Raw genomic sequence first — 103,184 nt, forward strand, 5'->3', positions numbered from 1 at the left:
CGTTCATACTTTCCGAAAAGTCTAGGGACAATGGTGAGATGGTTTGGGGAAATAGTCGGTTATTTTGATGGCAGAACTACCAGTGGTACTGTAGAAGGAATTAATAATAAACTCAAGTTAATTAAAAGACTTGGGTATGGCTTTCGTAATTTTAGCAATTTTCGATTACGCAGTTTATTAAACTGGCACTTTTCTATTAATTCTCCATAAAAGTAACGGATGAACCAAAAAATCTATGTATGAATATCGCAAGCTCACAAAAGAACAAAAAGCTGAACTAGTTAAATATCGCTTAAGCCAGGGTTATCCACCCCACTCTCCACCACATCCTGTACAAGATAAGCAATTTTATTTATTAACGGTAGCTTGTTATGAGCATCAGTGTCATATACACACTGAATCGCGTCGTCAGCAATTGCTAGATATGATTTTTGATAGGTTTGGTGGCAGTGGAAATGAAGATAGGAGCGCTTCATCGCTCACTACGAACTTAACAATTGGTGCTTGGGTTGTTTTGCCTAATCACTATCATCTACTGGTTTATGTTGAAAATTTTGATGTATTAGGTGAATTATTTCGCAGAATACATGGTGCGCTTTCTCGACAGTGGAATATAGAGGAAAATTTTACTAAAAGAAAAATTTGGTATCGTTGGAGCGATCGCGCTATTCGCTCGGAAAGACATTATTATACAACTATTAACTATATTCATTACAACGCAGTTAAACATGGTTTAGTCAAATCTCCTTACGACTGGGTTGAAAGTAGTGTTCACTGGTATTTACAGGCTTGTGGACGGCAATGGCTGCGTGATTGTTGGACTCAATATCCAGTCCAAGATTATGGTAAAGATTGGGATAATTTTTAATGTTTGTAGTAAGGGCTAAATCCTTTATAGGACTTACGCAACTGGCATATTATTTTTAGTTTGTAGTGTTCGCGCAGCGTCTCGCAGAGAGGACTTTAGTCCTCAAAATCAGGGCTGAAGCCCTTACTACAAACTAAAAGTTTTAATTTGTTGTTACACTTGCATAAGTCCTACCTTATTACGAGCTTATTTTTTATCAATATACCTTTGCCACATCTGCTCGTAAGCTTTTTCCATGTCACGGGTAAACTGTTTGCCATTCCAAAGTGGTGCTGTTTGCCGGGATGCTTTGAGCTTCAAAGCAACTTGCTGACGTAAAGCCTCATCCTTCCCTAAGCGCACACCCCATTCTATATACTCTTCATCAGTCCAGGCAATACCTTCTGTAATACCCGCATTCACCATCATGGTGTAGCTATTACGTGCCGCAAACTGTTCACCGACTCGCGTCACCAAGGGAATACCCATCCACAATGTTTCTAAGGTTGTTGTCGCTCCGTTGTAGGGAAATGTATCTAATACAATATCAGCAATGCCTAAATTAGCACGATGAACTGACTCTGAATAGACTATTGGTAAAAACCTTAGCCGCGAACAATCTACGCCTTCTTCTTCGGCAATTTGGTAAAAGAAGCGTTTAATTGTTTCCTGCTCACCAAGTCCTTTAATCAAAAAGTAGCTGTTAGGTACTTGTTTGATAATTTGCATTTGCCACTTTGTCGTTTCTGGATGGCGTTTATATCCTCTTTGGGCGCTGAGATATACAACGGCATCCATAGGAATATCTAAGTCATCGCGGCGGAGAGTTGGGACACCAACTTCAAAACCATCTACTGCTATGTAAGTTTGAGGTAATCGCCAGATTTTCTCTGTATAGTAATTTTGTGCATCATTTGGTAAAACATAAGGATCTGCGATAAAGTAATCAATTGCAGGTATGCCTGATGCATCCCAGCCCAGCCAAGTAACTTGAATCGGGGCTGGCTTGAGTGCCATCACTTCACAAGTAATATCTAGAGTGACGCTATCAAGGTCAATTAAAATATCAATTTCATCTTGATATATCTGGTCAGCAATATCTAGACCATTCATACCTAATTGACGAGCTTTTCCTGCCTGACTTAGATACCATTCTTGGAGATAGTCGTTTACTAATTTGTAGTTAACGAAATAAGTATGTATATCAAATTTCTCTCGATCGTGATGTTGAAATAACCAGCGAGCTAGCCAACCAACAGAATGACTCCTTAAAGCGTAAGAGATATAACCAATTTTTAACTTTTTCGGATGGGGTGTTAAATATTGATTATTCGTAATTTGACGATCATAGTTTTTTCCTTCTGATTCAGCAAGATTTTTAATATAATTATTAAAAATCTCAGCTACCTGATTATGAATAGCTCGAAATTCAGTAGGAGCATCTTTAATGTGAGGTATCGCAAAAGATGGCGAAAGCAACCGTAATATTCTTCCTTCTTCTAAAGGACTTCGTTCAGCTTTAATAAACTGTTGAAATACAGTTTCTAACTCTTCAAAAGTTGTACATATCTCTTGCCAATATCCACCTGCTGACATTAGGCCCCTTAACAGCAAATGGAGTGCAAAAATTTTATCAGCCAAGCCTTCTGATAAGGAATAACACAATCTAGCTGTCTCTATGCCTTGAGAATAATTATGATCATCTTGATAAAAAGTTGCTAAGTGCCGCAAAATTTCTACATTATCTGGCTCTAATCGTAAATGCAATTCTAGTAGAGATGCTGCTAGTAAAGGTTGCCGGAAAGTATGGCCTATTTCCAGAGCAGCAGGAAGCAGTATAGAGAAGCATTGATGAGGATCAGAGAAATAAGGCAGACTAGCTTCTATTAAATTCAGATTAATTGGATGTAAGGGAATAGTATTTAAAACTTCTTTTAAAAATTGGATTAATAATTCGATATCGATTTCTATATTTTCTTTTGCTTTTAAGATTTCAATTAATCCCCACTCATTCAAATCGTCAATCTCTTCAAATTTTTGCAACTTGATACAAAGCATAAGAATTTGAAGCAAATTATTTATATAACTAGGATTAATTTCGCGCATGTGCTGGCGAATTAACCAAGCTAGAGAATATTCCGCCAGAGTTTCACGCCTTTCAGCTTCTATTTGCAAAACTTGAAATAGTTCATTTGTCCAAATTTGTAACTCTTCTTCGTCTGCATCGGTCATTGGCATCATCCAAGTCATTTGAGCTTCTGCTTCTTGCCCTTGCAATAGTAATGTTAATCCTAAATGCCAATAATATGAAATAGTATTTGGATCTATTTCTATTGCTTGCTCATATAATTTTGATGCTTGCAAATAGTTTTCTTTAAGGAAGTATTCTTCAGCCTGATTTTGCCAGTTATATGTATTAGTAATCATTAGGATTTTTGGGGAAAAGTGTAGGGGCAAGATATTGTGAATGACTCACATAATGGAAATAAAGTGGATAGAATAATCTACCCACTTTTAAAAATACCTAATTTAGTTCAATACAAACTACATGAAGAATTAATTTTCCTATACAGCGGCTTAGACAAACTATATTCTCATGTAGTAAGTCCCTTCTCTACTTATTTCAAAGCGGTGTAGTCGGCGGGACAAGAAGTTACGTCAGTGAAAGCATCAGTACCATCTGCACCAGTGTTCACTCTGGCTTTGTCAGCCTCACACAAAGTAGCTATGGTAGTAGCTTCACTGGTACCAGATTGAACTACCACACCCACACCACCGATATAAGTTTTGAGAGGTGCGCTAGCAACTACTGTTTGTGCTTGGTTAGTTGCTATGCTACTACCAGCACCACCACCATCAATTTTGTATATGTAATTTGTGGTTTGTGTTGCAACACCAAGACCTAAGTTACCAAAATCAGCTTGAGCCGCAAATGAGTTTTTTTCTAGGTAAAATGCTTGTTGGGCGCGGTTCATGGAACCTACGTAGGTTTTAGCTTCTGACTGCTTGGCTTTGTTAGCTTGGTTTAAGAAAGAAGGTAGTGCGATCGCAGACAAAATACCGATAATAATAATTACTACTAGTAATTCAATGAGTGTAAAACCTTCGTTTTCTTTCTTTTTGTCGAGGATGTGTTGGAGAAATTTTGCTTTTAGTTCGGTTTTCATAAGTGTTTTCCCGGGGGTAGGAAGTGCTTGTGTGTTCTAGATATAACTTACCCAACTGCGATCGCTTTCCTATCACCTTGGGTAAAAAAGTTTGGCGAGATGTAGTTCTACAATCCAGAATCCTTGCATTCAAAAGCCCCTGATGTAGATCAGGGGCTAGATTCTCAATTTCGTTTGTGAGAGTGCCTTATTCAAACTCAGGTAGCCACAGTTCTAATACCCCAACCTAGTAGCAAGTCTGGTAATGTCAGTGTGTGTCCATTTTGCAACACCACTGGAACTTCGTTTAATCGGTAAACCATTACTATTAATTTGATTACAACAGCCGAATCGCAATTTCCAACCCTTCACATACACCGCTAAGAAAATCTAAATCCAAAGTAGCGATCGCATCACTAGGTTTGTGATAATGTGGATTCCGCAAGAATGCCGTATCTGTCACCATCATTGCCGGATAACCCAAATCCCAAAAAGGTGCATGATCACTAAGTCTGGTTTGGGGAACTATTAAACCTCGATTCGGCACGGGTAGCCATTGACTAGATACGCCAGCTTTGCGAATGTTACGGCTCATACCAATTAAGTCAGGCAATGTCCGTAAATTGCCAATTAAAGCAATAAAATCACCTCTGTCTGGATAGAAGCGTTCCAGAGGAGGAGGATAATTTTGGGAACCAGGCGTAGAATCCTTATAGCCCAGCATTTCTAGGGAGATCATTAAGCGTAGTTGTTGCTTTTGTTGGTGCAACAGGGCTGCATAATCAGCACTACCCAGTAAGCCATATTCTTCCATATCGAAAGCAACCAGCCTTAAGGGATATCTCACAGGTTCAGCAGCAAACTTTCTGGCTAATTCCAGCAACACCGCCACACCTGTAGCATTATCATCAGCTCCTGGTGTTCCGGGAACGCCATCATAATGAGCACCAATTAAAATAGGTGGCAAATTCTTTTTTTGTCGTCTCGCTTGGGAAGGTAAATTTAATATCAAGTTCTTACAAGCTTTACCCCTGACTTCAAAGGTGTGGATTTCCACACTCCCCCATTGGGAAAATTGCTGGCGAATGTATTCTTGGACAAAAAAATGCCCAGCCGTTGCCATGTAAGGATCGCGTTCTCGCGCGATCGCACTCAGGGAAGTTTGTAATCGCTCTGTTAAATTCAAATGTTTAAAATACTAGTAATATTAAGGTTTTCAACGAAGGGGCAGGGGGAAATGACCCCTTCCTGCTGTCCTGGAATGAAGGGGGAACATGGGTCTGAATCCCCCACTTCTATTAAGTGGTTCTCGTTCAAGTAGGGTCTAACCCCAATTCTGTTCTATCCCCCCTGCTCCCTTCTCCCTGCCCCCTTGCCTCTTTTTCAGGCACTCAAAGAACCAGAACAAGTATTATTAAGGTGCATTTACCAATTTGCAGATACAGTGCATAGAAGTAGTTAGATAACAAGAATTGAGGCTGCTTGGACACACCAATCATCGTCAATGCTATCCTAGTCTTGCAACTATCTCCTCTAGCTGCACTTCTTAGCTTACTGCCTTAATGAAGACTATTATACCATTGAGGTGTTTTCATCCAATAGCACAAAGCTAGAGGTAGTTCCGCCCAATCATAATAAATATATAAGACACTTTAGGAGAAGAGTAACGCATGGGCAAGGTAGTCGGCATCGACTTGGGTACAACCAACTCAGTAGTCGCCGTTATGGAGGGTGGCAAGCCGGTGGTGATTGCCAATGCAGAAGGAATGCGAACAACCCCCTCCGTAGTTGGCTTCAGCAAAGATGGCGAAAGAGTGGTAGGGCAAATGGCACGGCGGCAAACCGTCCTCAATCCACAAAATACCTTTTTCGCAGTTAAACGCTTCATTGGGCGGAAATATGGCGAACTTAATCCCGATTCCAAGCGTGTACCCTACACCATCCGTAAGGATGAAGTAGGTAATATTAAAGTTGCCTGTCCCCGTCTCAATAAAGATTTCGCCCCAGAAGAAATTTCGGCAATGGTGCTGAAGAAATTGGCAGATGATGCTAGTCGCTATTTGGGTGAACCAGTGACAGGGGCAGTGATCACAGTACCCGCTTATTTTAACGATTCTCAACGGCAAGCAACCCGCGATGCTGGCAGAATTGCCGGTTTAGAAGTGTTGCGAATTCTCAATGAACCAACTGCTGCATCTTTGGCTTATGGATTAGATCGGGGTGACACTGAAACTATCTTAGTCTTTGACTTGGGTGGTGGCACCTTTGACGTGTCAATTTTAGAAGTAGGCGATGGGATATTTGAAGTCAAGGCTACCAGTGGAGATACGCAACTTGGTGGTAACGACTTTGACAAAATAATAGTAGATTGGTTAGCAGAGCAATTTTTGGAAACAGAAGAGGTAGACTTAAGACGCGATCGCCAAGCTTTACAACGTCTGATGGAAGCGGCGGAAAAAGCCAAAATTGAGCTTTCTGCTGTCAGCGTCACTGATATTAACTTACCCTTCATCACCGCCACGGAAGATGGCCCCAAGCATCTGGAAACTCGTCTAACTCGTTCCCAGTTTGAAGGTTTGTGTGGTGATTTGGTAGGGCGATTGCGGACACCAGTGAAACGCGCCCTCAAAGATGCCGGACTTTCACCTAGAGATATTGAAGAAGTGGTGTTAGTTGGCGGTTCTACACGGATGCCAATGGTGAAGCAGTTAGTGCGGGACTTGATTGGTACAGAACCTAACGAAAACGTCAACCCGGATGAAGTAGTGGGAGTGGGTGCAGCAATTCAAGCAGGCATTCTCGCAGGTGAACTCAAAGATGTGCTGCTTTTAGATGTCACACCCCTCTCTTTGGGATTGGAAACCATCGGCGGCGTGATGAAAAAACTCATTCCCCGCAATACCACTATCCCAGTCCGCCGTTCTGACATTTTTTCCACGTCTGAAAATAACCAAAATACTGTGGAAATCCACGTAGTTCAGGGCGAACGGGAAATGGCCGCAAACAACAAGTCTTTAGGACGGTTCAAGCTCTATGGCATTCCACCAGCACCACGAGGAATTCCCCAAGTTCAGGTGTCATTTGATATTGATGCTAACGGTATTTTACAGGTAACAGCCTTAGATAGAACCACTGGGCGAGAACAGAGTATCACTGTTCAAGGCGCTTCTACCTTGAACGAATCGGAAGTGAATCGGATGATTCAGGATGCACAAAAATACGCCGATGTCGATCGCGAACGTAAAGAAAGAGTAGAAAAGCGGACTCGTTCTGAGGCGTTGATTTTCCAAGCAGAACGACAACTTAGAGAAGTAGCACTCGAATTTGGTATGCAGTTTGCCCGCAGCCGCCGCCAAAGAATTGATAATATTTGCCGAGACCTAAAAGAGAGTCTCAAGGAAAATAGCGATCGCGGTATTGACCAAGCCTACGCCGATTTGCAAGATGCTCTCTATGAGCTAAATCGGGAAGTCCGCCAGACTTATGCTGAAGATGAAGATGACGACTTGTTTGGTACAATCCGTGACATCTTTACTGGTGATAAAGATAAAGAACGCGAATCCCCCAGAGATACATATCGGGAACGCGATTCCTATGGTAACGACTATGGCAGAGATTACGGTAAAGACTATGGCAGAGACTATAGCCGAGACAGTCGTTCTTCCTCCTATGACAGCCGTCCTCCACGCAAATCCCGTCCCAGCTACCAAGATAACTGGGATGATGAAGAAGACAATGATTGGTTGTAAGAAAAGTTAGAAGTTAGGAGTGAGGAGTTAAAAATTAAATCTTTCAACTCCTAACTCATAACTACTAACTCATAACTCCTAACTCATAATTAATCTAAAATCTAAAATTTAAATAACTGACTATGCAAAATTTGCCGAATTTCCGCGATTACTACGAGATTTTGGGAGTATCTAAAGATGCCTCTAGCGAGGAAATTAAAAAGGTTTATCGGCGGTTAGCGAGACAATATCACCCCGATCTTAATCCGGGTAATAAAGCATCTGAGGATAAATTTAAGGATATCGGCGAGGCTTATGAAGTCCTTTCAGACACAGCCAAGCGATCGCAGTACGACCAGTTTAGCCGCTACTGGAAGCAAAAAGGCTTTGCGGGCAACAAACAGACACCAAAAGCTAAAACTTGGCAAAGTGCTCCTAGCGATCGCAACGGCAATCAGGACGTAGATCCAAGCCAATTCTCTGACTTTGAAAGCTTTATTAATCAAGTTATCGGCGTCAAAAATAAGAGTGCAGCAAGTAACTCCAATAATGGCAATACTAGCGATCCGTTTCGTTCCCCCAGAACAAAAGTTGCCTACACCGTTAACACTCCACCTCGCACTACCCGTCGGGATATAGAAGCTAGATTAACGCTCCCATTAGAAAAAGCTTATCAAGGTGGTAATGAACGCATTCGTTTGGAAGATGGGCGATCGCTAGAAGTTAATATGCCACCAGGGATGGTAACAGGTCAAACCATCCGTTTGCGGAACCAAGGCGTTGGTGGTGGTGATTTATACTTAAAAATTACCGTTGAACCTCATCCATTATTCAAGCTAGAAGGTTTAAATATCGTCTGCCAAGTACCTGTTACTCCCACTGAGGCAGTTTTAGGAGGACAGGTAGAAGCACCAACTCTCGATGGCCCTGTAAAAATGACCATCCCTCAAGGAGTTAGGTCTGGTCAAAAATTCCGGCTAGGGAATAAAGGCTACCCTAGCGATGATGGCAAACGTGGCGATCAATTAGTGGAAATTCAAATAGTTACCCCGAAAAATATTAGTCAAGAAGAACAGGAACTGTACGAAAAATTACGGCAAATTGAAACCTTTAAACCCCGTGCTAACTTACTAGGTTAGATAAAAAAATAAATTTTTACCGTGAAAATACCCAAAAAATGAGCTAATTCCGGTGATGATTTGCTATTTTGGGAAAATTAGCTAGTTTCGGAAAACTTTTTCGCAGTGTCTCAAAAATGATTTGCTGTGACTTCTTCCGTCTTACCCAATTCATAAACGATTTAGAATATAAAAAATATCTTTGAGCAAGGTGACTCAAACAGCCGTGAATCACAACGGGGCAATGCCACAAAGCAGTAAACCAACTTATTACTCCCTGCTAGGACTGCATCCCTCGGCATCGGTAATCGACATTCGTCGTGCTTATCGGCAACTGAGCAAACGCTATCATCCTGATACTACAGACTTGCCTACTGCGATCGCCACTCTTAAATTTCAGCAAATCAACGAAGCCTACGCTACCCTAAGCCATCCAGAACGGCGGTTAAGCTATGATTCAAAAATTGGCTATTCTCGCTTTGCGGTGATTCAACCACCTCCAGACTTGAATCATCCCGTCTCGCGTTCTCATGACTGGTCAAAATCAGCTTACCTCGATGCGAGCGATCGCCCTCTCTCATCTGGCGAAATTTTTGCTTTATTTATGCTGGTGTTAACATTTGTAGGTTGTCTTCTACTAGCAATTACCATTGGCTTAACTCGTGGTGATGCTGCTTTCCAAACGCATTTGCTACAGCCAACTCCATCTGTACAACAGCAGATTACTCATGTATCGCAACTAATTACCCTTATGGTAATTAAAAATTAAAAGATTTCCTAATCCAAAATCGCAAATTTCTATGCCTCTTCTTCCCTCTGATACCCCGTTATATAATCATCCCCTGCCACAAATTGAACAGTGGCTAAAAGACCAAGGCTGTCAACAAGACGACACACAGAGACATTGCTGGCATGTGCAGCGGCCTAGTTGGAAAGCTGAACTATGGCTCGATGTTGAGCAAATCGTAGTGCGATATGTCCAATCTGGGGAAAATGGACAAGATATCCAACGTTCATTCAAGTATTCTCTTAGTCGGGATGATGTAGAACAAGCGGTGTTTTCTGGGCCATAAGGAAGAGTACAGTTCACCGTAATAAGTGCGTAGTTTACCGCCGTAGGCATCGCCAATTTTATAAAGTAGGTAAACCAAAAAGTTTTTCCCTCTCAAATTAACTTTATTTGCATCGATGCTATTTAGATCGCAGAGTGAGTGCACCCTGAAACCACTCAACAACGCCATCTGCCAAGACTCGCGCTAATTTTTTTTGTTCATCGGCGTTGGTTATCCATTCAAATTCTTCGGGGTTGGTCATAAAACCCAGTTCCATTACCACTGATGGTGCTGTAGAGGGACGAGTTAGCGCCAAGTTATTCCAAAATACCCCCATTGATGAACGTCCTAGCTGGTTAACTAGATAATTGTGGAGAAAAACGGCTAGGCTATGGGCTTGGGAATGATACCAAAAAGTTCTAATGCCCTTGGTATTCTCTGCATCTCCATCGTCAGGTACTGCTGTGTAATGTATAGTTAGAGCGATCGCTGGTTGTTGTTGATCAATCATGGCTTGGCGATCAGACAATGCTAGTTCTCTGTCAGCTTCTCGCGTCATCACTACTAACGCGCCTCTTAAGACCAGTTCATCACGCAGCAACTTAGATACTGTCAGGCTGACATCTTTAGCTAAATATCCTGTTGGCCCAGCTGCGCCAGTTTCTTGCCCTCCATGTCCTGGGTTAACTAAAATCTTGACACCAGATAATGGTTGTAATTGTACCTGTGCAAAAGCTGGTGAAGAAATGAATATGCAACTGATCGCTAAACCTAAAATTGGTTTCACTGATATAGACTCCTATATGAAATCAGCTTGCACTGCTATGTTTGACGCTAATTATAAAATTGCGTAACCATAAAATGAATAATCGCCCTTAGTAAAAACTTTTTGGTTTACTTAAAGTAGGTATAGCTCACAAAAACGCCCATCCAAAGCGATCGCTTACAATTAAAGTTACTCCTACTCCGATAAAAACCCATGCAAATCGTTCTGCCACCTGAAGTAGAAGCCCTAGTTCAACGCCAAATCACTAGCGGTAAGTATCAGAACGCGATCGCAGTTATTCTTGCAGGCGTAAAACTCCTGGAACAGCAAGAAGACATCTATCAAGGACGACTACAAGACTTGCAACAAGATGCGCGTATTGGGTGAGAAGCATCCGGGCGGGGCGAAGTTGTTGATGGTTCGGCTGCAATGGCTCAAATTCGCGCCAATATGCGTAGTTTACCGCCGCAGGCATCGCGCTACGGTGTTTCAGACGAAGCATGACCCCACAATACCGCCTTACCAAACCCGCAATTCAAGACATTGAGCAGATAGCGGATTACATTGCTAGACAATCTGGCTTGGCTCAGTCTGAGGATTTTTTAAGTAAGCTGGACGCGAAATTTGCCCAAATTGCTCAGTTCCCTCGTCTTGGACGACAGCGTGATGAAATTTTACCTGGTATCCGTAGCCTCGTAGCCTCTCAATAGACAATTACCTCATCCTCTACATGCCCATAGGGCAAGATGTGGAGATTGTTCGTGTTGTCAGTGGTTGTCGAGATAAGCTAATCGTCATTTAAATTGCACCATTTTCATGGTAATAAAAGCTGCAAACCCTCTCCCTTGCTCCCTGCGCCCCTGCGATCTCAATGTGCAAATTAAATGCTTAACAGCTTATCAAAGCCCTATTCAACGACTCTGAGTCTTGATTTACACTTTCCCAAACCGCCGCTCCCGTTGTTGGTAGGCACATAAGGCGCGGTGAAACTCAGCCCGGTCAAAATCGGGCCAGAGAGCATCGGTAATGTAAATTTCTCCATAAGCCATTTGCCAGAGAAGGAAATTTGAGAGGCGCATTTCTCCACTGGTGCGAATTAACAAATCTGGGTCAGTAATTCCTGCTGTGTACAAGTGGCTTTCAAACACCTGTTCATCAATTTCATTGGGTTGTAGCAGACCTTGCTGAACTTGTTTGGCGATCGCTTGACAAGCTTGTAAAATTTCCTGCCGTCCGCCATAATTAGTAGCTACTGAAAACCGGATACCCCGATTATCCTTAGTTTCTTCCATTGAACGGGATATTTCTTGTTGGAGCGATCGCGGCAAGTCCTGCAAATTTCCCACAAACTTAATTTGAACATTCTCTTCGACCATTTCCCGCAATTCTTGGCGCAAAACTCTTTGAAACAGAGTCATCAAAAAATCCACCTCTTCCTGTGGTCTTTTCCAGTTCTCTGTCGAGAAAGCATAAGCTGTAAGTGCCTGAATCCCCCAATCTTGACAACAGCGAAGTAAATCTTTGAGAGCATCTACCCCTCGCTTATGACCCATAATCCGAGGTAGACCCTGACGTTTAGCCCATCGACCATTGCCATCCATAATCACTGCAACGTGTTGGGGCAATAGTTCTCGTTTTAAGTCATTAGGTAAATCTTGCAGTTTAGTTTGTTGTGCTGTCATTTTTTATCTCGAGAAGCGGTCGATGGTAATCCGAGTAAACGTGAAACCAGTGCTAGTGTCTTCCCACCTATCTGACGAACAAAACTCAACAGACCAGGAGCAACAGCTTCCCTATCGACGGTTGGGGATAAAAGAGCCTCTAATGACTCTTTCAGTTTCCTAATCGTCAGCGGTCTATTTAGGGTTCCCCGTTCCGCTAAGGAAATGGAACCTGTTTCTTCAGATACGACGACACAAATGCAATTTTCGACCCGCTCAGTAATTCCCATTGCCGCCCGGTGGCGTGTTCCCAACTGGCGCGAGGCTGTGCGTCCCGAAAGTGGTAAAATTATACCCGATGAAACGATCCGTGAGCCACGAATTAATGTTGCTCCATCGTGTAACAAAGTTTTTGGCTGAAAAATTGTCTGGATTAGTTCTTTAGAAACTTCCGCATTTAGCTTTACTCCTGGCACAGAAAAATCTCGCTCATCAATTGGCCCTGTGGTTTCCACAATTAGTAAAGCTCCAATGCGGTTTTTTGACAATTCTTTAACAGCCTCAACAATTTCATCAATTACACTATCAGATTTGGGGATTGCCAGCCGATCGGGTTGAAACAACTGGCGGAATTCGCCACGCCCCAATTGCTCCAAAAATCGTCGAAACTCTGACTGTAGAGCAACTGCCATCGCCACAGCACAACCAATCACCAACTTTTCCAGTACAAAACTTAGCAGAGGTAGTCCTAATCTGCCACTTAGTGCTGAGGCTAGCATTAAGATAATGAATCCCCTCACCATCCATAGTGTTCGGCGCTCACTAATGATAACTAGTATCATGTAAGTCAGCGCCAGCACTAACACAATATCCAGAGTCCCAAGTAGCAAGGACTGTGACCATCCTAGGTTTATCAGCCATTGCTTCCACCAATCTCTCATGACATCTGGATTACACTTTTGCCTCTAATTACATTTAGTCATTAGTCATTAGTCATTAGTCATTAGTCATTGGTCATTAGTTCTTGGCTAATGACTAATGACCAAGGACTAATGACTACATTTTCAGTCTTTCTGGTAGGCGATCTTGTCGAATTAAATCTTGATAAGTTTCACGTTGCAAAATTAAATTTGCTTCGCCATTCGCCACAACAACTGCTGCCGGTCGGGGCAAGCGGTTATAGTTAGATGCCATACTGTAATTGTACGCACCAGTTCCCATAACTACGAGAATATCTCCTGGTTCAGTCTTTGGGAGTAGTGCATTTTTAATCAGAATATCTCCTGATTCACAATGTTTACCAGCAATTGTGACTGTTTGGGTTAAAGGAGAAGACATTTTATTGGCAACTACTGCCCGATAAACTGATTGGTAAGTAATCGGGCGGGGATTATCGGACATTCCCCCATCGATCGCTACGTAGGTACGAATTTCTGGGATAACTTTGGATGAACCAATAGTATAGGCAGTGACGCAAGCTGTGGCAATTAGCGATCGCCCCGGTTCACACAGTAATTTTGGCAAAGGTAAATTTTCGGCTACACAAGCTTCTTGAATTACCTCACAAATCGGTTTCACCCACTCTTCAATGCTGGGGGGATCGTCTGATTCTATATACTTAATACCTAAACCACCACCGACATTTAACTCTGAAAAATTTAAACCATACTTCGCCGCATCACTTAACCACTGTACCATCAGAGCCGCTAAATCTCGATGCGGTTGGCGCTCAAAAATTTGGGAACCGATATGAGCATGTAACCCTAAGCAGTTAAGGAAAGACTGTTTGCTGACAAAAGTAAATAATTCCTCTAACTCATTTGGATCAAAGCCAAATTTACTATCTAGTTGCCCCGTGCGGATATATTCATGTGTGTGACATTCAATACCCGGAGTCAAGCGCAACAAGAATCGAGGCTGTACGGAGGGGGAATTTGCTGTCTCAGCAATTTCTACCAAAGTGCGTAACTCGTGCCAGTTATCCACCACAATAGTGCAACCGACTTCTGTGGCAAAAATCAGTTCTTCACGAGATTTATTGTTGCTATGAAGATAGATTTTCTCAGGATTGACGCCTGCTTGCAGCGCAGTGTAGAGTTCACCGCCTGATGCGACATCAATTCCTAAACCTTCTGATGCCGCGATCGCACAAACTGCTAAACAATTCCAAGCTTTTGAGGCATACAATACTTGAGATTCGCCCTTGTAGTACTGCTTGAAAGCATCTCGGTATTGCTGACAAGCTGAACGCAGGGTTTCTTCATCTAAAATATATAAAGGTGAACCAAACTGCTCAACTAGGGTTGTGACATCACACCCACCAATTTCCAGGGAGTCATGATTATGAACTCTGGCAGTTAAGGGTAAAAGTTCTTGATTAGGCGATGGATTTGCCTTGGTGTCGTGCCTGTGAGGTAAATATTGACTTCCAGAATGTTGAACCCCAGTGGGGTGAGTCGATACCATAACTATAAAAATTGTCCTTGTTCAAATTAGGGGCTTTGAGTTAGTCTCCCGATTCCCAGTTTACAAAGGGTTTGTAATCTTATTCAATAAATGTGATCTCATTAGATTTAGAAATTAAATTACTGACACTAGAAAATCTCAGTGCTATTCTGGAACTCGATCAAGCCTGTTTTGGTGGACTTTGGACTCGGGACGGCTACAAACGAGAATTGGATAGTCCCAACAGCGATTTACTCGGTTTATTTTCCCCATCCTCCAGCACAAGTTTGCTAGGAATGGGTTGCTTTTGGTCAATTTTAGAGGAAGCCCACATTACAATTTTGGCGGTTCATCCCCAATATCACCGTCAAGGAATGGGTGCAGCTTTACTATATTCACTCATTAAGACAGCTTGCGATCGCAAAATGGAGCGAGCTACCCTCGAAGTCCGAGCCTCCAACTTGGCGGCAATATCTTTATATCAAAAATTTGGCTTCAAAACAGCAGGGCGGCGGCGGCGTTATTACCAAGATAACGATGAGGATGCGTTAATCCTTTGGATGTCAGACCTGCAACACCCCCATTTTCAAAAGACTTTGGATAATTGGCATACCCTAGTTAGCGATCGCTTGGGCAAATCCTCTTGGCACTTGCTTTTTAGGTAGTTGAGGATTATTAATTTTGAATTATCCGGGTTGATGATCAGCTTCAGCAAAAAAATGCAACTTTGCTGCGTTTTTTAAATTTAAATATTTTATAAAAACCCAGAAAAACATAACATAAACCTATGTAAATAGGTTTTGGTTGATATTTAAAAAAAAATATGTTATTAGTAGTTGTTTGGGATTGAGTGAATCAACTCTCAATGTAAGCAGTGAACTGTTTGTAATAAATCCCAAAAAGGCTGGTGAACTAAAGCTCCTCAGTACACTAGCCAGATAAAAGTAGTCAATAGTTAACAATTAGCCCATCACCCCAAGTCATAGCTTCAGGATGTCTATAATCTGTTATACAGGCATCCAAAAGCTTTGCCTGTGCTAAAATCAGCATACCGGCACGACCGCAGGTGATGGGAAAAATGCCATGTTTGAACGCTTCACAGAAAAAGCCATTAAGGTAATCATGCTGGCCCAAGAAGAGGCCCGCCGTTTAGGTCACAACTTTGTTGGAACCGAACAGATCCTCCTGGGTCTGATTGGCGAAGGCACTGGAGTGGCTGCCAAGGTGCTGAAATCAATGGGCGTCAATCTCAAAGATGCCCGAATTGAAGTTGAAAAAATTATAGGACGGGGATCAGGCTTTGTTGCCGTGGAAATTCCGTTTACGCCACGGGCAAAGCGAGTTTTAGAACTCTCCTTGGAAGAAGCACGCCAACTGGGGCATAACTACATTGGCACCGAGCATCTGCTGTTGGGCCTAATCCGCGAAGGGGAAGGTGTCGCAGCCAGGGTGCTAGAAAACCTCGGTGTGGATCTATCTAAGGTAAGAACCCAAGTCATCCGCATGTTGGGTGAAACTGCCGAAGTTTCACCAGGCGGTTCATCCGGGCGCACAAAAACCCCGACTCTGGATGAATTTGGCTCAAACCTAACCCAGATGGCGATAGACAATAAGCTCGATCCAGTGGTGGGACGCGCCAAGGAAATTGAGCGGGTAATCCAGATATTGGGTCGCCGAACTAAAAATAACCCAGTGCTGATTGGGGAACCAGGGGTTGGTAAAACTGCGATCGCTGAAGGTTTAGCTTCACGCATTGCCACTAAAGATGTCCCTGACATCCTGGAAGATAAACGCGTCGTCACGTTGGATATTGGTTTGCTCGTAGCAGGAACCAAGTACCGGGGTGAATTTGAAGAACGCTTGAAAAAAATCATGGATGAAATCCGCTCGGCGGGTAATGTCATTCTCGTGATTGATGAGGTACACACCTTAATTGGTGCAGGTGCGGCAGAAGGTGCTATTGACGCAGCGAATATCCTCAAGCCAGCTTTGGCCAGAGGTGAGTTGCAGTGCATCGGAGCTACAACCCTAGATGAATACCGGAAGCACATCGAGCGAGATGCAGCTCTAGAGCGGCGTTTCCAGCCAGTGATGGTTGGTGAACCTACAGTTGATGAAACAATTGAAATTTTATATGGTCTGCGCGAACGCTACGAGCAACACCATAAACTGAAAATCTCCGACGAAGCATTGGTAGCAGCGGCGAAGTTATCAGATCGTTACATTAGCGATCGCTTCCTCCCAGATAAAGCCATCGACTTAGTTGATGAAGCTGGTTCTAGGGTGCGCTTGATTAACTCCCAACTGCCACCCGCAGCCAAAGAGTTAGACAAAGAACTGCGTCAGATATTAAAAGAAAAAGATGACGCAGTGCGCTCCCAAGACTTTGACAAAGCAGGGGAATTGCGCGATCGCGAAATGGAAATCAAAGCCGAAATCCGAGCGATCGCTCAAAGCAAGACCAATGCAACTGGCACAGAAGGTGAAGAACCTGTAGTTACAGAAGAAGACATTGCTCACATTGTCGCTTCCTGGACTGGAGTACCGGTTAACAAACTCACCGAATCTGAATCTGAAAAGCTGCTGCACATGGAAGACACCTTGCATCAGCGTTTAATTGGTCAAGATGAAGCTGTGAAAGCAGTTTCACGAGCAATTCGCCGCGCTCGTGTCGGTTTGAAGAATCCCAACCGACCCATAGCTAGCTTTGTCTTCTCTGGGCCTACTGGTGTAGGTAAAACCGAGTTGGCGAAATCCTTAGCTGCTTACTTCTTCGGTTCCGAAGAAGCGATGATCCGCTTAGATATGTCCGAATACATGGAGCGTCACACCGTCAGCAAGCTGATTGGTTCCCCTCCAGGTTATGTTGGCTATAACGAAGGTGGTCAGCTGACCGAAGCCGTGCGGCGGCGTCCTTACACCGTGGTGTTGTTCGACGAAATCGAAAAAGCACACCCCGATGTATTCAACATGCTGCTGCAAATTTTGGAAGACGGTCGGTTAACTGATGCCAAAGGTCGCACGGTGGACTTCAAGAACACCTTGCTGATTTTAACTTCCAATATTGGTTCTAAGGTAATTGAAAAAGGCGGTAGCGGTATCGGCTTTGAATTCTCCGAAGATGCCAGCGAGTCAACTTACAACCGGATTCGCTCTTTGGTAAACGAAGAACTCAAGCAGTACTTCCGTCCAGAGTTCCTCAACCGACTTGATGAAATTATCGTCTTCCGTCAGTTGAACAAGCCGGAAGTGACCCAAATCGCCGAAATTATGCTCAAGGAAGTATTTGGTCGTCTGACCGAAAAAGGTATCACCTTAGAAGTCACAGACCGCTTCAAGGATCGTTTGATCCAAGAAGGTTACAGTCCCAGCTACGGCGCAAGGCCATTACGTCGGGCAATTATGCGCCTGTTAGAAGATAGCCTAGCAGAAGAAATTCTGTCTGGACGTATCAAGGATGGCGATACAGCCCTTGTTGATGTGGATGAAAATGGCGTTGTGCAAGTTAGTTCTCAACAGCGCCGGGAATTGTTACCCCAAGGTGTTGAGTAAGATTTAGGATTTGGGATTTAAGTCTCAAATAAAAAATTAGAAAACGGTAGAGTATTTACTGCTCTACCGTTTTTTATTCACTAAATATTTATTAAGTGCTTCAAATTTGGATCTAGTAGCATTTGGTCTGCGGTAGTATATCGTTCACTAAACCGCCTTGTATTATAGCTTGGTAGTAGAATTAGGATACAACATGAACAAAGGAGCAAGAACGTGCAAGCCATACTTTATCGTTACCATGTTAGATTAATCCGATAAGCACTAAAAGGTGTTCTAAGTTATGATCTTCAGTGATGTAGTTGAAGCAATTAAAAGTCTTTCCAGCGAAGAAAAGTTAGAAATTCAACTGTTATTACAGCAATATCTACGCGAAGAAAGGCGTGAAGAGATTTATCAAAATTTTCAGGCGGCGCAAGTAGAACAGCAAAATAGTGAACTAAAGTTTTCCTCGAATATGGATGAACTGAGACAACTGATAGAAGAGTGATGACAAAAGTAAGTTTCAGTTCTTCATTTCAACGTGCTTTTAAAAAGCGAATTCAAAGGAATGTAGATTTAGAAGCACGATTTTGGCAAAAGTTGGAGCATTGTATTGATAGTTAAGATGTTGCGAACGCCTTTCAAAGATGATTTCGAGTATAGTTCATCTACGCAAGTGTCACAAGCGCCTAGTAAGTCAGCAGCTACTCGTCAATTAGCCAGCCACGCTCTATTCCGTGTTCAATTCCGCCAGTCCAATCCATTTTCAGATGCTTCCGCACTTTATGCAATAGATGTTGAACTACAACTGGATTAATTGAATTTTTAACATATTTTTCTTCATATCTAAATTCTCGGTCAGTGTTTTTTTGCTGACGTAGTACGTAAATTTGGTCAACCTTGTACTTGCGAAGATTGACATCACTGGTCAGCTTAATCCACTCCATAAGTACAACATATAAACTATTTGGATTTCTTGCCTTTAAATCCTCTGCTGCTCGTGATGAACCTTCGAGCATAGTTTTATCGAGATATGTTTTACATTCAATTGCAACAACTGGAATATCGAAAATGTGCGTTTCGGTGTTTCCTGTAACTGTAACTTCAGAGTAGTTTTCCGGCTCCTCTTTAAGAAGTGGCAGTATTTCCCCAGGATTTTCATCTTTCTCCGGTGGGGTTGCTGCTTCAAATGATACTTGAATAGTGGCTCCAATTACAAAGTCATGATCTTTCTTTTCAATACGTGCATACGGTCGCTTAAGCATCTCAGAGTATTTTGGCGGTACAAAGAAAATATCTTTGAACGTATGTGATTTGCCGATGAGAGCATTTTCTCCAAAGTCTCTGACTAAATCTTTAAACAGATAATAGAGAAATTCCTCCAGCACGCTAGAGTGAAGGTTCGACCGAGAATCAAACTTTTCAGCATAGTGCTGCTGGTCTAAAAAATCCTTATATTTTGATAGAAGTTCTACTCTGGTAGCAATAATTGCGTCATCTTGATCAGTAGGTGTTGATGTCGGCCCAACTAATTCGAGATTAGCTGAACGCCACTTATCATACTCAGTTCTAATTTCAGTGAGATATTTTTTACTATCAACATCTCTGTATTTTGTGCGGTGATTCTCCTTTTGTTCAAGATTAGAGCCGTGAACTAAAGGGTTCCTATCGCTTTTGGGCATAGCTCTAATTTTTCTTGAAGATGAAGTGCGATCGCTTTAGCAAGAATAGGTGGTACAGCATTACCTACCTGATTGTACTGGCAAAGAAACTTCTCGTCGAATCTCTCTTCCCGATGTAATAACTTGTGAGATACAACAGTCTTCTTTCCTAGAAAACGATAAGAGTCAGGAAAAGATTGAAGACGTGCCCCTTCACGGGCTGTCAAATTGCGATGCTGGAAAGGATGAAGAAAATTGGCGTAAAACGAAGCTGCTATTGTATGTGATGGTTTATATGGATTTAAACGTCGGTTATTTTGGTCATAACTTATCTCAGATAACTCACCATTTCCACTACGCCGTCTAGCCCCATGTTCTTTTGGTGCATCTGAACTTGATTCACCCCATTTAATATGTTTGAAGCGTTCTACAAGCCTCTGGGAATGATCCATTGCAACATGATTGTAAAGTGTTTTACTGCCATTCCTGCTCCAGCTTTGATAGTTATTGAGAGGTTTTGAAATGTAAGGTTGTTCCTCTTCACCCTCACGTGCATTCAGTGGTGGTAAATCTGATATGGCATCCCACAAGCTAAGGGCAGGAAGTAAACCCATACAGGCAAATATTGATAATTGAGAGCTATTGATATGCAATAAATCTAAGGAGTGTGTTTTTGGAGGAATACCTAATTCCTTTCCTGTTTTATTTCCAACAATAAAAATACGCTCCCTAATTTGTGGGACACCATATTCAGCAGCATTTAATGACCATACTTCTACAAAATACCCTAAATTCTCAAAAGTTTCTTTAATGATATCTGTTACCTTTCTGCCTTCATTATTTTTGCGCGAAAATAAACCTTTAACATTCTCCATTACAAAAGCTTGAGGTTCGAGAAAACATATCCACTGAGCAAAGTTAATGAATAAACTATTTCTAGGATCTTTAGGATCTTTTTGTGCTGGCCCGGCAATACTAAAGCCTTGACACGGAGGCCCACCAATAACAATATCCGGCTTGAAATGACAGATATCCTTAATGCTACTTGCAGTGTTTAAATCACGAATATCCTGTTGAATAACTGTCATATTAGGGCGGTTATGGCGCAGTGTATCACAAGCCCAAGCATCAATCTCAACGGATAAAGGAACAGAGAAACCTGCCATCTCGAAACCTAGACCAAAGCCGCCAGCCCCAGCAAACAAATCAATAGTGATAGGTTGTGCTGTTAGCATAGACTCTTAATGTGGTTACTCATGTGATTTACATTCTAAACACTCTAGGATGATACCCTTGTAGCTCTTTGTCAACCTGCTACACAGTTATTCTGGTCAAGGTCTCTGGCTATAAGTAATTTTTAGTATTCTTAAGGACAAACTGTCTTTATCTTCAATCAATCGACTGATTCTGAATCAGACCTGAAGTGCCTTGAAAATGGAAGAATATAAAGAATCATTAGGAGGAATCAATCGTCATGACTGTGATAGTTGCTAAGTGGAGGATTGACGAATATCACCGCATGATTGACGCTGGCATTTTGAGCGATGGCGTAACCGCCCGCCGGAGGCGATCGCAAAGTGGAACTACTTTAGGGAGAAACCATATTAATTCCACTCATAGCCCAAATGCTGTTTCAAAAATACCAAGGTGCGATCGTTCACCAGTTCTGCGGCTTCCGATTTTCCATTTCTCTTCCCCATCAAGTTTTAACCCAGTTGAAGAGGCTGAACAGATTTTAGCAATGCCTCCCCCTCTCCTTGTTCTCTTCTGGTCAACATGAGCTAGCGTATCTCACAAGTTTCTCAAATTGTTCTCCTATCATCATAACTGTGAGACTCGCAACATCCTGAAGAGACGAGAGGCTCAAACGATGAATTCAGAATCTGCTGTTAAGAGGAACAACACGACAAAAACACCCTCCGTAACTCGTGGTGATAAGCGCTTTAAAATGCTGGAAGCAACTATAAAACGCTACCAGTATCAACAGGATGCACTCATTGAGATATTGCATAAAGCGCAGGAACTGTTTGGTTATTTAGAAAACGATGTATTAATTTACGTTGCTCATAATCTCAAACTGCCACCTAGTCGAGTTTATGGTGTTGCCACTTTCTACCATTTATTTTCACTTGCCCCTAGCGGCGTACATACCTGCGTGGTATGTACAGGTACAGCTTGTTACGTTAAAGGCGCTGAAGCTATCCTGGCAAATTTAGAAAAGTCTATTCACATCCACGCTGGTGAAACCTCAGCAGATAGACAAATTTCACTGCTAACAGCAAGGTGCCTGGGTGCTTGTGGAATTGCACCTGCTGTAGTATTTGATGGTACCGTTTTAGGCAATCAAACTGCTGAATCAGTCCTTGATCGCATCAAAGGATGGTTACAAGATGGATCTACCTGAGTTAATTGAAATTGCACAACAAGAAAGTGCTTCAGAGAAACCTGTGCAAATTCGTTGTTGTGTTGCGGCTGGTTGTCTGTCTGCCAATTCACAAGCCGTCAAACAGCGTTTGGAAGAAGCTGTCACAGCAGAAAATTTGGCGGAAAAAGTAGAAGTTCGTGGCGTTGGCTGTATGCGTTTGTGCTGTCAAGGGCCATTAGTACAGGTTGAGAGAAACACCAAACCAGAAAGTCTAGCTACGCTTTACGAGAAAGTCACACCTGATGATGCACCCTCAATTATTGCTGCTCTAAATGGGGGAGAGACAACAGTCCAACAAGGTGATTTAACTCATCCATTTTTTACATACCAGATGCCGATTGTTTTAGAAAACAGTGGCAAAATCGATCCAGAACGCATTCAATCTTATATTGCCGCCAAAGGTTATCAAGCCCTTTACCATGTCTTGCGAGAGATGAATCCTAGCGAAGTAGTAGATGCTATTACCCGCAGTGGTTTACGGGGACGTGGTGGTGCTGGTTATCCTACAGGTTTGAAATGGGCAACAGTTGCTAAAGCAAAAGGCGATGCCTACGGCGAGCGAAGCGATCGCAAATTTGTAATCTGCAATGCCGATGAAGGCGATCCGGGGGCGTTTATGGATCGCAGCGTCTTAGAAAGCGATCCCCATCGCGTTTTGGAAGGAATGGCGATCGCAGCCTATGCTGTAGGCGCAAACCAAGGCTACATCTACATCCGGGCAGAATATCCCATCGCCATCAATCGTTTGCAAACTGCAATTCGCCAAGCACAACGCCTTGGCATCTTAGGCAGTCAAATTTTCGATTCTAGCTTTGATTTCAAAATTGATATTCGTATCGGTGCTGGTGCTTATGTATGTGGTGAAGAAACCGCTTTAATGGCTTCTATTGAAGGTAAACGCGGTACTCCTCATCCCCGTCCGCCTTACCCTGCCGAGTCTGGTTTGTGGGGCTATCCTACCTTAATTAATAACGTTGAAACTTACGCCAATGTTGCACCTATTATCCGCAAAGGTGCTGACTGGTTCGCTAATATTGGCACTCAAAAGAGCAAAGGTACAAAGGTTTTTGCATTGGCAGGCAAAATCCGTAATACAGGTTTGATAGAAGTACCGATGGGAACTTCACTGCGGCAAATTGTGGAAGCAATGGGTGGCGGCGTACCAAATGGCGGTGTGGTAAAAGCAGTGCAAACTGGTGGCCCTTCTGGGGGATGTATTCCAGCATCAGCTTTTGATAGTCCGGTGGATTATGAATCACTCACTAAACTTGGTTCGATGATGGGTTCCGGCGGCATGATTGTCATGGATCAAACTACCAACATGGTGGATGTCGCCCGCTTCTTCATGGAATTTTGCATGGATGAATCTTGTGGTAAGTGCATTCCCTGTCGGGTGGGGACGGTGCAGTTATATAAATTGTTGACAAAAATTAGTGAAGGTAAGGCATCCTTTGCTGACTTGGAACTGCTGGAAGAACTATGCGACATGGTAAAACATACCAGCTTGTGCGGTCTTGGTCAGTCTGCACCTAATCCGGTATTTAGTACCTTGCGTTATTTCCGTGATGAATATTTGGCTTTGATTAAAGAAACCGCCATATCTAAATAGGTGGGTCAAATGTTTACCAAAATTTTCTTCGGCATTGGTGCATTCCTGGCGATCGCATTCATAGTTTTAGTCATCATTCAGATAAAGAACCAAAAAGAAGTGAGTAAGATTTAGCGATCGCTAGAATCGTCACCAACAAGCGATCATGTCACTGAACACAATTCAGAGTTCTTTCAAGCAAAGATTGAGCGGGCTGAGTTTTGTTGAGTATAGCAGGAGACAAGAGGTTAAACATTACTGTTCCTAACATTTACACTCTCAAAATGTCCTAATCTATATGCTCTTTAACGGAACTCAAAACAATCACTCTTGTGCTGATGAATGACTAAAAAAGCGAGGTAAAAATGGTAGTAAAAACTTTAACAATCAATGAGCAGTTAATTAGCGCCCGTGAGGAAGAAACCATTCTCCAAGCAGCGCAGGATGCAGGGATTCACATTCCGACTTTATGTCACCTAGAAGGAGTTGGAGATGTTGGGGCTTGTCGGCTTTGTTTAGTAGAAATTGCTGGCAGTAATAAACTTCAACCTGCTTGTGTGACGAAAGTTACTGAAGGTATGGAAGTTGAGACAAATAGCGATCGCCTGCAAAAATATCGTCGCACAATTATCGAAATGTTATTTGCTGAAGGTAATCACATTTGCTCGGTTTGCGTAGCTAATGGTAATTGCGAATTGCAAGACTTGGCGATTGAGATGGGTATGGATCATGTGCGTTTGGATTACCATTTCCCCGATCGCAAAGTCGATGTTTCTCACGATCGCTTTGGCGTTGACCACAACCGTTGTGTTCTTTGCACTCGTTGCATCCGTGTTTGTGACGAAATTGAAGGAGCGCACACTTGGGATATGGCGGGTAGAGGCACAAATTCCCATGTAATCACTGATTTAAATCAGCCTTGGGGAACCTCAGATACTTGTACTTCCTGCGGCAAATGCGTTAATGCTTGTCCGACAGGTGCACTTTTTAACAAAGGCTCAAGCGTCGGAGAAATAAAACGCGATCGCGCCAAGCTTGATTTCCTAGTTACAGCACGGGAAAAACAACAATGGCTTATTTAGTCACTAATCATGAATTAGCACAATGAGGTAAATCTAATGTTACGCCGCATCTTAAAAACTTTTTGGTGGCTCCTATTGCTGGGAATATTAACAATATATATATACCTGGGTTTAGCAACTTTCACATCTCAACAGGTGATTGCTGCTGTTATTCAATTAGAAGAAGCGCCAGGAGAAGTAGTATATCGCTCACAGCAAAAATTGAATGATGAATTAGGAAATTATTGGCAGGTTGTCTTGTTTAAGCGAGTTAATTCTAACGGCAATAAAATATCTTCAATAAATCTCCGATTAGTGGGATTTACCGGTTCTCAGGAACTGGGGCATCCCTTACCCCTGAAGATTACTACTGATACAGGTAAAGTATTGACTGCTCCTGATATTTTCCTCGATGAAGCACCAGCACCAACTATTGGTCAGTATGACTTCAAGGATGTTTTACCTCAATTGCCAACGGAAGATTTATTGATTGGTATACCTGTAGGTAAACAACACTTCATCAATTTATCAATACCTCAATACATCGTGCAGGAATGGCAAGAAGTTGCACTAAAGTCCTAAGTCCTAAGGTCAAAATTCATTTGCTCCTTAAAAAAAGAAAATGGCTCGTTTAAAATTAGCGACAGTTTGGCTAGGCGGCTGTTCTGGCTGTCATATGTCTTTTCTCGATTTGGATGAATGGCTGATTGATTTAGCACAACAAGTAGATTTAGTTTTTAGTCCCTTTGCTGATGCCAAAGAATATCCTCAAGGGGTGGATGTGGTTTTAGTTGAGGGTGCAGTAGCCAATGAAGATCATCTGCAAATGATTCAGATAGTAAGAGAGCGATCGCACATTCTTGTTTCCTTTGGCGATTGTGCTGTTACTGGTAATGTTACTGCTTTACGCAATCCTTTAGGTAGTGCTGAACCGGTTCTTCAACGTTGTTATATCGAAGCAGCAGATATTCACGGCACAATTCCCCATGAACCTGGTATTGTGCCAACCTTGCTAGATCGAGTGATACCAGTACATACAGTAGTACCAGTTGATATTTATTTGCCAGGATGTCCACCTTCAGCAACTCGGATTAGAGCAGTGTTAGAGCCACTGTTAAGGGGAGAAAAACCACAGCTAGAAGGACGTGAATTTATCAAGTTTGGTTAACTTCACAAGTTACTCAGATTATTTATCTAAGTTGGAGTGAGGCAATTACCAAAGGATCTTAGAAGCAATTTATACCCATATTGCATCAGCAATATTAGAAATTTGCTTGACCTGAAATAGTTATGAAAAAAGTAATCATTGACCCAGTTACCCGAATTGAAGGACACGCCAAAATCACTATTTATCTAGATGACACGGGACAAGTAAGCGATGCTCGTTTTCATGTCACAGAGTTTCGTGGTTTTGAAAAGTTTTGTGAGGGCCGTCCGCTTTGGGAAATGCCAGGAATTACAGCGCGAATTTGTGGGATTTGTCCGGTGAGTCATTTATTAGCATCAGCAAAGGCAGGCGATCGCATTCTTGCGGTTACAATTCCTAAAGCTGCTGAAAAACTGCGCCGTTTGATGAACTTGGGACAAATTATCCAATCCCACGCCTTGAGTTTCTTCCACCTCAGCGCCCCAGATTTATTATTAGGAATGGATAGCGACCCCGAAAAACGCAATGTATTTGGCTTAATTGCAGCAGAACCAGAACTGGCGCGTGGAGGAATCCGCTTGCGTCAATTTGGACAAGAGATTATTGAACAACTGGGAGGGCGCAAGATACATCCATCATGGGCGGTTCCTGGTGGTGTCCGCGAACCCTTATCCGAGGAAGGACGCACCCATATTCAGAACCGCATCCCGGAAGCACGCACCACAATATTAGATGCACTGGGTAGGTTTAAAAACTTACTCAATGATTATCAAAAAGAAGTGCAAACCTTTGGGAATTTTCCTAGCTTATTTATGGGTTTAGTCACTCCTGATGGTTTGTGGGAGAACTACGACGGACATATTCGTTTTGTAGATAGCGCTGGAAATATTATTGCTGATAAACTCGATGCAACTGATTATCAAGAATTTATTGGTGAAGCAGTTCAACCAGATTCTTATTTAAAGTCTCCTTACTATCGCCCTTTAGGTTATCCTGACCAGAGCGACCATTGTCGTTTAGATAGTGGTATTTATCGGGTAGGGCCGCTAGCACGTCTGAATATTTGCAGTCATATTGGTACACCTTTAGCTGATGCAGAATTGAGAGAATTTAGAGACAGAGGAAAAGGCACTGTCACCTCATCATTTTTCTATCACTATGCCCGGTTAATTGAAATTCTGGCTTGCATTGAACGCATAGAAATTATCATAGATGACCCAGATTTAATGTCTAAAAAATTGCGTGCTGATGCTGGCATTAATCAATTAGAAGGAGTGGGTGTAAGTGAAGCACCACGTGGGACATTATTTCACCATTATCAAGTTGATGAAAATGGCTTACTTCAGAAAGTAAATTTAGTAATTGCCACAGGTCAGAATAATTTAGCAATGAATCGCACAGTAGCGCAAATCGCGCGGCATTTTATTCACGGTTCAGAAATTGCTGAAGGGATGTTAAACCGTGTTGAAGCGGGAATCAGAGCTTTTGACCCTTGTTTGAGTTGTTCAACTCATGCGGCAGGACAAATGCTTTTGCATATTCAATTAATTGGCACAGATGGGAATATTGTAAATGAAGTTTGGCGAGATTAATCTATTCTGAATTCTTGCTTGAAAACAATACAGCCACAAAAGTTCTCTTATAACATTCAATATTTCTTCTTCTGTGATTTGCATTCCAAAACGCAAATCTACCGGGCGCGATAATGCCTAATGGTACGATAGCAGAAGCATGAAAGCGTGAATACAAAACTCCTCATTTCTCCTCAAGAACTCACGTCCCTGTTAGCAGAAAATTCATCACACGCTGTCATTATCGATACGCGAACTCCCGAAGATTATGCTATTTCTCATATTCCTCAATCCATAAATATTAGAGATTTTTTCACCTATCTTTTAGAGAATTCCTCTCCAGAAGGATTAAAGGTATTGCAAGAGTATTTTGCAGAAATTATGAGCAAGCTGGGAATATCGGGTGCAGAACGGATAATTGTGTATGAAGATGCTTTAAATAGAGGTTATGGTCAATCTTGTCGAGCAGCTTTTTTACTGAAGTATTTGGGTTGCACTCAGGTATCTATCTTACACGGAGGATATAAAGCATGGCTCAGAGAGGGATTACCTACTACCGATGAAGTACCATTACGTGAAAGCAGCATATTTAGATTGCATCCCAACGCTGATATGATGGTGACTACCGTCGAGATGTTGCAAGCAATTGACAATCCAGCAATTATTAAATTAGATGTACGCGATCGCAACGAATGGCTTGGGCTAAGTTCTTCTCCCTACAATCCTGATTTTTGCCCTCGCAAAGGTAGAATCCCTAACGCTGTATGGTTAGAATGGCATCATCTAATGAATTCTGAATCGGAAATCCCCACGTTCCGATCGCCAGATGAAATCCGAGAAATTTGTCAGTCAGTAGGTATTACTTCAGAGTCCATTGTGTATATTTACTGCTTTAAGGGTTCAAGGGCTGCTAATACATTAATAGCCCTTGAAGAAGCAGGAATTTCTGCTAGAAATTATTTTGGTTCTTGGAATGAATGGTCGCGCGACTTATCACTACCCATTGATAGTAGAATCATGTAAGCTTCAGATAGTTAGCGAATCAATTTTAGGTGCATTTTCCCTGTGCGTAGGCGTAGCCCAACCTAGGCATTGCGGACTCGGTTTCTTACTATTTCATACTTGACATAGACTTGTAGCATTTATCACTCTCAGGGAGCGCCCAAGCATGGTTACAGGTATTGTATCGCTCATCGTAAACGGTACCCGGCCCACATTCAAAGTCGAACTTTGTAAAGGATTTCCCGTCTTGGCTAAAATCTACGCAACGGAAGAATTTGGTACAGTCCTCTGGATTGACGAAAAATCCCTCAGATGTACATTCGCCAGCCATTGCAGTGCTGTTGCTATCCGTAGCAGGTGCAGGACTGTTGCTATCAGCAGCGAGTGCAGGGCTAATGGCGACCCACATTGCTAAAATCATTGCACAACAGCACAACAGTATTTTTTTCATGATTTATTTTTACTTGTAAATTACAAATTGGTGTATCAATTTGAATATATTCTCAGCATAAAAGTGAGAATGCAAGGACAGATAAGACAGTTAAAGAAAAAACCAGAACATTTGTCGATTGAGCAGTTCTTCACAAGTTCTTCAAGTTTTTTGCATAACTTGAAAGTAGTGTTAGACAGCCAAAAACTATGAATTGCAATGCGATGGGCTACGCGCCGCCGGAGGCGATCGCCATTGGTTACGGTAATGAATTGCGTAGCGATGATGGCATTGGGCAACGAGTAGCTAAGGCGTTGCATCTATCAAACGTGAAATCTCTTGCTGTCCACCAACTCACCCCTGAACTGGCTGAAGCTTTAGCAAATGCTGATTTGGCAGTCTTTATCGATGCTTGTTTCACCTCTGAAAGTTCTCAGGTACAAGTACAATCGCTTTTACCTGAATCTTTCAAGATTATTGCAGGGCATATAGGCGATCCGCGATCGCTCTTAGCTCTGACTCAAGCTGTATATGGTCGTTGTCCGCCAGCTTGGTGGATAAAAGTACCAGGAGTAAACTTTGAATTAGGTTGCTACTTATCACCATTTGCTGAAATTGGAGTAGCGATCGCCCTAAAAAAAATTACCCAAATTATAGACGAAAATTTCAGCTTACTTCTTTAAAATTTTCCTGAACGGTTACTTTCCACCACAGGTAACAGCGAATCATGCAAAAGCCTATCCAGTCATCCGTTGATCGCGCCTATGATATTTTGCGAACCGAGAAAGCTAATCCCCTTGATGCTATCTTTGCCGCAAAAAGTGTTGCTGTAATTGGTGCTAGCGAAAAAGCTGATAGTGTTGGACGCACCCTGCTATGGAATTTGATTAGCAATCCTTTTGGTGGAACTGTTTTCCCTGTCAATCCCAAGCGGCACAGCATATTGGGAATCAAAGCATACCCGACTATCTTTGATGTTCCAGAACTAGTGGATTTAGCAGTTATTGCCACCCCAGCACCAACAGTCCCAAGCATTATTAATGAGTGTGTGGATGCAGGTGTCAAAGGTGCAATTATTCTTAGTGCTGGTTTTAAAGAAGCTGGTGCAGAGGGTGTAGTTTTAGAACAGCAAATACTTGAGCAAGCACATCGTGGCAAAATGCGGATTATTGGCCCGAACTGCTTAGGTGTGATGAGTCCACGAACAGGTTTAAATGCAACTTTTGCCAGTACAATGGCACGTCCTGGAAATGTCGGCTTTATTAGTCAAAGTGGAGCGCTTTGCACTGCTATCCTTGATTGGAGTTTTCGGGAAAACGTCGGATTTAGTGCCTTTATTTCCCTTGGTTCAATGCTGGATGTGGGTTGGGGAGATTTGATTTACTACCTTGGTGATGACCCGCAGACCAAAAGTATTGTCATTTACATGGAATCAATTGGGAATGCGCGATCGTTTCTCTCAGCAGCGCGGGAAGTTGCTTTAACTAAACCGATTATTGTGATTAAAGCAGGCCGTACTGAAGCCGCAGCTAAAGCAGCAGCTTCTCATACTGGTGCACTAACAGGAAGTGATGAGGTTCTTCATGCAGCTTTCCGGCGTTGTGGAGTGTTGCGCGTCAACAGCATCTCTGACTTGTTCGATATGGCGGAGGTGCTGGCAAAACAACCCCGTCCCAAAGGGCCACACCTGACAATTTTAACTAACGCAGGTGGCCCTGGAGTACTTGCCACCGATGCTCTGATTGCTGCTGGTGGAGAAGTTGCACCAATTTCTCAAGAAACTAGCGCATCCCTTAACCAACTATTACCAGCACATTGGAGTCACGGCAACCCGATTGATATTCTGGGCGACGCTGACCCACAAAGATATACCAAAGCGTTAGAAATTGCTGCTCAAGATCCAAATAGTGACGGCTTATTGGTGATTCTCACTCCTCAAGCAATGACAGACCCTACCCAAACAGCCGAACAATTGAAACCCTACGCACATATGGCTGGTAAACCCATCCTTGCCAGTTGGATGGGGGGAGCAGATGTAGCAGCAGGCGAGATGATTCTCAATCGTAACCATATCCCTACATATCCTTATCCTGATACTGCTGCTCGGATATTTAGTTATATGTGGCAGTCTAGTTATAACCTGCGTGGTATCTACGAAACTCCTGTAATGCCTGCACTTGATTCCTCATTAGAGATACCAGACCGTAACTGTGTTGAAAAAATCATTCAAACAGCACGTCAAGCACAGCGAACTATTCTCACAGAGTTGGAATCAAAGCAGATTTTGGCAGCTTATGGTATTCAGGTGGTTGTAACTTGCGTTGCTAAGACCGAGGATGAGGCAGTTCAATGTGCTGAAACAATTGGCTATCCAGTTGTTTTAAAGCTCTTTTCCCAGACAATTACTCATAAAACCGATGTTGGCGGTGTGCAGTTAAATCTGAAAGATGCTGAAGCTGTACGACACGCTTACAAAGCTATTGCAGAATCAGTGAGTGAGAAAGTAGGTGTTGAGCATTTTTTAGGTGTAACCGTGCAGCCTATGGTAAAAATGGCCGGTTATGAACTAATTATCGGCAGTAGTCTTGATCCCCAGTTTGGCCCGGTATTGCTTTTTGGCACGGGGGGACAACTAGTCGAGATTTTTTGCGATCGCGCGATCGCACTTCCACCCCTGAATACAACTTTAGCGCGGCGCATGATGGAGCAAACACAGATTTACAAAGCGCTGAAAGGTGTTCGGGGACGCAAAAGTGTTGATATAGCCGCCCTTGAACAATTAATGGTGGTATTTAGTCAATTAGTTGTCGAACAGCGTTGGATTAAGGAAATCGATATTAACCCATTGCTGGCTTCATCTGAACAATTGATTGCTCTCGATGCGCGGATTATCCTTTATGAACCAAATGTTAAAGAAGAGCAACTACCAAAGTTAGCGATTCGACCCTATCCCACACAATATAGTGGCAAGTGGATGATGAGAGATGGCACTCCTGTTACCATCCGTCCTATCCGTCCAGAAGATGAGCCGTTGATGGTGCAATTTCACAAGACACTCTCAGAACAAAGCGTTTATTTTCGTTATTTCCACTTAATTAAACTCCAGTCGAGAGTAGCCCATGAACGATTAACACGCATCTGCTTTATTGATTACGATCGCGAAATAGCCCTAGTTGTGGAATATCAAAATCCCGAAACCCAGACACGGGAAATTTTGGCAGTCGGTCGGTTAAGTAAAATACATGGTACAAATGAAGCAGAATTTGCTATTGTGGTGTGCGATCGCTCTCAATGCCAGGGGATAGGAACTGAATTACTACAAAGATTACTGCAAGTTAGTCGAGATGAGCAACTGAAAAGAATCACTGCTGATATCTTGGTTGATAATTATGCTATGCAAAAAGTTTGTGAAAAACTTGGTTTTCGGATCGAGGAGACAGATGATCCAACTGTAGTCAAAGCCCAAATTGATATCAAAAAAGTTCATCCCGGAAAATAACGTGAGCTTCTAACGAACACCATTCTTTATGCCTTAAAAGAACCCCACAATGCTTGGACATGAGAAATAGAACTACGTCCGTGGGTAGAGAACTTCTAGCCTATGCATCAGGTACATGAACAAACTTTCGCTACTATTAATATTTACAGCGAAAGTAGGGTTGAAGCAGGATGTGTGGACAGCAGGCTCAAGCCTGCCGAGTCGTTTTTCCTTCCAGGGCTAAAAGCCACTGGGTTTGCAAACTCCCGTGAGGTTTTTGATGAAAATTGATTTTGGTGCAACTGCTACTGATTATGCAAAACACCGCGCTGGCTTTCCCAGTTCATTATTTAACAAACTGTCTGAATATGGTATAGGTTTACCAGGGCAGAATATTGTTGACCTCGGTACAGGAACAGGAACACTAGCGCGGGGCTTTGCTGATAGAGGTGCTTATGTGATTGGCATAGATCCATCAGTATCACTTTTAGAACAAGCGAGACTGTTAAGCGAATCTGTCCAACTCAAAGTAGATTATCGAGTCGCAACTGCCGAGAATACCGAGTTACCAGACGCAAGTGCAGATGTGATCACTGCTGGACAGTGTTGGCATTGGTTTGACCGTCCGCGGGTTGTCCAAGAAATTACTCGCATATTGAGAAGAAATGGCTCGCTGGCGATCGCTCATTTTGATTGGATACCCTTAAAAGGTAATGTAGTTGAAGCAACAGAACAACTGATCAAGGCTCATAATCCAGCGTGGAATCTAGGCGGCGGTAATGGATTGTATCCCCTGTGGTTACAAGACATTGGCGAAGGAGGATTCCGAGAAATCCGCACATTTTCTTATGATGTATTTGTGTCTTATACACACGAAGCTTGGCGGGGACGAATTCGTGCTAGTGCAGGTGTGGGAGCCAGCATGACACCAGAAAAGGTAGAAGTATTTGACCAGGAATTGGCGACATTACTCGAAGCCAAATATCCTACGCCAATTCTTCAGGTTCACCACAGAGTTTGGGCAGCGATCGCAAAATCACCACAGTCAGGAAATGAAAAAGTATAGTGGTCACTGCCATTTTGGACTACTAGGCAATAAAATTTCTCTATCCAGACAAGCTACAGGGGCATGATGAATTGAAGCTCTATGTTTCATCCAGAGAAAGCCATCACTAGCGGCACATAGCCAGTCGCTAGTGATGGCTGATAATACAAAGCTAGTCGTGCTTGATAGGTTTGATTCTAGCGATCGCTTGTAGTAACATTTTTGGCAGCCAAAAAAGATAACAATATAGTTGTTTTACCTGACTATAAAGCGAGAATAACTTTCCTTCACTCAATAAAGTATATGGTTGAACTGCTCTGAGAATTTCTGCAAATTTATCTTCCGCCGCAGTTTGAACTGAACCACTTACAGAATAACCTTGTAAATGTGGAGGTAGGGGCCAGTTAATTTTAGGATCTGGCTGATGTATTACAGGCTCAACATTTCCCCGCCATGCAACTCCCATAATTTGCATAGTTTGATAGACCATTGTGTTCCACCCTTTCTCTTTTAAGTAGTCCAAGCCTTGGCCTACGTCGGGAGAAGCCAAATCATGAAATAAAATTAAAGCATCTGCTTCTGCAAGTTGTTCGCAAATAATTGTATCATTCAGCGGAGCCGGTGCTTCGTGATTACCATCTATAAATATCAATGACCATTTACGTTGAAATTTATTTGCTATCTCTTCTACTTTTTGAGGGCTATATCCTGGTATTAGATTCACGGATTCTTTAACGCCTGCCGACTTTAACGAATCTGTGACGCTTTCATTAAATAATTGTTCGGATAGCATAGGATCGATGACATCTAGCTGCACTCCTCCTAGAGCTAAATGACAAGCTGACCAACCCATCCAGCAACCTATTTCTAAAGCTTTCTTACCCTGAAATTTTAAGGCTGTATTGTATATAATATGAGCTTCATCTCTGCTAACAAATCCTACATTTTGCCGTCGCTTATCAACGTACCAATTATGAGTAATATCCCTTCGCAAGTAAAGCCAAAAAGAATCATATTTATTTCCTAAAATTATATTGGGAAAATATAAATCTGGCTGGATAGTAGCAAATCCTGATGAAACATAATCTCCTTTTGGCAATAAGTTTCCTTCAATCAGTTTTACTGTTTTTTCAATCATAAGTTACTCTCTAAATTATTTGAAATTCTCGGTTTTTGGTTACAATTTAACTTCACCAAATTCTCTAAAAGCGCCATGTCTCTACAGATGAGCTTCGGACTACGCCTCCATCGATAACTAAAGCAAGCTAAGTTAAACCCAACATAAATAACCTCTTAGCACTCAAGTACAGCAAGCGGCCGATAAATGCTTAATCAGGGAAATCAAATAGATGTTAACCACATAGCCTGAAGTTATCGATCTGAGATTCATCTTCAAACCAGGATTCCCAGGCACAACCTGAAAATGTCATCCAGAAACTAAAAAGTTAATTTTTTTTAAGCATCTCGTCTTTTTTTGTAATGCAAAATAATCAGTAATAGTCCAGCAAAATATTCCAGTATGGGGCTTTAGCTCCATTCATGACAGCGATTTTCTATCTTACCTCTAGGACAAGACTTTTGGATGTAAAGTGCTAAACTGCTTACTGGGTATACATTTTCGCAGCTTTTCCCCCTTTTTTTCAGATTTTGTGAGAAATCCGAAAGAGCTGTCCGCATCATTCACTTAAAAAACAATCGCACAATTTTAGGAAAAATAACCATGATTGATCTTTATTATTGGACAACCCCAAACGGTCATAAAATTACGATTTTCTTGGAAGAAGTCGGCTTGCAATATACCATAATTCCTGTGAATATTGGGGCTGGGGATCAATTTAAACCGGAATTTTTAAAGATTTCTCCTAACAATCGCATCCCCGCGATTGTTGACCACGAACCAGCAGATGGAGGCGCGCCAATTTCGGTATTTGAGTCTGGTGCAATCTTGCTGTATTTAGCAGAAAAAACCGGGAAATTAATCCCCCAAGATTTACGTAATCGCACTCAAGTTTTAGAATGGTTGTTCTGGCAAATGGCAGGTTTGGGGCCAATGGCGGGACAAAATCATCACTTTAGCGCCTATGCTCCCGAAAAAATAGAGTATGCCATTAACCGCTATGTGAATGAGACGGGACGCTTATATGCAGTGCTGAATAAGCAACTAGCAGATAAAGAATTTGTGGCTGGCGATTATTCCATCGCCGATATTGCTGCTTATCCCTGGATTGTGGGCTATGAACGCCAAAGTCAGAATCTAGAGAATTTTCCTCATCTGAAGCGCTGGTTTGAGGCAATTAAGTCCCGTCCAGCAACAATTCGCGCTTACGAGAAAGCAGAAGCACTGAAAACTCAAGCGCTTGATCCAGATAAGTCACGAGATTTGTTATTTAACCAGTCGGCGAAGACTATTCAACCTTGAGCGTTTTGAATTGTTTTGTCACTGTGGCGATCGCTAAGTAAGCTCTAAAGGAGCAATTATGAGCAACGATTTCTCACTATCTTCCTTTCCTGAATTAGAAACAGAAAGGCTCCTTCTTCGTGAGACAACGTTGCAGGATGCTGAGGCTATCTTTGCTGTATTCTCCGATCCAGGCGTGACTCAGTTTCACGATCTTGATACTTTCACTTCTATTGAAGAAGCGCTTGCACTCATTGTCCGTAGAGCCAAGCGGTTTGAGCGAGGAGAAGGAATTCGCTGGGGAATTGCCCGTAAGCAAGACAACGTTTTGATTGGTTCTTGTGGGTTTACATGGAACCCACAAGAAAACTCTGCTGAGGTCGGTTATGAGCTTGCCAGTACTTTTTGGAGACAAGGCATAATGACTGAGGCAGTGCATACCATCTTGCAATTTGGCTTTAAGGAAATGGGTTTGCGTTTCATTATTGCCCAAGTCATGCTGGACAACATAGCTTCTAAAAAGTTGCTAGAAAAGTTAGGTTTTCAGAGTCAGGGTGTACTGAAACAGCATGGCTTCTTCAAAGGGCAGTATCACGATCTGGAGCAATTTGTGATTAACAAATAGGAGAAGTGAGTGGGCAGGTTAGCAACAGCATTTCTGCGCGATCGCTATAGTCTAAGTTATGTAGCGATCGGGTTTATGCTCAGTGGTTTTGGATTGGGTGGACTGATTTATAGTCGCTCAGTTAAATGGTTAGTCAGGCGACTGGGTGAAATTGGTTTGATGGGAGTGGGAGGAGGCTTGATGTGTATCAGCTTCTTAGCGATCGCATTGTTCCAGAACTGGATGCTATTTATCCCTTTGAGTATTTTAATGGGATTGGGCTTTTATATGATGCACAGCACCCTCCAGACCCAAGCCACTGAGCTTTCCCCGCAAGCACGAGGCACTGCTGTTTCGCTGTTCGCCTTCAGCTTGTTTGTCGGACAGGGAATCGGCGCAGCAGTATTTGGTAGGATTGTCGATAACTTCGGCTACATTTATTGCTTTATTCTAGTTGGTGTAGCGATCGCTCTGCTCTCTGTTTGGTTAGTCAAGCAGAAGCAAAACAGCGATGAAAGCTAAGGTATACACAGAGCCTCTAGAGGAGAGCAAGGGATTAGAATGCATCAATGTCAAAAAAGCAACATCTGTTAAATAAAAAACCCGGTTGGTCTTTGGATGAGCGAGATCCAAAATTCATAGAATCTCTGATGCCCCTGTTGGGCTTTTTCTATCACTACTATTTTCGAGTTCAAACTAGTGGTTGGGATAATATTCCACCCCAAGAAAAAGTCCTATTTGTCGGTTCACACAATGGGGGACTCGCAGCTCCCGATATGACAATGGTGATGTACGACTGGTTCCGACGATTTGGTGTTGAGCAACCCGTTTATGGTTTGATGCATCCCAAAGCTTGGCAGGTTAGCCCGCCAATAGCCCAACTGGCCGCCAAAGCTGGAGCAATCATGGCTCATCCAAAAATGGCTTACACTGCCTTGCGCTCTGGAGCTAGTGTGCTAGTTTATCCAGGTGGAGCCGAAGATGTCTTCCGACCGCATTATTTACGTAATAAAATCTACTTTGCAGGGCGGCAAGGATTTATCAAGTTAGCGTTACGGGAAAATGTGCCGATTGTGCCTGTGATTTCCTGGGGTGCTCACGATACGCTGATTGTACTGGCTGACTGCTACAAAGTTGTGCAGCAACTCCACGAATGGGGAATGCCTTGGCTTTTGGGGATTGATCCGGAAGTTTTTCCTATCTATCTCGGACTACCTTGGGGATTAGCAATTGGCCCGTTGCCCAACATTCCATTACCAGTGCCCATGTATACGCAGGTTTGTCCGCCAATTGTATTTGAACGCTACGGTCGAGAAGCAGCTAGCGATCGCCACTATGTCAATGAATGTTATGAATTAGTTGTTAGTCAGATGCAGCAAGAGTTAGATCAATTGGTGAAGCGAACTGCTAAAGCCAATTCTCTATGATGCATATAATTAGTCTGCGTACTGCAAAGCAGAAGCCCTTCAAGCAGCGTCCCTTCAGTTAAATAGACCATGCTAGTAGGGGCATAGCTTTGCTGTGTCCGTAAATGTGAATCAAGATGGTAGGTTCTCGCTGATATTGGGCAATCTAAAAGTAGGCGATCGCTTTTTATTACGAATTAAAGCCTGGAGTGAGGATCTGGTAAACCAGTTATGAGCCTATTTTTTAAATATCTTTCACAGGTAATTTTCCTGCCGAGAGGCTGCGCGAACCTCAAATCTCTCAGACACCGAAGAAGATGGCTTGGTAGGCTGGCTCTAATACTGTGTACTTGGGGTTACTGGATACAACCAGTTCAAGCAGAAGGCAGTAGGAATTTGTATCCTAGCGGTACTACTGGTGCTAGAGCCAACCTTGAATGGCGGGCGACAGACAAGTATGGGCCTACAACCCCTGCGGATCATTCTCTTCTGCGGCGCACATTGCTACAAGTGTATGCTAAAGCTGGAGAATACATCCTCTTGGGTTCTAGTTCTGTGGGAGTAGATAGTGGTGATATTTTGATCTATGGCACCAAAACAGGTCGAATAGGTAATGAAACCCTCTCTAATCTTAAGTTCCAATGCTCCACCCAAAGAACCCAGACTCTAAACACAAATCAGGGTAAAATATCTAGTCGTAACCAAGAATTAGCAGGCCCAGACACAATTACAAACCCAGCAACTGCAACGACGGGTGGGGCGATCGCTAACGGCTACGTACCCTGTTACTATCAAGTTCCAGTCGGCGGTGATGGGATTTATTATGTAGCTTTCTATGGAGGTCAAGGAGGTAATAGTAACTTTGATGGAACTCCTACATCAGCAATTGACTTCGGCACCAACTTTAAAGATCCATCAGGAACCAGTATAGCTGCGTGGGATGTGACGGTACGCAGCAGCTTGACTTCCACAACAGATATTAACGGGCGACTCTTTGCCGACTACTTAGCACTATTTACTGGAGGCAATGGCAGACCGATCGAATCTTCATTCTACATTGTCACTAAAGATGGTTATCAATATAAAACTGCCCTCAATGGCTTAGACCCCAATGGTTTTGTCATTTATGGCAATGATGTAGGCTACTATGACAGCGATGGAAAAACACCACTCTACCATGATGTTCTGAGTGCAGTTAATAATGCTCTGATGCCACAACTTCAAGGTGGAACAAATTTCGCCTTACCCAACCACGTCATTTTCTTCAATAATCCTCAAACTAGCGCCGGAACAAATGACTCTCTCTTTGCCCGTGGTATCCCTACTGTAGCGACACTTCCAAGCATCAGTAATTCTAGCTTTACTGGTACAGCTGGGGCTAATAACTCTAACCAAAACACAGGTGGAGTTTTTAAATTCGACAGCAATGTAGCAGGCAACTATGAAATAGTCATTAGCAGAGATGGTAATGATTATGATCCTGCTAATCTACAAAACCGAGTCCTGCGGGGAACGATGACGGCATCTGGAAGTCAAACCGTTACCTGGGATGGTAAAGATAATAATGGTAATTTTTTCCCCGTTGGCACAGACTACCCAGTTAACATCACAACTCATGCTGGCGAATACCACTTTCCTCTTATAGATGCTGAAAACAGTACCAAGGGAGGGCCAAGTTTTACTCTCCTCAACGTCACCAATCCTTTGGGAAATAATACAGGGTTTTACGACGATCGCGGCTATCGTACCTTGTCTGGGACAAATGTGGGAACACCAGGTAGTCTATTGTGTGGAAATTCCCCACCATCTATATCTCACAGTAACCTGGTAACAGGATTTAATACTACTAGTACTCAGCGTGCCTTTGGTACAGCCACTGGTGGTAACACTAATGGAGTTTGTACAGGCTCCTTCGGTGATGTCAAAGGATTAGATATATGGACTTATGTTCCTAGTAATGCAGTTCTAACTTATTTAAATATTATCCCAACAACTTCTTATCAAGTTTCACCATTGGCGGGTCAAGTTATTATCAACGAGGTGCTTTATAACGAAACTGGTACTACTACTGCCACCAATGATGAGTTTATTGAACTCTACAATGCTTCTACATCCCCGGTAGATTTGAGTGGTGTGAGGCTGACAGATGGCAACCTCATCGTCGGTAGTAGCGATGCTGCTGGCGGCTTTCATTATACTTTCCCCAGTGGTACGACTTTACAACCAGGGAAATATGCTGTCATTTGGATTGGTAATAATAATGCCAACCATCAAGCAACAGGAGCAGCTTTTCAAGCTTGGTTGGGACAAACTCCCAAGCTCAACAATTCCGGTGATGATGTTTGGTTATATGATAACCAAAATAAGATTATTGACTATATCGCCTATGGTGCGGGTAATGAGGTTAATACACCTCCCCAAAGTTCTCTAAATTTGTGGGACAACACCTATCAGTCTTCTCTGGCTGGAGCTAACTCGGGCCAGTCTATCAGCTTGACCCCCAATGGTAAAGATACTAATATCAGTGCTTGCTGGGAAGCAACCACCAGTGGAAACGCTAGCACACGGTGTCCAAACTTTCTACCAACTAGAGATACTGATACTACAGGTAGTCGTGTTACCAGCGTTGGAGAAAGTAATAACGGTGCGACTACGGTTAATGCAAAGCTTTTGTTAGTGAAACGCATCACCCGCATCAATAACCAAGATTTAACTGATATTGTAGATGGTCGCAGTGATGTTGCTATTACTGCTGCTAATTATGTCCCAGAACCCTATGCCTCTGATGATAACGATCTTGCATGGTCTGCTGGCTACCTGCGAGGATTGATTAATGCTGGGACTGTTAAACCAGGAGATGAGTTGGAATATACTATCTACTTCCTCTCTAAAGGCCCAAATGATGCTACTAATGTTAAATTCTGTGACTTAGTTCCTACCAGTACTACTTTTATTCCTACTGCATTTAATGGTAAGACTCCTCGTGATGGTGGCTTAGGAGGAGCAGATCAAGGTATTGCCCTTGCTGTTAGTTCCAGCAGTCCCACAGTTTACCTCAGCAATATAGAGGATGCAAGCGATCGCGGACGCTTTTATGCTGCTAACGATCAAACCCCATCATACTGCGGTGCTAACACCAATGGAGCAGTGGTGGTGAATATCACACGAAGTCCAGATTTACCCAATTTAGCCAAAGATTTTTACGGCTTTTTTCGCTTCCGAGCCAGGGTGAAATAATCGCAAGTGAGGAATGAGTAGTTATGAGTTAAAAGTTTTGAATTTTTAACTCATCACTCCTAACTGTTGTGCTAACCGCCGCTGACTGGTGGAATCAGTACGACTTCATCCCCATCTTGTAGTAGGGTATCTGGTTCGACAAATATTAGATTAATCCCAAACCGGGTGATGTCACGCCATTGGGAGAGTTCGGGGTGTTCAGCTATGAGGCGATCGCATACTGCTTTGACTGGTATACTATTGGGGAATTCCAGCACCAGTTCCGAAACCCTAAAGGCTTCTTGATAAGCAGCGAACAATTTGACGGTAACGGTGATTGCAGATTTAGACATACAATATGCTTTGGCAGTACCAGCAAGTGGTTTTATACTTGACAAGCACCCTGAACTCTTGGAGTTAATTATACATTACTAACTACATGATTTCATGTCATATTTGGTTAATTTAGTTATGATTCCCAGAATCATTGCACAGCTTCTTGCAAGCTCTTTAGGCTTCTTGGTCTCTCTGCGTTTCAAAACGTGATTTTTTGAAACGCAGAGGGAAGCAAATTTTTGCCAAATTTAATATATAGAGTGGCATTCTTTGTGAGTTCAGCTTTCCAGCTAAACTAATCGCAGCCAACATGGCAGGGTGTCACCAAAGCCAATTCTAGAGGTTGCGATCGCATTGGAATTGTAATCATAAACTCTGTTCCCTGCCCAGGTGCTGAAAAACACTTTATTTGGCCACCATGTTTAGAGACAACAATTTCCTGGCTAATCGACAAGCCTAAACCCGTGCCTCTACCTACGGGTTTTGTGGTAAAGAAGGGGTCAAAAAGGCGATCGCGTACTTCCTCTGTCATACCGGGGCCAGTATCGCCAATCCAAATAGTCACAAACTCATTGTCAGTTACTTCGGTGCGAATCCGAATCGTGCTGCGGCAAAAGTAAATTTCCTGGGGCGATCGCTCTTTGTCATACTCTTCTAAAGCATCAATTGCATTTGCCAGTAAATTCATAAACACTTGGTTAAGTTGTCCCGCATAACATTCCACAAGGGGTAGATCGCCATACTCTTTAACGAGTTGAATGCCTAACTGGTTAGAACTGGCTTTAAATCGGTTGTGCAAAATTAGCAGCGTACTATCTAACCCAGCATGAATATCCACTGGCTTCATTTGGACTTCATCCACGCGGGAAAAAATCCGTAACGACTGAATAATCTCGCGGATGCGGTCAGCCCCAACCTTCATCGAACTCAGCAATTTAGGCAGGTCTTCACTGAGAAATTCTAAATCTATCGCCTCAGTCAGTTTCTGAATTTCAGCTAGCGGTGAGGGAGTGTACTTGGCATAGAGGTTCAACAGGTCGAGCAAGTCTTGGGTATATTGATAGGCGTGAGTCAGATTCCCATAGATGAAGTTGACGGGATTATTAATTTCATGGGCGACACCCGCCACCAATTGTCCCAAACTGGACATTTTTTCACTATGAACCAGTTGGCTTTGAGTTTCTTGAAGTTGGCGAAAGGCAAGTTCTAGCTTATTGGCTTGTTCTCGATAGCGTGCTTCTGATTCTTGCAATGCTTGCTCTGTATAAATACGTTCTTGGATTTCCTGTTGCAGCAGCTGATTAGATTGCTCCAGTGCAGATGTCCTTTCTTCCACCCGTTCTTCTAACTCAGATGTCAGTTTTAAAAGGGCGTTCTCTGCCTTAGTTCGCTCTTGAATCTCCTGCTCTAGACGCACATTTTGCTTTTGCAGTCTTTTGGTTAGGTTTCGTATGCTTAAATGGATTTTGACACGGGCTAAAACCTCTTCGTGCTGAAGCGGTTTAGTGATGTAATCGACCGCCCCAAGATTCAACCCTCTGACCTTATCCACCATATCAGAAAGCGCCGTCATAAAAATTACGGGGATGTCTTTAGTTGACTCTTTAGCTTTCAAGTGCTGGCAAGTTTCAAACCCGTCCATTCCGGGCATGAGTATATCTAACAAAATCAGATCGGGAAGAGCATATTCGACCTGCTCAATTGCATCCTCGCCATCCTGGGCTACCAACACTTGGAAACCAGAATCAGCCAAGAAATCGAATAACACTCCTAAATTCGTAGGGTTGTCATCAACGATTAAGATAATACCGTTTTCAATGTTTGAAATACTCATTAATTTACCCCTATTTTTTTTAAAACTTCACGGATTTTTTTAACTTGAAAACCTTTAGCTAATTGACGCAATTCTAAAGAAAAAGGTGCAAAACTAATATCTAATTCTTCCAAGTAATTAACTCTCTCCATAATCCCTTTGAGATCGCCTTTCATTGCTAAATTCAATAGAACGGCAATTTCCTCTGCCGATGGAGCTACTAACGATTGTTGAGAATTTTCTTGTTTGTTGTCTTTAAATACTTGAGTTTCATCCTCTTCATAAATCCATTCCAGTTCTAAGTGAGTTCGTAACTTTTCTAAAAGCTCTGTTATCCGAATTGGCTTAGGTAAAAAATCATTGCAACCTGCCTCTTTACTTTTGTTTAGATCGAAATCAAAAACACTGGCAGAAGTCCCAATGATTATTACATTCTTTAGTTCAGGCGATCGCCTGATCCTACGAGTTGTTTCAAAGCCATTCATTTGAGGCATCATCAAGTCCATTAAGATACAATCTGGCTTTAGTTCAGATGCCTTATTGAGACAATCTTGACCATCTATTGCTTCGACAATTTCAAATCCTAAAGGTGACAGCATCTTGACCAAAATTGAGCGATTTCCCGGTCTATCATCTGCGATGATAAGTTTTCGTTTATAGCCTTTAAAACCTTGGATATTTCGTTGTTCTTCTTTGATAAAATCAGCGTAGTGAGAAACTTCAGGCAAATCTAAATCAAAGAAGAAAATGCTCCCTTTGCCTAAGGTACTCTTCACTTGGATTTCGCCACCCATCATCTGAACTAATTGGCGGGTAATTGCCAGCCCTAGTCCAGTTCCTTCGGCTTTGCGATTGTGATCTCCTACCTGCTGAAACGGCAAAAATATCTCTTCTAATTGCTCTGGTGCCATGCCAACTCCTGTATCTTCCACCTGAAACCGAATTTTACCTTCGTGATAGCCGACTTTGAAAGCCACGCCTCCAGTTTCAGTAAACTTAACGGCATTGCCCAGTAAGTTAATCAAAGCTTGGCGTAACCGTTTTTCATCAGCCTTGACACCTGTAGGAAGTTGAGTAATCTGTTCAAAAATTAAACAAATACCTTTTTGTTCGGCGCGGATGCGACAGATTTCAGCAATGCCTTCTAGAAATTCTGGAAAATGAAAATCCGTTTGGTGGAGTTCCATTTTTCTCGCTTCAATTTTGGAAAGGTCTAAAATGTCATTGATCAGATTTAAGAGGTGGTCGCCACACTGATAAATAATACCCACATTATCTTTTTGCGAGTTAGTTAAAGTTTTGTCTCGTTTAAGAATTTGGGCATAACCTAAAATGCCATTGAGTGGTGTTCTCAATTCATGGCTCATGTTAGCAAGGAAATCACTCTTAGCCCGGTTGGCAGATTGTGCAGTTTCTTCTGCTTTTTGCAGATGCACATTTTTTTCCTGTAACTCTAAAGTTCGCTCTTGTACTTTGCCTTCTAAGCCAGTGTTGGCTAATTTTAAGTCTTTATAAAGACGGGCATTATCAATGGAAATCGCTGCTTGAGATGATAACAGTTGTAATACTTCTAAGCGATCTGATGTAAACGCGCCACTCGTGAGATTATTTTCTAAATAAAGGATGCCGCTAAGTTTTCCTTGATGGATGAGCGGTGTACATAAGACGGATTTGGGTTGATGAGTAAGTATGTATGGATCTGTGATAAATCTTCCTTCACAAGTCGCATCATTTAGTACAACATTTTCTTTGGTTCGGGCTACATAGTTAATCAAAGAAATGGGTAGTTCTTGACTAGTTGATACTGGAATTTTTTGTAGCACAATTACATCGTTTTTGTCTACTAATCCTGATGCTTCTATTAGCAACTGCCCTGATTTTTCTAAAATTAGGTAGCCTGTTTGAGCGCCAGCATTTTCTAGCACAATTGTCATTAATTTAGCTAGTAACTTGCCCAAAACTATTTCTCCAGAAAGGGCTTGAGATGCTTTCATAACTGTGGCTAAATCCATCAAGTCTGAAGCACTTTCACCCGTATAGCTTATAATCCGAGTTGCATCAGTACTGACGGTTTCTCGCTTTGATATCCGAAATAGTTGAGGATATCTTTTTTCCAAGTCTTTGACTTTTGCATTCGCTCCCCAACGGCTATAGCCATAGTAAGCATCGTTGAGATACGTATTAGCAACTTTCTCTCTACCACGAGCAAAATAGAATTCTGCTGCCAACTCCGAGGCTAGTGCTTCTTCTTGAATATATCCCTGTTCTCTGGCTCCATTTATTGCTCGATCATAAAACGCGATCGCTTTGATATCTTGTTCCAATACTCGTGCTTTTTCTGCCTCCACTAGCTCGTACTTATGCTGGTAATTGGCAGGAGAATGCAATGCCCATTGCTTCATTTTTTTCTGATGCGCTGCCACTTGGGTGAGATATTGTTGGCGTAGCTTGCCGCCGTAGGCATCGCTTGTTGATGCGGTGCGATATAAAGCCAGGAGAGTCAGAGAGTGATAAAATTTGTGTTCTGCTTTATACATCAATGCTCGTCCGCCTTGTTCGTATTTTTCTGCCAGCAAGGCATCTTCAGCAGCGCGATCGTAATTTTTAAATAAATAACCCAGAATCAGTTTAGAAACATAAATAGGATAAATAGCCATATAGTTATTGCTATTTATCAGAATTGGCAACATTTTATTTTCATCAAAACTTTCACCGATTAATCGGTATGGTTCCGCCGTTGTTTTAATTAAATTTAAACCTGTTTGTCGAACTATCTTCGCATAAATAATTTGAAATTCTTGTTTAGTTCTTTGCATCAAAGCAATATAGTGTGCCTGCTTTTTGAGAACTGTCTCTAGATTTTCACCGATAAAAAACAAATGCGTACAGTAGAAACAAGCCGAATAAGAAGCATATTCTAAATCTCCTGTTTCTAACCCTCTTTGGACACCATCAATTAACGGTTCTATAGTATTAATAGCTGGCTCTTTCCAATGCCTGATAAAATAATTAAATGTTTCATAGATTTTTGCCGTCATTTCTTTAGCATTGAATTGATTCAATAGCTTTAAGCCTAGCTGACCAAATTGATAGCCAGAATCCATGTCTTCAAAAGCGCCACATAGGAACATTCCATAAAGTACATACGCATAAGCTGACAGAGGAGAGTTCCCGTCTTTGAGACAGAGATTGGTCATTTTAAAAACGACTTGCGGATAAAGTTCGGGAGCTGCAATATAAACCGGAGGAATCAGATTTATCAAAACTCGCAGTGCTGCTAATTTATAAGCATCGGTCATTTCTGGCAATTCTATTAAATCCTCAATCCGTTTACCTCCTAAATTCAATCTAGTCAGTCTTGTTGGGGGTTTTGCTGCTAAAGGTAACCCTAGCATTTTCAGCACTTGCAGTCCGGTATTTAACGCGGCTTGCATTTGGTTTTTAGCAATATAAAACTGCATTTTTGTCTCATACACCTGGACTCTATCAAGCAGAGTTTTTGCCTGTGACAAAACTACATCAGAAAGCATTTCTGCTCGCTCGAAGTTGGTGTTTAGAAATTCTACTGCTGCTGTTTCTACATAGAGGTTCAGTGTCAGATCGTACTGACACTGCCAACTATCTGCTGTAAGGAGTTCCAAACCTACATTTAAATATTTAACAGATGATTCATAAGCTGTTGCTGCTTTTGCTTTCTGTCCAGCGATAAGATTGAGTTGAGCTAGTCTATCTTTTTGAGGCTGCGGGATGATGAATTCAGCACCAACATTCAGTTGGTTGACAATTTCAAAAATGTTTTCTTCAATGTCTGTTTTCGGGGTATGTATTAGTAGCAATTCACCGATTTTTAGGTGAGTCTGTTTTTTCTCGTCATCGGGAATGAGTGAATAAGACGCTTGCTGCACCCGGTCATGTAAGAATTTATAGGTGATGGGTGATGAGCGCTGGGTAATGAGCGATCGCTTTTTCTCAGTCTCTATTTGTTCGGAGTCAAAAACCAGCGGTGTTTTGTATGAATTGTTTAAGGGTAGAACCAAACCTGATTGCAAAGCTTCCCATAAATCTGCTGCTGTTTCTGACTGAGATTTTTTATTAATAATTGCCAATATATCTAAAGCAAATTTGTCTCCAATACAGGCGGCAGATTTTAACACGTTCTGCGTTGCATCTGACAGCTTTTGAATTTGGCTGACCATCAAATCAACGACATTATCAGTTATATTAACTCTATCAATAAACTCAAGATCCCATTCCCAAAAACCGCGACCAAAGTCAAAAACTAACAAGTTATCTTGATAAAGGGATTTGAGTAAATGAGTTAGAAAAAATGGGTTTCCTTGGGTTTTACTAAAAAGTAATTCAGACAGTGGCTTTGCCTTTAAAATTTCAGTGCGAAGAGTTTCGGCGATTAACTGGTTGACATGAGCAATATCCAAAAGCTGGAGGATAATGTTATTTACGATCGCACCAGTCTTTTTAATCTCCTCCAAGGTCTGAATCAAGGGATGAATGGCACTCACTTCGTTATCTCGATACGCTCCAATTACCAATAAATATTGGCTATCTGGGTCAGTCATAATTAACTGAATCAGCTTGAGGGAAGCTGAATCTGCCCACTGTAAATCATCCAGAAACAAAACTAGCGGGTGTTCGGGTTGACTAAATACATGAATGAATTGTTGAAATACCCGATTAAATCGGTTTTGCGATTCTGATGACCCTAATTGAGGAACTGCTGGCTGCGGGCCAATAATCCGTTCTACTTCGGGAAGAACGTCTATAACTACTTGACCGTTGGAACCAAGGGCATCTATTAGTTTTGATTTCCAAACGGCTATTTGGTCATCAGTTTCTGTAAGCAACTGCCGCATCAAATCTTGGAATGCTTGAATTAATGAAGCAAAAGGAATATTCCGCTTGAACTGGTCAAATTTACCAGATATAAAATAACCACGCTGCCTCACAATTGGTTTGTGAACTTCGTGAACTAAACACGATTTACCAATACCTGAGTAACCAGAAACTAGCATCATTTCCGTAGTTCCAGAACTGATGCGATCAAATGCTTCTAATAAAGTAGCAACTTCTATTTCCCGTCCGTAGAGTTTCTGCGGGATGGAAAATTGGCTGTATGAATCTAGCTGACCGACAATAAAGTGGGAAATTTCACCATCCGTTTGCAACTGAGTGAGACAAGTTTCTAAATCGGCTTTTAATCCTAGAGAGCTTTGATATCTATCTTCAGCAGTTTTAGCTAACAATTTCATTACAATGTCAGAAACCACTGGGGGAATTTTGGGATTTAACTCGTGAGGCGATATTGGTGTTTTTGCAATATGGCAATGAACAAATTCTAGAGGGTCAGCGGCATTAAAGGGCAGCGATCCTGTTAGCACTTGATAAAAGGTAACGCCTAAAGAATAGAAGTCAGTCCGGTAGTCAATTGAACGATTCATTCGTCCAGTTTGCTCCGGTGACATATAAGCAAGAGTGCCTTCTAATAAATTGGGATTGCTGATGCTTTGATTTTCTTTTTCTAAACGCGATGCAATACTGAAATCGATAATTTTAACTTGCCCGGTTTCTGGGTTAATAACGATATTGTCAGGTTTAATATCTTTATGAATAATCTTGGCTTGATGCAGTTGAGTGAGAGTGGATGCTAGCTGAATGGCTATTGTGAGAAATTCGGTTAATGACAATCGGCGATCGCTAATATACTTTTTTAGAGATTCTGCACCAAAGTCTGCCAAAATTAAGGCTAGCCCGTTATGATGAGTCTCTAAAGCTAGGGACTTGACAATTCCTTCTATATCTAATAGCGTCTGTGAAATTTTATATTCATGTCTGAGTCGGGTTAGTTCTTCGAGGCTGGGATACTCCGCTTTCAGAGCTTTAACGATCGCAGGGGTTTGATCTAACTCCTTGGAAGCTCGATAAATAACGGTGTTGACACCTTCATGCAGAGCTTCAATAAAGTTGTAACCGGGAAGGACAGGTATCATTTTTCTAAGACTGAGTGGTAATGGGCAATATCCACCACTGTCAAATAAAAGGACAATGAGGTGCTTTCTTTAGCATTCCCAGCCAGCCACAAAATTCTATAAGGCTAAATAAACCTCAACATTTAGAAATATAAGTTTGCTGCTATGTCCTGAAATTTTAATAAAAGTGCCGCGTCTGATGATTTTGGCAGATTCCTAGTTTTAAGTATTTATTTATTTGGCAGCAGCGTCACTGATAATATTAAGACTAATGCAGCAATTGTTCTGGGAGCAGCAGTTTAGGGAGAAGAACTATCTCCTGTCTTCAAAGAACGAATTAACTACGTTATAAATTTGTATAAAAATGTGGATGTCAGTACAATAATTTTTACTGGCAAAGATGTATTATTGTTAGATGAGAATATTTCCTAATCCAATATTTCTGGGTCAATTCCTAAAGCCTTGAGTTGTTCAGCAGAGAGAGTACGCAATTTCTCTACAATTCTCTCCCGCTTTTGTCGCTCAATCACAGCACGTTCCTCACCCGTTAGCAGTAAATTTCCTTGTGCATCCCACCAGCGCAACCAAGGTAACTCTGCATTCTGATAAAATCCTTGCCAGATTCCTAACTCTACATCCATAGGAACAATTGGGTAATGTCCCCGCTCATTGGGTTTCATCCGTTGATAAGTATTATCAACTAGGTGGTAAACTTCCACTTGCGCTTTTGCTACTTCATAAATCCCATAATAAGGCACTCGAATTGCCTGCTCATAAACCCAAAACTTACCAACATTTCCACCTTCCCCTTGAGATGGCGGTGTTTTATCTCGTTCTTCTGAACCATCTCCAGAGACAAACTCTAGCACAATCAAGGGTGCAATATACTCCTTCCACAGCACATAAGAACGGCGCATTTTACCGTCAAGGGTTGGTGGTACATTGGGTACATAAAACCAGTTTGGTGCTTCAGCCCCTTTCTCAGGAGGATCTGGTAATCGCCAGTAGATACCAGAATCTTGTCCAATACAATATTGATTGTCAGGATGAAATTTCTCTAGAACAGGTTTAATTGAATCTGTGATTAAAATACTTTGTGGATGCTCCTGAAGATTTTTTACGAATGTACCGTCTGAGTCTGGTAACTGCGTATGGTCAGGTAAAGTTAATGCCGATAGGGAAGTCATAGGCTTTAACCGAAAGTTCTATGGTTTTCATTGTAAATTATGATTTTTTATACTACAGAAAGTTGGTATTTCTTTTATATTACAACTACAATACGTTGTATAAAAGTAATCTAAATAAAAAATGGACTCGTCTGATATCATTACACAGCAAAGCTATAGTTCCCAGTTAAATAACTTTGAAGCAAGTGTGTTAGGTTTTTTAACCGAACAAGGTTTACCAACTGACTCTGTATTAGTTTCAGTAAATGAGCGTGTAATTGTTTTTAGAAATCTCACCGATGTACTATCAAAAATTAATGATGAGCAGAAGCCCCGTTCTGTATACATCTCTAAATATATTGCTGCTGTAGCATCAGGTTTATTTGATGCAGCATTAAATTACTTGTGGGACGAAACAATTTTAGAGTTAAGAAAGCGTGTATCTCAATATGATATTTCATATTTTTATGATAATGCGGTAAATAGTCCAGAAAAACGTAAAAATCTGAATTCAGAAGATGATTTAGTTAAAGTAAATGATAGTGAATTAATTGAGGGTGGCAGAAAGATAGGGTTAATTTCAGAGATTGGATACAAGCATTTGGACACAATTAGATATATGCGTAATTGGGTGAGTGCTGCTCATCCCAATCAGAACGAGATTACGGGTTTAAACCTAATTTCTTGGTTAGAAACCTGTATTAAAGAAGTTATTTCTTTACCTTTGTCTAATGGAACAATAGAAATACAGAAATTTCTCAAGAATATTAAAAAAAATAATATTTCTGAATCGGATGCTAGACAAATAGCAGCATTCTTTATAGAGCTTAACCAAGAACAAACTAACAATTTAGCATCAGGATTATTTGGCATATATACACGCTTAGATACAACACCACAGACAAGACAAAATCTTCATAGGCTAATACCTCATCTATGGGATAGAGTTGATGAGCAGTCACGTCAGCAATTTGGGACTAAGTATGGCAGGTTTGTTGCAAATAATGATCAACTAGAAGCAAAGCGTGCCCTTGAGTTTCTGGAAATAGTTTCAGGCAAATCATATATTCCTGAAGCTCTTTTATCCGCAGAAATAGATACTGCTGTTGATAACTTACTTAATGCTCATCGCGGGTGGGATAACTTCAATAATGAGCCACCGTTTGCAAAAGCATTAGAAACACTTATTAATGTCAGGGGACAGGTTCCTCTTCAAATACGTGAAAAGTATGTTTTGGGGCTAGTAGAAGTTTTTATTACTAATGGAAATGGAATTTCCCGTAATGCTGAAATCAGCTATAAGTCTCTCATTGAAAGATTTGATACAACTCAAGCAGTTATGGTAATTTTGTCTTTCAATAACACAATAATTGCTAGTAAGCTTCAGCATGACTTATGTCAAAATAAGTATCATGAACTTTTAAAAATGATGAAATTAAAAGTTTCGGCTCCAGCAGTCAAGGAACTAATAGATGAAATTGAAAAATATAAAGGCCCATTACATAGATTGAGAGAGCAATCAGATTTCAAGAAAAAAGTTGATAATATGCGAAAAATTATTTGGTAAAAGAAGTAAGTAACAATATAGGGTGCGTTAAATTTTAGCAACACACCCTATCTGTTAAGATATCTGACACCATTTATCTACATGCTGATTCTCATGAAATACCAGGATCATCAGCAGTTTTGATCTCTCGCAAAATTCGTTCTACTTGGTTAACTTTTTCACCTCTATTCTGCTCTTTGAAGATATTTAAAGCTTTTTCTAAAGAAGATAACGCCTCATCTTTTTTATTTGTTTGCCACAATGCTAGTGCAAAATTAGTTAGCCCCTCACCATAATTAGGATTAATTTCTAGAGCTTTTTTATATTCAGTAATGGCTTCATCCCAGCGACTTTGGCTAGCGTAAACCATACCGATCGCATTGTGAGCTAGAGCGTATTTTGGCTGGAGGCGAATGGCTTCTTGATAAGAGCTAATTGCTTCTTCTGGTTTCTTTTGCCGAAAAAGCACGTTTCCTAGTTGAAAGTGTCCGAAGGAATCTTTTGGGAATTGTTTAATTAATTTGCGTAAATTTTCCTCTGCACCTGTCAAGTCTCCCTGATTAAATAAAGCATTAGCTTGTTGCAGCATCTGCGATCGCTCTGATGGCCCTGTGTCTGAAAACTGTGCTAGTTTTTGTGGTTGTCTCTCAACAGACTGTTCAGACGAATGCAAAGAAACTTTTGCAGAAACCGCTAACGCTAATGGTGATAGACCAATTACACTGATGATACTCAGCGTTATGCCGCTAAAAGATTGAACAAATGCTGATTTCAGTTTGCGCTTCACCTTCATCGCCCTGAATGCCTCAATAATGTTCTAATCTTTATGATAAATTGAGGTGCGTTATCGCGTAATGCATCACGAGACAGACGGTAAAGGCGCACATATATGCGCCCCTACTAGCCTCATTTGGAATTATTTACGTACCTTCCCGCAATTTATCCAATACGCTTCTATCTTCTAATGTCGAAGTATCTCCAGATACTTCTTGACCTGCGGCTAGATTCCGCAGCAAGCGCCGCATAATCTTACCCGATCGCGTTTTGGGCAAAGCGTCTGTAAAGCGAATTTCTCCCGGACGTGCGATCGCACCGATTTCTTTGACAACGTGCTGCTTGAGTTCTTTACTCAGTTCCTCGCTTCCCTGATAAGTGCCTTCTAAAGTTACAAAAGCAACTACTTCTTCACCCTTAAGTTCATCTGGTTTACCCACTACCGCCGCTTCTGCAACCGCTGGGTGAGAAACCAATGCTGACTCTACTTCCATTGTACCGAGTCGGTGTCCTGATACATTCAGTACGTCATCCACACGACCCATTACCCAGAAGTAGCCGTCTTCATCTTGTCTTGCGCCATCGCCGGCAAAGTAAATATAGTTACCATCTTTGGGTGGAATGTGTTCCCAGTAGGTGCGGCGGAAGCGTTCTGGATCGCCGTAGACTGTCCGCATCATTCCTGGCCACGGATGGCGCACTGCTAGATAACCGCCTTCGTTATTGGGTACGGTGTTTCCTTCCAAATCCACGACATCTGCGATAATTCCGGGGAAGGGAAGAGTTGCGGAACCGGGTTTGGTGGGAATTGCTCCTGGTAGCGGTGTAATCATGATACCGCCGGTTTCCGTTTGCCACCAGGTATCAACAATTGGACAGCGATCGCCACCAATTACTTTGTGATACCACATCCAAGCTTCTGGGTTAATCGGTTCGCCGACGGTTCCCAACAAACGCAACGAAGATAGGTTTCGCGCATTCGGATGCTGTTCACCCATCTTAATAAATGCCCGAATTGCCGTAGGTGCGGTATAAAAAATATTAACGCCGTATTTTTCAATTACATCCCAAAAACAGCCAGGATTAGAAGCACGGGGCGCACCTTCATACATCACCGTGGTTGCACCGTTGGAAAGGGGGCCGTAGACAATGTAGCTATGTCCCGTAATCCAACCTACATCGGCAGTACACCAATATACATCTGTGTCTTGCAGGTCGAATATCCACTTGGTGGTCATGTGGGTATACAAATTATAACCAGCAGTTGTATGGACTACGCCCTTCGGTTTGCCCGTGCTGCCAGAAGTGTAGAGGACAAACAGCATATCTTCGCTGTCCATTGGTTCGGCGGGACAATCTGCTGATACTCCTTTTTGCAAATCATGCCACCAATGATCGCGTCCCCCCAACTGCATATAAGTTTCCTGTCCGGTGCGCTTGACAACTAGGACATTTTTAACACTGGGAACAGCACCATCAGCCAAGGCTTTATCTACCTGTTCCTTGAGAGGGACGATCGCATCTTTGCGCCAACCACCATCAGCTGTGATTACTAGTTTAGCTGTGGCATCAATTAAGCGATCGCGCAAAGCTTCGGCACTAAAACCACCAAATACGACGCTGTGGGGTGCGCCAATTCTGGCACAGGCTAACATAGCGATCGCAGCTTCGGGAATCATTGGCATATATATACCAACGCGATCGCCTTTTTCTACACCCAGTTGCTTCAATACGTTAGCGAACTGGCAAACTTCCCGGTGCAGTTGGGCATAGGTGAGGGTACGCGAATCACCTGGTTCTCCTTCCCAAATTAATGCTGCTTTATTTTTGCGCCAAGTAGTGAGATGTCTGTCAAGGCAGTTGTAAGAAATATTCATCTTTCCGCCAACGAACCACTTAGCAAAAGGTGGTTGCCAATCTAGCACCGTATCCCATTTTTGGAACCATTCTAATTCTGTTCCAGCCAAATCTGCCCAAAATTGCTGCGGATCAGCTTTGGCTTGGTCATAGAGGCGCTGATAGTCTTCCAGGCTTTTGATATGGGCGTTTTGTGAGAATTCCGAGCCAGGATGGAAGAGGCGATTCTCTTGTAGGATTGATTCTATAGTTGGTTGAGACATGATTATAAGTGCGATCGCTATTGTTACTAAAAACTATTCTTAGCTCAGTTGTACTAGACCGTGTTTAGATTTTCGTTAAGCTAGGTGAAAATTACCAGGTTATTTAGCTTACATCCATTTTCGCGCCCCAAAAGCTAGAAATATAACCGGGCGACTTTTTACTATTTGATTCAACTCTTGTATATGCCGTAACATCTATAAGACGAGGCCTAAGGGTTAATATATCTTCATTTTTGGGCTGTAGGTCGGGAATGCCCCTTGTATATTGGATTTAAATGTAAAGCTATTTCATTGCAGCGTCTCTACTAAAGAATATCGCAAGATGTAAATAGTCTCTACAAACAACGCCTAAAACTATGACACTCACCGTCGAAGCTAGTAGCCTATCTCTCAACGATGTTCATCGTCTTCTCAAATTAGAAAAGCTTTCAAATGGTTTATTCAGAGATTTCTTAAATTTAGAACCGTTAACAATGTTTGAACAGCACGATCTATTACGAATCAGAAGCGACTTTGATCGCTACTTAAATGCAGGTAAAATTTCTGAAGGGCTAGTTAAATTTTTAACAATTGCACCTTTGATGCGGTTAGCTGGATTTTACGATGTGCCAATTCGGTTGACAATGGAAGATAGTATTGCGATCGCAGTCGAAGATGAAGACAAAAAAATTACTGGACGGATGGATATTTTAGCAATCAACAGTCCCCAAAGTATTACTGCACCACCATTTTTGATTCTAGTGATTGAAACAAAAAATAGCGCAATCAATGTAATTGAGGGTTTACCTCAATTAATTACTTATGCTTTTAAAAGTTTAGAGCAGCAGTCATCAGTCTGCGGTTTGGTAACTAACGGACAGCTTTATCAATTTGTTTATCTCAAACGTGACCAGCAATCAACTTATCAGTTAATGCCATTATTAAATTTGAATGAATCTCCAGATGCGATTGAGTTATTGCAAGTTTTCAAAGCTATCTGTAAGTTACCAAATTTTCATTAAAATGAAGCTAAATTGCGGGGCGATCGCTGATGTTTGAACCTGCTGATGTAAAATTGCTCTTTGATGATATTTTAGAAGACGAAGTGATTTTTACTTTTGGTGATATACTTAGTGACGAACCAACCTGGGAAAGTGACCTACACCGCGATTAAATCGAAGACTTTTTTGTAGTTTTAGGAACTCAGAAAAAAGACCGTAAGAGTTCGGTAGTTTGGCAAGAAAACGGAAAATATCTCAACCTGATCGTGGAAATTTTGTCAAGTTTAGCGACAGCAGTTGATAACAGGTTTAAAAAATGTTTATCAGCATACCTTCCGTACACCAGATTATTTGTGGTTCGACCCTGGAACAATGAAACTTCAGGGATTTCATGGAGTTGAAGGTAAGTATCAATAAATTTAATTAACCACTGATGGACGTTTGTGGAGTCAGCAGTTAGAACTTTATTTGGGAGTTTATGAAGGTAAATTAAGATTCTTCACTACTGAAAATTAATTAATACTATCATCAGAAGAATTGGCTGAACAAGAACGTTTACATGCCCAACGGGCAGAAGAACGCACCGGGCAGAGCAAGAAATTGCTCGACTGCGGGAGGTTTTACCTACACGGGGCATCTACCTAGAGAATATTTAATGACCTCAAGAAATTAACTAGAGACCTTTTCAAGTTAAGATTTAGTTATTAGTGTGTAAAAAAAGCGTAATCTTCTGAAAGTAGGGCATCGTTTGCAAGCAAAAGAGATTAAGGATAAGCTAAAGTCCCTTATCGAGCAAGCCTCCTCGATAGATCCTAATTTAGCGAGAAGATTAGATGAAATCAATCGTTGGGTAAAGAATATTAAGCCAGGTTCCCTGACTGCAAAACCATTTGTCCTTGCATTTCTCCTAGAGGTGATTACGGATTCTACAATTTGGCTGATAATCAAATCCTTACCTTCGGAAGAAGAACAAAAAGCAAAGTTCGCTCAAATGACACCGATTGAGAGATATTGGTATGGTTATCTCTTTCCTAGATGGATTAATGCAAGTGACTCCAAATTTTATATTTGGAAGCAAAAATTGATGGCAGGCGAATTTAATCAGGTTGATGATGATATCATTAAATCAATAGCCCAAGATATTGTTCAGAGAGAAGGTAGTTTTTGGCAGCGTTATATTGCCGACCTTTCTATGGCAACCGACCTAATTGTTAGTCGTAACAATCAACCACTGTGCATTCAAATTACCAGTGTTAGTGAAGAACTTAATCAACAAAAGTACCAAGCTTGGCAAAATACACTGCGATCGTGGGAAATAGAGAGAGGACTGTTCTTAAGTTACAATCCCAAGGATGCTAATTTTGTTAACCAGTTAGTCAACGTGGCCCTGTATAACAGTGATTACCTTTCTGGTGGCAAATATTTAAAATTTTCGTGAACTTTCAGAAATTTGATATTTCAGATTTGTGTTCTAGCCTACATACTTACCTGCTAATTACAGCTTTTATGGCTAACAAAAGAGAAACTCACAGCTGCAACAATCAAGTAGATACATTTGCTGAAGCTTTAGCAACGGCGCGACAAATGCAGCAGAACTGGCTAACTTACGGGGTTGATTTTGTCAATTTTTACGTTGAAGATGTGGATGGAGACTGGCTAGAAACGTGGGGACATGACGAAATTTTAGGTAATTCTCAATTAGATGCTATCAAAGAATTTTTGGTAAGTAATGATAGTGTAGCTGTAAAGGTAAGGCAGCATTTAGGAGAGCGATCGCTGTTTGATTTCGCAGTAAACTTAGAAGAATCTTGGAGAATTACTGAGACTAATGACAGGTTATCTGCTGTAATAAATCTGTTAGCTGGTGAAGAAAATACTATTGATACAGATGACAACATCAGGTTATTGGATTTAGCAAATACTCTGGTGGTAAAGTTGTCAGAGATTTTGTGAAATTTTTAGTTGAGTAGTGGTAAATTCAATTGCCCTTAAACTATCGAATTCGCAATGGTAATGTTGAGCTACTAAAAGATAATGGTAGCGATGGCATTATTTTATCAATTTTTACTATAAGACAGCATTTAGGAGAGCGATCGCTGTTTGATTTTACAGTAAAAAACCTCACCCTATCCTATCAGACATCCCTCTAGTTAGTAAGGCTACGGTGTACAGAAAAGTCGGAAATAGTAGTCTGTCAAGGAATAATTGACGAGTACATTCTTTGTAGAGACGGCTATTTATCGCGTCTCTCTAACGTATCAGTTTTTTAGACGCGATAAATCGCGTTTCTACATGAGGGGTTTCTGGCTTATCCCAAGCGTATTGGGATAAAACTGGTGACTTGTGTATACACAGTAGCGTTACTAAGGAGAGGGTAGGATACTTTGGAACCAATAATAGCAAGTGCGATCGCAACTCTCGCTTTTACTAAAATAGCTGTAGGGTGTATTACGGCTTTCGTAACGCACTATTTCAGGTTTTTGGTTACGCTAACTAACACAGTAACAGCGATAACACACTCTACATTTTTTCAACGCCCAAAGAGTGGTTTGGCATCAAAAACTACTTTTATCAAAATAGATTTACCAATAAAAGTTAAATAAAAGTTCCCATTTTGGGAATTATAGACCTATTGAAGCTCAAGCAGGTAGGTCAAAAATATTGATTAGTGAAACCGCAAAACTACTTTACCCCTCGGTGGAGAAATTGGTTAAAGAAATTGTGGCGGTTAACCACGCTTGGAAAGTGGCTTGTGAATTATTTGGACAAGATTCACCCCTATCTATTTCTTCACGGGATTTAAAAACCTGTTTGCAGGTGCGTTTGTTGCGAAGCTATGCACCAGAACAGGTTTATTTAATTGAGGATAAAAAATCAGAAGGTGAACCACTTTACAGCTTACGTCTCCGAGAACCTCTAGGAGAACGCCTGTATGCAGAACATCTCCCAATGCGGATAGCTCAAGAAGTTTTTGCGGATAAAGAATTAGAGCAATTCAAAAAGATATAACCAAGATAAACAAAGGGGGTGCAGCGTGGAAATAGCAAAAGTTTGGGACATTATTTGGGATAACGAACCTTTTCATTGGACAATTGCTTTTGTCTTAATAGCCGCAATTATTGTCGAGCTTTACACATTATTTCAGTATTGGCGCTCAGAGTGTGGCATAACTGGAGCCTCTATTAAATTTTTGAGTAATTTGGAAAATGGTAAAAATGTAAAGCTTTCAAACCAAGTTCGCCAATGGTTAAAAGATCATTTAGGAACCGATGACTCTAGTAGATTCAGACAAAAAGATGGTAATTTCATACTGATAAAGCATCCGTCTGTCTTAGCCCATCCCATACCTCGTAGTTCCCTGCGCTTTGTGATAACCTTGTGTACTGCCATCGGCGTTTTAGGAACCTTTTACGGTATACAAGAGGGACTCCAAGGAATAAATTTATCTACAGAAAATCCTAAAGAATTGATGACTGCCAGTAAAGGGCTACTGGTAGGAATGAAAACAGCTTTTTCTACTTCCTTGATGGGGCTTGGTTCTGGTAGCTTGTTTACTTTAGTTTTGTTTGGGTGTGATTCGCTAAGGCAGAAACGGCGCGATAGTTTGCGTCAGAAATTGAAGGCGATCGCAATTTTAAAAACGGCAGATAACGACAACCGTGAAGTAGTTGAAGCACTTAGTCTTGTAGCAAAAAACTTGACCGGGTTAAAGCAGCTAAATGCGGAAGGCATTGGTCAAGCTGTAGGTAGGAGTATTGCAGAACAATTCGCCTGCTTAAACCAATTGTCAGCCCATGCTATTGGTCAATCTGTAGGAGAGCAAGTGCAAACTGCTATTTTACCAGCGCTGCGAGCAATTTTCAAAGAGCAGCAACAACTTCGAGAACTCCAAGAAAATCAGGGACAGAGAGTTTTAGAAGAACTCATTAAGGATATGCGAGTTCAGGTACTCGAACCCATTGCAGATCGACTAGATAAAAGTGCAGAGTTAACCCAACAAGCTTCTGAAGCTGTGCTGGCTCTGCATAGAGAATTGGGTGGTATATCTCAAAGTTTGGCAAGTTCCATCTTGACAATTCAGAACTTTCAAAAAGAAACTTTGGTCGAACTCCAAGTATTCGCTAACCACCTGGGATACACTCTCAATCAATTTCAAACAGATACAAAAGGTGTTTTACAACAAACAGCCGAGGAAATTAATCGAGCCGTAAACCAAAGTATCCAAGGAATGACAGCCCAGAGAAGTGCTTTTGAAGCAAGTGCAGTGCAAGCTGCTGCTACCTTCCGGGGAATTCGAGAGGAACTTCAGACAGCGCTACAAGAACGCGCATCTGTGGAAAAGGAGATGCTTCAAGGATTTGCTAACAATATGGGACAAACTTTGAGTCAATTCCAAACTGAAACTACGGGAGTTATACAACAAACATCTCACGAAATTAATCGAGCTGTAGATAAGAGTATCGAAGGAATGACAGCCCAGCGAAGTGCTTTTGAAACAAGTGCAGTGCAAGCGGCTGCTACCTTCCGGGGAATTCGAGAGGAACTTCAAACAGCGTTACAAGAACGCGCAGCAGTAGAACAGCAGATGCTTCAAGCTACTCGGACTGGAATTATCCAAATTCTCACCCAAGCCAATAAAACCTTTCATGAGCAAACTAATACTCTACAAACAGTGGGTAATCAAGCTTCTGGATTGATGAATGATGCGAAGGATAATCTTCTGGCTACTTTAGTAAATATCGACGCAACACTCACAGCTACCCGCCATACAGTAGAAGATGATTTGACAAGATTTAGGGAAGAATATCAAACAAGTTTACAGACATTCTTTCAACAACAAAACAATTTACTTGAGGGGACGCTAGGCAAACAACGAGATGGATTATCAGGGATTGTGAATAATCTAGATCAAGTTTTCCGAGAAGAATCTCAAAGGCGTAGTGAATTGACTCAAGAGGTAGACAAAAGTATGACTAAAATTCAGACATCTGTCGAACAAATTAACAAATTAGTTAGTGCGGCTGGATTAAACGATGCACAACGACTAATTCAACTAGAAAAGCTTGCAAGCGGAATTGGCCAGCAAGTGCAAATAGTAGATAATTCATACATAAGTTTGAATAAAACATTTCACAATAGTCTTGAGTCTTGGCAGAGTCACCTTGAAAGTTCTATGCAAAGGACTGTTGACTTACAGGAAAGCTTTTTCCAACAAGCAGATACTTCTATGGCTAGAGTTTGCGGAGGTTTGCTAGAGACAGCAAAAGTGCTGGCTGCTGCACATGATAACCGCCAATTTGGTAATGGTGGAAACAATCATGGATGATTTTATCAGAGGTGAAAATGATGCAGATATTATAGAAGATGATGACTCTAGTATCTATCTGTCTATTGGCGATCTGATGTCTGGTCTACTAATGTTTTTTGCTTTGCTATTTATTACTGCACTACTCCAGCTTGCACAAAAGGATGTACCAAAACGAGTAGTAATTGGTAATGTTGTGGGACAGATGAAAAGCAACAATATCAATGTCAAAGTAAACCCGGAAACTGGGGATGTCAGTATCCAAGAATCAATTCTTTTTGCCAAGGGAAGTACAGAACTTAAACTAGAAGGTAAAGCCTTCCTACGTCGCTTTATTCCTGTTTATAGTGGGGTTATTTTCTCAAAACCAGAATTTGAGCAGGAAATTAGCCGCGTAGTTATAGAAGGTCATACTAGCTCAGATGGAGACGATAAAACTAATCTACAACTAAGCTTGTTGCGATCATCATCCGTTTACAACTACATTTTTTATGATATGAATTTCCCGACCAAAGCATCTTTAAGCCAGAAAATATTGGCTGCTGGTCGGGGAGAAATTGAATCTGACAAAAAACGTGATAATCCAGGCGATCGCAAGGTAGTTTTTCGCTTTCAGTTTCGCAGTGATGAGTTAAAAAAAGATATCGTAAAAACCTCTCTCTAAAGGAGCTACAACTTTGAATTATCAGTTTTCTATTCCTTCCCTACCTGAAACTCCCAAGTGTAGTCCTAATCAACTTATTCAGCTTGCAAGTAACTTACCAGATGCAACAATATCAATACCAAGTGTTGATAAAATATTGGAAGCTATTGAACAGGGTAAAGCTGATCAAGTAAGTAAGTTAGACTGGGTTTATTGCATTCATGCTAAAACACAGTGGGATCAGCAAAATATTGACCGTTCCAGAAAAACATCAGCAACTATTTGGAAGGTAGCAATTTATAACTCATGGTTGCAACATCAGCTATTGTGGCGTTTAGCTCTTTATTATAGTGGTCATCAAGAACAGGTGTTAGCAAAGTCTTTAGCTGAATCTTTTGATATCTTTGCTCATTCTGACTTAGTTAGTCACCTGCTACCAGTTCAAATTATTCGGGCGTTTCGCAGTACACAAGCAGGTATAGAATTAGCAAAAATTGCTTGTGAACAGCGTATTAATCAAACTGAATTTATAAACAAAATCCGAGAATATTTACCTGTTTGGATTCCATTATTTAGCAAATTTATAGAAGACATAATCCCCTATTTTACTACAATTCGCTCTCCAAGTCAGCAGCAAGTAAGATGGTTGCTAAGTTGTTTGGATGAAATGTCAGAGAGTCAGCAAATAAAAGCTGTTAATCATTTGCTGACTAATGTTTCCAATGATATAGCAAGCAATCATTCATTACTGGTTGATTGGTTGAGACATAACTATAGAAATGGTGAAAATTGGTATAAACTTTCAGATCCAGCAAGGCGAAGACTTCGAGAGTGGATTGGAGGTATCAATTATGGTGATTTCCAAAAGTTAGTAAATCTCATATTGAACAAGCTGGATTTAGAAAACTTCGAGTCAAATCGGCTATGTAGTCGCAGGGATTTTTGGGCTAATTACAGTAACCGCTTTGAACGGCTTCGTATCTTATTACCCAAGACATCACAAATTGCCATAGGGTATAAAATCGAAGGTGATGTTGATCTACTAGAGGATGATGGTAGCGACCCAACAGAGGTTTGTATATTCGATTTTGGTGAGTGGTTTGTAGTCGAATTCTTTCGTGGAAGAGGTAGTGAGACGCGCCTGTTTCCGAAAAATTCCAGAAATGAGCAAATCCTTTTTGGTGAATCCACACTTTCAGTCAAGCGGATTCGTTGTCTGGGTGGCGATAGACACGATCATGTTTATCTTTGGCAGGTATTTTCCCACACCTGGCTTGCAGATAAAGGAATTTTGCCTAATCTAGATACCCAGCCTCCCAGAAACCCGACAGTAGATCAATTGCAAGAGCGAGAACACAAGTTTGAGCCGTGGCAAAGAGAGATTGAACGTCTAGAACGGGAAGCTAAAGCCTATGTGTGATGTTAGAAATTTTTATAAGCTAATCGTCATTCATTTTTCCAGACTGACTCGCTTGTAGTAAGGGCTTCAGCCCTGGGTTTATGCAACTTAAATGCTCATTAGCTTAGAGACTACTGATGTACAATAATGGTGTCTCGATTTATTTCAATATAGGAATGCTGCTTAAACAATTCAACTACAGATTGGAAGTTAGCTATAAATAGGGATTCTAATTCTGAGTTATTGATATTGTCTGTGGTGATTAAAAGTAGTTTATAAGGTTCCTGAACTGTTAAAAAAGAGTTTACAAAATCCACATCTTTGGTAATTAAAATTCGATTTTGTTGAATTGATACGGCATTAATCTCATTATCTAGCGTAGCATTTTCCTGTGGTAAGTCTCTGGTGTGGATCGTGTCATAACCTGAAGTTTTGAGAAAACGGGCAAGACGAACTGGTAACTGAGCATCGACAAGAAATTTCATGAGGCAATTCGATGAATGCTTTTGACTTGGCTGAGTCGAGCGGCAAATAACAAGACAGCCAAAATATCTTTAGATTCTAAATCGTCATAATCTGCCAATATTTCTTCAGTAGTCATTCCAGAACTGAGCAGTTCCAAAATAAACTCAACTGGATAACGAAGTCCTCGAATGCAGGGTTTACCGTGGCAGATATTTGGATTATGAGTGATGCGTTGTAGAAGTGTATTATCCATAAACTCTTACCATATTTTTGTTGTCATCTTCTAATTCTAAATGCGAACTGACAGCAGTCCATTGCGATCGCATTCACTAAATGTTAAAACTTTGGATGTATTGACTTATACGCAAATTACCCCACTCGCACTGCGATCGCATACATTCAACCCTCTTCAAAATGCACCACAACCACGTTAAGCTGAATTAGAGTGACAATTTATTGCGCTTTTTAATATATAAATCTCTGTTCTTGTCAAATTTTAATTTTTTCTGCTTGAGAAACCCGGAATGCTAGACCGAATTTTTGATTACCTCGACTTTCATTTCAGCCTTGAAGCCCTTATAGTTCTGCTGATCCTGGTGCTTTTAGAGGCGCTGTTATCTGCCGACAATGCGATCGCTCTGGCTGCGATCGCTCGCGGGCTGGAAGACAAAGAACTTGAGCGTAGAGCTTTGAACTTTGGTTTAGTCGTTGCCTATGTGCTGCGAATCAGCCTGATTCTCACTGCCACTTGGGTGCAACAATTCTGGCAATTTGAATTACTGGGCGCTGCTTATCTACTGTGGTTGGTATTCCAACACTTTACCTCGGAAGAAACTAAAGACGATCACCATCACGGGCCGCGGTTTAATTCATTGTTGCAAGCGATACCTGTGATTGCATTTACAGATTTGGCATTTTCTTTGGATAGCGTGACAACTGCGATCGCAGTTTCTCAAGAAAAATGGCTGGTGCTGACGGGTGCAACAATTGGTATTATCACGCTGCGATTCATGGCGGGATTGTTTATCCGTTGGTTAGACGAATATGAAAACCTAGAAGACGCAGGCTATATAACTGTAGCTTTTGTGGGCTTGCGCCTGTTGTTGAAAGTGGTGAACGATAATTTAGTTCCACCAGAATGGATCATGATTACTGCGATCTTCTTGATTTTAGGCTGGGGATTTTCCAAGCGTATTAGCACTGAATTGCCCCAAGTAGAACCAGAAAAGAGCGAAGTCTCTAAGTAAGTGAGGGGGATGAGGGGACAAGGGGACAAGGGGATTTGCAACAAGTCTTTCCCCTTGTCTCCAATTCTCCTTGTCCCCAAGTCCTCTTCCCCATTCCCCATTCCCCACTCCCTACTGTCTTACTCGCGCAACCAAGGCGTTAAGTGTGGTTGCCAATTTACTAATTCTTCATCCTTAAACCATAGGGCTATTTCCCGTTGCGCGGTTTCTTGAGCATCAGAACCGTGGATCAAGTTACGACCAATGTTCAGACCAAAATCGCCGCGAATCGTTCCTGGCTCAGCTGTTAAGGGGTTCGTCGCACCAATAATCTTTCTGGCAGATGCAACTACACCATCACCTTCCCATACCATCGCTACCACTGGGCTAGAAGTGATAAATTCGACTAAACCACCAAAAAAGGGACGTTCTCGGTGAACATCATAATGTTGTTCAGCCAATTCCCGACTGACTTTCAGAAACTTTAAACCAACTAGGGTAAAACCTTTAGTTTCAAAGCGACGGATAATTTCCCCCACTAATCCCCGTTGTACTCCATCTGGCTTAATTGCTAAGAATGTGCGTTCCAAAGCTATCTCCAAAAACTTAATGAATTTTTTATCTGGTCAATTGTCCCCGTTGGCGTAGCGTCTCCTTTAGGAGAAGTTCTGTTTGCCTGTCATTTGTTCAAGGATTTGCCACTAATGACTAATAACCAATAACTAATGACTCTTGACACATTACTCTTGACCAATCAGAGTTTATCTCAGAAATTATCATTGGGTGCATATACGTTCCCAAATGAATGCGTTAAATTGTTAATTCGTGGGTGAAAAACAGAGGTTAGGAAGAAATGGGTGTTGATTCAACTGCTACATCTGACGAGGTGGTACAAGTACCGTCCAATGGACACAAAGAAGTGAAAAATCATAAGCAAAAAAAGCTGTTACCACCTAGTCCTACCGCAGGAGATTTACCTCGCTCCTGGAAAATTGAGGATAGTGAAGCCTTATACCGAATTGAGGGTTGGGGACAACCTTATTTTTCCATTAGCGCTGCTGGTCACGTAACCGTGGCACCCAAGGGCGATCGCGGGGGATCTCTCGACTTGTTTGAATTGGTCAATGCCATGAAACAGCGCAACTTGGGACTTCCCATGTTGATTCGCTTTTCTGATATTTTGGAAGACCGGATTGAGCGGTTGAATGCTTGTTTTGCCAAAGCGATCGCCCGCTACAACTACCCTGGTGTCTACCGTGGTGTGTTTCCCGTCAAGTGCAATCAAGAGAGGCATTTGATTGAGGATTTAGTGAAATTTGGCAAACCCCATCAATTTGGTTTAGAAGCCGGTTCCAAGCCAGAATTAATGATTGCTCTGGCTGTCCTGGATACACCAGGAGCATTGTTAGTTTGCAACGGCTACAAAGACCGAGAATATATCGAAACGGCAATGCTAGCCCAAAGACTAGGGCAAACACCAATCATCGTCTTAGAACAGATTGAAGAGGTTGATTTGGTGATTGATGCCAATCGCCAGTTAGGTATTAAGCCAATATTAGGTGTTCGTGCTAAACTCAGTACCCAAGGCATGGGACGTTGGGGAACCTCTAGTGGCGATCGCGCTAAATTTGGTTTGACAATGCCTGAAGTAATCGAGGCTGTTGACAAGTTACGGGAAGCTAACCTGCTCGATTCTTTGCAGTTGATGCACTTCCACATCGGCTCACAGATCTCTGCCATTAATGTGATTAAAGATGCTATCCAAGAAGCCAGCCGCATTTATGTGGAATTGGCGATGCTGGGAGCAGATATGAAATATCTTGATGTTGGTGGTGGCTTGGGCGTAGATTACGATGGCTCCCAAACCAACTTCTATGCATCGAAAAATTACAACATGCAGAACTATGCCAACGACATCGTGGCAGAGTTAAAAGATACCTGTGCCGAGCGGCAAATTGCCGTACCAACACTGATTAGTGAAAGTGGACGAGCGATCGCTTCCCATCAATCGGTACTGATTTTCGACGTTCTCAGTACTAGCGATGTCCCCCTTGACATGCCAGAACCTCCACAAGAGGGAGAATCCCCGATTATTAATTATCTTTGGGAAACTTACCAATCCATCAACAAAGAGAACTATCAGGAGTTCTACCACGATGCGGCACAATTCAAAGAAGAAGCTATCAGTCGCTTCAACTTAGGAATTTTACGCCTCAGAGAACGAGCCAAAGCCGAACGCCTCTACTGGGCTTGTTGTCAAAAAATTCTTAACATCACTAGGCAGCAAGAATACGTACCTGATGAACTGGAAGACCTAGAGAAAATTATGGCTTCCATCTACTACGTCAACATGTCAGTGTTTCAATCGGCACCAGATTGCTGGGCGATCGATCAGCTATTCCCAATCATGCCAATTCACCGCTTGGATGAAGAACCAACGCGGCGGGGAATTTTGGCAGACCTCACCTGCGACAGTGATGGTAAAATCGATCGCTTTATAGACCTGCGCGATGTCAAATCGGTTTTAGAACTACACACCCACAAGCCCGGAGAACCCTATTATTTGGGAATGTTCTTGAATGGAGCTTACCAGGAAATCATGGGTAATTTGCACAACTTATTTGGTGACACCAACGCCGTTCACATCCAATTGACACCCAAAGGCTACCAGATTGAACACGTTGTCAAAGGCGACACCATGAGCGAAGTGGTGAGCTATGTCCAGTATGACTCCGAAGATATGGTGGAAAACATTCGCCAGCGCTGCGAGAAAGCATTAGAAGAGAAGCGTATCACCCTAGCGGAATCTCAGCGATTGCTGCAAACCTACGAGCAGAGTCTCAGAAGATATACGTATCTAAATAGTTAGGAGTTAGGAGTGAAGAGTTAGGAATAAAGTTAAGAGTTAGAAGTGAAGAGGAAAACACAAAATAATAACTCCAAACTTCTAACTTTTAACTCCTAACTTCTAACTTTAACTTGCGTTTGTCCCCAACAATTCCTCTATTGCTTGTCGTTCAACAGGGGTATGGGATGGTGGTGTCTGACGGGCATCGGTAATCAGCCAGTCTAAAGCAGCGGCTTGAACATCGATTGCAGCACCAGTTTTATCTACGCAATAACGTCCAAACACCAGCTTATCGACTAACCGGACTCCAGGGCCAAGGCGCGACCATTCAAAAATCACGCTGTTTTCTACTGTTGCACCACTACATATCCAACAATTGGGGCCAATCATCGCTGGGCCGACAATTTTAGCTCCGTCTTCTATTCTCGTCATGCCGCCAATATAAACTGGACCTGTAATATCCACCTTGTCCCAATTTACGGCGACATTTAAGCCAGTGTAAATGCCAGGGGCGACTTCATGACCGGGAATTTGCACATTTTTGATTTCACCCAGCAGCACACCGCGAATCGCCCGCCAATAGTCTGGTACTTTACCAATATCTACCCATTCAAAGTCCATAGGGATGGCATAGAAGGGAGCTTTGATTTCTACCAATTTGGGAAATAATTGGCTACCAATGTCATATTCCACATCAGAGGGGATGTAGTTAAAAACCTCTGGCTCAAATATGTAAATACCTGTGTTGATATTGGTGCTGAGGGCTTCTTCAGTTGAAGGTTTTTCTTGGAAAGCTTTGACACGACCATCCTCGTCAGTGACAACCACACCGTAGCTAGAAACTTCTTCCTTGGGGACAGATTTCGTAATAATAGTAGCGATCGACCCTTTAGCTCTATGCCATTTAACCGCCGCAGTTAAATCTAGGTCAATCAAAGCATCACCGCACAACACCACAAAGGTATCATCAAAAAACGGTGAGAAGTCTTGGATGCGCCGCATCCCTCCAGCTGAACCTATTGCCTCTCCCTCCAGTTTACCTTCATCATCAATTTTCCCTTCAAAGGAATAGGCAATCTGCACCCCAAACCGCTGACCATCACGGAAATAGTTTTCTATTTCCTCAGCCAAATGACTAACGTTGACCATAATCTGGTCAAATCCATGTTGGCGTAACAGTTCCAGCAAAAACTCCATCACTGGCTTTTGCAGGATGGGAATCATTGGTTTGGGAATTGTATAGGTAATCGGACGCACGCGAGTACCCTTGCCAGCCGCGAGAATCATCGCTTTCATAAAAATTTATTCCTCAACCACAAGCCAGTTTACTTTCATCGAGTGATACTTAATCATCAGTTTTTATTTCTGCTCTAAGTCATCCTCAAAACAGGGATAACAGGAATTTAGTGGTTATTGCAACCATAGGTATACTTAGATGACAAGCGATCGCTTATCTTTTCAATTTACTCGGATTTTGGGACTGAATCAAAAATCTGTAAATTATCTGTAGGACTATTTTGCGCTTTTTTAGTTCATTGACTGCTCAAAAGGTTTGTCGGTGTTAGCTGAATCTGTAAGTAGGCGAATTTTAATCTCATGGTAAAACTCCTCTTGAAATAGCTCTACTTTCGATTGAGCCGAGAGTAATAGTAGGGCCCAAAAAACGCTAACTAAATGGCTGTGTTTAGACTCATGTCCAGACCCATTTTGGTATGGTTGCTTTGTCTGAGTCCATAACTCTACAAGTTGTTCTAAATTCAACCAATTTTGTTCTGAATTTAGCTCCCTTGCCGATATATTCAACACCTGCTCCAGTTCCCCAGCTACTTCCGTCAGATTTTCCTGGTGAGCTAACTCCAGCGCCTCCCGCATACTTTGGACGCTAGGCAGACGTCTGGGACGGATAGGTTTGCTGACTTTTTCTACTAGTTTTAGCTGGTTCGCCATAATCTGCAATTGCTTGATTAACTCTTGCAGAGTCACCCGGCGCTTTGGTGGCGGCATTGCCGCTGGACGACGACGCAATTGCCGTTCTAATGGTAGACGATGACCCTGATGTGATATTCCGTCTTCATCTTCCAATAGGGCCTCATCTACTACACCATCTTGGACATCTCCTACTGTTGACAACTGCATCAACGTATTTGCCTTGAACAATACCAGCATTGATGCTGACAAAAATGCCTGTCCAGATTGGGACAAGTCCGCTTCATAACCTCTTCCTATTGCCTCTGGTGCCATCAGTTCTAAGTAACGGTCAATCACCTCAATCACTTGGACATCCCAAGGGTCAATTTCTCCCTGTTCCGCTTGGTAAATCAGGAGTGTGATTGTTTCTAATAGCTCGGAAGCTTCCATCAACAGGTTCTAAGTTAATTAATGAGAATTAAAAGACCATAAATTCAACAGTAAACTCATTGACTATTGGCAAAGCGTGTACTTTATGAATTCCCTTGCGCTTCTTTTATTTAGGAATTGCCTGCTGGCGGTATCCCCTGAAATTTGTAATCAATCACCATTGTGAATTGTGAGATCAGATTGTGCAACTTTTGACCTTGGGCATTGGGCATTGGGAAAAGACAAGGAAGACAAGGAAGAGGGGGGAGACAAGGAAGAAACTTGTTCAATAATTCTCCCTTGTCCCCCTTGTCCCCCTCATCTCCCCCTGCTCTCTGCTCCCTGCTCCCCTGCCTCCTCTACTCCCCAATCTCCAGCACCCAGTTAACTAGCGTCCGAACGCCGTAGCCAGTTGCCCCAGAGCCGTTGTAGCCATTTTCTTTATCTGTCCACACTGGGCCAGCAATATCTAAGTGCGCCCAAGGTGTTTCTTTGACGAATTGCTTAAGGAAAAGGGCTGCGGTAATGGAACCACCTGGACGCGGGCCAGTATTTTTCATGTCGGCAATGCCAGATTTTAGCCCTTCAAAATATTTTTCTTCCATTGGCATCCGCCAAATCTTTTCTCCTGAGGTTTGGGCGGCTTTCTCTAACTGGGAAGCAACAGCATCGTCGGGAGTGTACAAACCAGCAATATCTTCACCTAAGGCAATCACGTTAGCACCGGTTAGGGTAGCTAAATCCACGATCGCATCTAATCCTAATTTGTCGGCATACACCAAGGCATCTGCTAGGGTCAAACGTCCTTCAGCGTCGGTGTTGTTCACTTCGATTGTTTTGCCGTTTGATGCTGTAAGTATGTCTCCAGGGTGCATAGCACGACCGCTAATCATATTTTCAGCCACCGCCGAGATGAAGTGAACTTCAACATCTGGCTTAATTTGAGCAATTGCTTTTGCCGCACCCAAGGTAGCAGCTGCACCGCCCATATCAATTTTCATGGTTTCGATGCCGCTACCAGCACCTTTAATGTTGAGTCCGCCGGAATCGAAGGTTACACCTTTGCCAATAATTGCTAGTTTCTTTTTGGGTGTACCTTCTGGCTTGTAAGTCAGGTGAATGAATTTAGGGGGCAACTCGGAAGCTTGCGCTACTCCCAAAAATGCACCCATACCCAACTTTTCACAGTCTTCTTTTTCCAGAATTTCTACTTGTAAACCGTAGTCTTTAGCGATCGCTTGAGCAGTTTCGGCCAAAGTAATTGGTGTTACCGCGTTGGCTGGCGCTGCCACTAACTGCCGTGCCAAATTTACCCCTGAGACAATTTGATTGGCGCGGGTGATGGCTGCTTCTTGTCCACCAAATCCTAGTAAATCTACGGTTTCTATTTGTGAACCTTTATCTTCTGGTTCTGATTTAAAACGATTATCTTGGTAAAGTGCCAATTCTACGCCTTCTGCGATCGCTTGGGCACTTGCGGCTGGATCGTTATTCCACAATGGGAAACTAAATCCCAGAATTTTGCTTTTTTGCTTTTTTGCCACTCTGGCTACAGCAGCAGCAGCGCGTCGCAAAGTATCGAGTTTTAGTGCATCTGGTTTGCCTAAACCTACCAGAATCAATTTACGCACCGGGCTACCAGGATTCACACGAGTGAAGATGGTACTGTTGGCTTTACCTTTAAATTCTTCTTCAGCAATTAGTTCTTTTAAAACCCCGGAAAACTTTTGATCTAAAGTTGCCAATTCTCCAGTTAACTCTACTGCATCTTCAAATAATCCAATTGCCAAACTATCGCCTGCCCACTCTAGCAAAGGCTTATCACTAGGTTGAATTGTCATGTTGGGATTTTGTGTAAATATTCCTACTTGTACCAGTATTGCTCAAAATTCTTGTTTCAGGCTGAGGGGAGTGGGGATCATTCAACCTTTTGAATCACCTTTAAAAGGCTAATTCTGTCTTTATATACTCGTGAACTCCGCTGAGAATTCCACTCTTTTACCTCCTCTGCCCAATGACCAATGACTCAATTGCATTTGTATCAATGTCAAATTTGCTGGCGATCGCTGTCATTATATGTTGCTCAACTGGTGTAGTCTTACCGTCAAGCTGGGCAATTTTGTAACATTGAGCCAGCAAGGGTATGGCAAAATCACGATTCAGCTGATTGAGTAATATATCTAAAGACTTAAGTGATTTGATATTTTGGGCAATGGCATCCAATGAGTTATTACTAAGATTTACAGCTTGTAATTCTGGCAAAATTTCTTGCAAAGTCTTCTCTGGATGACTAGCGAGGATCATGTGAACTAAAATTTGATCCATGACTGCTTCTTGAGCGATCGCAGTTTCTAGATACTTTTCACTTTCAGCTTTCAATGTTGCTATTGTCTGTGGCGATGTAAGCGAAGTTGATTCATCTAGCTTGGCTTCGTAAAATCGACAAGCAGCATATCCCAATGAATAAATCATCGTCGCATTTGAACTAGCTGCGATCGCTGCACCTGCAAACGGCACATTTCGCAGCAAGCCTAATCCCGCAGCTTTCAAAAGACGCCCTCCACCCAAAGCCAGACCAAAAATTGCTAAAATTTCGCCTTTACGGGCAGGATCTTTTAAATCTAGCCCATAGTCAAATGCAATTTGATAAAGCATTTCTGACTGCAATTTTGTTGTCGCTGTTAAATCAATTGCCAACAACGCCACTGCTACTCCTGGCAAAATACTAGTAGCTAGTCCAACTGTGCCTGCTTGAGTCGCTTTTTCCAACATGATTCGGTGAGCAATCTGGCTGGGTGATTCATTTGGATACTGTTGCTTGAGCTTGTTTACCGCAGCTTCTGCTTTTTCCAAATCAACAGCGTCAGTATTACCAATCAGCCAATTTAGATTTAATACTCCAGATAGTTTTCTAATCAACCAATTTTCGCTGAGGCGATTCACAACCTGACCGCTGGTTTGAGTTGTTTGCTCAATTAACTTGTGTGTTTGTTTCGCCGTCGCTTCTCCCACCCCTACTGCTGTGTCTAAAACTGCTTTGCCAGTCTGAGCAACATTTGTAAGAAAAGACTCTAATATAGACGGTTCATTTTCTACTGATGATTGAGCTTGGATATTTACTTCTGAAGTTTCTCTGGGTGAATTAACAGATTTATTCACCTCTATTTTTTGGGGTTTGTCTGCCATTGCTTGACACCATCTTGTAAAGCCTCTCTATTTAAACTTGTAGCGAAATATGAGCGGCTTTACATCCCTCTATAAACGTAAATATCAGTTTAAGATTAACTATTTTATTATCCAAACTACTATCTTAATCGGTCATAATAGGAACATATTGCTCAAGGGTGAGTGTTCCCAAATACGCCAAAACTCGATTTATATCTAATTCCCGCGTTTGATCTAGCAAGACAATGAAAGACAGAGACAAAGCACCAGCATCGGCTGAAAAGCGCTGTTATAAACTGAGATTATTGAACACCCAAGAACCATTTTGGTAGTTAAAGGTGCAATTATTAGCGTTGGGTACTTTTCCCCAAGGTATACCGACCACTACAGCACGTCAAGTTCCTTGCTGTTCTGTCCTCTAGGAATACTAGTAGGCTATCGTCTCACCTCTAGCCCCGTACTCATATCAGCATTACTTTCTAAAAAGTCATTATCTTTAAGAATTTCATAGAGATTAATGTCTTCCTCTAGCAAACAAGCATGTCCACAATTCGGCAACACCACAATTTTGGTGTTTGGTAAGATATTAGCTATCCGCTTCACTTCAGTTACAGAAGGCAAAAGGCGATCGCTACCACCGGCAATCAGCAAAGCTGGTTGAGTTAAGCGACCTAATTTCTCGTCATCTACATCAAATTCTCGTAGTAAAGACAACCGCCAAAGAACGGTTTCTGACGGGACAGAACGCATAGTTTTCAGCAGTTCATGGCGATCGCTCCGAGAAATTCGTGGCAAAGATGCTAGAAATGGCAACAACCCCAGTGCGCCAACATCATACAACTCGGATGGCACCAAGTAAGTTAGTTGGGATGCCCAATTCAACCAAGGGCGAAGACGAAAGGCAGAAGCTGGGTTAATTAAAATAATTCGCTTAAATAAATGCGGTGCTTGGATTGCTACTTTCATTGCCAAGCAACCACCAAACGACTCACCACACAGGTAAACTGGCCTCTGAGAACTTTTTTCTAATTCGGCGTGGATTAAGTCCAATACACTCTTAGCTAGCACATCCCAAGTATTAAGGTCTTGGCGTGGGATCGCCAAACAACGGACATCAAAGCCAGTTTCTAATCCAGCGGTTTGCGATCGCAATAGTTGACCAGTTCCATCCATTCCTGGCAAATATACCAACAGCGGATACTCTGGCTGTACTCGTTTAGGAGTCAGGAAACAAGGGTTTAGCTCAACTTCTGAGATAGTCATTGGTCATTAGTCATTAGTCATTAGTCAATGGTATAAAACTTTTGGACTGCTGATTGTTGCTTTTGCTAGCTTCGGTACTTTTGAGCAAAAACAAAAAAGGTCTCAGAGCAAGCTAATGAAAGCTTTGGAGACAATCCAAAATTCAAAATCGAATGGCTTTAATAGCAACCTTGACGCAGTAAGGTACTAATTTCACCATGACAGTGTTCTGTCAGTTCAGCCACAACAGTTCTGGCTTGCTTGCCGTGATATTTTTGCTGATGTTGGGGCGTAATCCAATAAGGGCGACCGATTAACACCGCAACCCGACGATAAATTACCAGAGGATGCCAGCCAGCTTGATTAAATAAAGGTTCTGAAGGGTCAAATAAACTCAAAAACCTTAAGGGGAAACCAGAAGTGTTTACCTCGTCTAAGGAGGCGATCGCGATCGGCAAAATAGCTAGATCCTGCACATTCGCTCGCAATGCCAAATGGGCAAATCCTCGCTGAAACTCACCTACTTGGTTTGGCTGAGTAAATTTCACCATTGGTTCAGTCCCTTCTGGAAATACTCCCACCATCTGCTTGGACTGCAATAGCAACTGTGACTGCGAAAAAAAGCTTTGCTGGCGGTTTTGAGTTTCTTCCAAAGGAAAACACCCCAATTGACCGGTGACAATCTCCCGCATTACTGGCACTTGTCCCATATAGTGATGGCAAGCAAAGCGAATCGGACTCGATAACGCCGCCATTAAAATAAATGCATCCATAAAGCTGCGGTGATTGCTGACTACCAACACGCTGGCATCCTGGGGAATGCGATCCTCATAATAACGAAACATTTGGGTTGAAAGCGCCGCCAGGAAAGCGCGAGAAATCTCCAGGGGGCTATTTCGACTCATACCTAATCAATATATTTTTCCGGTAAATATGGCGGTTTAACTTAATTTAATTTTTACATTTCTTTACTATTGCCATGACCGTCTTAAGATAGAAATGTCTAATCTACAAAAGTAGCAAGTTTTTCTGCTTTTTCGGTTTTGTATTTTTGATCACAATAATATCTAATAGAAAGTATTCAAAAAAATTATGATTAGTTAATTTTCATCTTTTAGTAAAAATGAGTTGAATTGATGCACATTACAAAACAATTCTTGGTCTGATAAGTTTGCTAGTATTAAGGTATTATTGGAAAAAATAGGAATAATATTGTATAATTGCGTGGTTTTGCCAATCAAAGTAACGTGTAAAACTTTTTAATAAGTTAATTTTTATTTTGCATGAATCTAGTGAATAAAACAGAAAAGACATTTGCACTAACGACACCCCTATATTATGTAAACGATGTCCCCCATATAGGCAGTGCTTATACGACGATCGCAGCAGATGTAGTAGCGCGATTTCAGAGGCTGCTGGGGCATCAGGTATTACTAATTACTGGTACAGATGAACATGGGCAAAAAATTCAGCGATCGGCAGAAAGTTTAGGCAAAGCACCACAAGAGTTTTGCGATGAAATTGTCCCTAGTTTCGTGAATTTATGGCAGTTACTAGACATTCAATACGATCGCTTTAGTCGAACTACTGCACCTCGTCATGAAGCGATCGTCAAAGAATTCTTTGAGCGAGTCTGGAAATCTGGTGATATCTACCAGGGACAACAAAAAGGCTGGTACTGCGTATCCTGCGAAGAATTCAAAGAAGAACGGGATCTGCTAGAAGGACATCGTTGCCCGATTCATACTAACAAAGAAGTTGAGTGGCGAGACGAACAAAACTATTTTTTCCGCTTATCCAAATATCAAAATCATCTGACAGAATTCTATCAATCTAGACCGGATTTTATTCAACCAGAAAGTCGGCGTAATGAAGTCCTCAGCTTTGTCAATCAAGGGCTGCAAGACTTTTCTATTTCACGGGTGAATCTAGATTGGGGTTTTCCCGTACCAGTTGATCCCAAGCACACCCTTTATGTCTGGTTTGATGCGCTGCTGGGTTATGTAACGGCATTACTAGAACCAGATGCAGAACCGACTTTAGCAAATGCTTTAGAAACATGGTGGCCGATTAACTTGCACCTAATTGGTAAAGATATTCTGCGCTTCCATGCAGTTTACTGGCCAGCAATGCTGTTGTCGGCTAGCTTACCCTTGCCAGAGCGAGTATTTGGGCATGGCTTTTTGACCAAAGATGGGCAGAAGATGGGTAAAAGTCTGGGTAATACCCTTGATCCTATAGCCCTAGTTCAGCGCTATGGTAGTGATGCCGTTCGTTATTACTTCCTTAAGGAAATCGAATTTGGCAAGGATGGAGATTTTAATGAAGTTAGGTTCATTAATGTTTTGAATGCAGATTTGGCAAATGACTTAGGTAATTTGCTCAATCGCACTTTGAACATGGTGAAGAAATACTGCGCAGAGAATCATGTCCCATCAATCGGCAATGAAGGGATTCCTGACGAAAATCCTTTAAAAACAATTGGTTTACGTCTAGGGAAACAGGTGGAAAAAGCCTATGAGGAGCTAGCTTTCAATCAAGCCTGCGGGGCTATCCTTTCACTGGTGCAAGCCAGTAATAAGTTTATTGATGAACAAGCTCCTTGGTCATTATATAAACAGGGACAGCAGGAGTCGGTGGAAAAAGTTCTCTACGCAGTTCTAGAATCAGTTAGACTAGCAGCTTATCTGCTATCCCCAATTATTCCGAACATCAGTAGCGATATTTATCAGCAGCTAGGCTTCGGAATAAACTTTAACGATCAAATACAAAGTTCAATTACCGCTCCTTTTGCTATCCATGCTACATGGGGGATACTATCCAGTAAACAACAGTTGGGTACACCCCAACCAATTTTTAAGCGAATAGAACTCCCAAAAAACGATTAGTCCTTATCAAAGTCTGATTTTGTTCAATTTCTTATTTTCTCAAAAAATTTATCGGGGCTGAACTTAAATTAGCCCCGGAACATTATCATAAGCCGCTGTGACTAGCATCTAAAAGTTGGTAATTTGTATCAAAAATAACAGGGATAAAAATTGAGGTATCACAATGATGTTGAATAATTTTGAAACCGATTCAATATTTACGCCAGAACAAGTTTTGGAGAATCGGGGTCGGGTCGCCATATTTATTGATGGCTCAAATCTATTTTATGCTGCACTACAACTAGGGATTGAAATCGATTACACGAAGCTACTGTGTCGATTAACTGGAGGTTCTAGATTACTGCGGTCTTTTTTCTACACTGGTGTAGACCGGACAAACGAGAAGCAACAGGGGTTTTTGCTGTGGATGCGTCGCAATGGCTATCGGGTCATTGCTAAGGATTTAGTCCAGCTACCAGATGGCTCTAAAAAAGCTAACCTGGATGTAGAAATAGCAGTAGACATGATGGCGCTAGTCGATTCTTATGATACCGCAGTTTTAGTCAGCGGTGATGGAGATTTGGCATATGCGGTAAATTCAGTCAGCTATCGCGGCGTGCGGGTAGAAGTAGTAAGCTTGCGATCAATGACCAGCGACAGCTTAATTAATGTAAGCGATCGCTACATTGATTTAGAAGCCATCAAAGAGGATATTCAAAAAACCCCTCGCCAAAGCTATCCATACCGACCTTTATCTGGTATCGGTTTTTTGGAAGACCCCAGAACTAGTGATGGACACCTAGAAATCCAAGAATAATGCCGTATCAATTTGATCAAAAGGGGAGACTAGGAAAGAGAAAAATTCAAAATTTCTCCTCCACTCCCTCTTTTCTTATTTTACCTTTGACCTTGTTCTTGGTATTTGGTTTACTTAGCTGCGGAGGTAAATCCCCGCCAGCTTATCAACAAAATACTGTGGATTCATCTGATCAAGATAGTAATTTAACTTTCTTTGATGTCACCCTAGAACAAGCTGATGAAGTCGGAAGACCGATTTGGAAAGTCCGGGCTAAAACCGCAAAATATACCAAAGAAAAACAAATTGGCCAAGCTGAAAGCCCTTATGGTGAACTATACCAAGATGGCAAAGTAGTTTACCAAATCAAGGCAGATGTTGCAGACATTGAACAAGATGGGAAGCAGTTGTTTCTTAAAGGTAAGATATTTGCCACAGACCCAAGCAATGGAATTGTGTTGCAAGGCAATGAATTAGAATGGCGTCCCAAAGAAGATTTGTTGATTGTTCGCAACCAAATTAACGGTAGTCATAAACAACTACAAGCTGTGGCGAAAGAAGCGCGAGTCAAAACCCGCGAACAGCGCATGGAATTTTCTGGAGGGGTAGTAGCAAATTCCGCTGATCCCCAGATGCAAGTAAGAACCGAGCATTTGATTTGGAATATTAAAGAAGAAAAACTGATTGGCGATCGCCCCATAGAAATTGATCGCTACAAAGATAATAAAATTAGCGATCGCGGCAAGGGAAAATCTGCCGAAGTCAACTTAAAAACGAAAATTGCCACTATTAAACAAAATGCTCAATTAGAGTTAATAGACCCACCAGTGCAAATAGCTAGCAACTCTATGACCTGGAACATGAAGGCAGAAACTGTTACTACAAATTCCCCCGTGCGGATGTTCCAGCGTGCCGAAAATCTTACCGTCACCGCCAATCAAGGTGAAATGAAAATACCGCAAAAAACGGTTTATTTAACAGGTAATGTTAACGCCATTGGTCAGCGTCGCCAGTCTTTGAAATCTAATACATTAACTTGGTATTTAGACAATAAGTTAGTTGAAGCTCAGGGAAATGTCGTTTATCGACAAGTTGATCCACAGTTAAATTTTACGGGTGAAACAGCCGTTGGTAATCTGCAAACAGAAAATATTGTTGTCAAAGGCGGTAGTTCTAGCGGTAGGGTAGTAACAGAAATTATTCCCCAAGAAAGAGCCAATCGTCAGTAGTAAAGTTAGGGTGAATGGGACCCACCTTCACCCAGAAATTTTGGTTTTGGGTTGGTCGAATACTAGGCTAGGATCTTAGTAATAAAAGTCTTTTGATAACCCATGAATGGATCAAACCGATTAGGCAAGGAATTTTTGCCACAATCCCAGCAAGCAGAACATTCCCACCATCACGATACAAACCACGAGCATACAGATCATACTCATGGGACTGGAGAGCCGGCTCATCCTCACATCCATAGCGAAGAGTCGTTACGGCGAATTGCCAATAGATTATCGCGGATAGAAGGACATGTTCGGGGTATTAAAACAATGGTGCAGCAAAATAGCCCTTGTCCTGATGTTCTACTGCAAATTGCCGCAGTGCGAGGCGCATTAGATAGGGTAGCGCGAATTGTTTTGGATGAACATTTAACTGAGTGTATTGGTAGAGCTGCACAAGAGGGTAATATTGACGTTGAAATTAAACAGTTAAAAGCTGCTTTAGATCGGTTTTTACCTTAAGAATTAGAAAAATAAAAAATTAACTAGCACGACAAGACATTTTGTAGAGATACGAGATTTGATGTATTGGCTCAGGCATAAATTTTTTTATGCCAAACTTAACACAAGTATCTCACAGTCATAACTGATGGTTTAGGCAGTTTTAAAGCAATTGCATGGTGGTAAATATACCCTCTAAACTATATTAAACCGGGGATATTTTGTCTTACCTATCTTGCCAATGATCGAAAATGTGATGCCTATGGCGGTAAGCTATCCATTCTCGTTAAAACCCTAGATGATCAATCTTGTAACCAACCAGACTTTAATATAATATGCAGCCGTGATAGTGATTAGCTAGACTATGATCCTACTAGAAAAATATCATTTTCACTATTCTTTCATTGACAGATTAAATAAACCACTGATTCTTTTTCTGCACGGTTTTATGGGTAATATCAATGAATTTGATGAAGCCATAAAATTCCTATTTGACGAATTTTCTTATTTAATATTTGATCTTCCTGGACACGGCAAAACTCAAGTTTTGGGTGGAGACGAGTACTACACAATGGCAAACACTGCTCATGCTTTAATCAGCTTCTTAGATGAGTTAAAAATTTCCAAATGTTTTTTAGTTGGTTACTCAATGGGTGGGAGATTGGCTTTATACCTCACCCTTCATTTTCCAGAACGTTTTCATAAAGTGGTGCTAGAGTCAGCTTCCCCTGGTTTGCTAACAGAAGTAGAACGATTAGAACGCATTAAACTTGATACACGAATAGGCAGAAAGTTAACAAGAAGTGTTGAAAAAAGCGATTTGGCAACTTTTTTATCAAATTGGTATAATCAACCAATTTTTGGTTATATAAAAAATCAGCCAGAATACGATCGCATGATAGAAAATCGCTTGCAGAATAATCCACATGAATTAGATAAATCGTTACGCTTCATGGGTACTGGATGTCAACCTTCTTTGTGGGAAAAACTAAAAGAGAACACAATTCCTGTGCTCTTACTAGTTGGTGAATATGATGAAAAATTTATATCTATTAATACAGAAATGGCTAAACTATGTGAATTTGCCCAGCTAAAAATAATTAAGAACGCTGGACATAATATTCATTTTGAAAATCCCTTGATATTTGTGGAGAATATCAAAGATTTTTTATCCGCAGCAAGTTAAGAATTAGGATAAAATCACTGCTTTTTTAGCAACTTCTTTACTGCATTGTTAGAAGGAGTTGGCGATGGTGTCAAATTCGGGGCTGTTGGTTGATTAGCTGGGGTTAATTCCTCTTGCAACATTTTCTGATAAATTTTAGGTAAAGAGCTACTAACAGAATTAGTTTCTATACCATATCCTAGACTTGTCCAGGTGGGAGAAAGTCGCCGCAAAACATCATTTAACTTTCCCTGACGCAACAGTTGAGAAATATCAGTTCCCCAAACTTTAGAATCATTTAACCAACGGTAAACGACTACATCTTGATATTCTGCCTCAAAACTATAAGCAGTCCAAAACACCATCTGCATAGGGTTGGGGTGATAACGGGGCGCTAAACGATACCAAGTAATGTTGATAATTTGATATCTGCCAGCAGCTGTGGAACAATTACCTGTATTGGGGCCTGTAACAATTGTGACGCATATCTCAGGATGTCGGCTAAGGTCGTTGACTTGCTGTCCACCATACAATAACGAATAGGGGCGGTTCCCACTGGCCTCACTTGCCGAGATAGTTCGCATTAAAGCGCGGATATATGGGTCGCCCTCTTTCATGACCAAAGGCGGCTGTTTAACTGCAAAGATGGGATCAGAAGGCGATCGCAAGTCTCCAATATACCATTGCAACAAATACACAAAGCCGAGAAGCGCGGCTATTGGGCCAATAAGTTTTTCGACACCTTTGAATTCAAAGCCTTTCAGAGTCCGACTCCTTCAAATTTGCTCTCTTTGCTAACAACAATGATTGACGAACTCATTCTGGCAAAGTTCACTTCCATCCAATACAGTCTATTCGTAGGGGCACAGCAATGCTATTCCCAAAGCGCGTGTGTATCCAAGTAAGACACGCTATAAGAGTTTTAACCCCTAACTCGTCACTGGTTGATTAAGCGACGTTAGCAAATAATTCCCCAAAAGTTTTGGAGGTAGCTTCAGGTTTGGCAACAATCTCGACAATTTTATTGCGTGCATCTACTTCAAACAGCGCCTCAACAGCAACTTGGGCAACTTTTTGTCTGGGGATGCTACCGTCAAAAAGTGTATCAGCACTCTGCATCACGATCGCGTCGGAATTATCTTCATTCTTCAACCCACCAGGGCGCACAATGGTATAGGTAAGACCACTTTTCTGGATGTACTCTTCAGCTTGCTTTTTCCACACTAAAATCAGCCAAAACAAGTTCAGTGGATGGAATAACTGCGAAGTACACAAAGAAGACACTAAGACAAAATGCTCAATTCCCTTTGCCTTGGCAGCATCTACTAAATTTTTAGTCCCTTCAAAATCCACTTTATAGGGGCCAGTAGGGTCAAAGCTAGGTTTTGCCCCAGTAGCAACTAACAAAACTGTGCTATCTCCCAACGCAGCATTTAAACTTTCTGGTTGTAACACGTCGCCTACTACCAATTCGGCTTCAGGAGACAGAATACCCCTAGCTTTCTCTATATTCCGCACCAAGGCTCGGACGGGAATATTCCGCGCTATCAACTCTTGCACAATCCGGCGACCTGTTTCACCCGTTGCCCCTGCTACAAATGCTTTCATGATAAATGCTATCCTGGGAAACTATTGTGTGCTTGTTCAGTTCTTTATTTTAGTAATTCTATGGAGCTGATGGCAGATTAATGAGGTTTCAGTCAAAATAGGATCTTAGTGCGAAATCACCCAGGCACATGGGGAATTATTAATATAGACGAACGCCAAAGTATACATTAATGCATTTATGCTTTCAAGAAAAGGCGAATATAAATCCTGGGAAATAACAGAAGCAGTTTTACCTGTAGCCTCCAGCCAAGAAGAAGCCGAGGACACATTAATAGAAGCAAATGTAGCGACGCTCACAAAGTTTTCCGGTCGTTATCAAGATTTTATGGAAATGCCTGCCCCAGTGGAAAAGGTTGCTGAGTATCTTAATGCTCACTCCTCATGGTTTTCGCGTTGCGCTGAACCTATGAAGGTGCAACCATTGGGGGAAAACGGCTACGCTTTAGTAATTGGTCGTTTTGGTGCTTTTGGTTATGATGTAGAACCAAAAATTGGTTTGGAATTGTTGCCTCCAGAGGAGAGTATTTACCGCATCCGTACAATCCCCATTCCTGATTACCAACCGCCTGGTTATGACGTAGACTATCGGGCATCTCTACAGTTAATAGAAAACGATGCTTGCACTAGCGTTGGTGAGGTTACCAGGGTTGAATGGGAATTGGATTTAATGGTTTATTTGCACTTTCCCCGGTTTATTCAGCGATTACCCAAGTCTATAATTCAATCTACAGGCGATCGCTTACTTAACCAAATTGTCCGCCAAGTCTCCCGCCGCTTAACTCGCAAAGTTCAGGAAGATTTTCATAAATCTTTAGAAATACCCTTTCCAGAGAATTCCAAGCAAAAGCAGTGATTCAACAGTCATTTGTCATTTGTCAAAAGTTCATGACAAATGACAAAGTACTACTTACTATGCTTTAGTGAGAATTCTTTGGACAATTTGCACGCCGGTGACAGCCTGCCAAGCAAAAAGTCCCAAAAGGGTAAAATTCAACAGAATGTGAGTTGCACGCGCCCAATTTGCTCCTTTCTGCATATAAGGAGACAAAGCAGCAGAAAATGCAATCAGGCCCGTCATACCGAGTCCTGCCAGCAGGTGAGGCCCGACAAATAACTTGCCATTATTGATGTAAGTGACACCCATCCCTCCAATTGCACCTACTACCATCAAAGCTAGGAGTATAGACCCGATTTGGTAGTGTCTGACGTTATATCTACCTTTAATCAGTTCTTTCTTTTCTTCCCCCTGAGCATTTCTGGTACGCTGTAGTTGCAGCCCCAAGTAGGCAGCATAAATTGAAAGTACTAATAGCGCCCACATGATCACCGGATGAAAGAAGTTCAGCCAATATTTCACCGACGCAGAAAGTTCCAGACTCATCGTGTTCTCGCCCAATTATTAAATCTTCATAAAAATTAGCATAACTCTATTTCCTGTGCTGCAAGTTGCACAAACTAAAAGAGGCTAAGAAAGAGAAGAGTGAAGCCTCCCTCGCTGTACTTTTCATCAAGCCAATAGCCAGAATGTTTGCCAAGACTGCTTTTATTAAATTTTAATATTTAATATTTAATTTTGAATTGCATAACCCTCTTGCCAAAGTGGATAAACAATCTCAGACTAAATTTTGAGGGTAGACGAACAAAACCCCCTGTGTGGGATCTCATCCATGATTGAAAACAACGATACTTTGATGCTAAAAGCTGCTAAAAGTGGCGATATTAAGCATCTGTATGCGCTACTGGCTGCTGGTGCGAGGGTGGACGCGTGCGATCGCCAAGGCACGACGGCGTTAATGTTTGCTGCCAATTTAGGCTACACCGAAATTGTGCGATCGCTGCTGGATGCTGGGGCAAATATCAACTTGCCCAGAAAACTCTATGGTTTGACGGCTTTGATGTTGGCAGCTAGTGCCAAACAGCTTGACATTGTGCAGCTTTTACTATCCAAAGGTGCTGATGTAAATGCCACTAATGAAGATGGCAGCACAGCTTTAATGGCAGCTGTACTCAAAGGTCATATCCATGTAGTGCGAGTTTTATTGGCTGCTGGTGCGAAGGTAAGTATCGCAGATAAAGATGATGATACTGCGTTGAAACTAGCAGTTAAGCAGGGACAAATAGAAGTTTTACAAGCAATTGTTCAAACTGGTGTCGATGTCAATATCCGAGATGAGGAGGGTGAGACACTCTTAACATTAGCGGCAGATTTGGGACATCTGGGTGTTGTGGAAGCACTACTAGCAGCAGGTGCTGATGTGAATCTGAAAAATGCTGATGGTGGAACTGCCCTCTCGGCGGCGGCGGCGGCTGGACACAGTGCGATCGCAGCAGTTTTACTGGATCGAGGTGCTGAAATTAATCTCCAAGACCAAGATGGTGAAACTGCTTTACACCTTGCCGTTGTGGAAGGCTACATTGATGTCGTACAACTGTTACTTAACAGGGGTGCAGATGTCCAAATTAGGAACCATCTGGGTGATACACCACTGCTTGTAGCTGCATTGCAGGGACATAACCAAATTGTCGAGACACTACTACGTTCTGGGGCAGATATTACTGAGAAAAATCTTGGTGAAGTACCTTTGACGCTGGCTGTATTACAAGGACACACCCAAACAGTGAAAGTGCTGCTAGACTATGGTGCTGATGCCAACACTCCGGGCGATGATGGCAAAACTGCTTTGCTCAAGGCAACCGAACGCAAGTACATAGAGATAATACATTTGCTGCTAGCAAAGGGAGCAAATGTGAATTTTCAAGACTCGGCGAGGGCAACAGCATTGATGTGGGCTGCCTCAGCAGGTTACGGCGAAATTGTGCAGTTGTTACTGCAAGCTGGGGCAGATATGAATTTGAAAAACCGGGGTGGTTATACTGCTTTGATGATTGCAGAATTTAATGGTTATAAGAATGTGGTGCGGAGTCTGCAAAAAGCTGGGGCGCAAGAATAGCTATCTGAATTCTTTAACTAAAATATTTTCAGAAATGTGTTGACAAATCATTAAATGAAGGTTATTTACTTAAATACTGAGGAGATTTAAAAAACCAAGTCTAGGCGTAAGAAACAAAGAAAGCAAAACTCCGTCGTAGCTGTTGTGAACTTACTACGGCGGAGAAAGAAAAAATTAAAACGACAAGAGGGAGCAGGCTAAATGCTTGCGTCACAAGGATAGAAAGAAAGAAAAAATGAAGAAGTAAATTTACCTTTTACTTTTTACCTTGTACTTTTACCTTTTACCTAGTCTCCCCCTTGGCGTTTCCTACTGTGCTAGATGTGCAAAATATATAGTTTTTACTTTAAGAGAAAAGTATTCTAACGATCATTTTTTATGTATCCTCCCTAAGGCTGAATAAAAATGAATCTGAAAAAAGGTTGATGTGCGAACATTTGAGCGATCGCTACGGCAAGCCAAGGAAAAAATAAATAAAAAATTAAATTTAGTATAATCACTATGGTGAATCCCCAGTCACCATCGGGTTAATCATGACTTGACCAAGCAAAAATGGTTAATGACTATAAAATTTGCAGAACAACTAGTGTCATATCATCAGTGTTTTGCTTATCAGCACCGATGAATTGCTCAACTTGGTCAAATAGGTAATCCACAATCTCCTCTGGCCCATTGCAGTACTTGCAAGCCGTATTGAAGCCAGCGACAAAGTTATCTTCATCGAAGCGATCACCACCAGCAGCAGCGGCATCGGTCAAGCCATCTGTATAGTAAATAATTGTATCCCCAGGCTCTAACTGTGCCTGTGCATCTTCATATTGGCTGTTGGCATCCAAACCGATTAACATTCCTAGAGTATCTAAACGGCTGACAGTTTTCGTGGCTGCGTGCCACCATAAGGGAGGATTGTGTGCCGCATTGCTATAAGACAAAATTCGGGTATGGGGATTATATTCTGAGTAAAATAGCGTTACAAAGCGGTGGGAATTTTCCAAATCCGCATACATAACTCTATTTAAGTTTTGCAGAATTCCGGCTGGGGAATTACCATGTAGCACTTCTCCTCGTAGCATTCCCCGCATCATCGTCATAATCAGCCCAGCGGGGACACCTTTGCCCATGACATCTCCAATAACCAAACCCCAGCGACTAGTTTCCGTACCGCTTTTGGCCTTGGGCTGAATCTTATTGTGATTGGTAGCAATAAAGTCGTAGTAGTCTCCGCCAACCCGATTGGCAGGTTTACAGCGTGCCGCAAGTACTGCACCAGGGATTGTGGGGCATTGACGTGGTAGAAGTCGCCGTTGAATTTCTGCACCAATTTCTAGTTCTTGGTCTAGGCGTTCTTTTTTTCTTAGTTCTACGGCTAGTTCATCGTTTTCGATTGCTACCGCTGTTTGGTCTGCTACTAACCTAACTAACTTTTGCCTAGTTTCTGTCCAACTATATTCTGGATCACGGCTCAAGACGTAGAGCCATCCCCGTTCTGTATGCTTCACTAGAATTGCCGTACCAAAGATTTGCACATCAGGCCCCAGATAGCGATGCATCTGGTCATCCAAAATCCCCGTGGCATTCGCTAGAGGGGCATTATTGGGTAGAAGCGTGATTTGACTACTAGCTATTTCTAGCGCTTTACGGATATTCTTTCGCTGACCACTATCTTGCCAATGTAACTGCTCTAACCTGACTTGACCATTAGGTTTGTAGAGAAACAGAGCGCTGCCGTCTGCATCTGTCACTCTTGTTGCCATCAGTGGGATCAGTTCCAAAAACTGATTCAAATTATTGAAACTTCTCAGGGCAAAGCCTAAAGAACTTAGCAAATCTTGAATTTTGTTCTGTTCCCGGTGCAACCTTGCCACGAGTTCTTTGAGTGCCACGACTGGTGTGACATCTGTCGCGGCACTAGTATTGTTGTCAGTGGGTTGAGAGGGCAGTTGAGACACAGGCACAGGTACTATTGCACTTTATATTGGTAAATTTCAGATTACTTATAAATCTTTTGGCTTTGGCATTGCTAAACCATATTTAGACAAGACTTGTCACTTTAGCAAGAGTATAAAGACGTAACAGGCAAGTTTTATAAGTATTTTATTTGTTTTTTGTCTTTTTGATTGAATCTTAAAAATTTAAATTCATGTATTTTTATTCAAAACACAACCCGTAAAAATTACTAGCTTCGGTGATAGTTCAGAAAGGTTTTCATTTTTTCATAACCTAATTACCAAAGCATATCCCTAAAGTAATAAAAATACTTTATTAAAAGAATAATTCATAACGCTTTCAGAATAACTTTTTTGGCAGAGGCAACTAGGAGACTAGAAGTCTTTTGAGTGAAAAATTTTGTAGACGCTCACATCGTAGCTTAGTTTGGTAAAAAGCAGACTTATACCCATTACCCAACCTAAGAATATATAAATAAGTCTTCAAATACTTAATTTATATACCATAATTACCCGGATAATCGCCAAGATTGAGGTTTTCCATTTTTAATTTATCGTTTTGCGAATTTTTAAGTTACTGAATATGCAAAATTTAAACCCCTTGAAACGGGATAAAAGTAAGACAACCTAATCTTTAGAGTCCGTGGCAAGAGATTTAAACCATTAGCCCGTCATTGATTTTAGGGCAATAAGCTTGGGTTAGGACTTAACTCTTTATCAAAGTCAATTTTTTATAACATAGACACAAAGAGGCTTTCCACAGGCTACAGCCTTTTTTTCTACGGGACGCAAAGAAAAATAACGAAGAAATGCTTAACTGAACTGTATTGGATTTTAGGGGGGATTCATTTGGTAAGTGTAAGACTATGAATGGAAGAGATGACATTAAATCTAAAAAAATATCCTCCAATAACTTTAAGTCAAAAGCTAGAAAAAGTGTTGTTGTTTAAATATCAGACTTAAAACCTCTTAATTTACTACAGAAAATATTGTAGATACTTCAGCAACTATGATATGAGAAAATGCCTGGGAGTGTTGAACCAGCTTACTTACACCAATTCATTTTTTGAGTCCACAGTGGACGATTTTCCGAAGTTATGATCATCGGAAGCTGTCCTTTTCCTGATGTCGCTGCTGGTAAAATAGCTGACGCTTGTCCTCCTACTATTAAATAAAATTACGTACATATCTCCCTACTCGCCAACGCAGTTGCTTCTCCTCTCAGAGATGCCGCCTAGCTTGCTTCCCCACAGGGGTACAAATCGCCATAGTCAACACTAAGAAACTGTGGAGGGAAACTCCTCCCCTAGTGCTGGACTCACCCCCGTTGGCTCTCCAAAGCACTATTCACCGCTCAGACTGCTATCCATCCTACAGCTATAGTTATATTTGTGGGGGTAAGTGTCTCGCTTGCCCTTTACATTACTGCAAGATGCAAGCTTCCTGGCTCTTGTGTGTCGCAACTAAATGCCATTTAGAGAGTAAAAAAAGGGCATTAGCTTGAAATTTTAGCAAAAGTCACTTATTTGTTGTGACAAACTCATGATTTTAGGACTTGATCTGTTTCTAGTATTTTGTTTCTAATTAGTTCAAGTGATAATAGCAGACCAGTCATCCCTAAACTTATCAGTAGTCAAGAAAAATTTATAACCCCAAATTTTTTCATTAGCCACTCAAGAGAGCTTCGACAAATTCATAGCTAGAAAAGGGGCGCAGGTCTTCAATTCCTTCGCCAGCACCAATAAAGCGAATAGGTAAACCTAGCTGTTGCACAACGGCAAGGGCAACACCGCCTTTGGCTGTGCCATCTAGCTTGGTTAAGACAACGCCACTCAGTTGGGCAGCTTGGGAGAAAACTTCGGCTTGCCGCAGTCCATTTTGTCCTAAAGTGGCATCTAGAACCAAAAGAGATTCTACATTAGCATTTGGGGCTTTTTTGTCGATAATTCGCCGGATTTTGCTGAGTTCATCCATTAAATTTTTCTTGTTTTGCAGTCGTCCAGCTGTATCTACCAGAAGTAATTCTGTTTGCCGCGCTTGGGCGGCTGCGATCGCATCAAATACAACTGCTGCCGGATCTGTATTTTTTCCAGGATTGGCAATTACTTCTACACCACTTCTACTACCCCAAACCTTCACCTGTTCCACGGCGGCGGCGCGGAAGGTGTCTGCTGCGCCAATCAAGCATTTATAACCAGATTTTTGTCCCAGGTGGGCAATTTTGCCGATAGTGGTAGTTTTACCGGCACCATTTACCCCAGTGATTAACCAAATATTCAAGGTTTCTTTTTCTGGGGTAAAGCTAATTTTGTGGGATGTTTTGCTCGGTGCATCCAGCATATCCCGAAGGATTTTTTTCAGGTAAGCGATCGCTTCTTCTGGTGCGGTGACTTCTTCTCGAAGTTTTGTCTGTAAGGCATTGATAATAAAATCTGTCGCCTCTACACCCACATCAGCTTGCAGGAGCAATGCCTCAATTTCCGTTACAGCAGCTTGGTTCAGCGGCCCTTGACCAACGATCGCCTTCAGTTGGTTGAGAATACTACGGCGAGTTTTGTCTAACCCTTGCCGGAGCTTTTTCAGCCAAGTAATCTCCTCAATAGAAACGTCTTCTGGATTTCTACCTTGGGCTGCTAAAACTTTCGCTGACCAGACAAACCCATCATCAAATACCAGTCCGGGAATTTCCTCTCCTGTCTCTGAGGTTGTAGCTACTGGCTGTACTACCTCCGGTTCTGGGACATCAATAGCAGTAGCTATTAGTTGTTCCAACTTGGCTTGCCGTTCTGCCGCCGCCCGTTCTAAGAAGGATAAGGTGGCTGGTGCTGTTGGCTGTGTTGCCTCTGGCGTAGCTATTGGTTCGGTGGGTGTTGGTTCAACTTCAATTCCCGTTAGTTCTGGGCTTTTTACATCTGGCTCTTCAGCAATTGCTGCCACTGAGGAATCTTCCGTACTTCCTTCCTCAGTAGCTGCTTGGATAACTTCTTGCTGTGATGTTTCTACGGTCGTACCAGCAGGTTCCTCAGTTGTTTCTGGTTCGGTGATTTCCGCAATTGTCGTTTCTGCGGTTTCAGGTTGTGCTGATAGTGCTGAGGTATCTGCTACATCAGGTAAGGTTTCTACTACCTCGGCTTGTTGTTTTTGCTGAATATTTTTGTAAGCAGCTTTAGCAAACGCTAACAAGTCTGCCGTTGTGTCTGGTGCAGTTTCATCTATTGATGTTGGCGTTTCGGCTGGCTCTGCTTGGGGTTCTTGTGCAGGAGGAGTTTCTTCCTGTTTCTTATCAGAGGGAGTGTCAGAGGAATCGTTATATTGACGACGGAACCAATTAAAAACCATTGCAGCAGTTTTAGTTGTTATATGAGTTATGAGTTATAAGTTATGAGTTTAATTTAACTTTGCACTTTTTCCTGGAGTGAAAACTTCCGGGTTATCCTCACCTTTTCAACGCAGTTTGAAAAGAATCGGTACAACAGAAGCTTTCCTCCGTTCGCGCAGTGTCTCCCCTTCTCCCAAAAAGAGAGGCTAGCACCAAGGGAGAAATTCCGCTCGGAGAAAGCCGCAGAAGCGGCTACAGACTTTGCTCTACGGTAGTATAGGAATTACGAAGTGGTACTAAGTAAGTTGGCACAATAAAATCAAACTATCTGAAGAAAAATGAACAAGGGTTTTAACCCTTATTATTGCCTCTTGCCTTTTGCCTTATCCCAAGGACAATTATTTACGTCGACTTAACTTATGCTGTTTTTTTCTGCTCAGTGACTCGGCGCAAAACACCATTAATAAACCGATGACCATCGTCTCCACTGTAGCGTTTGGCTAGCTCCACAGCTTCGTTGATGGCGATACTGTCTGGAACTCCTAAAAACTTCATTTCTGCCACAGCGATTTGCAAAATATCGCGGTCAATTTGGGCCAAGCGAGTTACTTGCCAATCTACTAAGGCAGTAGAAATGAGTTCATCTATAATGTGTCGATTTTCGTTAACGGTAATCACAAGCTCTTTAGCGTAATTCCGAACTCCCTTGTCCTGATTAGCTAACTGAATCAATACTGGGAAATCAACTGCGGTACCCAACTGATTGATTGCTGTCTGGGTGCAGGCGATCGCTTCTTGAAGCATTGTTCTGGCAGTATTGAGATCGGAGGCCCGAGTTTGGCTACTTAAGAGGCGCTCGTTGCTGCGTTGCAGTTCACCTGCGGCATTATCGAGGGTATCTTGCACTTCTGAGGTCAGAGTGCGTACTGCTCCTAGCACCAACTTGGATACTAGTTGATCGTCTTCCAATTTATCTAATTTCTTTGGGTTGACTGGCAATTGGCTAAGGCTTAAAAGCGCCAATTCACGAGCAATTTGCTGGGGTTTACGAGGTTGCATAAAACTGAGGGGTGCTTGTGCGAGAACTGATTAATTAGGCGGGACAAATTTATAATCATATCAATTTTGGCACAGTCAAACAACAACATTACGCATTTACTTGTGACTTTGCCAGATTGATTTTAACTAAAACTATCTTCTGACTTTCTTTGCTCCTGCAAGAGGATATGGAGAAAACGAACTCTTTTTCTGGTTAAATTCCACACATTGAACTTAAATGCCGTAAGCGAAAAACAGGTCGCAAGAGAAAGATTTGGGTCTTGGGAACCACTACTTCTGACAAAAGGAGGGAATATAAGACCAATAAAACTACGGAGTTTTATTGCCTATTCCCGATGAATTGCGAGAGCTTACACCATACTTGGATAATTCACGTTTCTTCAACGGGAATAATCTGCGGCTTGATTTCGTCGTGTTTTACTTCTAGTGTGGATTCGGGGAAAAGCAAGGGCGTATTGGGGGCGACAATGCCACCTGATACAACTATTTTAAAGGCATCTTCAATCGAGATGGAGAGGTTCACTACCTCGTCTTCAGGAACTATTGCGTACCATCCGGTAGTCGGATTCGGGGTAGTAGGGATAAAAACACTTAGCACGGGGCGAGAGATCTGGGCTTGGATATCACTGCTGATTGCACCAGTGACAAAGGCGATCGCCCAAATTCCTCGACGGGGATACTCTACCAAAATTACCCGGCGAAACTTGCCATTAGAATCCTTTAGTATGGTTTCTAAAAGCTGTTTGAGAGTTTTGTATACCTGTCCCGCTAAAGGAATTGCCTGTAATAACCGCTCACCAAAATCTAACAACCACCGCCCAGCAATATTGCGAGCCATCAAGCCCATTAACAAGATGCTTAGTAGCGGCACAGCCAATCCTACTAGTAAATTCAGTAAATTTACTAAAATTGGGTTTAAGCCATCAAAGGGATTCAGTTGTTTGGGTATTTGGGTGAGGAAGTTGATTACCCAATTAGCAATGGTAATTGTCAGCCAGATAGTGGTTGCTAGGGGAATTACTACCAACAAACCAGCAATCAGGTCGTTTTTTAAGTCCTGTTTTAGGCGATCGATTACCAAGCCCCGATTCTCCTGTTTTAAGCTAGAGGAACTTTTGTTATTGGTATCCATACCAGCAAATTCATCAAATAGCAAAGGCTTTACTTGAAGCAGCTTCTACCGCAAGTTACTTAACTGTCCAAGAAGCTAGCAGCTGGGCTGCTGCCGCAAAAACACGTACTTGTTGCTGGAAATCAGCTATTTTCCTACAAGCATACACATAGACATCAACCAATCCGATAGCGGCTGGTTATTTCCAGAAGATGTTACTTTTCTTTGTAAGACTTGTAAATGATTGTTGCAAGCCCTTAGGTATTACTAATCTACCGCGCTCAATCAAAAGCTGCTCATGATTGTGAAAGTACCAGCAGGTAAACTAAGGAATTATTTTATCTGTCAGTCATTCACATTTGAGCAAGAGCGGCTTTTATGAAAATGTTCTGTTAAAAATATTAATTTATTATGCTAGTTCTCGTTTAGGTGGAAAACGCGATAAGGACGCATAGCTAGCTGTGCGTCCCTCTGAATTCTGATTTTGCGATCGCGTACCAGTCAGCCGTAACCGATCGCTGCTTCTAATCTCCAGTCGCCTTTACGCGACATCAACCTGTGTAGTTTCAGAATCCGCACACTGCAACTGTTGTGTACTCTCTTGCGCCAGAATTGCTGTTGCGTCTAAATTGGGTTTTGGTAGATACTTCATTTCCCAAACTTTGAGCAAAATCAGATATTCGTAGAATGCCTGCAATGTACACCAAGCAAGTCCAGCGTGTCCATCTAAACAGCCGCCTAATATAAAATACATATATACAAACCGTAGCAACGGTCTGGCGGGTAAACGCAAAGACAAATCTTTTAGGGCGCGGCGTTTTTCGACTTCCGATTTGCCAAAAAATAAATCTCGCCAGTTTACGTTTCCCTGTTCTAGTTGATACAGCGTTTCTTGAGCTTCATCTGTAGAATAACGGTTATGCTTGTCAATCCAGCGGCTCAAGCCTTTGCTACAAGTGTAGTGTGGGTATGTTTCTTTTAAAAAGCTAGTTGCACCCTCACAAACTTCCCGTTCAGTATGGCCGTAGTCTGTAAACCAGACTTTACCGTGGCGGAAGAGGCGCATTTGGTAACGGGGATACTGTGTGCTGTAACGAATCCAGCGATTCATGAACATGACACGTTCAGCCACGTAGTAGCCGATGTAGTCTGGATTCTGACTGGCCTTTTCGCATTCCGCGAACAGTTCTGGTGTCATGCGCTCGTCAGCTTCGAGAATGTAAACCCATTCGTGCTTCCGGGGGATAGACTCTAACATCCAGGTGCGTTGGCGTCCGTGGCTTTCAAAAGCGTGTTGGACGACGCGAATGGGATAGCGACTGGCAATTTCTACAGTGCGATCGCTACTGCACGAATCCACAACAATGATGTCATCCGATAGCATCGCCGATTCGATACAAGCAGCAATATCTAACTCTTCGTTATATGTCAGTATGTAAATTGAGAACATTACCCAAGTTTTATAGCGATTTTAGTCAGTGATAATTGCCTTTTTATTGTTATTAGCTATTAGGCGTATGGCAGTATAAGCCATCAATAATTATTGGATACGTCCTACTGCCATACCGATAGTGCATTAACGTGCGGTAGCTCTAGGTTTACCACCTTGTATAGCACCTCTACCTTTTAAGCCTGTCCAGCCGATGATAATGTAACCAATGGACAACAGCAAACTGCTAATCCCAATCCGCAGTCCAGATTTCCAAGCAGTATCTTTAGCTTGTTTCTCTGCTTCGTCTCTGCGCTGGCGAACTTGGCTCAGTTGTTGAGTTCGCAGCGTTTGAATATCTGTTTGTTGTTGGATAGCTTTGTCAAGTACTTGAGGATCTGTTTTAGCCTTCTTCAGTAACTCTTTTATATTTGCTGGAATTTGAGAGCTTTCAAGTGCTTGCTTATATCTCTGATCATCTTTGAGTATTTCACTAAACTGAGCTTTGGTTTGGTTTCGCAGTTGCTCTAATTGAGCTTTTCCTTGCTCAGTATTTAGTTGTGCTTGCAATTGCGATAACCGAGTATTCAGTTGAGTTTCTGCCTGATCTGCTTCTTGGGTAATTCGGTTGAGTGTTTGAGTCTTAGCTTGATTGACGTTATTGAGGTGCAGGGGAAAAATCAGCAAGAACATCAACCCTAAAATACTTGAGAGGATCACGGCGGGAAATCTTAAATCGATACCTTGGGGGCGATCGCTTCCTGCATCAGCACTATCAATCCAATAGGCAGCAAACAGCAGCCCCAAACCAACTAAAGGAACGATTCCTCGATCAACTAGCGCTGTTGCCAAGTTAATTTGCCATACCCGATCAGTCGGTTGAAAGGGTAACAATAGAATCAAAAAGTCAACAAGAAACGACAAAATGCAGATTATTCCAACTACCTTAAGTGTGAGGGCAGTACTTACGGAAGCAAAACGGTTGACCATAGTTTTTCAAACTGGCGGTGAATACGAGTGATTTTCATATTTCAAGCTACTTAAATATTGTGCCCATGACCGTAACTGTTGTGTACAAATATAAAGCAGATTCAATATTGGTAAAGGCTATCTGCCTCTAGGTTTTCAACTAGGCCACAGTAGCATTTGTTATGTACAGTGTCTTCAGGAAATTCCTAGTGTTTTAAAATACTGACCTAGTGCGGGGCTGTAGAAAAAGGCTTATTAAGTATCTCCAAATAAAAATACTCAACTACTTCTTGTGCGGTGGGCATCTTGCCATTCGTGTCAAATTAACCTAGACGTTAGGTTTAGCAAGCGTTCTACTGGAGTTTAGACTACATCTCGCTGATTATTCCATCTCCCCTGCAAAGGCTTGTTCCCAAATCGGCAGATCCTCCGGTCGGTCAACATCAGCTAGAGGCGATAAGTTCACATGTGATAAATTTAGTTTCTGGGAAATGTCCACGGTTTTTTGGAATACTTGAGCAGTTCCCCACTCGATGTTAACGAATAACTCCGGGATGGGTTGACGCAAACCAATTAAGTAATATCCACCATCGATCGCAGGGCCAAGTACGAGGTCAAAGGCGTGTAACTTCTCAAACGCTGTGGCTAGAATCTGGGTATTCACTCCAGGACAATCTGTACCGATGATAATTACTTTTTCTGCTCCAGATTCAAAAGCATCGAAAAGCGATCGCGCCATCCGCGAACCTAGATCCCCTTCACCTTGAGACTGGTAAACTAAATCCAACCCCAGCCAGTCTTGCATAAGTTGCAAATCGCCACCTGCAAACCGCACTTCCACAGATATGGCAATGGTTTTTTGCAATTCTTGAACCTGAAATATTGTATATTCAGTCATCTGGCGTTGAAGATTGGCAGCACCAACAGTTCCCAAAGCAGGTATCAATCGGGTTTTTGTCTTACCTGGTTCTGGATAGCGGGTGAAAATAATCAAGTGCTGTTTTGGGTTTGCTGGTAAGTTCAGCACGCAATACCTTATTTGAATAAACTACAAATATCTTAATAGCAATAATCACCCTCATTGTTTGCTGTAGAGTGCTCTTTTGCCATTCGCATTGCTCCTAAAATCGTAGAGATATAGACGCAACGCTTAACTTTACCACCATACTGACTGGAGATAGTGATACTTCGCGGTAGCGAAACAATATTACCTCTGTAATCAAATTTAATTTGCCTAACGCCATTTGAGATTTGTAAGGTAGTTTCCGCATCTAAACGCACATTGTTATCTAAGTTATTCCAGTTAGCGTTGGATGGATTTACTGTAGCAGGATGAACTGCCCATTGAAGGATGCCATTTTGCTCACGAAAACTAGTTTGCCAAGTCACTTTTTCTTTGGTGGCTTGCCTTTGGGCTTGGCGCATTGCATAGTAAACCTCGTTTTGTGCAGTGTTGAGGCGGCGAGTCTCCACAAAAGTGAACCAGTTGGGTATTCCCAACGTGGCTAATATACCAATTAATAGAACAACTATTAACAACTCTGGTAGAGAAAAACCACTGCTAGAGGACTTATTCAAAAGATTTTTTGCATTAACTAGAGACTGTAAATGCACCTGGATATTCATTTTTGTCTTCTGGTGATTTTTCAGCTATCTAGCTGGTGAGCAATGTTTCAGTTTCTTGACTTCTGACTTTGCGCTCGTTAGTAATGCTATCAAGCAACGCAGGCATTAGCAAAATTATGATAATTTTCAATAATAGTTTGAAGGTGAAAGTTATACGCTTCAATCTTAAAGAGTCATTAAGGATATAATTCCACAAAAATTTAGCCGCAGCTAAACCCTTTTGTCTGTTAAATGGCTTTTGTAGGGATTTACATGTCAGGTATTTATATAAATTTGTTAGACTTAAATTCCAAGTATGCTTTGCTAAAGGTCTTTCTTTATATGCTCTCTCAAGTACCTGCAAGCAAGCTTTTTCTTGTCTGACAAGATTGGAAGAAACTGAATTAGCACTTATACGGTATAAGATTTGTACAGATGATACACATATAAAATCAAATTTACAGGCTAATCGTAGCCACATATCCCAATCTTGAGCAGCACTTAGACATTCATCAAATCCGCTTAATTCGATTAAAGCCTCTCTACGAATCAACGGATTGGAGCCATTCTCTAAAAAGTTTGTTACCAATAACTTTTCATAAACGTCTCCATTGGCGGTAAAGTGTGTACCAGAAAGGACAAATTCACTGTTTTCATCAATATAATTAGTCCAACTATAAGCAACTTTTGCAGTAACGTTTTCTTCCAGAGCCTTTAACTGAGACTGAAGCTTATCAGGTGTCCAAAGATCATCCGCATCTAAAAAACTAACAAATTCTCCAACAGCAAGGTTTAGCCCTCGGTTACGACTAATATTTCCGCCAGCATTAGGGTAAGAAAATACTTTTATTCGTGAGTCTTGAATTTCTGCAATAACATCTAAAGTGGAATCTTGTGAACCATCATTTATTATAATTAACTCCAAATTAGTAAAAGTTTGGTTTAAAACAGATTGAATTGTTTCTTTAATGGTTTTTTCGCTATTATAAGCTGGGATGATTACAGAAATCTTTACTGTATTGAAATTTGAATTAATCATTTTGTATAGTTGTATTTTCTAAAATTTTGTCTAGCTTCCATTTTAAAGAATAAAAAGGACTCATCATACTAGCCCAGTAAAAATTAATTTCAAAAAGTGCAATTAAATTACTTTTTAATTGCCCTCGATACTTAATAATATGTTGTAATACGCGATGTAAATTACCCAAGATAGTCTTAACCAAAACTATTGGTTTTTGCCAATTTTTAGCATTGATCAAGCGTAGCTGAAAAATACATAGACCACAACCACGTGCTAGTACTAGTAAGTAGTCTTTTTCTAGCCGCCAATGTGGAATTTGATGATCGATATGCATTGCAGGATTGTACCAAATTTCCCAACCTGCTTTGTGTAAGTATAAGAGAGCTTCTGTATCATCTCCGCTAACCATCAATTTACTAAGTCTTCCCTTAAAAACCAATTCTTCTGGAACACTTTCACACCAAGCTTGCTTACGGACTACTAGCGCAGCACCCGGAGGAAGTCTTAAATTATCTGCATCAAATAAATATGGTTCTATTCCGTGTTCTCTAATAGCTAGAAATGCTTGAATTCTTGTAAAATCCTTTGGGGGACTTACTTCAAAATTACCGTGAATTTGACCACTCCAAGCACCAGCTTGAGGATGCTCTTTGCCGAAAGTATAAGACTGTAAAACCCAGTCATTTGCTGGTAGGTTATCATCATCTACAAATGCAATAAACTCGCCTCTAGCTTCATTTATTGCCCGCATTCTTGCAAAGGCAATTCCCTGTTGCTTTTCCAGGAAATATTTTAACAAGAAATTTCTATTACCTATTTTTTGATAAGCCTGGATTACCTCATATGTATTATCGTTACTATTATTATCAATAATAACTATTTCCCAATTTATATTTTTTAGCCCCGTCTGATTAAAGAGTAAATCTAAAACTTTAGGCAGCCGTTTTGCACCATTATATGTAGGAATAGCCACAGTAAAATCTATATTTTTAAATATTTCATTCATATATTGATTTTCTAATTAGATTTTTTAGTTAAATAACCATTTTTCCACAGATAAAAAGGACTAATCAGGCTACTTACAAACAGTTGCATCTCACAAGCAGCGACTAAATCAGTTTTCAAAATAGTCCGATATTTGACCAAGTGTAAAGCAATTTTACGCAAGTCATTTATCATATAAGCTAAAAGAACAACTGGTCTATACACATGTTTGACATTTACCATTCTAGTTACATAACGGCTAAGTCCAATACCTCTAAAAAATGGAATTAAATAGTCTTTTTGTAATCGGGAACTGGGTATTTTGTGATAAATCTCCATTTCTGGGTTATACCAAATTTCCCATCCTGCCTTTTGGATATAAGACAACATTTCTAAGTCTTCACTGGTGAGCATATTACCTTTAACTCTACCAGTTAAAATACACTGTTCTGGTACACTTTCTAACCAAGCTTTTCTACGGATAACAAGTCCAGCAGAAGGTGGCAGTATTTTTTTAGCTGCTTCATATAACAGCGGTAAATTACCCCGTTCTGTAATTGCCAAAAAGGGAGCAATTCGCTGAAAGTTTTCTGGTGGTTCTACTTCCCAATCTGGGTGAATTTGGCTGCCATAAGCTCCCGCTTGAGGATATTTTTCACCAAAAGCATAAGCTGCGGATACCCAATTGGATAATGGGTAGTTGTCATCATCTAGAAAACCTATGAATCTACCTTTAGCTTCTGCAACTGCCCTTTTTCGAGCATACGCTGCACCTTGTTTTGGTTCAAAGCAATATTTTAAAGGGTAAGGATATTGCCAATTTTTTTGATATGCTTGAACAACTTTAGCTGTATTATCAGTGCTGTTATTGTCTACAACTATAATTTCCCAAGATAAATTTTCCGTATAAAGTTGGTTTTGTAGTCGCTCTAGTAGTTCAGACAAACGACTTTCACCGTTGTAAGTTGGGATAGCTACAGTAAAGTCAAGGTTTTCAGTCATTTGTCAAAAGGTATATTTTGATTAGGACGCTTTTTATATATTAAGCCGAGGGCTAATTTATCAATGGCTCTTAAATAAATATATCAAACATTAAAACTGCATATGATGTTTCAATTTTGCTATCAATGTGCAGTTTTATGCTCAGTATTATTGCTTATTTTTATAAATTTAGGCTATGAAAATTACTTAGTTACATTGGGAGTCTTTTGCTGTCATCATTGAGCCTAAGAGAGTTTTCACAATGACGCATCGCTTGACGCTACTGGCAGATGTAGAATTTGTAGCAGTTGGTATAGCTACGACTATTTTTAACCCAGGTGGCTCTGTTCCTGTCCCAAAGTATGAAGTTGGTAAAGCCCCCATATAGTCAAAGGTAATTTTTGTTGGCGTACTTGAAGGAGGGTACTGTACAGTAGAATCAGTAGAATTGACAGTGTTTTCGCCACTGAGATTTGCACCTAGTATAAATTTATCAGAGCTAATTCCTACATCCGTTCCTAAAGGTTTCCATGTGCTGATTCCAGTATCTGTACGATAAATAGCAACCTCTACATTTTTGGTTGTGCTATTTTTGCGAAAACTGATACTGTAGTTAAGTTTTTGCTTTTTAGCTTCGCGCTGTGCGTCTTGTAGTGCAGCTAAAACAGCGTCATTAGCTTTATTTAGCTGCTGTCGGTTCACAAAAGCAACCCAACCAGGAGCTGCGATCGCTGCTAAAATTGCTACCAATAACAGTACTACTGTTAATTCTATCAGGCTAAAACCAGCATCATGTCGATTGTAGCTATAGTGTCGATTTACTAAATATTGCTGCTTTTGTTTTGTTTTTTTGCTGTGTAACTGAAAATAATCGAATAATTTTAAACTAGGAATATTCTGCATACTATCCTGCTTTTATTAATCTTTGTCAAAGATAGAAGCTATTTGCTAAATATAAAGCTGCTTCCTTGAACCTTAATGTTTGCACTCGGAAAATAACTAGATTTACTCTCTGCGTAACGTACTTTAGTTTCATCTTCTAATAAGCGAGCTTGTGCGTTACCTCTTAAATAAACTTCAGCAGCACTTCTATTATTTGCGCTAACTGAATTTACACAAGCATAGAATCCTGTTCTGACAATGGTTGCTGTTGCTGCTGGAATTTGTCTAAAGCCATTAGAGCATGTCACTGCTGGCGCTCCCTGTACTGGTACTGTTGTTGTTTGATCTATAAAATCAACCAAAACTACGGGAACTTGTCCTTGTCCGTAAGTGTCCCCTGTTGCCAAACTATTTGTCCAACTATTCATTTTTGCTTGTAATGTTATACCCTTTTGTGATAAATCAAAAGGCTTAAAACCTTTATCTGGACAATACCCTGGTCTATATTTTTCAGTAAATCCAGTACAAGTAATACCACTACTATTTGTAACCCCATCTTTAATTTCCCATCTGGCGATGCGGGCAGCTTGAGACCAGTTAGTATTATCGTCTTTAATTAAATAGTAAGCTACCAATGAATATACAAAAGAATCATCTGTTTGAGATTCACCGGCAGTATTTGTACTTTGAACAGCGTCTTTGGTAAATTCTCGCTTCCAAAATACTAGAATTGGAACACCATCTGTTACCGGACGGATCTGGGAGTTGATAGCTGCTATACCTACATCATCGTATATATATAGTGCTTGTTGGAGATCGCGAGTAATATAATCTAGTGCTGCTCTAATTTCTTGCTCAGAGTTGGCTTTGGCTTGTTCCTGGCGGTCAGTGTTTAAAACGCTGATCATAAAACCTAGTAACGGCGTAATTACCAGGAATGCAATGATCATAGCTACTAGTAATTCAATCAGCGTGAAGCCACTATTTTTGTTTTGCTTGTGAGAGAGTTTTAGCTGAGTACTTAACAGCCACCTCAATATATTCATCTTGCTACATTTCTCCTTAGTGACGGATACTTAGTCATAAAATTATTTATGTTTGCTGGGTTAATTATTGACAACCACCAAGCCTTCCGCATAAAGCGCTATAGGAGCTTTGACCCCTAACAATTTCAGTTGTCATTTCTACTAGTGGTGCTTTGCGATCGCCTAATCCCCCAGTGAACGTTGCTGTTGTTTTTTGGTTGCCATTGTCATCAGAAGTTTTCTTGAGAGAGCCAAACTCTGCATCTGAACGATACACCCGAATTCCCAAACTATAGCCTTGACCTCTATCGATTTGAGCGGTACTCGTACTGATAGTTACATCTGATTTACCAAAAGCCTGAATGTAAAACTGCACTGGGCTGGTGTTTGTTTTGTACGTTGTACACTCAGTTGGGGGAGTGATTTTTCCATCTTTGTGAAAGCAATACAAATTAGTTGTGACTGTAGGGGCATTTTCGCTAGCAAGTAAAGAAGTTACATTTGATACTTGAGTTTCTGAAATTGTTTTAGACTTAATAGCATCAACGAAGGCTTTAGCCGCTCCTGTTGCCAATTCTATGCGTCTAGCTTGCACACGAGTTGCGGTTGAGATGACTAGGACAGGTGCGATCGCAACCAGCAAAACGCTAACCACGAGGATTGCCACCAGCGACTCAATGATCGTAAAACCAGACTGGCTAGACTGAGCAGATGATTCTTGTAGTTGGTGTGGGTTCATAGAAATTTAAAATCCAAAATCTAAAATAGTACTAGTACCGCTGCGAGTAATTCGTAATTCGTTTTTGCAAGGATTTCAGATATTTCAGATGGGTGGTTTATTTGCGCCGTGCTGTACTAGTGGTCTGTCCCATTAATTTTGAGGGGGTTGAGAAACGAACCGCAAAGGACGCAAAGGGCGCAAAGGAAGAAAAATTAAGAATGAGTTTACCGATCATATTTAATGAGACAGACCACTAGTGGTCTGTCCCATTAATTTTGCGGGGTTGGATAAATCTTTGACAGCTTAACTCTGGCATCTTCTGTACGAAAACGCCAATCTACACGAACTTGATTAATAT

General features: G+C 41.6%; 89 protein-coding genes and 1 pseudogene. 47 read left to right on the top strand and 43 right to left on the bottom strand.

Annotated elements, in window-relative coordinates:
* Positions 1-210: transposase (locus F8R90_RS17010; protein ID WP_196511116.1), on the top strand; the 210-nt coding region annotated here is incomplete at its 5' end.
* A 25-nt stretch (positions 211-235) separates the two neighbouring features.
* Entirely contained in the window at positions 236-868 is a 633-nt protein-coding gene (locus F8R90_RS17015) for a transposase (RefSeq protein WP_196511726.1), read from the top strand.
* Positions 869-1,054: 186 nt separating this feature from the next.
* On the opposite strand, the gene F8R90_RS17020 is transcribed toward F8R90_RS17015, so the two are convergent.
* From F8R90_RS17020 to F8R90_RS17035, 3 genes are all read right to left on the bottom strand, one after another.
* On the bottom strand, positions 1,055-3,274 hold the full coding sequence (locus F8R90_RS17020; protein ID WP_196511727.1) for an O-linked N-acetylglucosamine transferase, SPINDLY family protein: 2,220 nt from the start codon (positions 3,272-3,274) through the stop codon (positions 1,055-1,057).
* Positions 3,275-3,465: 191 nt separating this feature from the next.
* The gene (locus tag F8R90_RS17025) at positions 3,466-4,014 is read right to left on the bottom strand and encodes a type IV pilin-like G/H family protein (RefSeq protein WP_196511728.1); all 549 of its coding nucleotides are present in this window, start codon (positions 4,012-4,014) and stop codon (positions 3,466-3,468) included.
* Positions 4,015-4,330: 316 nt separating this feature from the next.
* Positions 4,331-5,179 carry a M28 family peptidase gene (locus tag F8R90_RS17035; protein ID WP_196511729.1) on the bottom strand — a complete coding sequence of 283 codons (849 nt, stop codon included), beginning with the start codon at positions 5,177-5,179 and terminating at the stop codon, positions 4,331-4,333.
* Positions 5,180-5,663: 484 nt separating this feature from the next.
* Between F8R90_RS17035 and dnaK the strand changes: the two genes are divergently transcribed.
* The 4 genes from dnaK to F8R90_RS17055 all read left to right on the top strand — a co-directional run bounded on the left by dnaK (position 5,664) and on the right by F8R90_RS17055 (position 9,912).
* Positions 5,664-7,742: a molecular chaperone DnaK gene (gene dnaK, locus F8R90_RS17040; protein WP_190895097.1), complete on the top strand. Its 2,079-nt coding sequence runs from the start codon at positions 5,664-5,666 to the stop codon at positions 7,740-7,742.
* Between the two features lie 122 nt (positions 7,743-7,864).
* Positions 7,865-8,860, top strand: a complete 996-nt coding sequence (locus F8R90_RS17045) for a DnaJ C-terminal domain-containing protein (protein ID WP_196511730.1) — start codon at positions 7,865-7,867, stop codon at positions 8,858-8,860.
* A gap of 223 nt (positions 8,861-9,083) precedes the next feature.
* On the top strand, positions 9,084-9,608 hold the full coding sequence (locus F8R90_RS17050; protein WP_196511766.1) for a J domain-containing protein: 525 nt from the start codon (positions 9,084-9,086) through the stop codon (positions 9,606-9,608).
* Positions 9,609-9,639: 31 nt separating this feature from the next.
* Positions 9,640-9,912 carry a DUF3143 domain-containing protein gene (locus F8R90_RS17055; RefSeq protein ID WP_069071493.1) on the top strand — a complete coding sequence of 91 codons (273 nt, stop codon included), beginning with the start codon at positions 9,640-9,642 and terminating at the stop codon, positions 9,910-9,912.
* Positions 9,913-10,030: 118 nt separating this feature from the next.
* Here F8R90_RS17055 and F8R90_RS17060 read toward each other — a convergent pair.
* Positions 10,031-10,606 (bottom strand): annotated as a pseudogene (locus F8R90_RS17060) (N-acetylmuramoyl-L-alanine amidase family protein); the annotation flags it as partial.
* A 264-nt stretch (positions 10,607-10,870) separates the two neighbouring features.
* Here F8R90_RS17060 and F8R90_RS32935 point away from each other — a divergent pair.
* Positions 10,871-11,044 carry a ribbon-helix-helix domain-containing protein gene (locus F8R90_RS32935; protein WP_230966369.1) on the top strand — a complete coding sequence of 58 codons (174 nt, stop codon included), beginning with the start codon at positions 10,871-10,873 and terminating at the stop codon, positions 11,042-11,044.
* Between the two features lie 113 nt (positions 11,045-11,157).
* Positions 11,158-11,367: a type II toxin-antitoxin system RelE/ParE family toxin gene (locus F8R90_RS17070; RefSeq protein WP_230966371.1), complete on the top strand. Its 210-nt coding sequence runs from the start codon at positions 11,158-11,160 to the stop codon at positions 11,365-11,367.
* 222 nt (positions 11,368-11,589) lie between these two features.
* Here the strand turns inward: F8R90_RS17070 and F8R90_RS17075 are convergent, their stop codons facing one another.
* The 3 genes from F8R90_RS17075 to lysA all read right to left on the bottom strand — a co-directional run bounded on the left by F8R90_RS17075 (position 11,590) and on the right by lysA (position 14,784).
* A complete protein-coding gene (locus F8R90_RS17075; protein ID WP_196511731.1) occupies positions 11,590-12,339 on the bottom strand; it encodes an isoprenyl transferase in 750 nt (249 codons plus the stop codon).
* Entirely contained in the window at positions 12,336-13,259 is a 924-nt protein-coding gene (gene cdaA / locus F8R90_RS17080) for a diadenylate cyclase CdaA (RefSeq protein ID WP_190895093.1), read from the bottom strand. The genes F8R90_RS17075 and cdaA overlap by 4 nt, the downstream gene beginning before the upstream one ends.
* Before the next feature lie 115 nt (positions 13,260-13,374).
* Positions 13,375-14,784 (bottom strand): diaminopimelate decarboxylase, encoded by a 1,410-nt coding sequence (gene lysA / locus F8R90_RS17085; RefSeq protein ID WP_196511732.1) that lies wholly within the window; start codon positions 14,782-14,784, stop codon positions 13,375-13,377.
* Between the two features lie 92 nt (positions 14,785-14,876).
* Here lysA and rimI point away from each other — a divergent pair, with 92 nt between their 5' ends.
* The 3 genes from rimI to F8R90_RS17100 all read left to right on the top strand — a co-directional run bounded on the left by rimI (position 14,877) and on the right by F8R90_RS17100 (position 18,802).
* Complete coding sequence (gene rimI, locus F8R90_RS17090; protein ID WP_196511733.1) at positions 14,877-15,428, top strand: ribosomal protein S18-alanine N-acetyltransferase; 552 nt, start codon at positions 14,877-14,879, stop codon at positions 15,426-15,428.
* Positions 15,429-15,846: 418 nt separating this feature from the next.
* Positions 15,847-18,315, top strand: a complete 2,469-nt coding sequence (locus F8R90_RS17095; RefSeq protein WP_196511734.1) for an ATP-dependent Clp protease ATP-binding subunit — start codon at positions 15,847-15,849, stop codon at positions 18,313-18,315.
* A gap of 280 nt (positions 18,316-18,595) precedes the next feature.
* Positions 18,596-18,802, top strand: a complete 207-nt coding sequence (locus tag F8R90_RS17100; protein WP_190917263.1) for a hypothetical protein — start codon at positions 18,596-18,598, stop codon at positions 18,800-18,802.
* Between the two features lie 196 nt (positions 18,803-18,998).
* Here the strand turns inward: F8R90_RS17100 and F8R90_RS17105 are convergent, their stop codons facing one another.
* Positions 18,999-19,976 (bottom strand): Bpu10I family restriction endonuclease, encoded by a 978-nt coding sequence (locus F8R90_RS17105; RefSeq protein ID WP_196511735.1) that lies wholly within the window; start codon positions 19,974-19,976, stop codon positions 18,999-19,001.
* Positions 19,949-21,190 carry a DNA cytosine methyltransferase gene (locus F8R90_RS17110; protein ID WP_196511736.1) on the bottom strand — a complete coding sequence of 414 codons (1,242 nt, stop codon included), beginning with the start codon at positions 21,188-21,190 and terminating at the stop codon, positions 19,949-19,951. The genes F8R90_RS17105 and F8R90_RS17110 overlap by 28 nt, the downstream gene beginning before the upstream one ends.
* Before the next feature lie 239 nt (positions 21,191-21,429).
* Here F8R90_RS17110 and F8R90_RS17115 point away from each other — a divergent pair, with 239 nt between their 5' ends.
* The 8 genes from F8R90_RS17115 to F8R90_RS17150 all read left to right on the top strand — a co-directional run bounded on the left by F8R90_RS17115 (position 21,430) and on the right by F8R90_RS17150 (position 28,770).
* Entirely contained in the window at positions 21,430-21,735 is a 306-nt protein-coding gene (locus F8R90_RS17115; protein ID WP_196511772.1) for a hypothetical protein, read from the top strand.
* A 90-nt stretch (positions 21,736-21,825) separates the two neighbouring features.
* Positions 21,826-22,359 carry a bidirectional hydrogenase complex protein HoxE gene (hoxE, locus tag F8R90_RS17120; protein WP_196511737.1) on the top strand — a complete coding sequence of 178 codons (534 nt, stop codon included), beginning with the start codon at positions 21,826-21,828 and terminating at the stop codon, positions 22,357-22,359.
* Positions 22,346-23,989: a NuoF family protein gene (locus tag F8R90_RS17125; protein ID WP_196511738.1), complete on the top strand. Its 1,644-nt coding sequence runs from the start codon at positions 22,346-22,348 to the stop codon at positions 23,987-23,989. The genes hoxE and F8R90_RS17125 overlap by 14 nt, the downstream gene beginning before the upstream one ends.
* A 344-nt stretch (positions 23,990-24,333) precedes the next feature.
* Entirely contained in the window at positions 24,334-25,050 is a 717-nt protein-coding gene (gene hoxU, locus F8R90_RS17130; RefSeq protein ID WP_196511739.1) for a bidirectional hydrogenase complex protein HoxU, read from the top strand.
* A 36-nt stretch (positions 25,051-25,086) separates the two neighbouring features.
* Positions 25,087-25,611, top strand: coding sequence for a DUF3122 domain-containing protein (locus tag F8R90_RS17135; RefSeq protein WP_196511740.1), 525 nt, complete (start codon positions 25,087-25,089; stop codon positions 25,609-25,611).
* Positions 25,612-25,651: 40 nt separating this feature from the next.
* Positions 25,652-26,197 carry an oxidoreductase gene (locus tag F8R90_RS17140; RefSeq protein WP_190895081.1) on the top strand — a complete coding sequence of 182 codons (546 nt, stop codon included), beginning with the start codon at positions 25,652-25,654 and terminating at the stop codon, positions 26,195-26,197.
* Between the two features lie 122 nt (positions 26,198-26,319).
* Positions 26,320-27,768, top strand: coding sequence for a Ni/Fe hydrogenase subunit alpha (locus F8R90_RS17145; protein WP_196511741.1), 1,449 nt, complete (start codon positions 26,320-26,322; stop codon positions 27,766-27,768).
* Positions 27,769-27,915: 147 nt separating this feature from the next.
* Complete coding sequence (locus F8R90_RS17150) at positions 27,916-28,770, top strand: sulfurtransferase (protein ID WP_196511742.1); 855 nt, start codon at positions 27,916-27,918, stop codon at positions 28,768-28,770.
* An 88-nt stretch (positions 28,771-28,858) separates the two neighbouring features.
* Here the strand turns inward: F8R90_RS17150 and F8R90_RS17155 are convergent, their stop codons facing one another.
* Positions 28,859-29,200 (bottom strand): chitin binding peritrophin-A domain-containing protein, encoded by a 342-nt coding sequence (locus F8R90_RS17155; RefSeq protein WP_196511743.1) that lies wholly within the window; start codon positions 29,198-29,200, stop codon positions 28,859-28,861.
* Between the two features lie 188 nt (positions 29,201-29,388).
* Between F8R90_RS17155 and F8R90_RS17160 the strand changes: the two genes are divergently transcribed.
* From F8R90_RS17160 to F8R90_RS17170, 3 genes are all read left to right on the top strand, one after another.
* Complete coding sequence (locus F8R90_RS17160; protein ID WP_230966373.1) at positions 29,389-29,862, top strand: hydrogenase maturation protease; 474 nt, start codon at positions 29,389-29,391, stop codon at positions 29,860-29,862.
* Positions 29,863-29,906: 44 nt separating this feature from the next.
* Entirely contained in the window at positions 29,907-32,678 is a 2,772-nt protein-coding gene (locus F8R90_RS17165) for a bifunctional acetate--CoA ligase family protein/GNAT family N-acetyltransferase (RefSeq protein WP_196511744.1), read from the top strand.
* 259 nt (positions 32,679-32,937) lie between these two features.
* The gene (locus tag F8R90_RS17170) at positions 32,938-33,723 is read left to right on the top strand and encodes a class I SAM-dependent methyltransferase (protein ID WP_196511745.1); all 786 of its coding nucleotides are present in this window, start codon (positions 32,938-32,940) and stop codon (positions 33,721-33,723) included.
* Between the two features lie 151 nt (positions 33,724-33,874).
* Here the strand turns inward: F8R90_RS17170 and F8R90_RS17175 are convergent, their stop codons facing one another.
* Positions 33,875-34,840 (bottom strand): class I SAM-dependent methyltransferase, encoded by a 966-nt coding sequence (locus F8R90_RS17175; protein WP_196511746.1) that lies wholly within the window; start codon positions 34,838-34,840, stop codon positions 33,875-33,877.
* Between the two features lie 582 nt (positions 34,841-35,422).
* Here F8R90_RS17175 and F8R90_RS17180 point away from each other — a divergent pair.
* The 5 genes from F8R90_RS17180 to F8R90_RS32940 all read left to right on the top strand — a co-directional run bounded on the left by F8R90_RS17180 (position 35,423) and on the right by F8R90_RS32940 (position 41,347).
* Positions 35,423-36,121: a glutathione binding-like protein gene (locus F8R90_RS17180; protein WP_196511747.1), complete on the top strand. Its 699-nt coding sequence runs from the start codon at positions 35,423-35,425 to the stop codon at positions 36,119-36,121.
* Between the two features lie 58 nt (positions 36,122-36,179).
* Positions 36,180-36,725 carry a GNAT family N-acetyltransferase gene (locus F8R90_RS17185; RefSeq protein ID WP_196511748.1) on the top strand — a complete coding sequence of 182 codons (546 nt, stop codon included), beginning with the start codon at positions 36,180-36,182 and terminating at the stop codon, positions 36,723-36,725.
* A gap of 9 nt (positions 36,726-36,734) precedes the next feature.
* Positions 36,735-37,226 (top strand): MFS transporter, encoded by a 492-nt coding sequence (locus tag F8R90_RS17190; protein WP_331000675.1) that lies wholly within the window; start codon positions 36,735-36,737, stop codon positions 37,224-37,226.
* Between the two features lie 47 nt (positions 37,227-37,273).
* Complete coding sequence (locus F8R90_RS17195) at positions 37,274-38,131, top strand: lysophospholipid acyltransferase family protein (protein ID WP_190895067.1); 858 nt, start codon at positions 37,274-37,276, stop codon at positions 38,129-38,131.
* Positions 38,132-38,341: 210 nt separating this feature from the next.
* On the top strand, positions 38,342-41,347 hold the full coding sequence (locus tag F8R90_RS32940; RefSeq protein WP_230966375.1) for a lamin tail domain-containing protein: 3,006 nt from the start codon (positions 38,342-38,344) through the stop codon (positions 41,345-41,347).
* A 71-nt stretch (positions 41,348-41,418) separates the two neighbouring features.
* Here the strand turns inward: F8R90_RS32940 and F8R90_RS17205 are convergent, their stop codons facing one another.
* From F8R90_RS17205 to F8R90_RS17220, 4 genes are all read right to left on the bottom strand, one after another.
* Complete coding sequence (locus F8R90_RS17205; protein ID WP_196511749.1) at positions 41,419-41,679, bottom strand: MoaD/ThiS family protein; 261 nt, start codon at positions 41,677-41,679, stop codon at positions 41,419-41,421.
* Positions 41,680-41,957: 278 nt separating this feature from the next.
* Positions 41,958-43,496: a hybrid sensor histidine kinase/response regulator gene (locus F8R90_RS17210; RefSeq protein WP_196511750.1), complete on the bottom strand. Its 1,539-nt coding sequence runs from the start codon at positions 43,494-43,496 to the stop codon at positions 41,958-41,960.
* Entirely contained in the window at positions 43,496-49,480 is a 5,985-nt protein-coding gene (locus F8R90_RS17215) for a hybrid sensor histidine kinase/response regulator (protein WP_196511751.1), read from the bottom strand. Before F8R90_RS17215 ends, F8R90_RS17210 begins: the two co-directional genes overlap by 1 nt.
* Positions 49,481-49,887: 407 nt before the next feature.
* Positions 49,888-50,646 (bottom strand): Uma2 family endonuclease, encoded by a 759-nt coding sequence (locus F8R90_RS17220; RefSeq protein ID WP_196511752.1) that lies wholly within the window; start codon positions 50,644-50,646, stop codon positions 49,888-49,890.
* A 121-nt stretch (positions 50,647-50,767) separates the two neighbouring features.
* On the opposite strand from F8R90_RS17220, the gene F8R90_RS17225 reads away from it, so the two are divergent.
* Entirely contained in the window at positions 50,768-52,192 is a 1,425-nt protein-coding gene (locus tag F8R90_RS17225; RefSeq protein WP_196511753.1) for a hypothetical protein, read from the top strand.
* 91 nt (positions 52,193-52,283) lie between these two features.
* On the opposite strand, the gene F8R90_RS17230 is transcribed toward F8R90_RS17225, so the two are convergent.
* Positions 52,284-52,964 carry a tetratricopeptide repeat protein gene (locus F8R90_RS17230; protein ID WP_196511754.1) on the bottom strand — a complete coding sequence of 227 codons (681 nt, stop codon included), beginning with the start codon at positions 52,962-52,964 and terminating at the stop codon, positions 52,284-52,286.
* A 127-nt stretch (positions 52,965-53,091) separates the two neighbouring features.
* A complete protein-coding gene (gene acs, locus F8R90_RS17235; protein WP_196511755.1) occupies positions 53,092-55,065 on the bottom strand; it encodes an acetate--CoA ligase in 1,974 nt (657 codons plus the stop codon).
* Positions 55,066-55,421: 356 nt separating this feature from the next.
* Between acs and F8R90_RS17240 the strand changes: the two genes are divergently transcribed.
* The 9 genes from F8R90_RS17240 to F8R90_RS17280 all read left to right on the top strand — a co-directional run bounded on the left by F8R90_RS17240 (position 55,422) and on the right by F8R90_RS17280 (position 63,413).
* Positions 55,422-56,066, top strand: coding sequence for a restriction endonuclease subunit R (locus F8R90_RS17240; RefSeq protein WP_196511756.1), 645 nt, complete (start codon positions 55,422-55,424; stop codon positions 56,064-56,066).
* A gap of 29 nt (positions 56,067-56,095) precedes the next feature.
* Positions 56,096-56,218 carry a hypothetical protein gene (locus F8R90_RS33705; RefSeq protein WP_331000676.1) on the top strand — a complete coding sequence of 41 codons (123 nt, stop codon included), beginning with the start codon at positions 56,096-56,098 and terminating at the stop codon, positions 56,216-56,218.
* Positions 56,219-56,793: 575 nt separating this feature from the next.
* Positions 56,794-57,483, top strand: a complete 690-nt coding sequence (locus F8R90_RS17250) for a hypothetical protein (protein ID WP_190895058.1) — start codon at positions 56,794-56,796, stop codon at positions 57,481-57,483.
* A 68-nt stretch (positions 57,484-57,551) separates the two neighbouring features.
* Positions 57,552-57,998 (top strand): hypothetical protein, encoded by a 447-nt coding sequence (locus F8R90_RS17255; RefSeq protein ID WP_196511757.1) that lies wholly within the window; start codon positions 57,552-57,554, stop codon positions 57,996-57,998.
* 29 nt (positions 57,999-58,027) lie between these two features.
* Positions 58,028-58,195, top strand: coding sequence for a hypothetical protein (locus F8R90_RS17260; RefSeq protein WP_196511758.1), 168 nt, complete (start codon positions 58,028-58,030; stop codon positions 58,193-58,195).
* A gap of 511 nt (positions 58,196-58,706) precedes the next feature.
* Positions 58,707-59,054, top strand: coding sequence for a hypothetical protein (locus F8R90_RS17265; protein ID WP_230966377.1), 348 nt, complete (start codon positions 58,707-58,709; stop codon positions 59,052-59,054).
* Between the two features lie 25 nt (positions 59,055-59,079).
* Complete coding sequence (locus F8R90_RS17270) at positions 59,080-61,371, top strand: hypothetical protein (protein WP_196511759.1); 2,292 nt, start codon at positions 59,080-59,082, stop codon at positions 61,369-61,371.
* Positions 61,349-62,014 (top strand): OmpA family protein, encoded by a 666-nt coding sequence (locus tag F8R90_RS17275; protein WP_230966379.1) that lies wholly within the window; start codon positions 61,349-61,351, stop codon positions 62,012-62,014. The genes F8R90_RS17270 and F8R90_RS17275 overlap by 23 nt, the downstream gene beginning before the upstream one ends.
* A gap of 13 nt (positions 62,015-62,027) precedes the next feature.
* On the top strand, positions 62,028-63,413 hold the full coding sequence (locus F8R90_RS17280) for an EH signature domain-containing protein (RefSeq protein ID WP_196511760.1): 1,386 nt from the start codon (positions 62,028-62,030) through the stop codon (positions 63,411-63,413).
* A gap of 110 nt (positions 63,414-63,523) precedes the next feature.
* Here F8R90_RS17280 and F8R90_RS17285 read toward each other — a convergent pair whose 3' ends face one another.
* Both F8R90_RS17285 and F8R90_RS17290 read right to left on the bottom strand, forming a co-directional pair.
* Entirely contained in the window at positions 63,524-63,877 is a 354-nt protein-coding gene (locus F8R90_RS17285) for a DUF5615 family PIN-like protein (RefSeq protein ID WP_196511761.1), read from the bottom strand.
* Positions 63,874-64,110, bottom strand: a complete 237-nt coding sequence (locus F8R90_RS17290; RefSeq protein WP_069068569.1) for a DUF433 domain-containing protein — start codon at positions 64,108-64,110, stop codon at positions 63,874-63,876. Before F8R90_RS17290 ends, F8R90_RS17285 begins: the two co-directional genes overlap by 4 nt.
* 40 nt (positions 64,111-64,150) lie before the next feature.
* Between F8R90_RS17290 and F8R90_RS17295 the strand changes: the two genes are divergently transcribed.
* Positions 64,151-64,291: a hypothetical protein gene (locus tag F8R90_RS17295; protein ID WP_196511762.1), complete on the top strand. Its 141-nt coding sequence runs from the start codon at positions 64,151-64,153 to the stop codon at positions 64,289-64,291.
* 90 nt (positions 64,292-64,381) lie between these two features.
* Complete coding sequence (locus F8R90_RS17300; protein ID WP_196511763.1) at positions 64,382-65,104, top strand: TerC family protein; 723 nt, start codon at positions 64,382-64,384, stop codon at positions 65,102-65,104.
* Positions 65,105-65,223: 119 nt separating this feature from the next.
* Here F8R90_RS17300 and ndk read toward each other — a convergent pair whose 3' ends face one another.
* Positions 65,224-65,673, bottom strand: a complete 450-nt coding sequence (gene ndk / locus F8R90_RS17305; protein ID WP_190895052.1) for a nucleoside-diphosphate kinase — start codon at positions 65,671-65,673, stop codon at positions 65,224-65,226.
* Positions 65,674-65,936: 263 nt separating this feature from the next.
* On the opposite strand from ndk, the gene speA reads away from it, so the two are divergent.
* Positions 65,937-67,952 carry a biosynthetic arginine decarboxylase gene (speA, locus tag F8R90_RS17310; protein ID WP_196511764.1) on the top strand — a complete coding sequence of 672 codons (2,016 nt, stop codon included), beginning with the start codon at positions 65,937-65,939 and terminating at the stop codon, positions 67,950-67,952.
* 105 nt (positions 67,953-68,057) lie between these two features.
* On the opposite strand, the gene F8R90_RS17315 is transcribed toward speA, so the two are convergent.
* The 6 genes from F8R90_RS17315 to F8R90_RS17340 form a co-directional block, all read right to left on the bottom strand.
* Positions 68,058-69,227 (bottom strand): sugar phosphate nucleotidyltransferase, encoded by a 1,170-nt coding sequence (locus F8R90_RS17315; RefSeq protein WP_190895050.1) that lies wholly within the window; start codon positions 69,225-69,227, stop codon positions 68,058-68,060.
* A gap of 231 nt (positions 69,228-69,458) precedes the next feature.
* Complete coding sequence (locus F8R90_RS17320; protein WP_196511765.1) at positions 69,459-70,289, bottom strand: segregation/condensation protein A; 831 nt, start codon at positions 70,287-70,289, stop codon at positions 69,459-69,461.
* A gap of 338 nt (positions 70,290-70,627) precedes the next feature.
* Positions 70,628-72,109 carry a leucyl aminopeptidase gene (locus F8R90_RS17325; RefSeq protein WP_196509559.1) on the bottom strand — a complete coding sequence of 494 codons (1,482 nt, stop codon included), beginning with the start codon at positions 72,107-72,109 and terminating at the stop codon, positions 70,628-70,630.
* 157 nt (positions 72,110-72,266) lie between these two features.
* Complete coding sequence (locus F8R90_RS17330; RefSeq protein ID WP_196509558.1) at positions 72,267-73,454, bottom strand: EcsC family protein; 1,188 nt, start codon at positions 73,452-73,454, stop codon at positions 72,267-72,269.
* Between the two features lie 414 nt (positions 73,455-73,868).
* Positions 73,869-74,696, bottom strand: a complete 828-nt coding sequence (locus F8R90_RS17335; protein WP_196509557.1) for an alpha/beta fold hydrolase — start codon at positions 74,694-74,696, stop codon at positions 73,869-73,871.
* A gap of 158 nt (positions 74,697-74,854) precedes the next feature.
* Positions 74,855-75,580: a lysophospholipid acyltransferase family protein gene (locus tag F8R90_RS17340; protein ID WP_196509556.1), complete on the bottom strand. Its 726-nt coding sequence runs from the start codon at positions 75,578-75,580 to the stop codon at positions 74,855-74,857.
* Between the two features lie 378 nt (positions 75,581-75,958).
* On the opposite strand from F8R90_RS17340, the gene metG reads away from it, so the two are divergent.
* The 5 genes from metG (at position 75,959) to menH (ending at position 81,236) form a co-directional block, all read left to right on the top strand.
* Positions 75,959-77,563, top strand: coding sequence for a methionine--tRNA ligase (gene metG / locus F8R90_RS17345; RefSeq protein ID WP_196509555.1), 1,605 nt, complete (start codon positions 75,959-75,961; stop codon positions 77,561-77,563).
* A gap of 166 nt (positions 77,564-77,729) precedes the next feature.
* A complete protein-coding gene (locus F8R90_RS17350; RefSeq protein ID WP_041565095.1) occupies positions 77,730-78,359 on the top strand; it encodes a LabA-like NYN domain-containing protein in 630 nt (209 codons plus the stop codon).
* Positions 78,359-79,567 (top strand): LPS export ABC transporter periplasmic protein LptC, encoded by a 1,209-nt coding sequence (lptC, locus tag F8R90_RS17355; RefSeq protein ID WP_230966073.1) that lies wholly within the window; start codon positions 78,359-78,361, stop codon positions 79,565-79,567. The genes F8R90_RS17350 and lptC overlap by 1 nt, the downstream gene beginning before the upstream one ends.
* A 102-nt stretch (positions 79,568-79,669) precedes the next feature.
* Positions 79,670-80,071, top strand: a complete 402-nt coding sequence (locus tag F8R90_RS17360; protein ID WP_196509554.1) for a metal-sensing transcriptional repressor — start codon at positions 79,670-79,672, stop codon at positions 80,069-80,071.
* Positions 80,072-80,414: 343 nt separating this feature from the next.
* Entirely contained in the window at positions 80,415-81,236 is an 822-nt protein-coding gene (gene menH / locus F8R90_RS17365) for a 2-succinyl-6-hydroxy-2,4-cyclohexadiene-1-carboxylate synthase (RefSeq protein WP_230966072.1), read from the top strand.
* A gap of 14 nt (positions 81,237-81,250) precedes the next feature.
* Here menH and F8R90_RS17370 read toward each other — a convergent pair whose 3' ends face one another.
* Both F8R90_RS17370 and F8R90_RS17375 read right to left on the bottom strand, forming a co-directional pair.
* A complete protein-coding gene (locus F8R90_RS17370) occupies positions 81,251-81,943 on the bottom strand; it encodes a glycoside hydrolase family 24 protein (RefSeq protein ID WP_196509581.1) in 693 nt (230 codons plus the stop codon).
* A 220-nt stretch (positions 81,944-82,163) separates the two neighbouring features.
* Positions 82,164-82,823: an NAD(P)H-binding protein gene (locus tag F8R90_RS17375; protein ID WP_190896812.1), complete on the bottom strand. Its 660-nt coding sequence runs from the start codon at positions 82,821-82,823 to the stop codon at positions 82,164-82,166.
* A 178-nt stretch (positions 82,824-83,001) separates the two neighbouring features.
* Between F8R90_RS17375 and F8R90_RS17380 the strand changes: the two genes are divergently transcribed.
* Positions 83,002-83,676: a DUF1997 domain-containing protein gene (locus F8R90_RS17380; protein WP_196509553.1), complete on the top strand. Its 675-nt coding sequence runs from the start codon at positions 83,002-83,004 to the stop codon at positions 83,674-83,676.
* Between the two features lie 57 nt (positions 83,677-83,733).
* Here F8R90_RS17380 and F8R90_RS17385 read toward each other — a convergent pair whose 3' ends face one another.
* Entirely contained in the window at positions 83,734-84,204 is a 471-nt protein-coding gene (locus F8R90_RS17385; RefSeq protein WP_196509552.1) for a DUF4079 domain-containing protein, read from the bottom strand.
* A 286-nt stretch (positions 84,205-84,490) separates the two neighbouring features.
* On the opposite strand from F8R90_RS17385, the gene F8R90_RS17390 reads away from it, so the two are divergent.
* Positions 84,491-85,774 carry an ankyrin repeat domain-containing protein gene (locus F8R90_RS17390; RefSeq protein WP_196509551.1) on the top strand — a complete coding sequence of 428 codons (1,284 nt, stop codon included), beginning with the start codon at positions 84,491-84,493 and terminating at the stop codon, positions 85,772-85,774.
* Positions 85,775-86,337: 563 nt separating this feature from the next.
* Here the strand turns inward: F8R90_RS17390 and F8R90_RS17395 are convergent.
* The 14 genes from F8R90_RS17395 to F8R90_RS17460 all read right to left on the bottom strand — a co-directional run bounded on the left by F8R90_RS17395 (position 86,338) and on the right by F8R90_RS17460 (position 102,844).
* Positions 86,338-87,729: a PP2C family protein-serine/threonine phosphatase gene (locus F8R90_RS17395; RefSeq protein WP_196509550.1), complete on the bottom strand. Its 1,392-nt coding sequence runs from the start codon at positions 87,727-87,729 to the stop codon at positions 86,338-86,340.
* A 1,656-nt stretch (positions 87,730-89,385) separates the two neighbouring features.
* Positions 89,386-91,059, bottom strand: coding sequence for a signal recognition particle-docking protein FtsY (ftsY, locus tag F8R90_RS17400; protein ID WP_196509549.1), 1,674 nt, complete (start codon positions 91,057-91,059; stop codon positions 89,386-89,388).
* Positions 91,060-91,456: 397 nt separating this feature from the next.
* Positions 91,457-92,098: a transcription antitermination factor NusB gene (nusB, locus tag F8R90_RS17405; RefSeq protein ID WP_196509548.1), complete on the bottom strand. Its 642-nt coding sequence runs from the start codon at positions 92,096-92,098 to the stop codon at positions 91,457-91,459.
* A gap of 370 nt (positions 92,099-92,468) precedes the next feature.
* Positions 92,469-93,230 carry a DUF502 domain-containing protein gene (locus tag F8R90_RS17410; RefSeq protein WP_196509547.1) on the bottom strand — a complete coding sequence of 254 codons (762 nt, stop codon included), beginning with the start codon at positions 93,228-93,230 and terminating at the stop codon, positions 92,469-92,471.
* A gap of 520 nt (positions 93,231-93,750) precedes the next feature.
* Complete coding sequence (locus F8R90_RS17415) at positions 93,751-94,659, bottom strand: glycosyltransferase family 2 protein (RefSeq protein WP_196509546.1); 909 nt, start codon at positions 94,657-94,659, stop codon at positions 93,751-93,753.
* A 126-nt stretch (positions 94,660-94,785) separates the two neighbouring features.
* Positions 94,786-95,628: a hormogonium polysaccharide biosynthesis protein HpsJ gene (gene hpsJ-B, locus F8R90_RS17420; protein WP_196509545.1), complete on the bottom strand. Its 843-nt coding sequence runs from the start codon at positions 95,626-95,628 to the stop codon at positions 94,786-94,788.
* A gap of 361 nt (positions 95,629-95,989) precedes the next feature.
* A complete protein-coding gene (locus tag F8R90_RS17425; RefSeq protein WP_196509544.1) occupies positions 95,990-96,634 on the bottom strand; it encodes a TIGR04282 family arsenosugar biosynthesis glycosyltransferase in 645 nt (214 codons plus the stop codon).
* Between the two features lie 32 nt (positions 96,635-96,666).
* Complete coding sequence (locus F8R90_RS17430) at positions 96,667-97,233, bottom strand: pilus assembly FimT family protein (protein ID WP_196509543.1); 567 nt, start codon at positions 97,231-97,233, stop codon at positions 96,667-96,669.
* A gap of 28 nt (positions 97,234-97,261) precedes the next feature.
* Positions 97,262-98,251 carry a glycosyltransferase gene (locus F8R90_RS17435; protein ID WP_196509542.1) on the bottom strand — a complete coding sequence of 330 codons (990 nt, stop codon included), beginning with the start codon at positions 98,249-98,251 and terminating at the stop codon, positions 97,262-97,264.
* Positions 98,244-99,239 (bottom strand): hormogonium polysaccharide biosynthesis glycosyltransferase HpsE, encoded by a 996-nt coding sequence (gene hpsE / locus F8R90_RS17440; RefSeq protein WP_196509541.1) that lies wholly within the window; start codon positions 99,237-99,239, stop codon positions 98,244-98,246. The genes F8R90_RS17435 and hpsE (F8R90_RS17440) overlap by 8 nt, the downstream gene beginning before the upstream one ends.
* A gap of 11 nt (positions 99,240-99,250) precedes the next feature.
* Positions 99,251-100,219: a hormogonium polysaccharide biosynthesis glycosyltransferase HpsE gene (hpsE, locus tag F8R90_RS17445; RefSeq protein ID WP_196509540.1), complete on the bottom strand. Its 969-nt coding sequence runs from the start codon at positions 100,217-100,219 to the stop codon at positions 99,251-99,253.
* Positions 100,220-100,405: 186 nt separating this feature from the next.
* Positions 100,406-101,101 carry a prepilin-type N-terminal cleavage/methylation domain-containing protein gene (locus F8R90_RS17450; RefSeq protein WP_196509539.1) on the bottom strand — a complete coding sequence of 232 codons (696 nt, stop codon included), beginning with the start codon at positions 101,099-101,101 and terminating at the stop codon, positions 100,406-100,408.
* Between the two features lie 38 nt (positions 101,102-101,139).
* Positions 101,140-102,126: a hormogonium polysaccharide secretion pseudopilin HpsC gene (gene hpsC, locus F8R90_RS17455; protein ID WP_196509538.1), complete on the bottom strand. Its 987-nt coding sequence runs from the start codon at positions 102,124-102,126 to the stop codon at positions 101,140-101,142.
* 64 nt (positions 102,127-102,190) lie between these two features.
* Positions 102,191-102,844 carry a prepilin-type N-terminal cleavage/methylation domain-containing protein gene (locus F8R90_RS17460; protein ID WP_196509537.1) on the bottom strand — a complete coding sequence of 218 codons (654 nt, stop codon included), beginning with the start codon at positions 102,842-102,844 and terminating at the stop codon, positions 102,191-102,193.
* Positions 102,845-103,184: the final 340 nt, after the last annotated feature.

Origin of the sequence: Nostoc sp. NZL (assembly GCF_015714705.1) — a bacterium.
Lineage (GTDB): Bacteria > Cyanobacteriota > Cyanobacteriia > Cyanobacteriales > Nostocaceae > Nostoc > Nostoc foliaceum_A.

Coding starts and splice junctions, on each gene's coding strand:
- F8R90_RS17015 (WP_196511726.1), top strand. CDS start 236: ATGTATGAATATCGCAAGCTCACAAAAGAACAAAAAGCTGAACTAGTT.
- F8R90_RS17020 (WP_196511727.1), bottom strand. CDS start 3,274: ATGATTACTAATACATATAACTGGCAAAATCAGGCTGAAGAATACTTC.
- F8R90_RS17025 (WP_196511728.1), bottom strand. CDS start 4,014: ATGAAAACCGAACTAAAAGCAAAATTTCTCCAACACATCCTCGACAAA.
- dnaK (WP_190895097.1), top strand. CDS start 5,664: ATGGGCAAGGTAGTCGGCATCGACTTGGGTACAACCAACTCAGTAGTC.
- F8R90_RS17045 (WP_196511730.1), top strand. CDS start 7,865: ATGCAAAATTTGCCGAATTTCCGCGATTACTACGAGATTTTGGGAGTA.
- F8R90_RS17050 (WP_196511766.1), top strand. CDS start 9,084: ATGCCACAAAGCAGTAAACCAACTTATTACTCCCTGCTAGGACTGCAT.
- F8R90_RS17055 (WP_069071493.1), top strand. CDS start 9,640: ATGCCTCTTCTTCCCTCTGATACCCCGTTATATAATCATCCCCTGCCA.
- F8R90_RS32935 (WP_230966369.1), top strand. CDS start 10,871: ATGCAAATCGTTCTGCCACCTGAAGTAGAAGCCCTAGTTCAACGCCAA.
- F8R90_RS17070 (WP_230966371.1), top strand. CDS start 11,158: ATGACCCCACAATACCGCCTTACCAAACCCGCAATTCAAGACATTGAG.
- F8R90_RS17075 (WP_196511731.1), bottom strand. CDS start 12,339: ATGACAGCACAACAAACTAAACTGCAAGATTTACCTAATGACTTAAAA.
- cdaA (WP_190895093.1), bottom strand. CDS start 13,259: ATGAGAGATTGGTGGAAGCAATGGCTGATAAACCTAGGATGGTCACAG.
- lysA (WP_196511732.1), bottom strand. CDS start 14,784: ATGGTATCGACTCACCCCACTGGGGTTCAACATTCTGGAAGTCAATAT.
- F8R90_RS17095 (WP_196511734.1), top strand. CDS start 15,847: ATGTTTGAACGCTTCACAGAAAAAGCCATTAAGGTAATCATGCTGGCC.
- F8R90_RS17100 (WP_190917263.1), top strand. CDS start 18,596: ATGATCTTCAGTGATGTAGTTGAAGCAATTAAAAGTCTTTCCAGCGAA.
- F8R90_RS17105 (WP_196511735.1), bottom strand. CDS start 19,976: ATGCCCAAAAGCGATAGGAACCCTTTAGTTCACGGCTCTAATCTTGAA.
- F8R90_RS17110 (WP_196511736.1), bottom strand. CDS start 21,190: ATGCTAACAGCACAACCTATCACTATTGATTTGTTTGCTGGGGCTGGC.
- F8R90_RS17115 (WP_196511772.1), top strand. CDS start 21,430: ATGACTGTGATAGTTGCTAAGTGGAGGATTGACGAATATCACCGCATG.
- hoxE (WP_196511737.1), top strand. CDS start 21,826: ATGAATTCAGAATCTGCTGTTAAGAGGAACAACACGACAAAAACACCC.
- F8R90_RS17125 (WP_196511738.1), top strand. CDS start 22,346: ATGGATCTACCTGAGTTAATTGAAATTGCACAACAAGAAAGTGCTTCA.
- hoxU (WP_196511739.1), top strand. CDS start 24,334: ATGGTAGTAAAAACTTTAACAATCAATGAGCAGTTAATTAGCGCCCGT.
- F8R90_RS17135 (WP_196511740.1), top strand. CDS start 25,087: ATGTTACGCCGCATCTTAAAAACTTTTTGGTGGCTCCTATTGCTGGGA.
- F8R90_RS17140 (WP_190895081.1), top strand. CDS start 25,652: ATGGCTCGTTTAAAATTAGCGACAGTTTGGCTAGGCGGCTGTTCTGGC.
- F8R90_RS17145 (WP_196511741.1), top strand. CDS start 26,320: ATGAAAAAAGTAATCATTGACCCAGTTACCCGAATTGAAGGACACGCC.
- F8R90_RS17155 (WP_196511743.1), bottom strand. CDS start 29,200: ATGAAAAAAATACTGTTGTGCTGTTGTGCAATGATTTTAGCAATGTGG.
- F8R90_RS17160 (WP_230966373.1), top strand. CDS start 29,389: ATGAATTGCAATGCGATGGGCTACGCGCCGCCGGAGGCGATCGCCATT.
- F8R90_RS17165 (WP_196511744.1), top strand. CDS start 29,907: ATGCAAAAGCCTATCCAGTCATCCGTTGATCGCGCCTATGATATTTTG.
- F8R90_RS17170 (WP_196511745.1), top strand. CDS start 32,938: ATGAAAATTGATTTTGGTGCAACTGCTACTGATTATGCAAAACACCGC.
- F8R90_RS17175 (WP_196511746.1), bottom strand. CDS start 34,840: ATGATTGAAAAAACAGTAAAACTGATTGAAGGAAACTTATTGCCAAAA.
- F8R90_RS17180 (WP_196511747.1), top strand. CDS start 35,423: ATGATTGATCTTTATTATTGGACAACCCCAAACGGTCATAAAATTACG.
- F8R90_RS17185 (WP_196511748.1), top strand. CDS start 36,180: ATGAGCAACGATTTCTCACTATCTTCCTTTCCTGAATTAGAAACAGAA.
- F8R90_RS17195 (WP_190895067.1), top strand. CDS start 37,274: ATGTCAAAAAAGCAACATCTGTTAAATAAAAAACCCGGTTGGTCTTTG.
- F8R90_RS32940 (WP_230966375.1), top strand. CDS start 38,342: ATGAGCCTATTTTTTAAATATCTTTCACAGGTAATTTTCCTGCCGAGA.
- F8R90_RS17205 (WP_196511749.1), bottom strand. CDS start 41,679: ATGTCTAAATCTGCAATCACCGTTACCGTCAAATTGTTCGCTGCTTAT.
- F8R90_RS17210 (WP_196511750.1), bottom strand. CDS start 43,496: ATGAGTATTTCAAACATTGAAAACGGTATTATCTTAATCGTTGATGAC.
- F8R90_RS17215 (WP_196511751.1), bottom strand. CDS start 49,480: ATGATACCTGTCCTTCCCGGTTACAACTTTATTGAAGCTCTGCATGAA.
- F8R90_RS17220 (WP_196511752.1), bottom strand. CDS start 50,646: ATGACTTCCCTATCGGCATTAACTTTACCTGACCATACGCAGTTACCA.
- F8R90_RS17225 (WP_196511753.1), top strand. CDS start 50,768: ATGGACTCGTCTGATATCATTACACAGCAAAGCTATAGTTCCCAGTTA.
- F8R90_RS17230 (WP_196511754.1), bottom strand. CDS start 52,964: ATGAAGGTGAAGCGCAAACTGAAATCAGCATTTGTTCAATCTTTTAGC.
- acs (WP_196511755.1), bottom strand. CDS start 55,065: ATGTCTCAACCAACTATAGAATCAATCCTACAAGAGAATCGCCTCTTC.
- F8R90_RS17240 (WP_196511756.1), top strand. CDS start 55,422: ATGACACTCACCGTCGAAGCTAGTAGCCTATCTCTCAACGATGTTCAT.
- F8R90_RS33705 (WP_331000676.1), top strand. CDS start 56,096: ATGTTTGAACCTGCTGATGTAAAATTGCTCTTTGATGATATTTTAGAA.
- F8R90_RS17255 (WP_196511757.1), top strand. CDS start 57,552: ATGGCTAACAAAAGAGAAACTCACAGCTGCAACAATCAAGTAGATACA.
- F8R90_RS17275 (WP_230966379.1), top strand. CDS start 61,349: ATGGTGGAAACAATCATGGATGATTTTATCAGAGGTGAAAATGATGCA.
- F8R90_RS17285 (WP_196511761.1), bottom strand. CDS start 63,877: ATGAAATTTCTTGTCGATGCTCAGTTACCAGTTCGTCTTGCCCGTTTT.
- F8R90_RS17290 (WP_069068569.1), bottom strand. CDS start 64,110: ATGGATAATACACTTCTACAACGCATCACTCATAATCCAAATATCTGC.
- F8R90_RS17295 (WP_196511762.1), top strand. CDS start 64,151: ATGCGAACTGACAGCAGTCCATTGCGATCGCATTCACTAAATGTTAAA.
- F8R90_RS17300 (WP_196511763.1), top strand. CDS start 64,382: ATGCTAGACCGAATTTTTGATTACCTCGACTTTCATTTCAGCCTTGAA.
- speA (WP_196511764.1), top strand. CDS start 65,937: ATGGGTGTTGATTCAACTGCTACATCTGACGAGGTGGTACAAGTACCG.
- F8R90_RS17315 (WP_190895050.1), bottom strand. CDS start 69,227: ATGAAAGCGATGATTCTCGCGGCTGGCAAGGGTACTCGCGTGCGTCCG.
- F8R90_RS17320 (WP_196511765.1), bottom strand. CDS start 70,289: ATGGAAGCTTCCGAGCTATTAGAAACAATCACACTCCTGATTTACCAA.
- F8R90_RS17325 (WP_196509559.1), bottom strand. CDS start 72,109: ATGACAATTCAACCTAGTGATAAGCCTTTGCTAGAGTGGGCAGGCGAT.
- F8R90_RS17330 (WP_196509558.1), bottom strand. CDS start 73,454: ATGGCAGACAAACCCCAAAAAATAGAGGTGAATAAATCTGTTAATTCA.
- F8R90_RS17335 (WP_196509557.1), bottom strand. CDS start 74,696: ATGACTATCTCAGAAGTTGAGCTAAACCCTTGTTTCCTGACTCCTAAA.
- F8R90_RS17340 (WP_196509556.1), bottom strand. CDS start 75,580: ATGAGTCGAAATAGCCCCCTGGAGATTTCTCGCGCTTTCCTGGCGGCG.
- metG (WP_196509555.1), top strand. CDS start 75,959: ATGAATCTAGTGAATAAAACAGAAAAGACATTTGCACTAACGACACCC.
- F8R90_RS17350 (WP_041565095.1), top strand. CDS start 77,730: ATGTTGAATAATTTTGAAACCGATTCAATATTTACGCCAGAACAAGTT.
- lptC (WP_230966073.1), top strand. CDS start 78,359: ATGCCGTATCAATTTGATCAAAAGGGGAGACTAGGAAAGAGAAAAATT.
- F8R90_RS17360 (WP_196509554.1), top strand. CDS start 79,670: ATGAATGGATCAAACCGATTAGGCAAGGAATTTTTGCCACAATCCCAG.
- menH (WP_230966072.1), top strand. CDS start 80,415: ATGATCCTACTAGAAAAATATCATTTTCACTATTCTTTCATTGACAGA.
- F8R90_RS17375 (WP_190896812.1), bottom strand. CDS start 82,823: ATGAAAGCATTTGTAGCAGGGGCAACGGGTGAAACAGGTCGCCGGATT.
- F8R90_RS17380 (WP_196509553.1), top strand. CDS start 83,002: ATGCTTTCAAGAAAAGGCGAATATAAATCCTGGGAAATAACAGAAGCA.
- F8R90_RS17385 (WP_196509552.1), bottom strand. CDS start 84,204: ATGAGTCTGGAACTTTCTGCGTCGGTGAAATATTGGCTGAACTTCTTT.
- F8R90_RS17390 (WP_196509551.1), top strand. CDS start 84,491: ATGATTGAAAACAACGATACTTTGATGCTAAAAGCTGCTAAAAGTGGC.
- ftsY (WP_196509549.1), bottom strand. CDS start 91,059: ATGGTTTTTAATTGGTTCCGTCGTCAATATAACGATTCCTCTGACACT.
- nusB (WP_196509548.1), bottom strand. CDS start 92,098: ATGCAACCTCGTAAACCCCAGCAAATTGCTCGTGAATTGGCGCTTTTA.
- F8R90_RS17410 (WP_196509547.1), bottom strand. CDS start 93,230: ATGGATACCAATAACAAAAGTTCCTCTAGCTTAAAACAGGAGAATCGG.
- F8R90_RS17415 (WP_196509546.1), bottom strand. CDS start 94,659: ATGTTCTCAATTTACATACTGACATATAACGAAGAGTTAGATATTGCT.
- hpsJ-B (WP_196509545.1), bottom strand. CDS start 95,628: ATGGTCAACCGTTTTGCTTCCGTAAGTACTGCCCTCACACTTAAGGTA.
- F8R90_RS17430 (WP_196509543.1), bottom strand. CDS start 97,233: ATGAATATCCAGGTGCATTTACAGTCTCTAGTTAATGCAAAAAATCTT.
- F8R90_RS17435 (WP_196509542.1), bottom strand. CDS start 98,251: ATGATTAATTCAAATTTCAATACAGTAAAGATTTCTGTAATCATCCCA.
- hpsE (WP_196509541.1), bottom strand. CDS start 99,239: ATGAATGAAATATTTAAAAATATAGATTTTACTGTGGCTATTCCTACA.
- hpsE (WP_196509540.1), bottom strand. CDS start 100,219: ATGACTGAAAACCTTGACTTTACTGTAGCTATCCCAACTTACAACGGT.
- F8R90_RS17450 (WP_196509539.1), bottom strand. CDS start 101,101: ATGCAGAATATTCCTAGTTTAAAATTATTCGATTATTTTCAGTTACAC.
- hpsC (WP_196509538.1), bottom strand. CDS start 102,126: ATGAATATATTGAGGTGGCTGTTAAGTACTCAGCTAAAACTCTCTCAC.
- F8R90_RS17460 (WP_196509537.1), bottom strand. CDS start 102,844: ATGAACCCACACCAACTACAAGAATCATCTGCTCAGTCTAGCCAGTCT.